Raw genomic sequence first — 114,249 nt, forward strand, 5'->3', positions numbered from 1 at the left:
TACCAAACAGGCCGGCTGCCCTGGGCGGTGCGTTCCGCGCCGCCCAGGTCTGTTACCCGCGGTGACGACGCCCGCAACCTTCCCGCACCGGCAATGGCACTTGCCGTGCACCCCACGCCCTGGAATCTCTTTCCCATGCCCGGCGGGACACCGCCGGACAGGTGCCCAGCGGCCAACACCCGCTGGACAGGCCCGGCGGTCTCGGCCGCTGGACAAACGGGGGGATTTCTCAATCTTGATGCGTTCGACGCTGCGTAAGACCGTACTGACGCTGACCGCCCTCGCCGCCGGTGTCACCGGCGCCGTCGCGGCCACGCCGGCACAGGCCGCGCCAGCCGCCGACGCGGGATGCGTGACCGGCGCGAAGCTGGTCCCGACCTGTGGCGTTCTGTGGGGCGGTGCGGCTGGTGGCTTCACCAGCGCGCCGCGCGACGAGGCGCTGAAGACGTGGGAGAAGACGAGCGGCCGGACCGCCAGCATCTTCCACCAGTACCACAAGGGCAACGAGCCGTTCCCGACCAAGGCCGAGATCGCGATGACCAGCGACGCCGCCCGCCCGCGGGTGCTGCTGGAGAACTGGAAGATCGCGTACGGCACCACCTGGGCCGCGGTCGCCAAGGGTCAGCAGGACAAGCGCATCGACGCCTTCGCGGCGCGCGCCAAGGCGTACGGGAAGAAGTTCTTCCTGGTCCTGAACCACGAGCCGGAGAACGACGTCGTCGCGCGGGCCGGCTCCGGCATGGAGGCCAAGGACTTCGCGGCCATGTACCGGCACACCATCCTGCGGCTGCGCGCCCAGGGCGTGACCAACGTGGTCAACGTGCTCGCCTACATGGGCAACGAGAAGTGGATGGCGCAGTCGTGGTGGAAGGACCTCTACCCCGGCGACGACGTCGTCGACTGGATGGGCCTGGACTCCTACGTCTCCGTGGAGAAGGGCTACTACCACTACGGTGACTTCTCGGCGCTGCTCGACCGCAAGGCCAAGGGTGCCGCGCAGGGCTGGTACGACTGGGCCACCACCAAGCACGCCGGCAAGCCCGTCATGATCGCCGAGTGGGGCGGTTACCACCGCGTGGGCAAGAAGGCCGACAAGTCGTTCGTCTACAACAGCGTCATCGACCAGCTGAAGAAGCGCTCCGCGATCAAGGCGATCGTGCACTTCGACACCAAGCACGACGACGAGGGCGACCGCGACATCAGCATCGACAGCACCTCGGCCTCGCTCGCGTCGTTCAAGAAGCTGGCCGCCAACCCGATCTTCAACGTCAAGATCGGCTGATCTTCTACTCACCCCCTGAGGAAGCGCCGTCCGGGTCCCCCGCCCGGGCGGCGCTTTCGCTTTCCCGTCTTACGGAGCGTTCGCCCCGACACCGAGCGCCGGATCTGGCGTCGAGCACCGGATCCGGCGCGGCTCCCGGATCCGCAGCCCCGGATCCTGTGCGCCCGGGTCAGAAACGAGGCGTCTCGGACCCGGGCACGCCCTCCGGTCTGCCGCCCGGGGTGCGGAGCCGGCCGGCGCCGGCTGGGTGGTGTCGTAGCGGGCTGTGGTGCCGGCTGGGTGGTCGTAGCGAGGGCGCCCGGTGCCGGCTGGGCGGTGTCCTGGCGGGATGCCTACGACGGCCGGGCGGTGTCCTGCCGGGCTCAGGGATGGAGGACGTTGTGCAGGCGCTTCGCCTCCTTCACCAGGCGAGTGGTCGCCGAGCGGGCCGCCAGCTCGGACAGGCCGGGGATCTCGGTGCGCGCGCCCAGCGCCCCGGCCACCTGAGCGGACAACTCGAGCAGGTCGGGAAGTCCACGCTGGCTGGTCGGGAGCAGGGCCGGCAGCGCGGCGGCCAGCACCTCCCACACGGCGACCGTGGCACCGGCCAGGTGTGCCTCGGTCAGCGCCGGGACGAGCCGGGACAGTTTCACCAAACCGTCGGCGCAGACGTCGCCGAGGGCCGCGCCGACCGCCGGAGCGAACGGTTCGCCCCGGGCGGCCAGGGTGAGGAACGCGTCGACCGCCGCGATCCGGCTCTCCTGGTGCCGGGCACCCAGGGCGTAGGCCAGGCCGTAGGTCAGGGCCGGGCCGATCGGGCCGGAGCACTCGGCGAGCAGCGGCAGCACCGCCTCGCCGCCGCGCTGGTCGAGATCGGCCAGCCCGGCCAGTTCCGGCAGCATCCAGGCGGCGATCGCCTCCCGATGATGCGGCAGGACCGCGGTCAGCACGTCGCCGCTTCCGGTGTAGACCGTCGACCAGCCGCGGATCCCCGGGCCGGGTGCGATGGTGAGCAGCTGGCGCTCCAGCCGCAGGCCGCCGTCGCGGGCCGGGCTCAGGGCGGCGACGACCCGGCGGGCGACCGGCGTCGTCCACCCGTCGGGGGCCGGCTGTGGCCGCTGCTCGAACGGCTGGCTCACCGGGTCGGGCAGGCCGCCGTCGGCGAGCCAGGCGGCGAACTGCCGGCCGGCCGGTGAGGTGAGCTCGGCGGCCCGGGCGACGACCGCCGGATCGGACCGCCGGGGCAGCCGCAGCAGCGCCTGCTCGAAGTCGACCTGCCACGGCTGCCAGCCCTCCGCTTCGGCCCGGCGCAACCGGTCGAGCAGCACCGCCGGGTCCAGGCTGCCGGTCGCGTGGGTCGGGGTGGCCACGAGCGCCGGCACCAGGGCGCGGGTGAGCTGCACCGCCACCTCGGCGACCCGCAGCGCCAGCACGCCGTCCGGCGTGGCGGTGAAGGCCGCGTTCGCACCGCCTCGGCGACCGCCCTGCCAGGCGGTGCGCACCGCGTCGAAGGTCCGCTGCGACACCCGCAGCCGACGGCCCTCGATGCCGGCCAGCATCCGCCGCAACACGCCCGGCCGCTCGGTGTCCACGGCGGCCCGGATCGCCTCGCCGAGATAGAACCGCGGGGAGGTGCGGTTCCACGTGTCCTGCGCGAACGTGGCGGCATAGCGGTCGAGCACCGGCTGCAGCGCGCCGGCCAGCGCGGCCGGGCCCGCCGTGGCATAGAGCGAGACCAGCCCGGCCAGCACCCGCTCCCAGCGGATCGCGGTCTCCTCGTGGCAGAGCGCGACCAGCTCCTCGGCCAGCTCACCGGGGCTGGCGATCGCCGGTGGCAGCTCCGCCGGCGGTCCGGCCGGCGGCAGTTCCGGGATCTCGGCTGGTGCCTCGGCGACCGTGCCGAACAGCTCGGCGGCCCGCCGTGGCAGGTCGCCGGCGAGCATGGCGGACGCCTCGGCAAGCCGGGCCACGACGTCCGCGTCGAGCCGGCCGACCTGCTTGCCGATCATGGTGAGCGCCCGCTCCTGCACATCGAGGGCCGGGTGACCGAACGCGGCGGCCACCGTCTCCAGCACCTCGCCGGCCCGCTCGGGCTGCCGGCGGGACACCCGCTCCAGCCAGGAGAGCTGGGCCTTGACGAGGGTTTTCTCCTTGCGGACCAGGGTCGGCCCACTGGCGTCGAGCAGCGTCTCCAGCTCCAGACGGCCCGCGTCGTCGATGGTGCGGAGCGCTTTCTGCGCCAGCGTCGCCACCGCGCCCGGCGCGTCCGGGAGCAGGCGGGCGTAGTCGAGGGCGTAGCCGGCCAGCTCGTCGAGCGTGGGCTTCAGCTCGTCGTGCAGCAGGGTGAACGGGCGCAGGTCGTACGGCTTGCCGCCGCGGGCGAGCCGGTCGACGGTCAGGTCCAGGATGGTCTTGCGCTCCAGGGTGCCCTCGGCGGCCAGCTGGGCCACGACGCCGGGCAGCCGGGGCGTGCTGTCCCAGCCGTCGGTCTCCTCGTTCCACGAGACGCCGGCCACGACGCCGCCGAGCCGGTCGATCTCGAACACGGCGGGCAGCAGCAGTGGGAGATAGTGGTCGTGGCGCAGGCGATCGACCAGCGGCGGCCGGCTCCGGCCCCGCCCGGGGAACTCGAACAGGTCCTCGAGCCAGCCACGGACGAAGCCCTCGGTGACCGGCGGCTCGGTGTCGCTCGCCCGGAGCACCGCGGAGACGAATCGCCAGTCGACGATCCACGGGTCGCGCGCCGGAAGCCGGTCGGCCAGGCGGCGCCCGAGGTCGCCCAGCCAGGTGAGCTGCCGGGACCGGGCGATCTCCAGGAAGTGGCCGGGCGGCTGCTGGGTCCAGAGGCGCATCCCGCGCCGGTTCAGCGCGGCGGCGGCCCGGGCCGCGGACGGCATGCAGCCGATCACGATCAGCGCGTAGCCGGGGTTCGGGCTGCCGCCGCGGCCCCACCAGCGGTCCGGGTCGGCGCCTCGCAGGCCGGCGTCGACCGCCGGGGCCAGGGCGACCCGCTCGGCCTCGGACGCGGCGAGCAACGTCCGGGTGAGCTCGTCCAGGTCACCCTGGCGGGCGAGCTGGTCCAGCCGGTCCCAGGTGAGTTCCTCCGCCGGGGCGGGGTCGATGTCTGCCGGGGCGGGCGTGGTCATACCGAGGCCTCCGCTTTCTCGATCGTCTCGGCGGTCTCGCCGGCACGGGCCATCCGGACCGCGAGGACGTGTTTGCACGGGCCGCGGCCGCCACGGTGTTTCGCCCACCATGGACAGGTGCAGGACTGCGACTCGTGCCGGACGTGATAGGTCTCGTCGCCGCTGACCACCGTCGACACGTCTGTGCCGAGGGTGACCGCGCCGCCGGCGAGCAGCGCGCGGGCGGCGGTCAGCCGCGGGTTCATCCGCTCCACCGCGTCGGCCGTGTAGGGCAGGGTGCGGTGGAAATAGCCGGCCTCGGCCACGTCGTAACCCACCCGGCCGGCGGTGCCGAGCTGGGTCAGGGCGTCGCGCACCCGGGCGGCGTCCAGCCCGGACGCGGTCGCCAGGGCGTCCACGTCGATCGTCGGGTCCCAGGAGAGCAGCGCGCTGATCAGGTCGGCGTCGTCGGCCACCTCGTCGGAGGCGAGCGACTCCAGGACCGCGCCCTCGCCGGAGAAGCCACGGTAGGGCTCCGGCGACAGGGTCAGCGACAGCCGCATCGCCGGCGTGGTCAGCTCCCACGTGCTGGCCACCGGCTGACTGCCCGCGGCGACGGCCGGGCCGTGGACGCGCAGGCTCACCGCGTACCGAAGGAAGGGTTTGAGGGCGGACAGGCGGCCCGCGCCGGGCAGGCAGACCGCGCCGGGGCTGGGCCGGGAGGTGAAGCGCAGCGAACGACCGGCCGGGACCGCCCAGAGCACCGACTTGTCGGTGGCGGGGAGCCGGTTGAGCAGGGCGCGGGCCTCGGCGACGCCGATCTCGGCACGCGGGTCGAAACGGGCGGTGAGCACCTGCGCCTCGGCGAAACCGCGCAGCCAGCGGGTCGGGAGCGGCACCTTTCTCTCCACCAGGGGACCGTCGAAGGTGGTCACCGTGAGGTCGTCGGGGCCGACCGCGACGTGCATCGGGTCGGACCGGCCGACCCGGGTCAGCGCGCGCTGCAGGGGCAGGTTGACGTCGACGTTGGTGGTGCCGTGGGCGAGGATCTCGCCGTCCAGCCCGCCGGGGAGCACGTCGAGCCGGGCATAGACCCCGCAGCAGCCGGAGAACGACTCGAACCGCAGCCGGTCGGAGCCGGCGGTGACCACCGGGTCGAGGCTGGCCGGGGGCAGCGGCCGGAAATATCGGGTGCGGGCCACCTCGGCCACGGCCAGCAGGCCGGTCGCCGCGGCGGCCGGCGAGGTGAGGAAGCCGGTGAAGAAGCGCGGGTGCGCCGCCGGCCCGCCGGAGGTCTGCAGGGTGAGCTCGTCGTCCAGAGTCGACGATCCTAGGTAGGCGTAAGCCGCGGTAACCATGCGCGAGAACTTAGAACGTGGGTACGACAAAAATGAGCGACCGCCGCGGTGGTGATCCGGGATGGTGGAGAGGGCCACCGCACCATCCGGCGGATCACCTGAAACGGAGATATATCCGGTCTTATGCCGGTGGCCGGCAGCAGTGGGACGAAGGGGACGCGCTGGCGGGTGGTCGTCGTCAGGGGACTAACCTCGCCTTTGGGCTTCCCGGACGGCTCGCCGATCATTCCGTGCTCCGTCCGGGAGCCCCGGTTCGCCCGCGTCCGGCAGGGGTACGTGCCACGATGGGCGAAGTGTGCGAGTGTCCCGGTCCGGAGTGGGAGAGATGAGCGAACACGTTTCCGACAGCGCCGAGTGGCAGGCACTTCAGGGCCACGCGGAGAAGTTCTCGGCGGTCCACCTGCGTGACCTGTTCGGCAGCGACCCGCAGCGCGGCGAGCGCTACGCGGCCGAGGTCGCCGACCTGTATGTCGACTACAGCAAGAACCTGATCACCGATGAGGTGTTGTCGGCCCTGTTCGCGCTGGCCGGGCGGGCGAGACTGAGCGAGCGGATCGCCGCGATGTTCGCCGGCGAGCACATCAACATCACCGAGGACCGTGCCGTGCTGCACACCGCGCTGCGCCTGCCGCGGTCGGCGTCGCTGGTCGTCGACGGCCAGGACGTGGTGGCCGACGTGCACTCGGTGCTGGACCGGATGGGCGCGTTCGCCGACAAGATCCGCTCGGGGGAGTGGGTCGGGCACACCGGGCAGCGGATCAAGACCGTGGTCAACATCGGGATCGGCGGGTCCGACCTGGGGCCGGTGATGGCCTACGAGGCGCTGAAGGACTACGCGCAGCGCGACATCGAGTGCCGGTTCGTCTCCAACATCGATCCCACCGATCTGTACGAGAAGACGCGCGATCTCGACCCCGCCTCGACGCTGTTCATCATCGTCTCCAAGACGTTCACCACGCAGGAGACCTTGACGAACGCCCGGGAGGCCCGCTCGTGGCTGCTGCGCAGCCTGTCCGACGACGCCGCGGTGGCCAAGCACTTCGTCGCCGTCAGCACGAACGCCGAGAAGGTCGCCGACTTCGGGATCGACACCGACAACATGTTCGGCTTCTGGGACTGGGTGGGCGGCCGCTACTCGCTGCCCTCCGCTGTCGGCCTGTCCGTCATGATCTCGATCGGCAAGGAGCAGTTCGCCGACATGCTCGCCGGCTACCACGCCGTCGACGAGCACTTCCGGACCACCCCGATCGAGCGGAACGTCCCGGCCCTGCTCGGCCTGCTCAACGTCTGGTACGACACGTTCCTCGGCGCCCAGTCGCACGCGGTCCTGCCCTACGCGCAGTACCTGCACCGCTTCGCCGCCTACCTGCAGCAGCTGACCATGGAGAGCAACGGCAAGTCGGTGCGGCTCTCCGGCGACCCGGTCACCTACCAGACCGGCGAGGTCTTCTGGGGCGAGCCCGGCACCAACGGGCAGCACGCGTTCTACCAGCTGATCCACCAGGGGACGAAGCTCATCCCGGCCGACTTCATCGGGTTCAGCCAGCCGAACCACGACATCGGCGAGATGCACGACCTGTTCATGTCGAACTTCCTCGCCCAGACCGGGGCGCTCGCCTTCGGCCGGACCCTGGAGCAGGTGCAGGCCGAGGGCACCAAGCCGGCCGTCGCCCCGCACCGGGTGATGCAGGGCAACCACCCGACCACCACGATCCTCGCCGACAAGCTCACCCCGGCGGTGTTCGGGCAGCTGGTGGCGCTCTACGAGCACATCACGTTCACCCAGGGCGTGATCTGGGAGATCAACTCGTTCGACCAGTGGGGTGTCGAACTCGGCAAGGTGATGGCCAACCAGCTCGCGCCGAAGCTGACCTCGGCCTCCGCGCCGGCCGACGACGCCGACTCGTCGACGAACGCGTTGATCAAGAGGTACCGGGCCGCCCGCGGCCGCTGATTTCTGTCACACCCTGCTTCTAGGCTCAGTGCCGTGGACACCGACACGGCACTGAGCCTTCGCATGACCAGCCTGCTCCTCGGCGGCGTCGGCCGCGACTCGGTCCTCGGGATCACCGAGTGGTTCGGCGCCATGCAGGCGCAGGATCTCAACAGCGTGCTCTGGTCGCTCGGCGCCCGCCTGCCCGGCCGCACCCGAGCCGAGATCGTCGCCGAGACCGAGCGGCGCGACGTGGTGCGGACCTGGCCGATGCGGGGCACCGTGCACCTGATCCCGTCCGCCGACGCGCACTGGATGCTCGAGCTCACCGGCGTGCGCGCGCTGGCCGGCGCGGCGAAACGCCGCGAGTTCCTGGGCCTGACGGAGAGCGACGCGGACAAGGCCGCGGACATCCTCGGCGCCGCCCTCGCGGGCGGCGGCCGCCTGACGCGATCGGCCTGCGTGGCCGCGATCAACGAGGGCGGCGTCGCGGTGAGCGGTCAGCTGGGCTACCACCTTCTTTGGTACGCCAGTCAGCGCGGCGTGACGGCCATCGCTCCCAACGAGGGCGCCGAGCAGACGTTCGTGCTGCTGGACGAGTGGGCCGGCGCGCGCAACTCGCCGTCGCGTGAGGAGGCCCTGGGCATCCTGGCGCATCGGTACTTCCGCGGGCACGGCCCGGCCACCGCCAAGGACTTCGCCGGCTGGACCATGCTGCCGATGAAGGACGCCCGAGCCGGGATCGCCGCGGCCGGCCTGGTCGCGGTGGATGTCGACGGCACCGAGATGTGGGCCGATCCGGCGGTCCTCGACGCCGGGCCGGTGCGCGGCTGGCGCGCGTTGCCCGGCTTCGACGAGTACATGCTGGGTTACAAGGACCGGTCGATGATGGCCACCGTCGAGCAGCTGAAGAGCATCGTCCCCGGCGGCAACGGGGTGTTCCAGTCGACGCTGGTGCGCGACGGCAGGGTGATGGCCGTCTGGAAGCGGACGCTGGGGAAGAAGGCGGTGTCCGTGCTGGTGTCGCCACTGGCCGACCTCACGGCCGCGGACTGGGTGCGGGTGGAGGAGGCCCTGCAGCCCTTCGGGGCTTTTGTCGGGCTGCCAGTAACTGTAAAGAAACTTGGATAACGGACTGTTAAGAACCCTTGATATTTGTGAACGTGAGCGACATCATCTGGTGTCACAGGTCACCTTCACTGTCGTCATCGTCGAGGAGTTCCCATGCGTGTTCGCCGCCAGGTACTGGCACTGGTCGCCGGGGTGGGGGTGGCACTCGGGTCGGTCGTGGCGTTCGCCGCGACGGGTGAGGCCGCGGTCGCCTGCTCGTCGACGGTCTGGGCGGAAGGGGTGACCTACACCGCCGGCCAGCAGGTGACGTATCAGTCCAAGCTCTACCAGGCGCTGGTCACCCACACCGCGTACGCCGGGGCCGGCTGGAACCCGGCGGCGACACCAACCCTGTGGAAGGACCTCGGCGCGTGCAGTGGTGGCGGCACGCCGAGCCCGTCGGTGTCGGTGACCACCAGTAAGCCGCCGTCGCCTTCTCCCTCGGTCTCCACCTCGCCCACCTCGCCCACGCCCACCTCGCCCACGCCGACCTCGCCCACGCCGACCTCGACCGGCGGGACCGGCTGCGCGACCAAGGGCCGCCCGGCCGGCAAGGTGCTCCAGGGTTACTGGGAGAACTGGGACGGCGCGTCGAACGGCGTGCACCCCGGCCTGGGCTGGATCCCGGTCAACGACAGCCGGATCACCCAGCACGGATACAACGTGCTGATGGCGGCCTTCCCGGTGATCCGCTCGGACGGCACGGTGCTCTGGGAGAACGGCATGGACGCCGGCGTCAAGGTGCCGACCCCCGCGGAGATCTGCGCGGCCAAGGCCCAGGGCGCCACGGTCCTGATGTCGATCGGCGGCGCGGCGGCCGGCATCGACCTGAGTTCCAGCGCGGTCGCCGACAAGTTCGTCGCCAGCATCGTGCCGATTCTGAAGGCCAACAACTTCGACGGCATCGACATCGACATCGAGACCGGGCTCTCCGGCAGCGGGAACATCGGCACGCTCTCCACCTCCCAGTCGAACCTGATCCGGATCATCGACGGGGTGCTCGCCCAGATGCCGGCGAACTTCGGGCTGACCATGGCGCCGGAGACCGCGTACGTGACCGGTGGCAGCGTGACCTATGGATCGATCTGGGGCTCGTACCTGCCGATCATCAAGAAGTACCTGGACAACGGGCGGCTGTGGTGGCTCAACATGCAGTACTACAACGGCTCGATGTACGGGTGCTCGGGTGACTCGTACTCGGCGGGGACCGTGCAGGGCTTCACGGTGCAGACCCAGTGCCTGAACAACGGGCTCACGATCCAGGGCGTGACGGTCAGGATTCCGTACGACAAGCAGGTTCCGGGGCTGCCCGCCCAGTCCGGTGCGGGTGGCGGGTACATGGCGCCGTCGCTGGTCTCCCAGGCGTACAACTCGGTGCCCGGGATCAAGGGCCTGATGACCTGGTCGATCAACTGGGACGGCTCGAAGGGCTGGACCTTCGGCGACAACGTGAAGGCCCTGCAGGGCCGCTGACCTCGCTGACTCCCCGATCGCCGGCCCGGACCGTCCCCGGGCCGGCGATCGTCGTTCAGGCGGCCTGGTAGCGCAGGTAGACCACGCCGTTGGCGAAGCGCTGCTGTTCGGCCAGTTTCAGGTCGAGCCGGACGCCGGTGGGCAGGAAGCGGGTGCCGCCGCCGACCGAGACCGGCGAGACGAACAGCTGCACCTCGTCGACCAGGCCGGCCCGGAAGGCGTGAGCGGCCAGGTGCGGGCCGCCGATGCTCAGGTCCCGGTCGGCGGTGTCCTTCAGGGCCTGCACGGTCTTCGGGTCGAAGGCACGTTCGATCCGGGTGCGCGGGGTGTCGGTGGACTCCAGCGACGTGGAGTAGACGATCTTGTCGGCGGCCTGCCAGATCGCGGCGTAGTCGAGGGCCGCGGGCGACGGGTCCGGCCCCACGTGCGGATCGGCCCAGAATCGCATCACCTCGTAGAGCCGGCGGCCGTACAGATAGGTGCCGATCGGCCGCTCCAGATCGTTGACGAACGAGTGCACCTCCTCGTCCGGCTGGCTCCAGTCGAAGTTGCCCCGCTCGTCGTTGATGTAGCCGTCCAGCGAGGTGATCCCGGTGCAGATCAGCCGTGCCATGCCGTCTCCCTCGAGAGTTGTCCATGGGTCAGAGGTCAACAACCAAAACGATCGATCACCATGGTCGGCCTGGCCGAGTGCGGCCACGCAGCCGCGAGGCCACGCTGGCAGATCTTTTTCGTACGCTCGGGGTCACCGACCCCGGCAACGCCACGGTGGACGGACGTCCGGTCGAGACCTCGACGCCGATCGAGGACTCCGGCCCGCACGAGGGCGCGGTGCCGAACCTCGGGCCGCCACCGCGTTCCGGTCCGCCCATGCCGCCACCCTACGAGATGGTGCTGGTCGCCGGGCTGGAGGCGGGCCGGGCGTTTCTCTGCCGCCGGGCTGGCGGCGAGGCGCGCGGAGTTCGACGACATCGACCGGCTCGCCGTGCTGGACACGCTGACCAGGCCCTACGGGGACGGGGCGCCGGTCATCCCGGAGTGACCGGCTTGCGGTAAACGCTGATGTGGTCGGTGCTCTCCGCGCCGAACGGCTCCCGTTCCCAGGTGGCGAACCGGTCCTCCAGCACCAGGCCGGCAGCTGTCGCCATCGCGTCGATCTGCTCCGGCCACTGGTAACGCATGCCGAACGGCTGCAACCGCACCCCGCCGTCGGTGAACGTGAGCGTCTGCCGGACGAACGTCTGGGCGGCACGGTCGTACTGATGCAGGCGCACCGTCACCGCCTCCTCGGTCACCGACCGCACCTGCACCTGCTGCTCGTCCCGGTCGAAGTCGGCCGGGTCGGGCACGAACGCCTCGATCACGAAGCGGCCGCCGGGCGCGAGGACCCGGGCCACATTGTGGAACAGCTCTTCCTGCCGGCCCGGCGAGGTGAGGTTGAACAGGGTGTTGAAGACCAGGTAGACCAGGGGGTACGGGCCGCGGACCGGGACGTCGGCCATGTCGCCGACGAGCACGGCGATGGCATCACCGCCCGGCTTGCCGCGCATCAGCTCGACCATCTCGGGGGACGCCTCGATGCCTTCCACCGGGACGCCTCGTGCGGCGAGCGGGAGGGCCACCCGGCCGGAGCCGATGGCCAGCTCCAGCACCGGGCCGTCGCCGGCGATCCCGGCGAGGAAAGCCACGGCCGGCTCCGGGTCCGGCAGGGCGGGGCTGTCGTAGTGGGCCGCCCACTGCCGCCCGAACAGTCCCGGATCGTCAAGTTTCGCCATCCCCTAGATCTATCCCGCGAGGCGCGGACCGGCAACCGGTTTGTGCTCGTCGCCGACGCTGGAAGGCACTAGGGATCTTGCTTCGCCGGCCGCGAAGCGCAGAGAAACCGAGACCAGCCGCTCGGCGACTTCATCTCGGTTCCGAGCCGGCGTGAGATCACGCTGCGACGCACGCCTCGGGGCTGCCGCTCCACAATGGGAGAGCCGTCTTATGTGATCTTCGATCCGGTGGCGGGGGCCGGGGTGACGGTGTTTGCGGTGGCACCTCTCCTGTGACGACAATGGCAGTCCGGGAAAGCCGCGTCAGAATTCGGGGGAGTGGACCGATGCTGGGACGAGTACTCTCGACTGACCGGGCCAAGACGTCTATCCAGCATGTTCAAGCGATCATCAATGGTGGTCTCACCGATCAGATCTCCCAGCTCGACGCGCCGGGAAAGACGCTGTCCACCTGGATGTCCGGGACGGTCCACCGGCCCAGCAGTTCCGCGATCGGACGTGGCCGGAGGTCACGGCCGCCCTCGACAAGGCCGAACAGGAATGGCATCAGTCGCGCGAGCAGTCGCAAAAATCATGACCGTCGGCGTTGGATCATAATCGGTCGTCCGGCGCTTTAGATCATTTCTGGAAAGGGTGCGGGGATGGCCGATCAGGAAGCGCTCGGCCGGGAATATCTGCTGCACGAGGAGATCGGACGGGGCGCTCTCGCGGTGGTCCGGCGGGCCACCCGGCGCTCCGGCGGCCCGTCACTCGCGGCCAAGCTGTTGCGCCCCGAGGTGGCCGGCGACCGCCGGGTCCGCGAGCTCTTCCTGCGCGAGGAGGCGGCGCTCCGCGACCTCGACCATCCCGGCATCGTCGGCCTGCGTGACCTGGTCGTCGAGGGCGGCACCCTGGCCCTGGTGATGGACTACGTGGACGGTCCGGATCTGCGCCGCCACCTGATCGGCAGGGGTGGCCGGCTGAGCGTGCCGGAGACCGCCACGATCATGGCCCAGGTGGCCGGCGCGGTCGCGGCCGCGCACGCCCAGGGCGTCGTCCACCTGGACCTCAAACCCGAAAACCTGCTTTTGGTACGCGATACCGACCCGCCCGTGGCCCGGGTGACCGACTTCGGTGTCGCCGTCCTGCTGCTCGACGCCGAGCGCGGGGTGGCCGGGGGCACGCCCGGCTACACGGCACCGGAGATCTGGCACGGCGCACCACCGACGGCGGCGGCCGATGTGTACTCGCTCGGTGTGCTCCTGGTCGAGCTGATCACCGGGGACATCGGGGGGGACCCGGACGTGCTGCCCGAGGAGCTGTCCGGTCCGGCCCGGTCGTGCCTGGCCCCGGAGGCCCGGCGGCGTCCCACCGCCCGCCGGCTCGCCTCCTACCTGCGCACGCTGGTCGATTCCGGCGTCCTCGGCGAGGCACCGGCAGCCGGTCCGCCGACGGCGGCCGGTTCTCCGTTCGTGGCTGGTGCCGCGGCGGCCGCTGGTGCTGCCTCGGCGGCCGGGTTCTCGGCGGTGGCCGGGCCCTCGGTGGCTGGGCCCGCGGCGGCTGGGCCCGCGGCGGCTGGGCCCGCGGCGGCGGATGCCGCCGGGCAGACGCCGGTCTCCCGTCAGACCACATTGCGTGGCGCGGGTGCCGCGGCTGCTCCGGCGGCCGGTGGGACCTGGCAGTGGCCCGGCGCCGGAAGCTGGGCGGCCAGCGGACCGGTCGCCGCGCCGCCCGTCGCCGCGCCCGGCGCGCCTGACCACGTGGGGCTGTGGGCCGGGCAGTTCGGTAATGGGCCGCCGGTCGAGGTGCGCGAGACCCCGCTCCGGCCCGGCGTGACACCTCCGCCGCAACCGCCGGCGGCGCCACCGGACGGCGGCGGCCCGCGGGGCTGGCGGCGTGGTCCCCTGGTCACCCTCGGCGTGGTCCTGGTGATCGCCGCCGCGCTGATCGGCGCCAACGTCTACCGGTCCGCCCACGAGCGGGCCGGCCGTGCGGCGAACGTGGCCGGCGTGACAAGTGCCCCGGCCGTCGTCACCGAGCCGACCGCGGCGGCCGGGCAGGACCCCACGCTGCCCACCGACCCGGTGGCGACCAGCGCCGCCACCACCACCCCGGCCGCCATCCGGGTCACCCTGGCCGGTTATGTCGAGGACGACGCCGGCACCCTGGCGATGTCGATCCGGGACGGTAAGGCGATCGCCTACGTCTGCGACGGTGACAAGGTCGAGGCCTGGCTGCGGGGCACCGCCCAGGACGGGAAACTCCGGCTCGCCGGCAAGGGTGGCACCAAGATCGTCGGGACGTTCAGCGCCCGCGGCGCCCAGGGCGACCTCACCATCCTCGGCAAGACCCACGGCTTCACCCTGACAACGGTCAAGAAACCGTCCGGGCTGTACCGCGCCTCCGCCCGGGTGCGCGGCGCCAAGGTGGCGGGTTCCTGGATCGTGCTGCCCGACGGCCGCCAGGTCGGGGTGCTCACCGAGGGCGACGAGATCGGCCCCGCTCCCCGGCTCGACGTCACCAGCCGCACCACCACCGTGAACGGCACCGAGATCGAGGTCGGCGCGATCGACGCCGACACCGGCACGGGGTTCTGAGGTGACGGCGCCGGTGACCGCGCGACGGCCGCTGGTGTGGCTGCCCGCGGTGACCGGTGTCGGCGTCGCTGTCGGGCTGGGCGTCTATGGTCGCCTGCACCACCCGTCGGCGCTCGCCTTGTTCGACGCCTTCGGCCGCCCGATCGCGATCAAGGCGGGCCTGTCCAGCGGCGCCGCCTTCCTCGCCGTGGTGCAGCTGGTCTCGGCCCTCGCCATCTACGGCCGCCTCCCGTCCAGGCCGTGGACGCCGGTGCTGCATCGCTGGAGCGGCCGCCTCGCCGTGGTGCTCTCCCTGCCCGTCGCGATCCACTGCCTCTACGCCCTCGGGTTCGGCTTCGACAGCCCGCGCGTGCTCGCCCACTCGCTGCTCGGTTGCCTGTTCTACGGCGCCTTCGTCGCCAAGATGCTGATCCTCAGTCAGCCCGACGGCGGCCGGCCGTGGACCCTGCCCCTCGCCGGCGGCCTGGTCTTCGCCGCGCTCGCCGGCGTCTGGTTGACCTCCGCCCTCTGGTTCTTCCTCACCTGACCCGCCGCCCGCGCCGCCTGCCGCATGCCCGCGCCATTCGCCGCATGCCCGAGTTACCCGCCGCCCGCCGCCCGCCGCCCGCCGCCCGCCGCCGGTCCGCGCCGTGCCGCCTGTTGTGCCCGCGCCACTCGCGCGCCGCGCCACCGGTGCTGCCCGCGCGCCGCGCCACCCGTGCCACTCGCGCGCCGCGCCACCGGTGCTGCCCGCGCGCCGCGCCATCGGCGCTGCCCGCGCGCCGCGCCACCCGGGCGCCATGCCGCCCGCGGCCTGTCCGCGCGCCGTGCCACCCGCATCGCGCCGGCGTGACGACAACCGGCGGGCGGTGTGACCCCCGCCGCAGCCCAAGTTCTTTGAATCTGAAATAGTTTCTGCGTCAACAACGTTGTGCGGGGCAGTCCGGGACGACAAGCCCCGGCCGGAGGTTTTCAGGAGCGGGTCATGCAATTCGGCATCTTCAGCGTCAGCGACATCACCACCGACCCGACCACCGGGAAGACCCCGACCGAGGCCGAGCGCATCAAGGACATCGTCACGATCGCGAAGCACGCGGAGGAGGTCGGCCTCGACGTCTTCGCGCTCGGTGAGCACCACAACGAGCCGTTCTTCTCCTCCTCGCCGACCACCACGCTCGCCTACATCGCCGCGCGGACCACGACGCTGCAGCTCAGCACCGCGACCACGCTGATCACCACGAACGACCCGGTGAAGATCGCCGAGGACTTCGCGATGCTCCAGCACCTCGCGGACGGCCGGGTCGACCTGATGCTCGGCCGCGGCAACACCGGGCCGGTGTACCCCTGGTTCGGCAAGGACATCCGGGCCGGTATCCCGCTGGCGATCGAGAACTACGGGCTGCTGCACAAGCTGTGGCGCGAGCATGTGGTCGACTGGGAGGGCAAGTTCCGCACGCCGCTCCAGTCGTTCACCTCGACGCCGCGGCCGCTCGACGACGTCCCGCCGTTCGTCTGGCACGGCTCGATCCGCTCGCCGCAGATCGCCGAGCAGGCCGCCTACTACGGTGACGGCTTCTTCGCGAACCACATCTTCTGGCCGGCGTCCCACACCCAGCGCATGATCAAGCTGTACCGCGAGCGGTTCGAGCACTACGGGCACGGCTCCGCCGACCAGGCCATCGTCGGCCTCGGCGGGCAGGTGTTCATGCGCAAGAACAGCCAGGACGCGGTCAACGAGTTCCGGCCGTACTTCGACAACGCCCCGGTCTACGGCCACGGCCCGTCGCTGGAGGACTTCAGCCGGGAGACTCCGCTGACGGTCGGCAGCCCGCAGCAGGTCATCGACAAGACCCTCAAGTTCCGCGACTACGTCGGCGACTATCAGCGTCAGCTGTTCCTGATGGACCACGCCGGCCTGCCGCTGAAGACCGTGCTGGAGCAGCTCGACCTGCTGGGCGAAGAGGTCGTCCCGGTGCTGCGCAAGGAGTTCGCGGCCCTGAAGCCGGCGCACGTGCCAGACGCGCCGACCCACGCCTCCCTGCTGGCCGCCAAGATCGCCGAGAACGCCGAGGAGAAGAAAGAGGTGCAGGCATGAAGCAGCGCTCGCTCGTGGTGATCAGCTCGGGCCTGAGCCAGCCGTCCTCCACCCGCCTGCTCGCTGACCAGCTGTCCGCGGCGGCGGGGCGGGCCGCTGCCCAGCTCGGTGTCACCGTGGACGTCCAGGTCGTCGAGCTGCGCGACCTGGCCCACGGGATCACCGATCACATGTTGACCGGGTTCCCGCCGGCCGCGCTGAAGCAGGCGCAGGACGCGGTGGCCGCCGCCGACGGCCTGATCGTGGTGACCCCGGTCTTCAGCGCCGGTTACTCCGGGCTGTTCAAGTCGTTCTTCGACGTCCTGGAGAAGGACACGCTCGTCGACAAGCCGATCCTGCTCGCGGCGACGGCCGGCACCGCCCGGCACTCGCTGGTGCTGGAGCATGCGCTGCGACCGCTCTTCGCCTACCTGCGGGCGTTGCCGCTGCCGACAGCGGTCTTCGCGGCCAGCGACGACTGGGGCGCGAACTCGGTGGAGGGTCCGCTGCGCGGGCGGATCGAGCGGGCGGCCGGGGAGTTGGCCCGGGAGCTGGAGCGGCGGGCACCGGCGACGGTGACGGATCCGTTCGCGCTGACCGAGAGCTTCGAGGACATGCTCAAGAGCTTCTGACGATCTGACGAGGCGGCCCGGCGAGATGCCGGGCCGCCTCGTTCGTCAGGCCGGCAACGCGAACGTTTCCCCGGTTGGCATACGGAGTGCGTCGACTAAGACACGTTCCGTTGTTCAAGCTGGTCGGGTGGAGCCGGTCCGACGGCATCTCGTCGCCATCCCTCGCGACCGCCCGGTCAGCCGGGCGGCGGTGCACCGGCACCTGGTCGCCATCCCGCGGGGCCGGTCCCGCGACCCCGAACCCACGCTGGTCCTCACGCCGGTTCTCATCGAGCCGCCGGCTGTCGCCGAGTCGCCGGTTCTTGCCGAGCCGTTGGTCGCCGCAGAGCAGCTGATTCCCGCTGAGGCGCCGGTTCTCGCCGAGCTGTTGACCGCCGCAGAGCAGCCGATTCCCGCTGAGGCGCCGGTTCTTGCCGGGACACCGGCTGTCGCCGAGTCGCCGGTTCTTGTCGAGTCGCTGACCGCCGCCGAGCCGCCGGTTCTTGCCGGGACACCGGCTGTCGCCGAGGCGCCGGCCTCCCGTTCGGTGCTGGCGGTGCTCGCCTCGTTCGCGATGCTCGCCCTGCTCTGCGGCGGCGCGGCGGTCTTCGTCTTCCGGCTGGCCTGATCCGCTGGTTGATCTTGAGGGGTGGGTCGCCGACCGGGCCGCTCCAGGCCGCCCGTATGGTGTGCGACACACCGGCGGCCGCCCGGGTCACGAACCCGAACCGAGGTCGTCCGTTAACCGAAGGTTGTACCGGATCCCCCGGACAGGGGTGGATTCGCCGATGCCACCGTTTGCACAATGCGACCATGGGGCATCGGACAGCGGCAAAGGAGGCGCTATGACCATGACCGGCGCACGGGGACCGGCCTTGGCGGAACGGCCTCGCGCCGACCTGCCGTCGACCCCGTTGACCTGGCAGCGGACCGACATCGTCGGCACCGAGCTGGTCTTTCCGCGAGGGTCACGGCCGAGCGGGTCGGCGATCGTCGCGGGCAAGCGCCCCTACGCGCTGACCTGGCAGGCCGAGCTGTCCGGCGCCGCCGAGGTCGATGCGCTGCACGTCACCACCCGGGGTGACGGCTGGAGCCGGGAGCTGCGGCTGGGCCGTGCCGCCACCGGCTGGACCTGCCGGGCGGAGCACGCCGGCGACGCCGGTGACCTGCCGTTCGCCGGTACCGAGCAGCTCGACGCGCTCGACCCGGCCGCGCTGCTGCGTCTCGCCGACTCGCCGATCTTCGTGTCGTGGGCGGTCCGCCGGCTCGGCCTGACCGCCAAGTCCGGCCCGGTGACGGTTCCGGTAGTCCGGGTGCAGGTGCCGTCGCTGACCGTGGTGCCGGGGCAGGTGACGTATCACCTGGTGAGCCCGCAGCGACTGCGGATCAGTGGCGACTTCCCGGCGGCGACGGTGGAACTCGACGACGCGGGCATGGCCGTTTATCAGGCCGGCCGGATGCGCCTGGCCCGCTGACCTGCCAGCCGTCTCAGCGAATTCCCGGGCCGGCTGACCCGTTGATCGGGCCGGCTCACCGACTTCCCGGGCGGTGCAGCGGTTTCCGGCCGGTCCGCGGCTTCCCGGGCCGGCCCGCTGGCGGAACGACCGTTCGTTTTGCGGGTAGGCTGGTCCGGTGCCTCGCGTCTCGGAAGCCCACCTCGCCGCCCGCCGCCAGCAGATCCTCGACGCGGCGGTGCGCTGCTTCGTGCGCAACGGCTTCCACCAGACCTCGATGCAGGATGTGATCAAGGAAGCCGATCTCTCGGTCGGCGCGTTCTACCGCTACTTCAAGAGCAAGAACGAGCTGATCATGGCGATCGCCAGCACCAAGATCGCCGAAGTCACCGGCACCCTCGATCGCCTGCTCGGCCTGGACCCGATGCCGCCGCTGGAGGTCTTCCTCGACGAGGTGATCACCCAGGTGGAGGCGACGCTGAGCGCTGATCAGGCGGTGCGGATCGCGGTGCAGGTGTGGGGCGAGGCCACCTATGACGATCAGGTCGCCGAGGTGGTCCGGGACGTCTACGGCCGGATCCGGGACCGGATGGTGCGGGCCGCGGAACGCGCCAAGGCCACCGGCCAGTTGCCGGCCGACGCCGACGCGTTCGGCGTGGGGTCCGCGATCTTCGGGTTGATCCAGGGCTACATCCTGCAGCGCGTCCTGATCGGCAACATGGACCGCCGAACCTACGTCGACGGGATCCGCGCCCTGCTCCGCGCCGACCGTTGAAAGATCAAAACCAGTTTCGGGTACGGCCGGAGCGACGTCCCGCCCGTGGTCCGTGGGTCACGCGGCCGGGATCAGGCGGCGGATCGCGGCGGTGAGGCCGGGTGCGTCGAGGTCGCTCTCGGTGACCAGCGCGCGCAGGATGATGCCGTCGAGCAGGGCGCAGACGTCGCGGGCGGCGGCCGCGCCGACGGCGGGCTCCAGGATCTCCGGCAGGCCGTCCATCCAGGTTTCGGCGAGTGGCCGCAGCGCGGCGTCGCGTGCCGCGGCGACGCACAGCTCGTACTCGATCCGGACCTGCCGGCGGTCGGCCAGGTACTCGCTGGTCAGCGTGGTCAACTCGGCCGGCAGGTCGGATGCGGCGGCGAGCCGGCCGGCCCACTCGTCCAGATCGGCACGCATCGCGTCGGCGGCGTGCCGCAACCCGGCGGCGATGAGATCGTCCAGGGTCGGGAAGTAGTAGGTGGTCGCGCCGAGCGGCAGCCCGGCCCGGGCCGCGACCGCCCGGTGCGTGGTCCGGCCGACGCCGGACTCGGCGATGACCTCCATGGTGGCCACGGCCAGCGCGGCACGGCGCGCCTCCGGATCGCGGGTCCGCTGAGTGCGGCGCGCGGTCACTGCGCCTCCGCGCTGGTCGGGTCCGGCGTCGGGATGCTGACGGGTGGGGTGCGCGCTCGACGCGCCTCCGCGCTCGTCGAGCCCGGCGTCGGGGCTGTGCTGGACGGGGTGCTCGGTCAATGTGCCTCCGCGCCGGTCAGGTTCAGCATCACCACGCCGGCGATGATCAGGGCGACGCCGCCCACCTTAGCGAGCGTGACCGGTTCGTCGAGGAACAGTGCCCCGATCACGATGATCGCGGCGGTGCCGACCGCCGACCAGATGGCGTAGGCGACGCCGACCTGGATGCCGCCCTTGATCGCGTGGGACAGGGCGACGAACGAGATGGCGTAACCAGCGAGGACGGCGAGGGTGGGCCAGAGCCGGCTGAAGCCGTCGGTGGCCTTCATCAGGCTGGTGGCGAGAAGTTCACTCCCGATGGCGAGAGCGAGAAGGACGTACGGCACTGCTATGCACCTCATCTTGTACGTTCGTACAAGTACGATCGTACAAGAAAGTCGCTCGGAAGTCTGCGATCATTTTTCGGTGGCTGAGGATGTGCGAGCGCGGCGGATCGCCGCCATGCGGGGATGTGACCGGCTGCTGGCCGGGGTGCGGCCGGCGACCGTGCGGGAGCGGCTGGCCGAGCTGGGTGAGGTGGCCGGGCCCGCGCTGATGCCCGACTACTACGGGGACGGGCTGGTCGCCGAGCTGGAGGAGCGGGTCGCGCGGCTGCTCGGCACCCCGGCGGCGGTGTACTTCCCGACCGGGACGATGGCGCAGCAGGTGGCCCTGCGGTACGGCGCGGAGCTCACCGGGCTGCGGACGGTGGCGCTGCACCCGCTCGGGCATCAGGAGGTGCACGAGCGCCGGGCCTACGCCGACCTGACCGGGCTGCGCGCGGTCCACCCCACCACGGCGCCGCGGCATCCGACGGCGGCGGAGATCGCGGCGCTGGACGAGCCGGTCGGCACCGTGGTGTTCGAGCTGCCGCTGCGGGACGCCGGATTCGTGCTGCCCACCTGGGCGGAGCTGACCGAGGCGGCCGGGGCGGCGCGGGCGGCCGGGGCCCGGGTGCACTTCGACGGGGCGCGGTTGTGGGAGTCGACGCCGTACCTGGGACGGGGGCTCGCGGAGATCGCCGGGCTGGCCGATTCGACGTACGTCTCGTTCTACAAGACGCTCGGCGGCCTGAGCGGGGCGGCGGTGGCCGGGACCGCCGCCTTCGCCGGATATGCGCGGGCCTGGCGGCATCGGCACGGCGGGCAGGTGTTCCAGCAGTGGCCGGCGGTGCTGTCCGCGCTGGCCGGGATCGACCGGGAGCTGCCGAGAGTCCCGGAGTACGTGCGGCACGCCCGGACCGTGGCGGCGGCGCTGGCCCGGGTGCCGGGCGCGATCGTTCATCCGCAGCCGCCGCACACCCACCAGTTCCGGCTGTGGCTGCCGTACCCGGCGGAGCGGCTCAACGAGGCGGCGCTGGTGCTCGCCGAGGAGGAGAAGGTGTGGTTCGCCGGTGGCTGGCGGCACGCCGAACTGCCGGGACATGCGATGGCCGAGATCAGTGTGCTGGCGCCGGCCCTGGAATGGTCCGCCGACGAGGTGACCGAAACCGGCCTGCGCCTGGTGGACCGGATCCGGCCCTGACCCCGGTGGCCGCGGGCCGGGCTCACCACCGAGGGGACCGGATCCGGCGCTGAGCCCGGTGACCGCGGGCCGGGTTCATGACCGGTATGGGCGATCGGGTGACCTCCGGCCGGGTTCAAGATTGATCAACTGGGTACAGGAAGGGTGTCCCGTTATCACCGGATGCAGGAGGCTCTGATGACCGCAGTCGCGAACCCGGCCACCGTTCAGGAATGTCTGCGGGTCGGCGCCGGCTTCTCGCAGGGGGATCGGAACTGGCTCGCCGAGCAGTTCAGCCCGCTCGACGCCCGGCTCGCCGCGTTCCACGCCGACGCCACCGAGCTGGAGATCATGGTGAAGGACCGCGCCGCCCGCGGTCAGAAGGTGACCCTCGAGTGCTGGATCGGCGGTCGCGAGAAGATCGTCACCACCTCGTCGGAGGAGGACCTGCACGCGGCGATCATGGACGTCCGCGACGACCTGCGCCGCCGTCTCAACGACGCGAAGACCAAGCAGGAGCCGCGGCACAACCGCCACCTGCGCGAGGTCCCGCAGGTCGCCGACGTCCCGGAGATCATCGAAGCCCCGGAGTGACCGGCGTGGGGACGAGTCCGGGCGCCGAGGTGCCCGGATCTCACCCGGTCAAGGGTTTGCCCAGGTAGGTGAGCGGGCCCGGGTCGGGGACCGGTAGCTCGGTGAAGCCGAGACGGTCGTAGAACCCGCGGGCCCGCACGTTCGAGGTGAGCATGCCGAGGTGTACGCCCGGCGCCCCGGCGGCAGCCGCCGCGCGTTCGAACGCGGCGATCAGCCGGCGGCCGAAACCCTGTCGCTGGTAGGGCGGGAGCAGGTCGATGTGCAGGTGCGCCGGCCACGCCGCCAGCTCCGGCACGATCATCCGCTCCGGCCAGAAGTGCAGCGCCACCATGTCCTGCTCGGGAGTTCGCGGCGGGGGCGGCGGCACCGGGTACTTGTCGCCGATCAGCGGGATCCACTCGTCCCGGTAGCGTTTCACGAACTCGGCCGTGTCCGCGGTCCCGACCACGTAGCCCACCGCGTCGCCGCCGTCGTCCAGCACGAACGCGAGTTCCGGCGCCAGGTGCACGTAGGGTCCGGCGAACAGGTCACCCATCAGGTCGTCGGTGGAGTACCGCCCGCGGGCGTCCTCGCCGGCGTCGGCGGTGCGGACACAGATGTCGTAGACCGCGGCCAGATCGGCCGGGCGGTAGTGGCGAATCTCAGGCACCCGAGCACGCTAGGCCGTGGAAGCGCTTCCACCGCAAGAGGCCGTGGTGAGGGAGGCCGGGTGGCCGTGGTGGAGAGGCCGGGCGGTTTCGGCCAGAGCGCAGCGCGGAAGACCGGGCGGTCCCGGTGTCAGGCCGTGGCACGGAAGACCGGCGAACTGGGGAACAACGTCACCGGCACCACCTCCCCGAGCGCGCTCCGCACCGCTGCTGCCGCGATCTCCTCCACCGGATGGGTCGCCGTGGACAGCGCCGGAGAGACCGCGCTCGCCAGCGGGACATCGTCGAAACCGGTCACCGCGACATCGTCCGGCACCCGGATGCCGAGCCCGGCGAGGGCCTGCAGCGCACCGAGCGCGGTGGCGTCGCTGACCGTGGCGATCGCGTCGGTGTCCGGCCAGCGACGCAGGACCGCCCGGGCCGCGACCCGCCCCCGGGCACTGGTGAAGTCGCCCCGCACGATCCGGGCCGGCAGCCCCGCCGACCGGGTCAGCTCCCGATAGGCCGCGACCGGCGCCGCCGACGCCGCCAGCCACGCCGGCCCGGCGATCAGCGCGATCCGGCGACGGCCGAGCAGGTACAGGTGGGTGAGCAGGACCCCGACGCCCGCCGCGCTGTCCACGTCGGCGCCGCCCGCGCCGATCACGGCGGTGCGGCCGCGCAGGCGGGGCGGCAGGGCGGCCGGCATCGCCCGGTCGTGCCCGGCCAGCACCAGCGCGGCGAGGCCCCGGTCGCCGGCGAGCTCGTCGAGGTCGGCGGCGCAGTCCAGGCCGACGTGCCGCAGGGCGACGCCCATCGCGTACGGAAGCAGTGCCGCGGCCATCGCGGCCGTGGCCCGCGTGACGAACGGATCCCGCAGGATGTCCGCGCGCTCGTCCCGCACCGCGAAGACCACCCGGCTGCCGGAGCCGCCGGCCAGCTGCCGGGCCACCGGGTGCGGCCGGTAGTCGAGCTGCTCGGCGGCGGCCAGCACGGCGGCCCGGCTGGCGGGCGAGGCCGGACCGGAACCGGACAGCACCCGGGACGCGGTGGCCGGCGACACCCCGGCCCGCCGGGCCACGTCGGCCAGTCCCGCTCGCGTCGTTCGCATGGCCCCCAGTGAACCCGAGCCGGTGCCCCGCCGGCCAGGCACGGTGTCCCGGGTCCGGGCCCCGGGTTCGGGACTTTGGTCCCAGCCGGCGCGGGACCGCCGCCCTGGAGACCGGGACCCGTGATCGACGAGTGTTGAGCGCGAGCCACCCGTCACCGACCTGGGAGTGCCCGACGTGTCACCCGAACCCGCAGCCCCCTTGCTGGCCGCGCGCCGCTTCCTCACCCGGGAGACGGTTGCCGACCACGGCCGCACCCTGCACCAGGTCAGCGACAACGACTGGGACGCGTTCTACCGCGACCGCTGGAAGTACGACAAGGTCGTCCGCTCCACCCACGGCGTGAACTGCACCGGCTCCTGCTCGTGGAACGTGTTCGTCCGCGACGGCCTGATCACCTGGGAGCACCAGGCCACCGACTACCCGGGCACCGGCCCGGACGCCCCGGACTACGAGCCCCGCGGCTGCCCGCGCGGCGCCTCCTTCTCCTGGTACGAATACTCGCCGTCCCGCGTCCGCCACCCCTACCTGCGCGGCACCCTCGCCGAGATGTTCCGTGAGGCCCGCGAGCGGCTCGGCGACCCGGTGCTGGCCTGGGCGGAGATCGTGGAGACCCCGCTCAAGGCCCGGGCCTACAAGTCCCAGCGCGGCCGCGGCGGTTTCGTCAGGGCGAGCTGGGACGAGGCGATCGAGATCGCGGCGGCCGCGCACGTCTACACCACGAAGACCTACGGCCCGGACCGCGTCGTCGGCTTCTCGCCGATCCCGGCCATGTCGATGGCCTCGTTCGCGGCCGGCACCCGCTACCACGCGCTGCTCGGCGGCACCCTGCTCAGCTTCTACGACTGGTACGCGGACCTCCCGATCGCCTCCCCGCAGATCTGGGGTGACCAGACCGACGTGCCCGAGGCGGGCGACTGGTGGAACGCGACCTATCTGATGATGTGGGGTTCGAACATCCCGGTCACCCGGACGCCGGACGCGCACTTCCTGGCCGAGGCTCGCTACAAGGGCACCAAGGTGGTCGCGGTCAGCCCGGACTACGCCGACAACGTGAAGTTCGCCGACGACTGGCTGGCGCCGCACCCCGGTACCGACGGCGCGCTGGCCATGGCGATGGGCCACGTGATCCTCAAGGAGTTCTTCGTCGAGCGTCAGGTGCCCTACTTCCAGGACTACGTCCGGCGGTTCACCGACCTGCCGTTCCTGGTGACCGTCGCCGACGGCAAGGCGGATCGCTTCCTCACCGCCGCCGACCTGGGCGATCCGGACGGATCGCACAAGACGGTGCTGCTCGACTCGGCTACCGGCGAGGTGGTCGTCCCCAACGGTTCGCTCGGTTTCCGGTACGCCGAACCGGGCCGCTGGAACCTCGACCTCGGCGACGTCGTCCCGGCCCTCGGCATCCCCGGTGACGAGACGGTGGAGATCGAGCTGGCCCGCTTCGACGTCGGCGAGACCGAGGGCGGCGCCACCGTCACCCGCCGCGTGCCGGTCCGCCGCGTCGGCGAGCACCTGGTCACCACGGTGTACGACCTGGTGCTGGCCCAGTACAACGTCGGCGGCGAGGACGATCTGCACACTCCGGCCTGGCAGGAGCGGATCACCGGCGTACCGGCCGCCCTGGCCACCCGGATCGGCCGCGAGTTCGCCCGCAACGCCGAGCGCAGCCGTGGCCGCTCGATGATCGTGCTGGGCGCCGGCGCGAACCAGTGGTTCCACTCCGACATGACCTACCGCGCGTTCATCTCGCTGGTCACCCTCACCGGCTGCCAGGGGGTGAACGGCGGCGGCTGGGCGCACTACGTCGGCCAGGAGAAGGCTCGCCCGGTCACCGGCCAGCAGCACATGTCGTTCGCCTTCGACTGGCAGCGCCCGATGCGGCACCAGGCCGCCACCCCGTTCTGGTACCTGCACACCGACCAGTGGCGCTACGAGCGGGTCCCGGCCGACGAGCTGGCGTCGCCGCTGGGCACCGGCCGGTTCAAGGGGATGGCGTTCGCCGACACGGTGGCCGCCGCGCAGCGGATGGGCTGGAGCCCGGGGCACCCGTTCTTCAACCGCAACCCGCTCGAGCTGGCGGATCTCGCCGCGGCCGCCGGCAAGCCGGTCCAGGACTACATCGTCGAGGAGCTGCGGGCCGGCCGGCTGACCCCGGTGGCCGAGGACCCGGACGATCCGGCCAACTTCCCGCGCTGCCTCACGCTGTGGCGGGCCAACCTGCTCGGCTCCTCCGGCAAGGGCAACGAGTACTTCATGCGGCACCTGCTCGGCGTCGAGGGCTCGGCCACCGCCACCGAGTGCGGTCCCGGCGAGCGCCCCCGCGACGTCGCCTGGCGCGACGAGGCACCGATCGGCAAGCTCGACCTGCTCACCGCGATCGACTTCCGGATGACCAACACCGGCCTGCACGCCGACCTGGTCCTGCCCGCCGCCACCTGGTACGAGAAGCACGACATCTCCACCACCGACATGCACCCGTTCGTGCACTCGTTCAGCCCGGCGGTGGAGCCGGCCGGCGAGGCGCACACCGACTACGACACGTTCCTCGCCCTGGCCGACAAGGTCAGCGAGCTGGCGGTGACGCATCTCGGCACCCGGACCGACGTGCTCGCGGCGCCGCTGCAGCACGACACCCCGGACGAGCTGGCCATGCCGAGCGGGCGGGTCCGGGACTGGAAGGCCGGCGAGTGCGACCCGGTGCCGGGCCGGACCATGCCCAAGCTGGTGACGATCGAGCGGGACTACACGCAGCTCGGCCGGAAGATGCGTACGGTCGGCCCGCTCCTGGACGAACTGGGCACCACCACCAAGGCCATCACCGTCGACGTGCGGCCCGAGATCGCCTACCTGAAGCATCAGAACGGGGTGCTCGACGGCCGTCCCTCGATCGCCACGGCCGACCGGATGTGCGAGGCGATCCTGGCCCTCTCCGGCACCACCAACGGGCGTCTCGCCCACGCCGGCTTCGAGGAGCTGGAGAAACGTACCGGGCAGAAGTTCACCGACTACGTCGAGGGCCACCAGGACGACCGGATCACCTACGCCGACACCCAGCGGGCGCCGCAGCCGGTCTTCACCAGCCCGGAGTGGTCCGGCTCGGAGAAGAACGGCCGCCGCTACTCCCCGTTCACCATCAACGTCGAGCGGCTCAAGCCCTGGCACACCGTCACCGGGCGGCAGCACTTCTTCGTCGAGCACGACTGGGTGGCCGAGCTGGGTGAGCAGCTGCCCGGGTTCCGGCCGCCGCTGAACATGGCCCGGCACTTCGGCAAGCCCGGCGAGGCGGTCGACGGCGGTGTCACAGTGCGGTTCCTGACCCCGCACGCCAAGTGGTCGATCCACTCGATGTACCACGACAACGAGCTGATGCTCGCGCTGTCCCGCGGCGGCCCGGTGATCTGGATGAGCGTCCGGGACGCCGAGAAGATCGGGATCCGGGACAACGACTGGATCGAGGCGCACAACCGCAACGGCGTCGTGGTGGCCCGGGCGGTCGTCTCGCACCGGATGCCCGAGGGCACCGTCTTCCAGTACCACTCGCCGGAGCGCACGGTGAACGTCCCCAAGGCGGAGAAGTCCGGCCGGCGCGGGGGCTACCACAACTCGATGACCCGGCTGCTGATCAAGCCGACCCACCTGGCGGGCGGGCACGCCCAGCTCACCTACGCCTTCAACTACTACGGCCCGATCGGCAGCCAGCGCGACGAGATCACCGTGATCCGCCGCCGTACCCAGGAGGTTGAGTACTGATGCGGATCCGCGCCCAGATGGCGATGGTGATGAACCTCGACAAGTGCATCGGCTGCCACACCTGCTCGGTCACCTGCAAGCAGACCTGGACCAACCGGGAGGGCACCGAGTACGTCTGGTTCAACAACGTCGAGACCAAGCCCGGCATCGGCTATCCGAAGCACTACGAGGACCAGGAACGCTGGAAGGGCGGCTGGAAACTCGACGGCTCCGGGCGGCTGGTGCTCCGGTCCGGCGGCCGGTTGAAGCGGCTGTCGCGGATCTTCGCCAACCCCGACCTGCCGAGCATCGACGACTACTACGAGCCGGCCAGCTTCGACAAGGACATCCTGGTCGACGCGCCCGGCGGCCTGGCCGACACGCCCGTCAAGAAGCCCTACTCCAAGCTCACCGGCGAGCCGATGGCGATCACCTGGGGCGCGAACTGGGAGGACTCGCTCGGCGGGTCGACAGCGCAGGACGACCCGAACCTGGCGCGGATGGCCCAGCAGGTCAAGTTCGAGTTCGAGAAGACGTTCCTGTTCCACCTGCCCCGGATCTGCGAGCACTGCCTCAACCCGGCCTGCGTCTCGGCCTGCCCGTCCGGCGCGATGTACAAGCGCGAGGAGGACGGCATCGTCCTGGTCGACCAGGACCGCTGCCGCGGCTGGCGGATGTGCGTCTCGGCCTGCCCGTACAAGAAGGTCTACGTCAACCACGCCACTGGCAAGGCGGAGAAGTGCACGTTCTGCTTCCCGCGCCTGGAGGCGGGGCAGCCGACGATCTGCTCGGAGACGTGCGTCGGCCGGCTGCGCTACCTCGGCCTGCTCTGGTATGACGAGGACGCCGTGCTCGCCGCGGCCAGCGTCGCGGACGACGCGGACCTGCTCGACGCGCAGCGGTCGGTCTTCCTCGACCCGACCGACCCGGCGGTGCAGCAGGCCGCCCGGGACGCCGGGATGCCGGAGGACTGGATCGCGGCGGCCGCCGCCTCGCCGGTCTGGAAGCTGATCGGCGAGTACCGGATCGCGCTGCCGCTGCATCCGGAGTACCGGACGCTGCCGATGGTCTGGTACGTGCCGCCGCTGTCGCCGGTGCTGGACGCGGCAGGTGCCGCCGGGCGCGACGACACCGACGCCGACGACATCTTCCACACCATCCGTGACCTGCGGATCCCGGTGGAGTACCTGGCCGAGCTGTTCAGCGCCGGGGACGCCGAGGTGGTCGGCGGGGTGCTGATGAAGCTGGCCGCGATGCGGTCGTACATGCGGGCCCGGACCCTGGACGGGACGGTGGCCGCGGAACTGCTCGACGGGATCGGGATGACCGGGGACCAGGTCGAGGCGATGTACCGGCTGCTGGCCATCGCCAAGTACGACGATCGGTACGTCGTCCCGGTCGCGCACACGAAGCAGGCGGCCGAGCTGGAGGCCCAGGCCACCGCGCGGGACGGCTGCTCGCTGGACGGCGAGGGCGGGCCGGGCATGGGCGGTGCCACCCCGGACGGCCGCCGGCAGCTCACCGTCAACCCGGTGCGGGGGCGGTCGTGAGCGCCCCGGACCGCGCGCGGATCTTCCAGCTCGCCGCGCTGCTGCTCACCTACCCCGACGACGAGCTGCTCTCGGCCGGGCCGGCGCTGCGGGAGGCGGCCGCTCTGGTCGAGGATCACGTCGCGCGAGCCGCGCTGACCGGGTTCCTCGACGAGTTCCTCGGCTGGCCGCCGATCGAGGCGCAGCGGCACTACGTGCGGACCTTCGACCTGCGGCGCAAGTCCGGGCTGTACCTGACCTACTACCTGCACGGCGACACCCGCAAGCGGGGGATGGCGCTGCTCATGCTCAAGCAGCGGTACCGCGCACACGGGCTGCGGCTGGCCGGCGGGGAACTGCCCGACCTGCTGCCCGTGGTGCTCGAGTTCGCCGCGACCGTGGGGCCGGGGGACGGGGAGGCGCCGCTGCGGCAGCATCGGCAGGGGCTGGAGCTGCTGCGCGCGGCGCTGGGGGAGACCGGAACGCCGTACGCCAAGGTCCTGGACGCCGTGTGTGCCGTCCTGCCGCAACTCTCCGATGCCGACCGTGCCGCCCTGGCGGCCCTCGCCTTCGACGGTCCGCCGGTCGAGACCGTGGGTCTCGCTTCGGTCGGTCGCGGGCCGGACCTCGCCCCCTATGCCACCTGCGGAACCGCGGAGGTCGTCCGATGAACACCCTGATCTGGGTGGTGCTGCCCTATGCCTGCCTGACCGTCTTCGTGGCCGGGCACGTCTGGCGGTGGCGGCACGACCAGTTCGGCTGGACCACGCACACCAGCCAGCTCCTGGAGAGCCGGCTGCTGCGGCTCGGGTCGCCGATGTTCCACCTCGGCGCGTTCGGGGTGATCGGCGGGCACGCGATGGGCCTGCTCATCCCGGCGTCGCTCACCGGGGCGCTGGGCATCCCGGAGCACCTCTACCACGAGGTGGCGGTCTGGGGCGGCACGATCACCGGGATCGTCATGGTGGCCGGGCTGGTCCTGCTGATCGCGCGGCGGTTCGTCAGCGGCCGGATCCGCCGGGTCACCACCGGGATGGACAAGGTCCTCTACGCCTTTCTGGCGGCCATGGTGGTGCTCGGCATGACCGCGACGGTGGGCAAGAACCTGCTCGGTTCGGGCTACGACTACCGGGAGACGATCGCCGTCTGGTTCCGGGGCGTCTTCTGGTTCCATCCGCGGACCGAGCTGATGACCGGTGCGCCGCTGGTCTACCAGCTGCACGCGATCGGCGGGTTCCTCTTCCTGGCGCTGTGGCCGTTCACCCGGCTGGTCCACGTCTGGTCGGCGCCGCTCGCCTACCTCTGGCGGCCCTACGTCGTCTATCGCGCCCGGCGTGGCCCGGTGCCGGCCGGTCCGCCCGCGCCCGCTGTGGTCCGGGACGCCGAGCGGCCCACCGCCCGCTCCGCGCACTGAGCTCTCCGGTACGCCCGGAGCCGGTCCGGGCGTACCGGAAAATGTCGGTGGGTCGTCCTAGGGTGGGAGCGACTTCTTCCCTGGAGGGTTCGCCATGACGACTCTGTCCGACCGGCCCGGCACCGCCCTGCTGGTCATCGACATGCAAAACGGCGTGCTGGAGGGCGCGTTCCAGCGGGACGCCGTGATCGCCAACATCGCCGCCCTGGTGACGAAGGCCCGCTCCGAGGGGGTGCCGGTGGTGTGGGTGCAGCACTCCGACGACCACAACCTGCCGCTGCACAGCCCCCAGTGGGAGTATGTGGCGGAGCTGCCCCGGGCCGACGGCGAGCCGCTGGTGCACAAGCGATATGGGGACGCCTTCGAGGCCACCGAGCTCGAGGAGCTTCTCGCCGAGCGGCGGGCCGGCCGGCTCGTGGTGACCGGCGCGTCGTCCGACGCCTGCATCCGGTCGACCATCCATGGCGCGTTCACCCGCGGCTATGACGTGACGCTGGTCGGCGACGCGCACACCACCGGGGACCTGAGCCAGTGGGGCGCGCCCGGTCCCGAGCTGGTGGTCGCGCACACCAACCTGTACTGGGACTACACGAGCGCGCCCGGGCGCACCGCCGGGACGGTGCCGACCGCTGAGGTCAGCTTCGCGGCCGCCTGATCGGCCGTACCGTGAGCATGGACCCTTCCCCACCGCGGGTCGTCGCGATGGGCCGGACAGAGAAAGTCGCAGAGGCGCAGTGACGGTACAGAACGGGTGGCTGCGGAAGCGCGCCGAGAACCCGGGGCATTCCCAGTGGTACATCAAGCGGTTCCGGGACATGGCCGCCCAGGGGCACGACCTGGCCGGTGAGGCGCGCCTGGTGGACGCGATGGTGCCGCGCCGGGCGCGGATCCTGGACGCGGGGTGCGGTCCCGGCCGGGTCGGCGGCCACCTGGCGACGCTCGGTCACGAGGTGACCGGCGTCGACCTGGATCCGGAGCTGATCGCCGCGGCCGTCGCCGACCATCCCGGCCCGCGGTGGCTGGTCGGTGACCTCGCCGAGCTGTCGCTGCCCGGGCCGCCGTTCGACGCGATCGTCTGCGCCGGCAACGTGATGACCTTCGCGGCGCCGGACACCCGGGTCGAGATCCTGCGCCGCTTCGCCGGGCACCTCGCTCCCACCGGCCGGGCGGCGATCGGCTTCGGCGCCGGCCGGGACTACCCCTTCGACGAGTTCCTGGCGGACGCCGCCACGGCCGGGCTGGTCCCGGACCTGCTGCTGAGCACGTGGGACCTCCGGCCCCTCACCCCGGAGTCCGACTTCCTGGTGGCGCTGCTCCGCCATCCCTGACCCGTGCCGTCCCGGGCCCGCGAGGTCCCGGTGAAACGGGTCCAAGGTCCCTGTCCGCACCGGTCGGCAGCCGTGAGGCTGATCCGGTAAGGCCCGGCCGGTGGCCGGGGCGAAAGACGGACAGTGGAGTGGACCATGAGCAGAACCGAGGCCCCGGCCGCGCGGCCCAGTGAGTCGGCACCGGACACCGCGCGGCGGGGGCTGATGCTGGCCCTGGCGACGATCGGGTTCGCCGTGAACTTCTGGGCGTGGGCGCTGCTCAGCCCGCTGGCGGTGAAATTCCAGGCGGCGCTCGGGCTGAGCTCGTTCCAGCAGGCGCTGCTGGTGGCGGTCCCGGTCGTGGTCGGCTCGCTGGGCCGGATCCCGGTCGGTGCGCTCACCGACCGGTTCGGCGGGCGGATCATGTTCCCGCTGGTGTCGCTGGCCACCGTGGTCCCGGTGCTCTTCCTCGGCCTGTTCGGGCACGACTCGCTCGCCGCGCTGCTGGTCGGCGGGTTCTTCCTGGGCATCGGCGGGACGGCGTTCGCGGTCGGCGTCCCGTTCGTGAACGCGTGGTTCCCGCCGGAGCGCCGCGGCCTCGCCGTCGGGATCTTCGGCGCCGGCATGGGCGGCACCGCGATCAGCGCGCTCACCACCGTCCGGCTGGTGAACCTGGGTACCACCGCCACCCCGTTCGTCCTGACCGCTGTCGTGCTGGTCGGGTACGCCACCGTGGCCTGGCTGCTGCTGCGTGACGCCCCGGACCGGGTGGTCCCGTCGGCGCCGCTGGCCCAGCGGCTGGGCGCCGCCCTGCGGCTGCGGGTCACCTGGCAGGCCGCGGCGCTGTACGCCGTCGCGTTCGGTGGTTACGTCGCCTTCTCGGTCTACCTGCCCGCCTACCTGAAGACCGCCTACGGGCTCACCCCGGCCGACGCGGCCAACCGGATGGCCGGCTTCGTCCTGCTCGCCGTCGTGATGCGGCCGGTCGGCGGCTGGCTGGCCGACCGGTTCGCCGCCAGCCGGGTGCTCGCCGTGGCGCTCGGCGTGGTGATCGCCGGTGCGGTCGCCCAGGCCTTCACCCCGGGGCTCGCCCCGGCCGGCACTGTGGCCTTCCTGGCCATGGCCGCCGCGCTCGGCGCCGGCAGCGGCGCGACGTTCGCCCTGGTGGCCCAGCTCGCCCCGGCCAGCCAGGTCGGCTCGGTCACCGGCGTGGTCGGCGCGGCCGGCGGTCTCGGCGGTTTCGTCCCGCCGCTGGTGATGGGCGTGATCTACGGCCACTTCCAGTCCTACGCCCTCGGGCTGGCCCTGCTCGGGGTGGTCGCGCTGGCGGCGCTCCTGCTGGACGTCCTCTCGGTGGGCCGCCACCCGGCCGCCGCCCGCTCCTGATCCCGGATGTCCGGCGTGCCACCGGACATCCGATCACGGAGGAACTGACCCGCGGCCTGCCGGCCTCATCCCCGGCAGGCCGCGCTGTTTCGCCGGTGCCGGCCCCTGGGCGTGACCGGGCATTCCCGGCTTGGGCGGCGAGGCGGGGCGGTGACGGCCGTGGGCGGTAGCGGTTCGGCATGCTGTGCCGGTGAGCGGACGGGTGGGAGGCGCGCGTGCGGTGACCCACCGGTGCGGCTACCGGCCGCGGTGGCTCGTGGTCAGTGCAGGTACCAGGCGCGCTGGCGGGCTCGGTCGACGGCGATCTGGAAGGAGAGCTCGAAACGGTGGGCCGGGTTGGCGTGGTACCAGCGCAGTGTCCGCAGGACCAGGGCCGGGTCCGCGGCCAGCCACGGGACCTGGATCGTCACGCGGTCCGGGGCGCGGAACCAGGACCGCCGGGTGCGGATCTCCGGGGCGGTGGCCTCCGCGTGATCGCCCACCGGGAAGGCGTCCGCCGGGGAGGGGACCGGGGGCTCCGCGGCAGTGACCGCTGGGAGCGCGATCACCGGGATTCGGGCCTGCTCGCCCGGGAGGATCTCCCGGATCGCCTGCCACGGCAGGAACTGCTGGGTCCAGACGCCGTGGTGGTAGACACCGTCCGGGGTGAGCGCCAGCCGTCCCGGGGCGTGCCGGAGCAGGACGTACAGCCCGGCCCCGGTGAGCAGGGCGCCGGCGAGCAGCAGCGGGGTGCGGAACGCCAGGGCGGCCTGCGCCAGGGTGAGCAGGGTCAGGAAGCTCGCATACCAGTAGTAGAGCCGCCCGGAGTACCCGAAGGTCAGCCCCGGCGTCCCGTCGTCGATCCGGGTGATCCGCATCCGGTCGCCGGTGTTGTGCGGGCGCACCCAGAGGTGCAGCAGGAGGCCGAACAGGTGTCCGAGGATCAGCACGGCCACCCCGCAGGCCAGCGCGGCCCCGGCATCGCCCAGCACGATCGACCACACCGTGGCGGCGAGCAGCAGTACCGCCAGGAATCCGCTGCCGACGGCGGCCTGCGCCAGCCGCGGCGACGGCCGGCAGTCCCGCCACGGCGACGGGTCGGCGGTGACCGGTGTGGTGCGCGGAAGGTCGAAGTAGAGGGTCATCGCGGCCGCCTGATCCGGCGGGCCAGCGGAGTGGCGGGGCGTACGGCAGCGGGGTGACCGCCGCCCACCGAGGGGGCCGGTCGTTCCGGCCCGCTGACGCGGCGGGCCGTCTCGTTGGCCCGCCGGAGGCAGTCGGTGATCGTGCGCAGGATGTCCAGGTCGATGCGGGTGCGATCGCTCATCACGTGGTCCTCTTCCGGTCCCCCGGGGGTGCGACGACCAGGGGTACGCAGATCGAGGGCGATCAGTTCAACGGCGCCTCCGGACAGGACGGACCGGGCGGCGTGGAAGCGCTCCCGGCGTACGGAATCTAAACGGGCTCAGATGGGCGGTCAAGAGCAACTCACCGAGGAATGGGCCAGCCAGGCGGCGGCCAGCACCGCGTGCCCGAGCGCCGTCGGATGCACCCCGTCGCTCGCCAGCGCGGCCGCCCCGTGCTCCTCGGCGGCCGCGGAAAACACGTGCTGAGCAGGCACGAAGGCGGCGCCGAACTCGGCCGCCAACTCGCGGATCACCAGACGTTTGGCGCCCAGGTCGTCCGCCTCCCACCGGTGCTGCTCGGCGGTCACCGGCAGAACGAACGGCTCGATCAGCACCAGCCGCACCGACGGCGCCAGCGTTCCCAGCATCCGGCGCAGGTTCGCCTCGAACTCGGCGGTGCCGGTGACCCGCCCGGCCCCGTCGTACCGCCGCCACACGTCGTTGATGCCGATCAGGACGGACACCACCGCCGGTTCGTGCGCCAGCACGTCGCCGGCCCAGCGGGCGGCCAGGTCGGACGACAGGTCACCACCGACCCCGGTGTTGATCACACGGGTCCTGGCCAGCGCCGGAGCCTCGGCGAGCAGCCGCACGTAGCCGTTGCCGAGGCCGGCCGGATCGTCGCGCCGTCCACAGTCGGTGATGCTGTCGCCGGTGCACAGAACGGGGTGATCGCCCATCGGGAACCTCCAGGTTCGCGGCCGTGCCGGGAAATGACGCACCGGGCGACGACCCGACATCTCCTCTTGACATTGCAAACTTAAGCCACTTAATAATGGCCCCGTCAAAGGTGAACCTCGCGCGTGGGCTGGGCAGGCGCGGGCGACCCAGGGCCGTTACCTCGTCGCCGGAGACGGTGGCGATCACAATCGAGGTATCCGCATATGTTCAAGTTGAAGGCCGCGGTGGCTGCGGCTGCCGCATTGACGCTGGCCGTGGCCGGTTGTTCGGGCGACAAGAGCGACGGCGGCACCACCAAGGGCAACGCCGGGAACAGTTCGATCACCATCTTCAACGGGTCGACCGGCACCATCGTGGAGAACTGGAACCCGTTCAGCCCGACCCTGCTGCAGCCCACCCAGGGCCTGATCTACGAGACGCTGTACTGGTTCAACTTCGCCAAGGAGTCCGAGCCGACCCCGATGCTGGGCACCGCCTACTCGTGGGACAAGACCGGCAAGGTGCTGACCATCACCACCCGGGACGGGGTGACGTGGTCGGACGGGCAGCCGTTCACCGCCAAGGACGTGGCGTTCACCTTCGACCTGGTCAAGCGCACCCCGGCGATCAACGCGAGCGGCCTGAAGCTGGTCTCGTCGGTGGCCAAGGACGACAAGACGGCGGTGCTGACCTTCGAGGTCCCGTCGTTCACCGCCGAGGCGGCCGTCATCGCCAACACCCCGATCGTCGCCGAGCACGTCTGGAGCAAGATCGACGACCCGGCGAAGACGATCAACCCGACCCCGGTCGGCACCGGGCCGTACAAGCTGAAGACGTTCTCCGCGCAGAGCTACGTGATGGAGAAGAACCCGAACTACTGGCAGTCCGGCAAGCCGCAGATCCAGAACGTCCGCTACGTCGCGCTGGCCACCGCCGACGCCGCGACCGCCGCGCTGACCGCCGGCCAGGTGGACTGGATGAGCGCCTTCCTGCCCGGCCTGGAGCAGCTGCTCAAGAACCAGAAGAACCTGACCTACGTGAACACCCCGGCGATGACCACGTCGGTCTTCACCTGCGCCGGCGCCGAGCTGGGCTGCAAGGGCCCGCAGACCGACCCGGCCGTGCGTCAGGCGATCTACTACGCGCTCAACCGCGACCAGCTGAACAAGCTGGCCGGTGGTGGCTTCGCGGAGACCGCGTCGCCGACCCTGCTGCTGCCCGAGCGGGACAAGAAGTGGATCGCCGACCCGGCGAACGCCACCACCCCGGGCGCCCCGGACGTCGCCAAGGCGAACCAGATCCTGGACGCGGCCGGCTGGGTCAAGGGCGGTGACGGCATCCGGGCCAAGGGCGGCGAGAAGCTGTCGATGACCATCCAGACGGTGACCGGCTGGAGCGACTACATCTCGCTGAACGACGCGATGAAGCAGGAGCTCAAGGAGGTCGGCATCGAGATCAAGCCGACCCAGCTGTCCTGGAACGAGTGGAACAACAACCAGGTGCAGGGCAAGTTCCAGCTGTCGCTGGACTCGATCGGCCTGGGCGCGTCGACGAACCCGTACTTCACCTACCTGAAGTACACCACCGTGACCACGGCGAAGGTCGGCGAGTCGGCGCAGAACAGCGGCAACTACTCGCGGTACAAGAACCCGAAGGTGGACGCCGCGATCGCCGCGGCGACCAACACCAACGACGAGGCCGCGCAGAAGGCGCAGTACGCGATCGTCCAGCAGGAGATCGTCAAGGACCTGCCGTACATCCCGATCTACGTGAACTCGATGCTCACCGAGTTCAGCACCGCGAACGCGGTCGGCTGGCCGAGCAACGAGAACAAGTACGCCCTGCCCGCCTCCTGGAAGAGCTGGGACAACGGCGTCGTGCTGAGCAACCTGCAGCCCGCGAAGTAAGGACTGCCGACCGTGCGCTACCTGCTCCGTAAGTTGGGGTTCTACCTGGTCGCCCTCTGGGCGGCGCTGACGGTGAACTTCTTCGTCCCGCGCCTGATGCCCGGCGACCCGGTGGACATCCTGCTCTCGAAGCTGGGTCAGCGCGGGCCGGTCACCCCGGAGATGCGGGCCTCGACCGAGGCCCTGCTGGGCACCAGCAGCGGCAAGCCGCTCTGGAGCCAGTACCTGGAGTATCTCGGGAACCTGGCACACGGGGATCTGGGCGTCTCGGTGACGTTCTTCCCCGCGTCGGTCGGCTCGATCATCGAGCAGACCCTGCCCTGGACGATCGGCCTCATCGGTCTGGCCACGGTGATCTCGTTTCTGGTCGGCGTCGGTCTGGGCACCGCCGCCGGCTGGAAACGCGGCTCCTGGCTGGACAACCTCATCCCGGTCACCACGATGTTCCAGTCCGTGCCGTACTTCTGGCTGGCGTTGATCCTGCTCTTCCTGTTCGGCAGCACCTGGCCGTTGTTCCCGCTCAACGGCGGGTACGACGTCTACTCCGTGGAGCCCGGCTGGAGCCTGGACTTCATCGGCTCGGTGATCTATTACGGCGCGCTGCCGGCCCTCACCATCATCCTGTCCAGTGTCGGCGGCTGGATGCTCGGCATGCGCAACATGATGGTCTCCACGCTCTCCGAGGACTACATGGTCACCGCCGAGGCGAAGGGCCTGCGGCCGGGCCGGATCATGCGCCGTTACGCGGCCCGCAACGCGATCCTGCCGTCGGTCTCCGGCTTCGCCATCTCGCTCGGCTTCGTGGTGGCCGGTTCGATCGTCACCGAGGCGGTCTTCTCCTACCCCGGCATCGGCTCCGCGCTGCTGCAGGCGGTCGGCGGCAACGACTACGCCCTCATGCAGGGCATCTTCCTGGTCATCACGCTGTCCGTGCTCGGCGCGAACCTGCTGGTCGACCTCCTGTACTCGGTCATCGACCCGCGCACCCGCGCCCGGGCCTAGGAGGGGCCAGCCATGACCATGACCACCGAGCTGGCCGACGCCAGCGTGGATGCGACGTCAAGAGCGACTGGCGTACGCAAGATCCGCCTCACCAACCACAAGCTGCTGGCCGGACTGATCATCGGCGGCGCCATCCTGCTCTTCGGCCTGCTGGGCCCGCTGTTCTGCCAGGACCCGTCGCTGGTGCACGACGAGGGACTGACCCCGCCGAGCGCGGCACACTGGCTCGGCACCACGCAGACCGGCCAGGACGTCCTGGCCCAGCTCGCCTACGGCACCCGCGGCTCGCTCGCCGTCGGCGCCGTCGTCGGCATCCTCACCCTGCTGCTCTCCACGTTCTTCGGCGTCGTCGGCACCTACGCCGGCGGCTGGGTCGACGAGGCGTTCTCGCTGTTCACCAACGTCGCGCTGGTGATCCCCGGCCTGCCACTGGTGATCGTGATCTCCAGTTACGTCCCGGACAAGAGCATCTGGCTGGTCTCCATCGTGCTGGCGATCACCAGCTGGGCCGGCTCCGCCCGGGTGCTGCGCGGCTACACGCTGAGCCTGCGCAACCGCGACTACGTGCTCGCCTCCCAGGTGGCCGGCGAGAAACGCTGGCGGATCCTGGCCGTGGAGATCCTGCCCAACCTGATCCCGCTGCTCGCCTCGCAGGTGGTGTTCGCTGTCATCTTCGCCATCCTGGGCGAGGCCGGCCTCTCCTACCTCGGCCTCGGCGCGAGCGGCTCGTTCACCTGGGGCACCATGCTCTACTACGCGCAGAACGGCCTGGCCCTGCGGCTGGGCGCCTGGTGGTGGTTCGTGCCGCCGGGCCTGATGCTGGCCCTGTTCGGCGCCGCGCTCTCGCTGATCAACTTCTCGATCGACGAGATCATCAACCCGAAGTTGCGCAACCAGACCCGGGCCGCCCGCAAGGGCTGGCGGATGTCGCGCGAGCAGCTGCACAAGGCGAAGGAGGCCACGCTGTGACGAGCACTCCGGTCCTGTCCATCGAGGACTTCAGCGTGGACTACCTGGTCGAGCCGGTCGTGCACGCGGTCCGGAACGTCTCCCTGGAACTCCAGCGCGGCGAGGTGCTGGGCCTGGCGGGGGAGAGCGGCTGCGGCAAGAGCACGCTGGCGTACGGGATCATCCGGCTCCTGAAACCGCCGGCGATGATCACTTCCGGCCGGGCGGTCTTCCACTCCCGCGAGGGCCACGAGATCGACTGGAACGAGTTGCACGCCGAGGAACTGCGGGCCAACCGCTGGGAGAAGATCTCGATGGTCTTCCAGGGCGCGATGAACTCGCTCAACCCGGTGATCAGCATCCGGGACCAGTTCGAGGACGTCTTCACCACGCACCGGCCCCGGATGGGCCGCAAGGAGCGTCGCGAACGCTGCGCCGAGCTGCTCGAACGCGTCGGCGTGGACCGCGGGCGGCTCACCTCCTATCCGCACGAGCTCTCCGGCGGCATGCGGCAGCGGGTGATCATCGCGATGGCGATGGCCCTGGAGCCGGAGGTCATGATCATGGACGAGCCGACCACGGCGCTCGACGTGGTGGTGCAGCGGGAGATCCTGCGGGAGATCACCCGGCTGCGCGACGAACTCGGCTTCGCGGTCATCTTCATCACCCACGACCTGCCGCTGCTGCTGGAGATCAGCGACCGGATCGCGGTGATGCGCAGCGGGGAGATCGTCGAGCTGGACGACGCCGCCGAGCTCTACACCAACCCGAAGCACGACTACACCAAGCAACTGCTGGCGTCCTTCCCCAGCCTCACCGGCGACCGTGGCTCGTTCGTCCGCGGCGCGATGGACGACCGGCTGCTGGCGCTGGACGCGGTGAAGGTGGGGGACGACAAGTGACCAAGCTGGAAGTGCGCGGGCTGGGCAAGGAGTACCGGCTGCGGCACGGGTGGCGGGCCGGCACGCTGCGTGCCGTCGACGACGTGAGCTTCGCCCTCGACCACGGGAAGACGATCGCGCTGGTCGGCCAGAGCGGCAGCGGCAAGTCGACGGTCGCCAAGCTGCTGCTCCAGCTGGAACGGCCGACGACGGGCGAGATCCTGCTCGACGGGCAACCGGTGGCGCGGCGTGGGTCCGGGCTGGCCGCCTACCGGCGTACCGTGCAGATGGTCTTTCAGGATCCGTTCGCCAGCCTGAATCCCTATCACACGATCGGGCATCATCTGGCCCGGCCGATCCGGCTGCATCATCCGGGGATGAGCGACGCGGACGTCCGGACGCGGGTGCTCGAACTGCTCGAACGGGTGCGCCTGACGCCGGCCGGCACGGTGGCGAAACGACGCCCGCACGAGCTCTCCGGCGGCCAGCGGCAACGCGTCGCGATCGCCCGCGCCCTCGCACCGGAACCGGGGGTGCTGATCGCCGACGAGCCGGTGTCGATGCTCGACGTCTCCATCCGGCTCGGCGTGCTCAACCTGCTCGCCACCCTGCAACGCGAGGAGGACCTGGGCGTTCTCTACATCACCCACGACCTGGCCACCGCCCGGCACTTCTCCGACGAGATCCTGGTGATGTACCAGGGCCGGATCGTCGAGCGGGGACCGGCCGACGACGTGATCCTGAACCCGCGGCACGAGTACACCAGGACGCTCGCCGACGCGGCACCCAACCCGGAACGGCGGATCGGGCAGCTCCGGCAGGCCGGCTGACGCTCCGTCACACCGGGTACTTGTGCCGCGACGCTACCGTGGTAAGCAACGTTCCGGCAGGTGGGAGACTTGCGGTGGGCTTCTTCAAGCGGATGGTGCTGTCCGTGGTGGCGTCGAAACTGGAGCGCCGGGCACAGCACAGCAACAACCCGATGGTGCACAGCATGCTGCGTGAGGTGAACCACAAGCTCGGCCGGCACGGGGGTCACCCGCACGCCGGCTATCCGCACTACGGTCCGCAGTACCACCCCGGACCGGCCTATCACGGGCACTACCGGCACCACGGACATTACCGTCGCCGGTTCTGGTGACCGGTGACTACGGTGGGCGCGTGATCGCTCATCCGGGACTCCGTTTCATCGACCACACCGTCACCGTGCCTCTCGATCACCGGCGGCCGGACGGCGCGACCATCGAGGTGTTCGCCAGGGAGGTGGTCGCCGCCGACCGGGCCGGCGACGACCTGCCCTGGCTGCTCTACCTGCAGGGCGGGCCGGGCGGCAAGGGCCCCCGGCCGCTGCGCGCGGAGGGCTGGATCGGGCACGCGGTGCGCACGCATCGGGTGCTGCTGCTCGACCAGCGGGGCACCGGCCGGAGCACGCCGGTGACCGCTCGTACCGTCGCCGGCCGGTCCGACCGGGAGCTGGCTGCCTACCTGCGCCACTTCCGGGTCGACAGCATCGTCGCCGACGCGGAGATCCTGCGGGCGAAACTGACCGGCGGCGCCCCGTGGGACACCCTCGGCCAGAGCTACGGCGGGTTCATCACCCTGAACTACCTGGCGAGTGCCCCGCACGCGCTGCGGACCTGCTACCTGACCGGCGGCCTGCCGGGCCTGGACGTGCACGCCGACGACGTCTACGCGATCACCTATCCGCTGGTCGCGGCCCGCAACGCGGAGTTCTACCGGGCCTTCCCCGAGGACGCGGCACAGGTCCGGCGGATCGCCGACCACCTGACCGAGCGGGAGGTGCTGCTGCCCGACGGCGACCGGCTGACCGCCCAGCGGCTGCGGCTGCTCGGCAACCTGTTCGGCGGCAGCACCGGGTACGCCCAGCTGCACTGGATCCTCGACGAGGCGTGGCACGGGACCGAGCTCTCCGACACGTTCCGGCACGAGGTGCTGCGCGCGACCGCCTTCGTCGACGTGCCGATCTTCGCGCTGCAGGAGTTCACCTTCGGCCAGGGCTCGAGGCCGACCGCCTGGGCCGCCGACCGGGCGCTCGAGCGGCACCCGGAGTTCGCCGCGGACGCCGATCCGCTGCTGTTCACCGGCGAGATGATGTACCCCTGGATGTTCCGGGAGATCGCGGCGCTGCGCCCGTTCGCCGGGGCCGCCGACATCCTGGCCGCCGCCGACGACTGGCCGTGGCTCTACGACACGGCCCGGCTGGCGGCGAACGAGGTGCCGGTCTTCGCCGCTGTCTACGCCGACGACATGTATGTGCCGGCCGAGCTGTCGCTGCGCACCGCCGGCATGATCGGCAACCTGAGTACCTGGGTCACCGACGAGTACCAGCACGACGCGCTGCGGGTGGCCGGCGACGTAGTGCTCGGCCGGTTGATGGCGATGGCAGCCTCGGGTGCGCCGCGATGACGCCGATGCGCGACCCGATCCCGCCGCCCGCCGCCCCGATGGCGTCCGTCGGCTCCATAACGCGCGCTGGCTTCATGCCGCCCGCCGGGTTCATGCCGCCTGCTGGCTCCATGCCGCCCCAGGGCGGCCCGATCGCGCCGCCTGCCGGTCCGCGAGCGGCGCCGGTCGCTCGCCCGGCCGGGTCGCGACGGCAGCCGGGTCTGTGGGCGCTGCTCACCGTCGTCGCCGTGGCCGCGGCGGCCGGGGGCGCCTTCGCCGCGCTGGACAGCCGGCCGGCCCACCCGGGCCCGCAGCCACGGCACGGCCCGGCCGAGTTCATGGTCCCGCGAAACGGGCCGTCGGCCGGCTATCCGATGCCCACGGCCCGCACCCGCCATCTGACCGCCGTGCCGGTCGCCGACCGTTCCCGCGGCTAGTCCGTGTTTCGGAGTCCGGACGCAGCCCCGGCCGGACTCCGAAACACGGACTAGCGGTCCGCCGCGGTCCGCTGTCCGCCACTTTCCGGTACGCCGGTGCGGCGCCCGCCGGCGAGCGGGGGAGCGCGGTGGGCGTACCGGAAAATGGCGGACGCGAGCCCGGCGGACCGTGCGGTCAGCAGGTGATCTTGGGGTTGAGGGTGGTCAGTTCGCCCTCGGGGTTCGGCAGGTAGAGCCAGACGTGCATGTCGTAGTGGACCGGCATGGGGTGGCCCTCCATCGGACCGTCGAACGGGTGGCCGAACAGGTCCGGCCGGTCGCCATCGGTGCGCAGGTCGCCGTCGGCGTCGGCATGGAAGTACTCCAGACCGGTGAGCTGGAGTTTGCCGTGCTTGCCGGGGAGGTAGAGCAGGATCGGCGGCTTGGCCGGGTCGACGTGGGCGGCGGCGACGCGGGCCGGGTTGGCATAGTGCAGGCCCATGCCCGGCACGCAGTCCTCGGTGGGCACGTAACCGGCCTTGACCGCCTGGCGGACGTCGCGGAACCGGTGGGTCGCGTCGAGCAGCATCTTGCGCTGGGCGTCGGTGAGGTGCTGCGGGCGCGGCCGGTGATGGGCCGGGGTTCCGGTGGGCGGTTCGTGCCGCTGGCCCGCCGCGGGGGTGCCGGTGGGCGGTTCGTGTCGCTGGCCCGCCGTCGCCGGGGTGGCGCCGGCGGCGAGCAGACCCACGAGTGAGGTCGCGGCCGCGACTCCCCGGACTACCTGCGAAATCGTCATGTCCCCAGGGTCCCGCCATGATCACCTCGGGGGCGGCCGGCCGGCCGGCGCTCACCGGGTCGGGTGACCGACACCCGGCCCGGCAAGTCAGCCGCGGCGGCGGCGCGCCGGATGCCGGGGCCTGGAGCCGGCGCGGTGCCGTCCGCCATCGGACAGCGACGACAGTGAATGTTCACTTTTCCGGCCGACAAGGTGCGAGTAGGAAGGAGGGCGTGGATGTCATCGGTGTTGGACTCGGCCGGACCGGAACCCTCAGCCTCAAGGCCGCCCTGGAACGGCTCGGCTACGGGCCCTGCGCGCACATGCTCCCGCTGATGGCGGATCCGGACCGCTGCCGGCTGTTCAGCGCGGCGGCGGCCGGCGATCCGGGCAGCCTGGACAAGGCGCTGGACGGCTTCCGGTCCACGGTGGACTGGCCGGGCGTCTACTTCTGGCGGCGCCTGGTCGAGCAGTACCCGGAGGCCAAGGTGCTGCTGTCCGTCCGCGACCCGCAGGCCTGGTACGCCAGCGCGGAGCGCACCATCTGGGCGGCCGCGAACCGGCCCACCCCGCCGGGGATGGAGGCGTTCCGGGAGATGGCCGACGCCACCAACTTCGCCGGGATGTTCGACGGGCGGTTCGGAGACCGGGACTTCGCGATCGAGGTGTACCGGCGGCACAACGACGAGGTGCGACGGGTGGTGCCGGCCGAGCGGCTCCTGGAGTTCCGGGTGGAGCAGGGCTGGGGACCGCTCTGCGAGTTCCTCGGCCGGCCGGTGCCGGACGAGGAGTTCCCGCGGCTCAACGACACCGCCACGTTCCACGCCCGGCTGCACTGGTGAGGGCGCTCAGCGCAGCGGGATCCCGGTGCGGTCGCCGGCCGGCCGGGGGCCGTGGATCCGGCGGTCGGCCTCGCTGATCGGGACGTCGTCGATGCTGGCCTCGCGGCGGCGCATCAGGCCGCGCTCGTCGAACTCCCACAGCTCGTTGCCGTAGCTGCGCCACCACTGGCCGGTGGCGTCGCGGCACTCGTACTGGAAGCGGACGGCGATGCGGTCGGCGGTGAACGCCCACAGTGACTTGCGCAGCGCGTAGTCCCGCTCGCGCTCCCACTTTGCGGTCAGGAACTCGACGATCGCGGCCCGGCCGGTGACGAAGGCGTCGCGGTTCCGCCAGACCGAGTCCTCGGTGTAGGCCAGGGCGACGCGCTGCGGATCACGGGTGTTCCAGGCGTCCTCGGCGGCCTGGACCTTCGCGGCGGCCGACTCGGCGGTGAACGGGGGCAGAAGTGCTGACATGACGACCTCCGGGAGAACGACGGTTCTCCGGTAGGCTAGAGAACCATGGTTCTCGAAGTCAACGAGGCGCGCGACCGGGTGCTGGACGCCGCCGAGCAGCTGATCTACGCCCGTGGCATCCGGGCGGTCGGGATGGACGACGTCCGGACCGGTTCCGGGGTCGCCCTGAAACGGCTCTACGCGCTCTACCCGAGCAAGGACGCCCTGGTCGAGGCGGTCCTCGAGCGGCGGGACGGCTGGTGGCGGGGGCGGCTGGCGGCGTTCGTCGAGCGGGTCGACGATCCGGCGGAGCGGCTGCTGGCGGTCTTCGACTGGCTGGGCGAGTGGTTTGCCGAGCCGGGGTTCCGAGGGTGCGCGTGGATCAACGCGTTCGGCGAGGCGGGCGCCACCTCACCGGCCGTGGCCGCGCAGGTGGAGCGGCACAAGCGGGCCTTCGCCGGGCAACTGGCCGGGTGGGTGGCGGCGGCCGGCCGCTCGCCGGAACTCGCCGAGCAACTCTTCCTGCTGGCCGAGGGTGCGATGGTCACCGCCGGCATCCGGGGCAGTGCGGAACCGGCGCGCGTCGCGCGAGGAGCCGCCGCGGCGCTGCTCGCTGTTTGAGGGTTACTCCTGAACTTGCTGCAGTAATCCGGCAGAAGTCTCCACCGTTGGTTCAACGATACGGTTGAGGTCATGATGGATGCTGCCAAGCTGCTGGAAATGCTGCCGGCCAAGCCCAGGGTGCTCGCCCTGGGTGAGCCCACGCACGGCGAGGACGTGTTGCTCGACGTACGCAACGAGCTGTTCCGGCCCCTCGTCGAGCAGGCCGGGTACCGGACGATCGCGATCGAGAGCGACTGCCTGCGCGGTCTGATCGTCGACGACTACGTGACGTCCGGCGCCGGCACCCTCGACGACGTCATGGCCCACGGCTTCAGCCACGAGTTCGGCCGCTCGCCGGCGAACCGGGAACTGGTCCGCTGGATGCGGGCCTACAACGAGGGACGGCCCGAGCCGGAGCGGGTGCGGTTCGCCGGCTTCGACGGGCCGCTGGAGACGGTCGCCGCGGACAGCCCGCGGCAGGCGCTCACCGCGCTGCACCGGCACCTGGCCGGCGTGGTGGGCGCCGATCTGCTGCCGTGCACCGCGGAGACGCTCGACGCCCTGCTCGGCGACGACGACCGGTGGACCGAGCCGGCCGCGATGATGGACCCGGCGCGGTCGGTGGGCAGGTCACCGGAGGCGGTCCGGCTGCGGTCGCTCGCCGACGACCTGGCCGCGCTGCTCGCCGCGACGCCGGCGGCCGGCACCGAGCTCGCCCGTCTCCACGCGCGGACCGCCACCGGCCTGCTGCGTTACCACTCCTGGTTCGCCGACGCCTCGCCCGCCCGGCTGCCCTGGCTGCTAGCCGTGCGCGCCTCGATGATGGCCGACAACCTGCTCGCCCTCGCCGAGCGGGGGCCGATGCTCGTCTTCGCCCACAACGGACACCTGCAACGGCCCCGGAGCAGCATGAACCTGGGCGGCCGGCCGGTCGGCTGGTGGAGTGCCGGGGCGATCGCCGGCGCCCGGCTCGGTGCGGACTACGCGGTGGTGGCGACGGCGGTCGGCACCATCCGGCACCGCGGCGTGGACACCCCGCCCCCGGACACCGTCGAGGGCTTCCTGTACGGCCTTCCGGCGGACCGTTGCCTCGTCGACCCGCGCGATCTGCCGGTCCCGTCCGCACCCCGGGAGTCCCCGTGGTTCGGCTACGCCCCGCTCGACCCCGGCCACCTCACCGCCTGCGACGGCATCGTGTTCGTCAAGGACCTGCCCGAGGCGTGACCGTCCTCGACCGGGGTCCCGGGGGCCGGTGTGAGTTCCGGTCCGGTGGGTAGTAGAACGGGCGTTCGACGAGCCGGATCGAGAGGGTGACGGCATGGCTGACAACCGGGTGAAGGATCCGCAGGACTGGACGACCGGGGACGAGCCGGCGACCGGGGCGCAGGAGTCGTACCTGCACACCCTGGCCACCGAGGCGCACGAGGACGTCCCGGACAACCTGACCAAGGCGGAGGCCTCGGAGCGCATCGACGAGCTGCAGGAGAGGACCGGACGGGGCAAGTGACCACGGGAGGGTGTCGCCCGGCCGGGTGACGCCCTCCCCGTGACCCGGCGCGGTGTCCCAGACTGTGACCGCTGCTGGAAGCCGCCTACCGGGGAGGGCGACGCGGTCATGACCCAGACGTTCGAATACCTCGCCGCCACCGATCTCGACGAGGTGATCGCGGCGCTCGCCGACGGCGGCACCTCGGTGCTGGCCGGGGGACAGAGCCTGGTGCTCGAACTCGCCGCCGCGGAGGCGCCGCCCCGCCGGGTGGTCGACATCAACCGGGTGGCCGGGCTCGACACGCTGGCCGAGGCGGACGGCTTCCTGCGCGTCGGCCCGCTGGTCCGGCACCGGACGTTCGAGTCGGACACGGTCGGCGGCCCGCTCGGCGACCTGCTGCGCGTGGTGGTGCGGCACATCGGCCATCCGCCGATCCGGGCTCGCGGCACGATGCTGGGAAGTCTGGCGTACGCCCACCCGGCCGCCGAGTGGCCGGTGGTGGCCGTGGCGCTCGACGCCGAGCTGGTGCTCACCGGGCCGGCCGGGTGCCGGACCGTGCCGGCCGCGAGTTTCTTCACCGGTCCGTTCAGCACCGCGCGCCGCCCGGAGGAATTCCTCGCCGAGTGCCGCCTGCCGGTGCTGCCGGCCGGGACCGGGATCGGCTACGCCGAGGACCGGCGCACCACGATCTTCCCGGAGGCCGCCGCGTTCGCCGCGGTGACGGTAGCCGGCGGCCGGGTCGTCGCCGCCTCGATCGGCCTGGTCAACGCCGGGCCGTGCCCGGTGCGCGCCCGGGCCGCCGAGCGAGCGCTCGTCGGCTCGGACTTCTCGGACGCGGCCATCGCCGCCGCGGCGGCGACCGCCGCCGAGACCGATGCCACCGGCACCGCGCGGCGGCCGGCCCTGCGGACGCTGACCCGCAGGGCACTCTCTCAGGCCCGGGAACGGACGGTGATCAGGTGCGAGTGACGCTCGTGGTGAACGGCATCCGCCGCGAACTCGACGTCGAACCGCATCGCAGCCTCGCGGCGGCGCTGCGGGAGCGAGGCGGTCCGGCCGGGCCCGGCTGCGCGGACGGTACCTGCGGCCGGTGCGAGGCGGTGGTCGACGGCGAGGCGATCCGTACCTGCCTGATCCTGGCGGTGCAGTGCCACGGCGCGCGCGTGGGCACCGCCACGGCCGGAGAGGCGGCGGCCTGACGCCGCGAGCCGGCGGCGTGCGGCCCGGAGCCGGTCAGGCGCGCAGGTGGGACTGGAGGACCAGGGCCGCCGCGCCGGTCGCGGACGCGGTGGCGGCGGCCAGCGAGACGGTGACCGTCACGCCGCGGTGCCAGGTGCGGTCGTCGGCGGTGGCGAGCCGCCGCATGATCGCCGGGCCGTAGATCGCCGACGCCGCCGCGAACCCCGGCCCGGTCAGCACCACCAGGTCGATGTCGAGCAGGTTGACCATCGACTCGGCGGCCGCCGCCACGTAGCGCGCGGACGACTCCAGCAGCGACCGGCAGTGCGGGGCACCGGCCCGGGCGGCCCGGGCGACCGCCCCGAAGTCGGTGGTCACGCTGCGGATCGGCTGGTCCGGGTCGAGACCGGCCTCGGCCGCGGCGACCCGGTCGGCGCGGGCCGCCGTCACCACCGTGCGCGGGCCGGCCAGCACCTCCAGGCAGCCGCGACTGCCGCACCAGCACTCCGGGCCGAACACCTCCAGGCACAGGTGCCCGAACTCGCCGGCGCTGGCGTGGCTGCCGCGCATCGCCCGGCCCTCCACCACGATCCCGGCGCCGATCCCGCCGCCCATGTAGAGCGCCGCGAACGCCCGGTCCGGCCCGACCCGGGCCACCCAGTACTCGCCGACGGCGGCGGCTGTCGCGTCGTTCTCCACCAGCACCGGCCAGCCGGTCGCGGTGGCGAGCCGCCGGCCCAGGTCGTCGCCGCGCAGGCCGCGCAGGTGCGGCAGCACGTCGTCGGAGGGCAGGCCGCCGCTGTGCGGGCCGGGCCAGACGATGCCGACGCCGAGGCAGCGGGCCGGGTCGACGCCGGAGCCGGCGAGCAGCACGTCGATGTCGGCGGCGAGGGCGCTCAGCACCGACTCCCGGTCGTCGCCGAGCGGGGCCGGCCGGGCCAGCCGGGAGATGACACCGCCGGTCTGGCCGGTCAGCACGTACGTCGTGGCGTCCTCGTCCAGGTGCACCCCGACCGCCAGCCGCGCGGCCGGGTCGAGGCGCAGCAGGGTGCGCGGCTTGCCGCCGGTCGGGGTGCGCCCGGTCTCCACGACCAGGCCCTCCTCCAGCAGGCGGCGGACCGTCATGGAGACGGCGGCCTCGGTGAGCCCGGTCATCCGGGCCAGCTCGACGCGGCTCAGCGGCTCGGAGGCGCGGATGGCGTCGAGGATGCTCTCCCGGGCGCCGGGACGACGGCCCCGGCCCGGGCGCCCGGCCGGCGCGGGTGCGCCGACTGCTTCTCTCACGCTTCCTCCACCGCCGTGACGCGTACGAGAAGGACGCGATCGGGAAAGAGCACCGGGAGCCGGAGCCCGACGGTGCCGAGCGTGCGGCCGTTCAGGCGGATCCCCCGGGGCGTGCACCAGGGTAACTCAGCGCCCCAGGCGGCGGCGTTACCGTCAGCCACGTCACCCGGCGGCTGCGGGCGTACGTGGTAGGTGCGCGCCGGGTCGAGGCCGGGCAGCCCGACCGTGCCGGGCGGGTAGGACGCGCTGGTCGCCGTGGCGATCAGGGCGTAGAGGGCGTCGGATCCGTCCCGGGACACCACGCCGGTCACCTGGAAGGCCGGGTCGGCCGGGTCGGCGTGCACCAGCGTGCCGGTGTGCAGCAGCTCACGCACCTGCTTGTACAGGGCCACCCAGGCCGCCAGCTCGGCGAGCTCGGCGGGCGAGGCCCGGGTCAGGTCCCACTCGATCCCCAGGTGCCCCCAGATCGCGGTGCCGGCGCGCGTCGACAGCGGCAGGTTCCGGTGCGTCGTGTGGGAGACCGGCGCGCCGATGTGCGAGCCGATCAGCTCCAGGGGGATCAGCAGGCTGGTCCACCGCTGGATCATCACCCGCTCGTGCGCGTCGATGCAGTCCGACGCCCAGACCCGGTCGGTGCGCTCCAGGATCTCCAGGTCGACCCGCCCGCCGCCGGACGAGCAGGACTCGATCTCCACGCCGGGGTGCCGGGCCCGCAGCTCGTCGAGCAGCCGGTAGACCGCCCGGGTCTGGTCGTGCACGCCGGCCCGCCCGCTGCCCGGATGCCCGGCCTCGACCAGGTCCCGGTTGTGGTCCCACTTCAGGTAGGCGATGTCGTATGCGGTCAGCAGCGCGTCGAGCCGGCCCAGGATGTGGTCGAAGGCGTCCGGGTTGGCCAGGTCGAGGACCTGCTGCTGCCGGGCCGTCCGGGGCAGCCGCGCCCCGGTCGCCATGATCCAGTCGGGGTGCGCCCGGGCCAGCTCCGAGTCCGGGTTGATCATCTCGGGCTCGACCCAGAGGCCGAACTCCAGGCCCAGCCCGCGCACCACGTCGACCAGCGGGCCGAGGCCGTCCGGCCAGACCTCCGGGGAGACGAACCAGTCGCCCAGGCCGGAGGTGTCGTCGCGGCGCGAGCCGAACCAGCCGTCGTCCAGCACGAACCGTTCCGCGCCGATCGCCGCGGCGGCCTTCGCCAGCTCGGTGAGGCGGCCCAGGTCGTGGTCGAAGTAGACCGCCTCCCAGGTGTTCACCACCACCGGGCGGGGCGTGGCCGGGTGCCGCGGGCGGGCGCGCAGGTGCTGGTGGAAGCGGTCGGAGACGCCGTCCAGGCCGGTCGCGCTGTACACCGCGTACAGCCAGGGGGTCCGGTAGGTCTCGCCGGCGGCCAGACTCACCTCGCCGGGCAGCAGCAGCTCACCGCCGCCGAGCGCGGACCAGCCGTGATAGGTGCGCTCGGCGATCGATCGGGCGCCGCCGGAGAACGCGGTGTGCAGCGCCCAGACCTCGCCGCCGCGGTCGGTGAACCCGGACGTGCCGGCGCAGAGCAGGTAGGCCGAGTCGTAGCCGGTGCGGCCGGTGCGGTTCTCCCGGACCCGCAGGCCGTGCGTGAAGGCGGTCCGTTGCGGCTGGCGCTCGCGCAGGTGGTGACCGGTGAAGTCGAGCAACTCGGCGGTGCGCTCCGGCACCGGGAGGAAGATCGTGAGGTGCTCCAGCCAGTAGGTGCCGGGCGCCGTGCTGGTCAGCGCGGCCCGCGCGCGCAGCACCCCGGACGGGTGCAACTCCAGGTCGATGGCCAGGTCCAGGGCCGCCTCCGGATCGGTCGCGAGGATGCGTACGCCCGCCGCGTCCCGCTCGATCCGGGACACCCGGAACGCCGTCGCCCACGCCCGCCCGTCCCGGTGCCCGGCCAGCCCCGGCGTGCCGAGCCAGCCGGACGACTGCTCGGGAACCGGGGACACCCGCACCGCGCCGTCCACCGAGAAACCGATCGGCTGCGGGGCGGCCGCCAGCATCAGGCCGGCGGTGATCTCCTCGTCGTCGAGCGCGGCCCCCCAGTGCACCACCGACGGCAGCCCCGGGCCCCGGCAGTCGAGCACGAGGCTCACCCCGGCGGCGCTCAGGTGTAACAGCTCCGGCCCCATCGGTGACTCCCTACCAGCGTTGACGGACTTCGTTCAGTTGCTTAAGAATGTTAGCCGCCCCGCCTGCGGCGGCACTACGACAGGAGCCACTGGAATGATCAGAACCGACCTGCACGCGGGCTGGACCGTGCGCGCCGCCGGCGGACCGGTCCCCGCGGAGATCGCCGCCGAGCCGGTCCCGGCCACCGTGCCCGGCACGGTGCACACCGACCTGCTCGACGCCGAGCTGATCCCGGACCCCTACCTGGGCGAGAACGAGGCGGCCCTGGTCTGGTTCCACCGGGCGGCGTGGCTCTACGAGACGACGCTGCGGGCCGCGCCGGCCGCCGCCGACGAGCGGGTCGATCTGGTCTTCGAGGGCCTGGACACGGTCGCGACCATCACCCTGGACGGCGGCGAGCTGGGGCGGACCGCGAACATGCACCGGAGCTACCGGTTCGACGTGCGGGACCGGCTGCGCGACGGCGGGGTTCCGCTGGCGGTCCGGTTCGACTCGGCGCTCGACTACGCCGAGGAGCTGCAGAAGGTGATCGGCGAACGCCCCCGGCCGTATCAGCACCCGTTCAACGCCGTACGCAAGATGGCCTGCTCCTTCGGCTGGGACTGGGGGCCGGACCTGCAGACGGCCGGGATCTGGAAGCCGGTGCGGGTGGAGCGGTGGCGGGTCGCGCGGCTGGCCTCGGTGCGGCCGCTGGCCACGCTGGACGCCGACGGGACCGGCCGGCTGGTGCTGCATGTCGATGTGGAGCGATCCGGGCTGTCCGCGGCGGCCGACCTGGACGTGGACGTCACCCTCGGCGAGCAGAAGGCCACGTTCACCATCGCCGCCGGCGAGAGCTCGGGCCGGACCGAGATCGCGGTGCCGGACGCGCCGGCCTGGTGGCCGATCGGCTACGGCGATCAACCGCTGGTCGACCTGCGGGTCCGGCTGCTGGACGACACCGGCGAGCGGGACGCCCGGCAGGTCCGGGTCGGCTTCCGGACGGTGACGGTGGACGAGACGCCCGACGAGATCGGCAGCGCGTTCACCCTGCACGTCAACGGCACGCCGATCTTCGTGCGCGGCCTCAACTGGATCCCCGAGGACCATCTGCTCACCCGCCTGACCAGGGAGACCTACGCCGCGGCGATCGACCGGGCGATCGAGGCCAACACCAACCTGCTGCGCGTCTGGGGTGGTGGCATCTACGAGAGCGAGGACTTCTACGACCTCTGCGACGAGCGCGGCATCCTGGTCTGGCAGGACTTCCCGCTGGCCTGCGCCGCCTACGCCGAGGAGGAGCCGCTCCGCTCGGAGATCCTCGCCGAGGCCCGGGAGAACGTCGCCCGGCTCACCCCGCACCCGTCGCTCGCGGTGTGGAACGGCGGCAACGAGAACATCTGGGGACACCAGGACTGGGACTGGAAGTCCCAGCTGGGCGACCTGACCTGGGGTGCGAGGTACTACTACGAGGACTTCCCGGCGCTGCTGGCCGAGCTGGACCCGACCCGGCCGTACCACCCGGGCAGCCCGTCCAGCCCGGGCCACGACCCCGAGGTGGTCCACCCCAACGACGACAGGTATGGCACCCGGCACGAGTGGGAGGCGTGGAACCGGGAGGACTACACCCACCACGACAACTTCCTGCCCCGGTTCTGCTCCGAGTTCGGCTGGCAGGCGCCGCCGACCTGGTCGACGCTGCGCGAGTCGCTCGCGCCGGAGGACTTCGACCAGGACTCGCCGGCGTTCCTGCTGCACCAGAAGGCCGAGGACGGCAACGGCAAGCTGAACCGCGGGGTGGCCCGCCACATGCGGGTGCCGGCCGGCTTCGAGGAGTGGCACTGGGCGACGCAGCTGAATCAGGCGCGGGCCACGGCGTACGCGATCGCGCACCTGCGCGGCCACGCGCCGCGCACCATGGGCAGCATCCTCTGGCAGCTCAACGACTGCTGGCCGGTCACCTCGTGGGCGGTCGTCGACGGCGCCGGGCGGCGCAAGCCGGCCTGGTACGCGCTGCGCCGCTGCTACGCGCCGCGGCTGCTCGCCTTCCGCGACGGCGAGCTGGTGGTGGTCAACGACAGCCCCGACCCGTGGCGGGCGACGGTCCGGTTGCGCCGGTCCGGGTTCCAGGGCCCGGTCCTCGCCTCCGCCGAGCTCGACATCGACGTGGCACCCCGGTCGGTGGCCGCCGTCCCCCTGGACCCGGCGCTGACCACGCCCGGTGACGTGACCCGGGAGGTCCTCGTCGCGGACGCCGACGGGCTGCGGGCCACCCACCTGTTCGCCGAGGACTTCGATCTCGCGTACGACCCGGCGGCGCTGACGGCGGACATCAGCCCGGTCGAGGGCGGATACTCCATCACCGTGACCGCTACCTCGTTCGCCCGTGACATCGCCGTGCTGGCCGACAAGATCGACCCTGCCGCGCAGGTCGACGACATGCTCGTCGACCTGCTGCCGGGCGAGAGCCACACCTTTTCGGTACGCACCACGTCGGCCGACCCGCGAGCCTTCCGCACCCCCGCGGTGCTGCGCTCGGCCAACGCGCTCGCCGCACCGGCCGAGGCCTGACCGCGGTGGCCGGCGGGCTGATCGGGCTGGTGCTGACCGGCAGCGCCGACCGGATCGGGGTGGAGCCGTTCTTCATGGAGCTGATCGCCGGCATGGAGGAGGCGCTCGCCCCGGCCGGCGCCACCGTGCTGCTGCTGGTGGTGCCGGACCTGGACGCCGAGCTGGCCACCTACCGGCGCTGGGCGCGGGACCGCACCGTGGCGGCGGTGGTCGTGGTCAACCTGGTGCACGACGACGTCCGCCCGGACCAGGTGGCCGGGCTCGGCCTGCCCGCGGTGCTGGCCGGCAAGCACCCCGGGCCGTACGCGAAGGTGGTCACCGACGACGCCGGGGCGATGACCGCCGCCGTCGAGACGCTCAGCGGCCTCGGGCACCGGGTGGTCGGCCGGGTGAGCGGGCCGGCCGAGCTGGTGCACACCGCGGAGCGGACCATCGCGATCCGCGCCGCGGCCGAGGCGCACGGCGTCACGGTGGCCATCGTCGAGGGCGACTACAGCGCCGAGGCCGGCGTGCGCGGCCTGCGCGAGCTGCTGGCCGGGTCGCCGGCGCCGACCGCGATCGTGTTCGACAACGACGTGATGGCGGTGGCGGCGGAGCAGGAGCTGATCCGGTCCGGGGTGCCGGTGCCCGGCCAGGTCAGCCTGCTGGCCTGCGACGACTCACCGCTGTGCGAGCTGGCGGTGCCGCCGCTCTCCGCGCTCAGCACGGATGTGCACGAGCACGGGCTGACGCTGGGGCGGGCGGTGCTGGACCTGGTCCGGGGTGGCCCAGGGCGGGAGCACCCCGGACCGGCGATCAGCATCCGGCAGCGGGACAGCACCGGGCCGGCTCCGGCCCGGTAGTCCCGCCAGCGGTCGTGGCCCGGGACGGCGTGCGCCTCCGGGCCGGTTCCGGTCAGCGGTCGTGGCCCGGGACGGCGTGCGCCTCCGGGCCGGTTCGGGCTCCGGTCAGCGGTCGTGGCCCGGGACGGCGTGCGCCTCCGGGCCGGTTCGGGCTCCGGTCAGCGGTCGTGGCCCGGGACGACGTGCGCCTCCGGGCCGGGGAAGAACAGGCCGGTGCGGCCGTCGGCCCACTCCACCTCATAGGGCGGCGTGCCGTCCTGATGACGCAGGCGGACGATGGTGCCCACCTTGGTGCCGTCACCGACGTGCCGGCCGTTGATGACGAGCTGGTCCCCTTCACGCGCGATCATGTGGCTGCCTCCGTTCGGGTGTGGCGTCTCTGGCAGCATCGCACCGTCCAGCCCGGACGCGTCCGGATGCTCGCCATCTGCTGATACACCCATAGCGCCGCAGCCCGGTGATGGTGATGAAGGCCCAGGTCACCGGCTGCTGTCGGAAGAATGCCGGACGCGGCACCCAGGTTGCTCGGCGAGGATGTCCGGAACGGGGATTCAGGTACGGGGGTGCCGATGATGATGATCGTGGTCGTCGCGCTGATCGGGTTGGTGATCGCGCTCGGTCTCGCCTTCTCGCCGTGGCCGCGCCGGCGGCCCGCGGCCCGGCACGTCGACCGCCTGGTGGCGCCCCCGCCGCCGCTGCCGGACAGCCTGGAGGGCGTGCTCACCGGGCAGCTGCTGGCCGGCGAGATCTCGTCGCGGCAGTATGTGCGCGCCCTGGAGCGCATCGCCGCCCGCGACGAGCGACGGCATCCGATGTCGGTGCCCCGCGACTACCGCCCCTGAGGAGATGATCAGTGGGCTCGCTCCCAGATTCCAGGTGTGCGCACCGTGGCCTCGGGGTATCGAGGGGCGACCATGACTGTCCGGGGGATGATCGAGATGCTGTTGTCCGTGCTCAGCGCCGGTGTGATCGCCGCGTTGACGCTGGCCTTCTGGCCGTACCGGCGAGGCGGCCCGGCCGGTCCGGCCATCGGTCCCGGCCCGCTCTCGACCGTCCTGCTGCCGGACGCTGTGGTCGCCGGCCCGCCGCCGGTGCCGCGGGCGGAGAGCACCGAGGGGCTGCTGGTCGTCCAACTGCTGCGCGACGAGCTGAGCCCGGAGCAGTACCGCACCGCGATGGCCTCGCTGGCCGCCCGCGAGGAGGCCCGCGATCCGATGCGGCTGCCCGGCGAGATCGGCCCGGCGACCGACTAGACCGCTGTCGGATTCTTTCGGTACGCCCACGGCACCCCGCCGTGGGCACGCGTCCGCCCGGGTCCCCGGGCCCGTCCGCTAGCTGTCGCGCGTTGGTGTGACGGCTCCCCGCTCACCCCGGGAACTATCGCGGGTCGGTGTGGCGGTTCCCCGGCTCACCCCGAGAATTGGCGCGGGTCGGTGTGACGTTCCCGCTCACCCCGGAAGCTGGCGCGGGTCGGTGTGACGGCTCCCCGGCTCACCCCCGGAGCTGGCGCGGGCCGGTATGACGATTCCCCGGCTCACCCGGGGCCGCGTGTGCGGGCGCCGCCGCGTACCGGAAAGCCTTGACCGCGGGCCGGAGCGGGCCGCGGGTGGTGAGCGGCACAGGCGTCGCGCGGGCGGGACCCGGAGCCGGGTGGAAAGGTGGAGCCCGGCGACGAAGGGGTGGCGGATGACGGAGATCGTGCTGGTGCGGCACGGGCAGACCGAGTGGAGTGCGAACGGGCGGCACACCTCGTACACGGACCTGGAGCTGACCGCGGAGGGTGAGGCGCAGGCGCGCCGGGCCGGGGAGCGGCTGGGCGGGCGGCGGTTCGCCGCCGTGCTGGTCAGTCCCCGGAAACGGGCGTTGCGGACGGCCGAGCTGGCCGGGCTGACGGTCACCGAGGTGACCGAGGACCTGGCCGAGTGGAACTACGGGGAGTACGAGGGGATCACCACCACGCGGATCCGTGCCGGGCGGCCCGACTGGTCGCTGTGGGAGCACGGGTGCCCGGGCGGCGAGTCGGCCGAGCAGGTCGGCGCGCGGCTCGACCGGGTGCTGGCGCGGGCCCGGGAGTGGGACGGGGACGTGGCGCTGGTCGGGCACGGGCACAGCCTGCGGGTGGCCGGGGCGCGCTGGATCGGGCTGCCGCCGAGCGCCGGCGGCCTGCTCCGGCTGGACACCGCGACGGTGTCCACGCTCGGTTTCGAGCACGGCGCCGACCCGGTGCTGAGCACCTGGAACGCGCCCTGCTGACCGGCCGTCGTCGGGCGGCCGGCCCGTCATCGCAGGACGGTTGCGATGACGGGCCGGCCGGCCCGGTCACAGGGTGGCTCGAATGTCGCCCAGGCCGCGAGCGATCAGCAATTGTGCACCGGAGGCACGCTCCCAGTCTCCGGTCGTGGTGTTCCACACACGCCACGTCCGCGCGTCGGTGGTGATCGTGACCCGGGCCGACTCGCCGGCCCCGGCCGTGACGGCGGTCCAGCCGGCCAGCCGGACCGGCTGCACCGGGTCGTCCAGGCGCGGGTAGGCCTGGACGACCTCGCGGTAACCGAGGAACGGGCCTGCGGCGTACGCCAGCCGGGCCCTCCATCGGCGTCACCGACCAGGCCGGCGACTTCTCATCGGCGGCCGGGACTGTGGTGACCAGCCGCCCGGCCGGTTCGATGTCACCGGGCAGCGCCGCCGCGACCGCATGCCCGCCTCCTGACCGGGCGGCCCGGCCCAGAGCACCGCGTCGATCCGGGACAGCCAGGCATCAGCACCGGAGAGCCGGGTCTCGGGCAACCCGATCCGGCCGCGGGGTGCCAGCGTGAACGTCGTCGCGCCGGTGAGCAGAGCGACCTTGGTAGCCAGGTCGAGTGTCATGCGTCTCATACTGACACGTGTAAGTAGTAAAGTCACCCCATGCCCGACACCCGCCGGATCACCAGCGCCGACGTCGCCCGCCACGCGGGCGTGTCCCGGGCGACGGTCAGCTACGTCCTGAACGCCACCCCCGGCCAGAGCATCTCCCCGGCCACCCGCGACCGCGTGCTGCGGGCCGCCGCCGGTCTCGGCTACGCGCCGTCGGCCGCCGCGCGCACCCTCCGGACCGGACGCTCCGACGTGGTGCTCTGCCTGCTGCCCGACTGGCCGATCGGCAACGAGGTGGGCGACCTGCTCGGCAACCTGTCCACCGCGCTGGCCCGGGAGGGGCTCACCTTCGTGGTCCATCCCGGCAGCCGGGCCGACCGGCCGATCGCCGAGATCTGGAAGGCGATCACGCCGGCCGCGGTGCTGTCCTTCACCGACTTCTCCGACGCGGAGACCGAGGCGATGCGGGCGGCCGGGGTGGCGCTGGTGGTGGCGCTGCTCGGGCGGGCCGGGCGGCACGGGCGCGAGCTGGAGGTGCCGCAGCAGCTGGTCGGCAGGCGACAGGCGGAACACCTTCTGGCTACCGGCCACACCCGCCTGGGCTACGCCTACCCGGACGACCCGCGCCTGCAGATCTTCGCGGAGCCGCGGCTGGCCGGGGTGCGCGCGGTGGTCGACCGGCAGCCGGCCACCCCGGTCGGGGAGGGTGGTGCTCCGGAGCCGGCCGTGGTCGTCCGGGACGGCGGCGCCCCCGGGCCGGAGCCGCTGGTCGAGGTGGTGCCGCTCGACGTCGCACCGGCCGCGGCGGCGGTGGAACGGTGGCGGGCGGCCGGGGTGACCGGGGTGTGTGCCTACAACGACGAGGTCGCCCTGGCCGTGCTCGCCGGGGCGCGGGCGCTGGCGATGACCGGGCTCGCGGTGATCGGGGTGGACGACATCCCGGCGGCGCGGCTGGCCGTCCCCCCGCTGACCACGGTGACCACCGACCAGCGCACGCTCGCCGCCCACCTGGCCACCACCGTGGTGGCCGCGGTCAGCGGCCGCCCCGCCCCGATCCTGCACACCGCCGACCTGATCCGTGTCGTCGTGCGCGACTCGGCCTGAGTCCGCCGCGGGCCGCTCCGCCCCGATCCCGCATACCGCCGATCTGATCCGTGTCGTCGTGCGCGACTCGGCCTGAGCCCGCCGCGGGCCGGCTCGGCGGCCGGCCGCGCGCTGACAACGAACGCACAGGTACGGCACATGGTCGTTTCAGGCCCGGGGCGAATCGTGAAGGGCATCACGAGGGGAACCCAGTCGAGGGGAAGCACCATGATCACCGAGTGGAACCGCGGAGCCGACGGCGTCACCACCCGCGCACCGGCCCCGGCCGCCGATCCGGTCGTCGCCGTCCTCGGTCAGCAGAGCCGGGTCGCCGCCCTGCCGCCCCACCTGCCGTCCGGCTGGCAGATGCGGCAGCTCGGCTCGATCGACGACGCGCGCCCCGGCGAGCTGGTGCTGCTCAGCGGCGCGCGCGCCGAGGACGTGCGGCTGGCCCGGGCGGTCCTGCCCCGCGCCAGCCGGGTCGTCGCGCTGATCGACGAGTGGGCGCCCGCCGAGCTGGTGGCCGGCGTCCTGACCGCCGGCGCGGACGTCTGCGTGCGCGGCGGCCACCCGGCGATCCTGGCCGGCCACCTGGTCGCCTGCCGCCGCCAGCTCGCCGAGCGCTGGGCCAATATGGACCTGCCCCACCCTGCCTGACCCGGCCAGCCCGACCCGCCTGACCCTGCCTGACCCGGCCAGCCCGACCCGCCTGACCCGCCCGAGCCGGCCAGCCCGACCCGCCCGAGCCGGCCAGCCCGACCCGCCCGAGCCGGCCAGCCCGACCCGGCCAGCCCGACCCGCCCGAGCCGGCCGGCCCGACCCGATCAGCCCGGCCAGCCCGGCCTGGTCCGCCTGACTCGGCCCGCCTGACGTGGCCCGCTCGACCCACCCGGTGAGGCTGACCCCGCCGGGCCTGCGGGGCGGTGTGGCCCCGGCGGGTCAGCGGGCGGCGAGCAGGTGTGCCATCTCGGTGCGGGAGCGCACCCCCAGCCGGGCGAAGACGTTCCGCAGATGATGGTCGACGGTCCGGGGGCTGAGGTGCAGCTCCTGGGCGACCTCCCGATTGGTGGCGCCCTCCGCCACCAGTGTCGCGATCCGCTCCTGCTGGGCGGTCAGCTCGACGCCCTCCCACGCCTTCGGCCCGGACCGCTCGGCCGCGGCACGCCGTTCGCTTCCGGCGCGTTCCCCGGCGGCCCGCAATTCCCGTACGCTCTGCGCCGCCCACGGTTCGGCCCCGAGCAGCCGGAACGTGTCCGCCGCCCGGCGCAGGTGCTCGCGGGCCGCCACGTGCCGGCGACGGCGGCGCAGCAACCGGCCGTAGAGCAACTCGGTGTGCGCCCGCGGGAAGCCGGCCTCGCCGACCCGCCGCAGCGCCGCGTGGAAGTGCGCCTCGGCGGCCTCGCCGTCCCGCGTCCGCAGCGCCCGGCACCTGTCGCGCAGCGCCAGCCAGCCGGCCTGCCCGGTCCGCCCGGCCCAGCCGTCGAACGCGGCGGCCACCGCGTTCAGCGCCGGTTCCGGGCCGGCCGCCTCCAGCAGGTGCGGAACCACCGCCACCCGCAGCAGCACCGAACCGTGGCCGGGTGGGCCGGCCACCACGAGGTGCAGCCGTTCCGCGGCGGCCCGGCGCTGCCCGTCGACCAGGTCCAGCAGGGCCAGGGCCCACTCGCACAGCGGGCGCGCCTGATCGGTTCCGGTCGCTGCCCGGATCCGTGTCTGTCCGCTGTCCCGGTCCCCGACCAGGGCGGCCAGCACCGCGAGGATCCCGAGGTGGGTGCCGGCCAGCGCGCTCTGGCCGGTGCCCCGGGCCGTCGCCACGCCGTCGAGCGCCGCCGTCGTCGCCGCGTCGTAGTCCCCGGACGCCATCCCGGCCAGCGCGGCCAGCTCCAGCGCGCGCGGCACCAGGCTGTGCGCGCCGGCCTCGCGGGCCAGCACCACCGCCCGTGCCGCCGCGGTGGTGGCTCGCCGGGCGTCGCCGACCAGGATGGCCGCGGTCGCCGCCCGGATCAGCGGGACCGGCTCGGCGACCTCGACGGCCAGGTCCAGCTCCCGCCGGAGCCGGGCGAACGCGGCCGCCTCGTCCCGGCAGGCGATGTCGGCGAGCCCGGCCACGTGGTGATAGGCCATCGCCAGCGCCGCCGGTTCGTCGCCCCGCCGCCCGGCCGCGACCCGGCGCGCCAGTGCCGCGTATCGCCCCTGCTCCTGGTCCAGGCCGGCGGCCTCGCCGGCCAGCGACAACGCGTCCAGGGCGGCCACCGGATCACTGTCGGCGAGGTCGGCCGCCACGTCCAGCAGGATGTCCCGCGACGCCGGCTCGTCCGGCCGGATCTCCGCGGCGAGGGCCCGCGCCCGCACCCGGGTCCGCGCCGCGGTCACCTGGCGGAGCAGCGGGCCGGCCTGGTGCGGGTGGCCGGCCAGCCAGGCCGAGCGGGCGGCGTCGAGCAGGGCGGCGTCGCGGGCGGCGGGGTCGGGGGTGAGCTGCGCGGCGTACCGGAAAGCCGCTGTCGCGTCGGACGGCGCGGCCGGCGCGGCAGCCTCGGTGAGCTCGGCGGCGAGCGCGGGGTCGGCGGTGGCCGAGGCCGCCGCGCGGTGCAGGAGCGCGTCCAGTCTCCGGCCGCGAGCGGCAGCGACCCCGGCCAGCGCGAGGTGCGCTGTCCGCCGGTCGGCCGACGACATCTCCCGGTACGCCACCCCGCGCGCGACGGCCGACCCGAAGTGGACAGCGGTGCCGTCGACGGTGATCAGTCCGGCGCGTTCGGCGGGACCGAGGTCGGCCGGTCCGGCGCCGGTCGCGACGGCCAGCAGGTCGGGGAGCGGGGCCGGCGGATCGGCGGCGGCCAGCCGGAGCAGCCGGCGGGTGGTCGCCGGGAGAGCGGCCAGTTCGGTGCGGAGACGCCGGCGCAGCGGGCTGTGCGCGGGCAGCTCGGCGGGCAGCGGGCGGTAGCCGCGGCGCTGCTCCGGGGAGAGATCGGTGGCGAGGTCGATCAGCGCGGCCGGGTTGCCGCCGGACAGGCCGGCCAGGGCCAGGGCGACGTCGTCGGCGAGGTCGGGGGCGTGCTCGGCGAGCAGGGCGCGGCAGGCGGGCGGGTCGAGCGGCGGGACGTGGCGGGCCGGCAGGTCGAGGCCGGTGAGGCCGGGCGGGCCGGCGGCCAGGACCGCGATCCGGTCGGTCGCGAGCCGGCGGGCGGCGTACGCGATGACCTCACGGGACGGGGTGTCGAGCAGGTGCGCGTCGTCCAGCAGGCAGAGCAGCGGGCGGTCGGCCGCCGCCGTCCGCAGGTGCCGCAGGAGGGCATCGCCGGCGGTGACCACCGCGGCGGCGTCGCGGGCCGCGGGCCAGGCGATCCGGTCGGTGAGGCGGCGCAGGGCGGCGCACGGGAAGGAACGCTCGGCGGCGTGCCCGGGGACGGACCACACGGTCCAGTGCGCGGCGTGCGGGAGGGCCGAGCGCAGCAGGCTGCTGCGGCCGGAGCCGGGACCGCCGCGGAGGACGAGCCCGCCGCCCCGGCCGTCGGCGGCCGCGTGCAGGAGGCGCTCGACTTCTTGCACTAGTGGTGCATGAAACATGTCGAGAGTGTTACGCGACCGGGCCCGGTTCGAAAGAAGAGCGTCGATGTCGTGCAAGGGGTGAAATTTCCGGGATGTTGCAGGGTGATGAACGCGAGGCCGGTGATTTCGCCGATGCGTGCCCGCGCGGGGGCTGCGCAGACTGGCGCTCGTCGAACCGTCCCCCCAGGTGAAGGAGTATTCGACGTGCACCGGACTTGGAAACGCGTGCTGGTGAGCGTGGCCGCCGCGATCGCGCTCACCGCACCGCTCGGCGCCACCGCCGCGCACGCGGCCGACAACCCCTACCAGCGTGGCCCGGACCCGACGCTGGCCGCGCTGCAGGCGAGCCGCGGACCCTACGCGGTCTCGACCACCTCGGTCTCCCGGCTCAGCGCCGTCGGCTTCGGCGGCGGCACCATCTACTACCCGACCAGCACCGCCGACGGCACGTTCGGGGCGATCGCCATCTCGCCCGGGTTCACCGCGTACTGGTCCAGCATCTCGTGGCTGGGACCGCGGCTCGCGTCGCACGGCTTCGTGGTGATCGGCATCGAGACGCTGACCACCGCCGACCAGCCGGACTCGCGCGGCGACCAGCTGCTCGCCGCGCTGGACTACCTGACCACCCGCAGCTCGGTGCGCGGCCGGATCGACGCCGGCCGGCTCGCTGTCGCCGGGCACTCGATGGGTGGCGGCGGCAGCCTGGAAGCGGCGAGCGACCGGCCGACGCTGCAGGCCGCGGTGCCGCTCGCGCCCTGGGACCTGGACAAGTCGTGGACCGAGCTGCGCGTCCCGACGCTGATCGTGGGTGGCGAGGCGGACACCGTCGCGCCGGTGGCCAGCCACTCGATCCCGTTCTACAACAGCATCCCGGCGTCGGCCGAGAAGTCCTACCTGGAGCTGAACGGGGCCAGCCACTTCTTCCCGCAGACGGTGAACACGCCCACGGCGGTGCAGGCGGTGTCCTGGCTGAAGCGGTTCGTGGACAACGACACCCGCTACGACAAGTTCATCTGCCCGGGGCCGAGCAGCACGTCGATCTCCGACTACCGCAGCAGCTGCCCGCTGTCCTGAACCTTTCCGGGAGATGACCGTGCCGGCCTCGTCACGACGGGGGGACGAACGAGGCCGGCACGGGGTCCTTCGCCTACGAGGCGGCCGAGGGCCGCAGCACCTCGCAGGTCTGGACGGCCTTCTTGGTGGTGGCGTCCGACTCGTCGAGCTTGCCGGTGTCGGCGACGCCGTTGTCCTTCAGGCAGTCGAGGTACGCCGCGTTCGCGCCGTTCCCGCCGCCGGTGTCGCGCCCGCCGAAGCTGGGCCGCACCGAGGCGCACGCCTGCTGGGCCTTGGTCCAGGTCGCCTCGTCCACGCCGTCCGGCTTCTGCGGGCCGCCACCGCCGGGGAAGCCGCCACGGCCGCCGGCGAAGCTGCCGGAGGGCCGCGGCATCCCGGAGGGCCGGGCGCCGTCCGGCGCGCCGGACGGGCGCGTGCCGCCGTCACCCGGGCCGCCGGACGGCATCGTGACGGTCACGCCGTTCTCCGACAGACATGCGGTGTACGCCGCGAACGCCGAGTTGCCGCCGCCGTTCTGGCCGGCCGTGCCGGTCGCCGCGCCGCCGCTGTCGTCCTTGTCGCCGCACGCCGCGGTGAAGGCCATCGACACGAACGCCACCGCCGCGCACGCCGCGACCCGGCGGGCCACCTTCGACTTGACTACCGGCACAAGCGCCTCCTTGGTCATGAGCGGGTACGACGGCACAGCGAACCCGGCCTTCCTATGCGGAAGATCGGACGGGGCTAGGAATTGCCTTTGAGTGGCGTCCGGCGGCTCCCAGCGAACTCCGAGGCAGGACCGAGCCGGTGGCGAGGACGGCTGGCCAGACTCCTCGGCCATGGGTATCGCACTGGCCGGTCGCCGGCGTTCGATCTGGCTCGGCGTGCTGGTCGTCGTGCTCGCCTCGCTCGCCTTCGGCGTGCTGCGCGTACTGACGGCGGACGGCGCGCGGGAGCCGGCGGCGGCCGAGACCGCCACCGTCGACAGGGGCGCGGTGACCACCGAGGTGGCCACCACCGGGACGGTGCAGGCGGCGCAGACGCGCAGCCTGTCGTTCGCTGTGGACGGGACGGTGGAGAGCGTCGAGGTCCGGGCGGGTACCACGGTGACGGCGGGCCAGGTGCTCGCGAAGGTGGACGACGACGACGCGCGGGACGCGGTGGACGAGGCACGGGACGCGCTGGACGCGGCACGGGACGCGCTCGCCGACGCCAAGGAGGCGGCTGCCGCGACCACGAGTGGCACCACCGGGTGTGCCGCCGCGGCGGCCTATCGGGTGCCGGCCTCCGCGTCGGCGTCGCCGTCGGCCTCGTCCCGCCCGAGCGTGTCGGCATCGGCTCGACCGGCCGCCACCACCGCCGCTCCGGCCGCCACCGGGACCGAGCGGAGCGGCGGGGCGACGGGTGGCGGCACGGCCACGTGCGCCGCCGGGACCACCGGCGGCGGTGACACCGCTCAGCAGGGCCGGCAGAGCGACGGCGACGCCATCCTCACCGCGCAACAGCGGGTCAACGCCGCCGAGACCACCCTGGAGGAGAAGGAGGACGCGCTGGTGGGCGCCACCATCACCGCACCCATCGCCGGCCGCGTCCTCACCGTCGGCGGCAAGGTCGGCAGCCAGGTCGACTCCGGCTCCACCTTCATCACCCTGGCCGACGTCTACGACATGCAGATCAGCGCCGACTTCCCGGAGGCCGACGCCGACCACCTGGCGGTCCAGCAGAAGGCGGTGATCACCCTGGCCGACAAGCCGGGCGAGACGTTCGACGCCACCCTGGTGGTGGTCGACCCGGTCGGCACCAGCGACGGCACGCTCACCACGTTCGGCGTACTGCTCTCCTTCGTCGACGCGCCGAAGGATCTGCTGGTCGGGCAGACCGCCCAGGTCAGGGTGACCACCGGCAGCAAGCGGGACGTGCTCCGGGTGCCGAGCACCGCGGTGCACGACGTGGCCGGCGCGAGCGGGACGGTGCGCCGGGACGGCGCCCGGGTCGAGGTACGGATCGGCCTGCGGGGTGACCAGTACACCGAGATCACCTCGGGGCTGACCGAGGGTGATGTGGTGTCCCGATCCTGGTGACAGCCGGCTCATAGCCGGCTCAAAGAAAACGTTGATACATCTGTGCGGTGCTTTCCGAGACCCGCTACCCCAGGACCGTCGGCGACACGCCGGCGCGGCCCACCCGCGTCCTCGTCGTGGACGACGAGCCGAACATCTCCGCGCTGCTCAGCGCCACCCTGCGGCTCGTCGCCTTCGACGTGCGGGTGGCCGGGACGGGCACCGCCGCGCTGCTGGCGGTGGGCGCGTTCGAGCCGGACCTGATCGTGCTCGACGTGATGCTGCCGGACGTGGACGGGTTCGAGGTGGCCCGCCGGCTGCGCGCCGCCGGGCACCGGACCCCGGTGCTGTTCCTCACCGCCCGGGACACGGTCGAGGACCGGATCCTCGGGCTCTCGGCCGGCGCCGACGACTACGTCACCAAGCCGTTCAGCCTCGAGGAGGTGGTGCTACGGATCCGCGCCATCCTGCGGCGCAGCCGGCCGGCGGAGCCGGGACCGGACACCGGGATGCTCCGGTACGCCGACCTGGAGCTGGACGAGGACGCCCACGAGGTACGCCGGGCGGGTCGCCTGATCGAGCTGTCGCCGACCGAGTTCAACCTGCTCCGGTACCTGATGATCAACGCCGGTCGGGTGGTCAGCAAGGCACAGATCCTGGACCGGGTGTGGAAGTACGACTTCGGTGGCGACGGCCGGATCGTCGAGTCGTACGTCTACTACCTGCGCCGCAAGATCGACAAGACCGAGCCGGCGCTGATCCATACCGTGCGCGGCGTGGGCTACGCACTCAGGCTGCCGCGCGAAGAGTGAAGGGTCCGATGCCGATCCCGGGTGACGCGCGGGGCGGTTGGCGGGGACCGACCCGCTGGCGGCACTGGACGCTGCGGTCCCGCCTCGTCCTGGTCGTCGGCATCCTCGCCGCGATCGCCCTGATCGCCGCGAACGTCGCCGGCGTCGTGCTGATCCGCGGCTACCTGGTGGAGCGGATCGACAAGCAGCTCACCGGGATGGCCCGGCCGATGGAGTTCGCCACCCAGCAGCAGGACGACAGCTTCGGCCCGCGCAACCGCTTCTTCCGGGTCGGCCCGGACCAGGTCGCCTACCTCTACCGGGCGGACGGCACACTGGACACCGGGCGCAGCTACCCGGCCGGCGACACCCGGCCGGCGGTCCCGTCGTTCGACGCGCTGGCGAAGCGGGCGGCCACCGCGGATCCGTACACCGTCACCGCCCCGGACGGCACCGGCTGGCGGGTGATCGCGCTGCCGGTCGGCACCACCGGCGGCTACGCGCTGTTCGGCTCCTCGCTGGCCGAGGTGCGGCAGACCAGCGACCGGCTGCTGGTCATCGACGCCGGCGTGCTGCTGCTGATCCTGGCCCTGCTCGGCCTCGGCGCCGCCTACGTGGTCCGGCTCGGCCTGCGCCCGCTGACCGAGATGGAGCACGCGGCCGCGGACATCTCCGGCGGCGACCTCACCCGGCGGGTGCCCGGCGCCGACCCGCACACCGAACCCGGCCGGCTCGGCCTGGCGCTCAACCTGATGCTCAGCCGGATCGAGGCCGAGGTTGCCGAGCGCACCGCTGCCGAGCAGCGGCTGCGCCAGTTCGTCGCGGACGCCTCGCACGAGCTGCGGACCCCGCTCACCTCGATCCGCGGCTTCGCCGAGCTGTACCGGCGCGGCGGCGCCCCGCCCGGCCCGCTGCTGGACGAGACGATGAGCCGGATCGAGGGCGAGGCCGGCCGGATGGGCGTACTCGTCGAGGACCTGCTGATGCTGGCCCGCCTGGACCGGCAGCGGACCCTGGACCTGCGCCGGGTGGACCTGCTGGAGATCGCCGCGGACACCATCCGGGACGCGCACGCCCGGGTACCCGGCCGCCAGGTGCTGCTGGCCGGGCTCAGCGACGACGCGGACACCTTCGAGCCGGCCACCGTGCTCGGCGACGACCACGGGCTGCGCCAGGTGGTGACGAATCTGGTGGCCAACGCGCTGCACCACACCCCGGACGGCACGCGGGTCACGGTCCGGGTCGGGCACACCGGCGGGTCAGCGGAGCCGATGGCGGTGCTGGAGGTGGAGGACGACGGCCCCGGCGTGCCCGCCGAGCACGCCCCGCGGATCTTCGAGCGGTTGTACCGGGCCGACCCGAGCCGCAACCGGGCCAGCGGCGGCGGATCCGGCCTGGGGCTGGCCATCGCGGCGACCATCGTGCGGGGGCACGGCGGCACCGTCGCGCTGCACGAGACGCCGGGCGGCGGCGCCACGTTCCGTGTCCTGCTCCCGTCCGCCGGTGACGCGGCGTGAGATTCCGAGCTGGCTCCGAGGTTTCCCACAAAGTCCTCCAAGGCCGCTCCCCGAGAGTGTGGCCATGAGGGTAAGTCTGAGCCGCCACCCGTCCCTGGTGGTCAACGCCGTGATCGGCGTGATGCTCGTAGCCGGGGCCAGCACGGTGTACGAGACGTTCTCCGGATCCGACGACGGGGGAACGGCCGCGGTGGCCGCCGAGCGCACGGTCACCGTCCAGCGGGGCACGGTCACCAAGACCGTTACCGCGGACGGCACCGTGGCGAGCTCGACCACCGCGAGCGCCAGCTTCGAGACCGGCGGAACGGTCACCGCGATCAGCGTGCGGGTCGGTGACAAGGTCAAGAAGGGCCAGGTGCTGGCGAAGGTCGACCCGGCGGCTGCCCAGCGCACCCTGGCCGCCGCCGAGGCCGACCTGGACGCCGCGAACGACGCGCTGGACCGCGCGCAGGACGCCGGCTCGGACACCTCGGACGCCGAGAACCAGGTGGCGCAGGCCCAGCTCGCTGTCGACGACGCCGAGGCCGGGGTGGCCGGCACGGTGCTCAAGGCGCCGATGGCCGGCACCGTCACCTCGGTGAGCGGCACGATCGGCAGTTCCGCCGCCGGCACCGGCTCGGCCAGCTCGTCCTCCGGTGGCGCGCAGGGCGGCGGCTCGTCGCAGGGCGGCAGCTCCTCGTCGAGCGCGAGCTCCACGGGCTTCATCGAGATCGCCGACCTGACCAGGATGTCCGTCTCGGCCGGCTTCGCCGAGGCGGATGCCACCCAGCTCAAGGAGAACCAGGTCGCCACGGTCACCTGGAACGCGCTGAGCGGCACCAGCCAGAGCGCCAAGGTCACCGCGATCGACCCGGCCGCCACCACCTCGAACAGCGTGGTCACCTACGGCGTCACGCTGAGCCTGGACAAGGTGCCGGCCGGCGCGAAGGTCGGGCAGACCGTCTCGGTGGTGGTGACCACCGGCGCCAAGACGAACGTCCTGATGGTCAACTCGGCGGCGATCACCACCGCCGGCAAGCGGCACACGGTCACCGTCGTCGCCGGCGGCGTCCAGGAGACCCGGTCGGTGGAGGTCGGCCTGGCGGGCGACACGGCCACCGAGATCACCTCCGGGCTCACCGCCGGCGAGCAGGTCGTCGTCAAGACCACCTCGACCAGCGGCGGCAGCGGTACCACCGGCGGCTTCCCGGGCGGCGGCACCTTCGGCGGCGGCGGGAACTTCGGCGGCGGCGGGAACTTCGGCGGCGGCGGTGCACCGGGCGGTGGCCGATGAGCCGCCCCGTCCTCGAGGTGCGGGACCTCAAGAAGATCTACGGTACGGGTGAGGCCACCGTCCACGCCCTGCGTGGCGTGTCGATGACGGTGCACCGCGGCGACTACGTGGCGATCATGGGTTCGTCCGGCTCCGGCAAGTCCACCCTGATGAACATCCTCGGTGCCCTCGACGTACCCAGCCACGGCAGGTACCTGCTGGACGGGGTGGACGTCGGCAGCCTCTCCGACGGTCAGCTCGCGCTGGCCCGGAACCGGCTGATCGGCTTCATCTTCCAGGCGTTCAACCTCATCCCGCGGACCACCGCCCTGGCCAACGTGGAGCTGCCCCTGGCGTACGCCGGGGTGCGTCCCGGACAGCGGCGCCGCCGCGCGATGGCGGCCCTGGACATCGTCGGTCTCGCGGACCGCGCCGACCACGAGCCCAACCAGCTCTCCGGCGGCCAGCAGCAGCGCGTCGCGGTGGCCCGGGCCCTGGTCACCGAGCCGGCCCTGCTGCTCGCCGACGAGCCCACCGGCAACCTGGACAGCAAGTCCACCGACGACGTGCTGCGGGTCTTCGACGACCTGAGCGCGGCCGGCCGGACCATCGTGATCATCACGCACGAGGACGAGGTGGGCGCCCGGGCCAAGCGGCTGATCCGCCTGGTCGACGGCGCGATCGTCACCGACGTGCGGCAGTCCCCGATCGACCGGGCGCCGGTCGGCGCCGCCGCCGCGCACGCCAGGGTGCGGGCGGTCGCGGCCGGGCATCTCGCGGCCGGCCACGGGGTGGCTGCCCGCGCCTCGGTCCACCAGTCCGGTGGGCGGCACGGCGCGTGAACTTCTTCGAGGTAGTCAGGTTCTCGCTGCGCGGGCTCTCGGCGAACAAGCTGCGCTCCGCGCTCACCATGCTCGGCATCCTGATCGGTGTCGCCGCGGTGATCCTGCTGGTAGCCGTCGGCAACGGCTCGGCCAAGGCGATCAGCGACCGGATCGAGGCGCTGGGCACCAACACCGTCACCGTGCTGAGCACCGGCCGGGGCGGCTCCAGCAGCACCGCGCTGACCAGGAAGATGGCCGACGCCCTGGTCGACCCGGAACTGGCCCCGGACATCAAGTCGGTCTCGCCGGTGGTCAGCGCGTCGTCGGCGACCATGACGTACGAGGGCACCGACCACGCGGTGAGCACCTTCGTCGGCACCACGCCGGACTGGTTCGGCGCGTCCAGCACCCCGGTCGAGAGGGGCGCGTCATTCACCGCCGACGACGTGGCCCAGGGCCGCCGGGTGGTGGTGATCGGGCAGACCGTCGCCGAGGAGCTCTTCCCCGGCATCGACCCGGTCGGCAAGCAGGTCACCGTGAACGGCGCGCTGTTCACCGTGGTCGGCGTGCTCAAGGAGAAGAGCTCCACCGGTTTCCAGGACTCCAACGACACCGCCGTCGCCCCGCTCAGCGCGGTCCAGCAGGTCCTCGCCGGGTACGGCTCGCTCACCTCGATCATCGTGGCGGCCAAGGACCCGGACCGGGTCGACGCCGTGCAGAGCGAGGTCGCCACCATCCTCGACCAGCAGCTGAAGGTGAAGTCGGCGACCTCCTCGTCCGGTACCGGCACCAGCAGCACGCCGTACCGGATCCAGAACGCGTCGTCGCTGCTGGAGACGCAGACCGAGACCGCCGACACGTTCACCACCCTGCTCGGCGCGGTGGCCGCGATCAGCCTGCTGGTCGGCGGCATCGGCATCACCAACATCATGCTGGTCACGGTCACCGAACGGACCCGGGAGATCGGCATCCGCAAGGCGCTCGGCGCGCCCCGCCGGGTGATCCTGACCCAGTTCCTGATCGAGGCGACCCTGCTGAGCGTGCTCGGCGGCGCCCTCGGTGTGGCGGCCGCGCTGATCGGCAGTCACTTCACGATCGTCGGGGTGAAACCGGTGATCGTGCCCAGTTCGATCGGGCTCGCCGTCGGTGTGTCCGTCGCGATCGGGCTGTTCTTCGGCGGCCTGCCCGCCGCCCGCGCCGCCCGCCTGCGTCCCATCGACGCGCTGCGCTACGAGTGAGGACTCCGCTGTGAACCGGATGAACGACGAGACCGCCATCCTGCCGGCCGTGTCGGCCCCCGCCGGCTCTTCCGGGCCGATCCCCGCCGGCTCGTCCGTGCCGGCCCCCGCCGGCCCGCCCGGACCCGGCGACGCCGGCCACGAGGGCCTGGCCGAGGAACTCGCCGCGGCCGCGCCGAAGAGGTGGTGGGACAGGGGCACCATCGGGCTCGGCGTCGGCCTGCTGCTGATGGGTGGCTTCCTCGGCGGGGTCTACGCGCAGAAGCAGTGGGGCACCGCCACGTCCGCCACCGCCGGGTTCCCGGGCGCCGGCAACCGGTCCGGCGGCTTCCCGTCCGGCCTGAGCGCGAGCGGCTTCCCCGGCGGCGGCGCCTTCGGTGGCGGCGGCACCACCGGCGGCACCACCGGCACTGGCACCCAGGGCAGCACCGGGACCACCGCGGCCGGCACCACCGGCAAGGTCAAGCTCGTCAACGGCAAGACCATCTACGTGGAGACCGCTGACGGCACCGTGGTCACCGTCCGCACCGACGGCGGGACCACCGTGGCGACCGCCAAGAAGGGCAAGCTCAGCGACGTCAAGGCCGGCGACTCGGTGACGATCGAGGGGGAGACCGGCACCGACGGCTCGGTCACCGCGACCTCGGTGACCTCGCGACGCAAGTGACGAACTAGCCATTGATGACCAGGCCTCTCGCTCCCTAGGCTGAGCCCAGATCTAGGGGGTGAGCCGCGTGCAGCGCGACCTGCCCACACTGCACGGCCGGGAGGCGCTGCTCGCGGAGATCGACGCGAGGCTCGCCGCCGGCGGCGGGGTGGCCCTGTACGGGCCGTCCGGCATCGGAAAGACCGCTCTCCTGGACGCCGTCGCCGAGCAGGCGACCGTCCGGGGCGAGCTGGTCCTGCGCCTGCGGCCGGCGCGCGGCGAGCGCATGCTGGCCTGGGCGGGAGTCGCCGACCTGATCCGCCAGATGCCGCCGGGCGCGGTCGCGGCCCTCCCACCCGCCGCCCGCAACGCGCTCGCGGCCCTCCGGCAGGGCCGGCCGCCGCGCACCGGCGGGCCGGCCCTGGCCCGGCGCCTGCTCCTGCCGGCCCTGCTCGCGCACTGCTCGCGCAGCGGCCCGGTACTGCTGGTCCTCGACGACGTACAGTGGCTCGACGAGGAGTCGGCAGCGCTGCTCGCCTTCGCGATGCGCCGCCGCCCCGGCCCGCGGATCCGGGCGCTCACCGCCGAGCGCCGGCCGGACCGCGCCGACCGTCGCCGTGCCGCCCGGCTCTGCCCGTCCCCGGTCACCGAGCTGGCCGTGCCGCCGCTGGCCCCCGACGACCTGAGCGCCATGCTGGAGGCCCGGGGCCTGCCCTGCCGGACGGCCAGCGGACTGCACCGGGCCAGCGCCGGCAACCCGTTCCTCGCCCTCGCGCTGGGCAGCACCGGTGGCGACGGCGCCGCCTGGCGGCCGGCCCCGCTGCCCGAGATCGCCCGTGACCTGGCCCGGGAACGCCTCGGTTGCCTGTCCGCCGAGGTGAACCAGACGCTGCTGGTGGCGGCGCTGGCCACCGACCCGACGGTGACCCTGCTGCTGCGCGCCGGGCGGGACGACGCCGACCGGGAGCTGCGACTGGCCGCCGCGGCCGGGGTCGTCGAGATCACCGGCGAGGCGATCCGGTTCACGCCGCCACTGATCGCGCAGGTGCTGATCGAGGAGACGCCGGCTTCCCGGCGTACCGAAACTCATGCCGCACTCGCCGCTGCCGCGCTCGACCCCCTGGACGCCCTGCGGCATCGCGCCCTGCGCAGCGCCCGCCCGGACGCGGCCACCGCCCGGCGGCTGGCGGCCGCCGCCGACCAATGCGTGGCGCGCGGCGCGGACCGGACCGCCGCCGAGTTCTACCTGCTCGCCGCCGAGCGCAGCCCGCACCAGCTGGCCGCCGCGCGGCTCGACTGGCTGGTCGCCGCGGCCCGCACCGCGCTCACCGGCGGCGCGCCCGGCCTGGCCGGCCGGGCCGCCGAGGCGGTGATCGCCGCCGACGCGCCGGCCGGGCACCGGGTCCGCGCCCGGGTGGTGCTGATCGACCTGGCCGGGCAGGCGCTGGGCGAGATGGGGGAGATGTTCGCGGCGGCGCTCGCCGAGGCCGGCGACGACCCGGCGCTGCTCGCCCCGGTCCGGCTGCGCCTCACCTGGCAGGCGATGATCACCGGCGATCCGGACCGGGCCGCTTCCGAGGCCCGCGCCACCGCCGGGATCGCCCGCCGGGCCGGCGACGCCACCAGCGAGGCGATGGCGCTCAGCGGCCTGGCCCAGATCCAGCGGATGCGCGGCGAGCCGCAGTGGCGCGACTCGCTGGCCCGGGCCCTCGCGCTGCCCGCCTCGCCGGCGCCGGACTGGCTGCATTACGGCCCGCACTACATGGCCGCCCGGTTCGCCCTGATCGACGACCGGCTCGACGAGGCTCGCGCCGAACTGCTGCGCCTGCTCGCGGTCGCCGAACACGACCGGATCGGCGAGGCCCGGGTCGAGGTGCTGCGCAGCCTGTCCGAGGTGGCGGCGCGGGCCGGCCGCTGCCGGGAGGCCTTACGGTACGCCCACCGCGCGGTGCAAGCCGCGCAGGAGGCCGGCCTGAGCCCCGGTCCCACCTGGTACACCGCCGCCGTGGCGGAGCTGGCCGGTGGCAGCCTGGCCGCCGCCGCGGGTTTCGCCCGGCGCGGCATCCGCGCCTCCGAGCAGGAGGGCGACAACCTCTACCTGCGCCGTAACCTGCACGCCCTGGGCCAGGCGCAGCTGCGCTCCGGCGACACCCGGGCCGGGGTGGCCGCCCTGCGCCGGCTGCGCGAGCTGGAGGCCGAGGCCGGCAGCTCCGACCCGATGATCGTCCGCTGGCACGCCGACCTGGCCACCGGCCTGGCCGCCCTCGGCGAGCACGTCGAGGCGGCGGACACCCTGGCCGGCGCGCGCAAGGCCGCCGAGCGACTGGGCAGCACCCCGGCGCTGGCCGGATACCTGGACCGGGCCACCGCCATCGTGCACTCGGAGAGCGGCCAGGCGGACTCGGCGGTCGAGTTGTCCACCGCCGCCGCGACCCTCTTCGAACAGCTGCGGCAGCCGGTGGAGCAGGGCCACGCGTTGCTGGTGGCCGGGGGAGCGGAACGCCGCCGCCGCCGGTACGCGGCGGCCCGCCTGCTGATCGGCGCCGCTCTGTCGATCTTCCTGGCCGCCGATGCCCGGCCGTGGGCCGAGGAGACCGAGCGGGCCCTGGCGCGCACCGAGGGCAGCATCGCCCCGGAGCAGGGGCTGACCTCCACCGAGTTGCGGATCGCCGGGCTGGTCCGGGACGGCGCCAGCAACCGCGAGATCGCCTCCCGCCTGTACCTGAGCGTGAAGACGGTCGAGGCGACGCTGACCCGCGTCTACCGCAAGCTCGGCGTCCGCTCCCGCACTCAGCTCTCCTCCCGGTTGCAGGCGGTCGACGCCGGCCCGCTCCCGGAGCCCACCTCACCGGCGTGATCCCGGCCTCCTCGTGCCCGAGGTCACCCCACCGTCCTGACCAGGAACTCCGCGACGCAGAGTGACCTGGATAACCGTGATCCGGTGGCGGCGGTCACTTTCGTCTTCCAGGTTTTACCAGGTCGATTTGGGGATGAAGCACGGGATCGGCATTGTTGTGGGCGGAAGCGACGAGGCTTTCTCCGTCACTATCCGTTAGGAGCGCCTGATGCCGTCAATCCGTAGGATCCGAACCTCCATCGTCAACCGTCTCGCCGAGCGCCGTGCCCACCGCCGGCTGAGCGAGGAACTCGCGGCGTTCCGCACCGCCGCCGAGCGCACCGAACTCGACCTGATGCTGGGCCGGCACACCGCCGAGCAGACCCGGGAGATCGAGGCCATCCTGGCCCAGCAGGACGCCGGGCGCCGCAACCACGCCACGGTGCAGTCCGGCGTTGGCGGTTTCCGCGCCTGACCCCACACTGAACATCGGGTCGCTGGCCGACCCGGGTGGGTTACGCCGCGCGTCCGGACCGTCCCCGGACTGCGCGGGCGGGCCCGCGACCGCCCCCGGCACCCCGTGCGCCGGGGGCGGTTCCACGTCCGGGGCCGTTTCTCGTGCCGGATCCATTTCTCGCGCCCGGGCCGTCTCACGTGCGGGGCGGTTTCACCTGCCCGGGGCTCTCATGCGGTGGCGGTTTCACCTGCCCAAGCTCACCTGCGGAGCGATTCCTGCCCGGGCTCACCTGCGGGGCGGTTCCCTGCCCGGGCTCCCGTGCGGGGCGGTTTCACCTGTCCGGGCGGCTTTGCGTTGGCGGCCGTGGAGCGGGTGGAGGGCGGCGCCGCGGTGGATCTCGGCGAGTGCGGCGCCGCCGGTGGACGTCGCGTTGGGGTGCGCGCGGTGGGCGTACCGGAAAGGGTTGATCAGTCCTCGGATCGGCGGTCGGGGTGGGCGTGGAGGCTGCCGGCGTGGGCCGTCAGGGACGGGTCGCGCCGCGACTTGATCAGACTGGCGACGGTGGTGATGACCAGGATGCCGATGATCACGATCAGCGAGACCGGCGTGCTGACCTCGGGGAACGCGTCGTTCAGCGACTTGTGCGCCCAGTGCAGCACCAGTTTCACGCCGATGAAGGCGAGGATCACGGCGAGCCCGGTGGACAGGTAGACCAGACGGTCGAGCAGGCCCTTGACCAGGAAGAAAAGGGCGCGCAGGCCGAGCAGGGCGAAGGCGTTGGCGACGAAGACGATGTACGCCTCCTCGGTCACGCCGAACACCGCGGGGATCGAGTCGAGCGCGAACAGGATGTCCGTGCTGCCGATCGCCAGCAGTACCAGGAACAGCGGGGTGACCATCCGTCGCCCGCCGACCCGGGTGATCATCTTGCCCTCGACGTAGTCGTCGGTGACCGGCAGGAAGCGGCGACCGGCGCGGACCAGGGCGTTGTCCTCGATGCTCGGATCCTCGTCGCGGTGCCGGAAGAGCTGCACGGCCGTGTAGATCAGGATCAGGCCGAAGATCAGGAACATGAACGAGAACAGGTTGAGCAGCGTCGCGCCGAGCGCGATGAAGACCACCCGCAGGACCAGCGCGATGATGATCCCGAAGGTAAGCACCTCCTGCTGGTAACGCTCCGGCACCGCGAAGGTGCTCATGATGATGACGAAGACGAACAGGTTGTCGACGGACAGGCTCTTCTCGACGATGTAGCCGGCGAAGTACTCCGTGCCATACGTCCAGCCGGCGACCTGTGCGAACACCAGCCCGAACGCGACAGCGACGGCGATGTAGAAGATCGACCAGCCGGCGGCCTCGCGGAAGCCGACGACGTGTGGACGCAACACCCCCAACGTCAGGTCGAGGGCGAGCAGGGCGACGATGACGCCGATCGTCAGGGTCCAGCCGAGCGCGGTGACCTCAAGCATGCTCAAAGCATCCCTAAAGTTTCTGCAAAAAGTGCCGGGACTTCGCTGCAAGATCCCTGTAAACCGGTGTCAGCCGGCGTCCACGTAGACGAAACCGCCGGAGTACGGGTGGGTGCCGAGCCGGATCCGGTACACGCCCGGCCGGTCGAAGCAGAGCGTGCCGCGCGCCCGCGCGGGCACCGTTCCGGCCGGTGTGGCATAGGAGCGGGCGGACCGGTTGTCGACCAGCACGCAGCCACCCGTCCGGATGCGCAACCACTCCGGCCGGAACCGGTCGACCCGGACGACGGTGACCGGCGGGCCGCCGCGGGACAGGGCGGCCGCCGCGCGCTCCGGCGCGCTCACCTGCCACGGCCGGTGCCAGAGCACGACGGCGGCGACCGCGAGGACCAGGATGACCGCGACGCTGTGCCGGCCCATCCGGCGCAGGGCGGCGTCGGTGGCGTCCAGGTTCTGCGCCAGCCGGCCGACCGGCCAGCCGTAACACACGTGGGCGCCGTAGGCGATCACGATCGGCACGGGGTGGCCGCTCAGGCCGTAGCGCGTGGCGAACGGGCCGAGGATCGCCACCGTCTCCAGCAGCAGTCCCCACCCGACGCCCCAGGGCCACGGCCGGCGAGCCGCGAGCACCGCGTAGGCGATGCCGAACGTCACGCCGTTCGACAGGTGGTAGAGCCAGCCCAGGGTGGTGGTGAGGGCGGAGGAGGCGGAGGCGTCGGCGACGAGGATGCCGTACGTCTCGACGGGCGCGAAGACCCGCAGGCCGGCCAGCGCGAACGGGATCCGGGCCAGGTCGTAGCCGAGGGTGCCCAGGGCACCGGCGACCGCGCCGACCCGGATCCTGGCCCGCAGGTCCGCGCCGACGCCGGGCAGGGCCGGCAGGAGCGCCAGTACGGCCATCGCCGGGACGGAGACCAGCCAGAACACGGCGTGCATCGGCGCGACACCGTAGAGGTCGGCGAGCAGCGCCGCGATGGAACCGCCGCAGAGCAGGGCGACCGCCAGACGTGCGGGCCAGGGGTGCGGCGGGCGTTCCGGGGTGATGCGGCGCCGGGCGGCGGTGGTCATGGCTGTTGCGGGGGCACCGGTGGCCGGATGCGGTAGCGCGGGCCGGGGTCGGCGCGGCCACGTGCGGGCCGGTCGTCCGGCTGTGGGGTGCTGTCGGTACTGCGCTGTTCGTCGTGGTCCCGGTGCCGGCCGGGTCGTTCGCCGGCCTGCCGTCGCTGTGCCTCCTCGTCGGCCGGTGGCCGGTGAGCGTCGCCCGGCCCGGCTGGTTCCGGGCGTTCGGGTGCGTCCGGCATGAAGTCCTCCAGGTCGTCCCAGTCGACGCCGGGTGACCGGCCGGTCGCCGGGGGACCGGATGCCGGGGGATGCGGGATCGGGTGGACGCCTGCCGCGGCCGATCGGTAGACGTGTCCGAGACCGGGGTCGGCGGATTCGTAGGTGGCGGACCGGTAGATCGTGCCGCCCTCGCCCGACCCGGGCTGGGGGTGGGGAGGTGTACCCGCCAGGTGCCCGCCCGGTGGCACCTCCCACGGCGGTGCTCCGGAGCCGTCGGGGCGGGGCCGCGGGTGGTGGCCGCCTGGCGGCGCCTCCCACGGCGGTGCCCCGGAGCCGTCGGGGCGAGGCCACGGCCCGGAACGGGGTCGCGACGGCGCCTCGCGATCGAGGCGGGCCGATGATGCGGGTGCGGCCGGCGGTGGATCCGGCGTCTCCGGCAGTGGGGGCTGGCGGGGAGGCAGCGGTGCGTGGTGGTGCGGCGGGCGGTCGGGGTGTGCTCCGCCGGGTGGCGGGCGGTCGGGGTGTGCCTGGGCGGGCGGTGGCCGGTCGGGATGTGCCTGGGCGGGCGACGGGCGGTCGGGATGTGGCTCGGCGGTCGGTGGGCGGTCGGGGTGTGCCTCGGCGGGCGACAGGCGATCGGGGTGTGCCTCGGCGGGCGGTGGCCGGTCGCGGTGTGCTTCCGGGGGTGGTCCGGGATGCGGCCGTGGCCGTGGGATCCGCGGCCGGGGGTCGTTGCCGGCCCGGTCACTGCCGGTGCGGGCGTGCGCGACGGCCGCCGCGGCGCCCAGGCCCAGGCCCAGCAGCACGCCGAGCGCGGCGGACACCCCGCCGATCGAGGCCATCGTCAGCACGTGTGCGGCGCCGTCCGACCGCATCCAGGCGAGCACGCCCGCCAGCCCGAGATCCGAGCACGGGCGGCCGTCGGCGGTGACGCACTCGAGCCAGCCGCCGTCGTCGGCGTAGGCGCCGCGGACCCGCAGGGCCTGCACGGCCACCGTCGCGCCGGCCATCGCCAGGATCATCGCGGCGCGGGGACGCATCCCGCCGCGGACCAGCGAGACGGAGCCGGCCGCGGCGACCAGCCCGAGACCCAGTTTGATCGGCCAGTTGTCGATCACACCGTCCAGCAGCAGGCCGGTGGCCTCGCCGAGCATGACCATGAAGGGGCTGATCATCGCGGCCACCCGCGGCCCGGCCTTGGGCGCCACGATCCCGCACAGGCCGCGCCACACCCGGATCAGCGCGAAGTTCAGCACCACACCGATCGGTGAGGCGGCCAGTGCCACCAGGGCCAGCGCGAGCACCGCGGCGACCGCCGAGGAGATCGCCGTGGCGATCACCAGGGCGACGGCCAGGCCCCACAGCAGCATGGCGGCAGCGCCTGCCGGGTGGTCCGACATGGCGGCGGAGACACGCCGGGGAAACTCCGCGACGTCGGCCTTGAAGGCGGTCCAGCCACGCGTCCAGGCGTACGTGATGACCGCGCTGACCATCGTGAACAGGATCAGCCAGAACAGCCCGTTGCCGGTGTGCCCGTCGGCCGTGGCGGTCGTCGCGTCGCCCGGCGTGACCTCGCTGCCCTCGAGTCCGACCGCCATGGCGTACGTGTTCCAGGCCCAGCCGGTGAAGAACGCCAGCACGCTGAGGGCCACGGTGAGGCGCCAGTTGGCACGCGTCCAGTGCCGCCACTGGCGCATGACGTCACGGGTCCACCCCAATGCGTCCCGCAGTGTCATCGTCTCAGCCATGCCGACCACCCACCTGGGATCGGCGTCGGCGCCGTACGGCCGTGGCCGACCATCAACGACGGTAGGCACCCGTGGCCGTGCGGGGAAGGCGGCAGTCGCCTTTCCGTCCGCCGCGATCGCGGCGGTGATCAGCGGATTCCGCCGGACCGGGGTGGGACGGAAGGGGCCGGGCGCCGCCTGCCGACTCGCCCGGGCGTCGTCGGGCACGCCCGGTCCGGGCGGCGGGGCCGGCCGCGAGGGGAGTCGCGGGCGGCCCCGCCGGGCAGGGGGCCGGATGGTGGCGTGGGCCGGCTCGCCGGGGCCCGGACGTGGGGTGGCTCGCCGGGCGGTCCGGTGGTGCGGGGCGGGCCGGCGGGTGGTCCGGTGGTGCGGGGCGGGCCGGCGGGTTGGTCCGGTGGTGCGGGGCGGGCCGGCGGGTGGTCCGGTGGTGCCGGGCGGCCCGGCCGGTGGTCAGGCGGTGACGAAGGACCGTTTCGCCAGGCCCATCCAGAAGCCGTCGATGGGCTGGTCGGGTGCCTGGTCCGGGGTGCCGGAGGCGCCCAGGGTGAGGAACATCGGCGCGAAGTGCTCGATGGTCGGGTGGGCGTACGGCATGCCGGGCGCGACCGCGCGGAAGTCGGCGAGCTCGTCGACAGCGCCGCGGGCCAGGGTCTCGGCGGTCCACGCGTCGAACTCGCGGGACCAGCCGGGCGCCACCGCGTCGGTGCGCCAGTCGCGCAGGAACGGCAGGCCGTGCGTGGTGAAGCCGGAGCCGACGATCAGCACGCCCTCGTCGCGCAGCGGGGCCAGCCGGGCGCCGAGGTCGAGCAGGCGGTCCGGCTCGCACGTGGGCAGCGACATCTGCAGCACCGGGATGTCGGCCTCCGGGTACATCACGGTGAGCGGCACGTAGGCCCCGTGGTCGAGGCCGCGGTCGGTGCGGGCCACCGGCTCGCCGTCCGGCATCAGCGCGGCGACCTGGTCGGCCAGCACCGGTGCGCCGGGCGCGCGGTACTCGACCTGGTAGTAGTGCTGGGGGAAGCCGCCGAAGTCGTAGACCAGCGGGACGGTCTCGGTGGCGCCGAGCATCAGCGGAGCCGACTCCCAGTGCGCCGAGGCCATCAGGATCGCCTTCGGCCGGGGCAGGGTGGCGGCCAGCTCGCGCAGCTGCGCGACCCAGGTCGGGTCGTCGACCAGGGGCGGTGCGCCGTGGCTCAGGAACAGGGTGGGCATCCGCACGGGAACCTCCGTTGAAACTTCAACTATCTGACACCACCGTACGGGGAGATGGTTGATTCTTCAACTATCAGCACCGGCGCTCACGTACCGTAATTTTTGATCTTGATTGGTGACGCTCCGTCCAAGATGACGAATGTCAATGGGTCTGCTGCCGGGGATGCTGTTGTTGATCGTCGGCGTTTATTGATCGACGCTCGAAATCCCAGGCAGAAGCTGTGATCAACCTCGCCCACTGTGGAGCACCGTTTGATCCGCTGTGGACGTTGCCAAGTCCGATCGGGTTTGGCAGGCTACACGCGTCGCGCTGCGGGGAGCGCCGTGCAAGTGTTCGTGATACGTCACCTTGACTACTTTCGGTGAACTGCGCGGGCATTCCCAGGCGACGAGAGGAGAATCAGCCGTGGCGTTACCGCCGCAGCTACCGCCCGCGGACGATCTGTACCTGACCGCGCACGACACGATCCGCGGCAAGTCGCTGCTGTCCCCGGCGACCCTCGGGCTGGGTCTCGGCGCGGCGCTGCTCGGCGAGCTGATGCTGTGGCGCCGCGTCGACCTGATCGAGACCGAGCTGCTCGTCATCGACGAGCGCCCCACCGGCGACGCCGCCACCACCGCGCTGCTGGAGCAGATCCGCCGCGAGGCCGGTCAGCACGGCGTGCGCGACTGGATCGCCTACCTCTCCACCGGCATCGCCACCGAGCTGGTCGAACGCCGTCTCGCCCGGGGCGGCCTGATCCGGCGGCAGGAGAAACGCGGCCTGCTCGGCACCAAGATCTCGATGGTGCCGGCCGACTCGATGACCGCCGGCTGGCCGGCCACCCGGATCCGCACCAAGGTCTCCCGCGACGAGCAGCTCGACGTGGCCGACCTGCTGCTCGCCGGGCTGATCCTGGCCACCGGCCTGGACCAGCACGTGCTGGCCACCCTCAACGCCCGTGACCGGGCCCGGCTGTTCGACCAGTTCCGCCGGCTCTTCCCGGCGATGCTCCAGCATCTCGTCGCGCACGCCGAGGCCGCCGTCGGCGACGCCGTGATGGCCCGCCGCGCCTGACCATCCCTTCTCCCCCCCCTCAGAAAACTGGAGATCCGCGTGTCTTCGACCGCAACCCAACCCGCGGAGAGTCAGCTCTCCAACGCCCTGGCCCGGGACCGTCTCGGCGTCGCCGCCGTGGTCTTCTTCGTGATGTCCGCGGCCGCCCCGCTGACCGTCGTCGCCGGCGTGGTGCCGACCGGCCTCGCCGTCACCGGCCTGACCGGCATCTCGATCGCCTTCGTCGCCGTCGCGCTGGTGCTGGCGATCTTCTCGGTCGGCTACGTCGCGATGGCGCGGCACATCTCCAACGCCGGCGCGTTCTACGCCTACGTGGCCCGTGGCCTGGGTCGCCCGACCGGCGTCGGCGCCTCCTGGGTGGCGCTGCTGGCCTACAACATGTTCCAGGTCGCGTCCTACGGCGGCTTCGGCGCGATCGCGGCGCCGCTCTTCCTGGACTGGTTCGGACTGGACGCGCCCTGGTGGGCGTTCGCGCTGGTGGCCTGGGCGCTGGTCGGCGTCCTCGGGGTCCGCGACGTGGCGGTCAACGGCAAGGTGCTCGCCACCCTGCTGGTCGCCGAGATCGCGCTCACCGTGGTCTTCAGCGTCGCCGAGGTGCTGTCCAGCGGCTTCCACGCCTCGGCCGCCCCGGTCGACGTCTCCAGCCTGACCGGCGCCGGCTCCGGAGCGCTGCTGGTCATGGCGATCACCGGCTTCGTCGGCTTCGAGCAGTCGGTGGTGTTCAGCGAGGAGTCGCGCGACCCGCGCCGCACGGTGCCGCGCGCCACCTACATCGCCATCGCGCTGATCGCGGTGCTCTACGCGTTCGCCTCCTGGGCGATGATCTCGGCGGCCGGTCCGGACCAGGTGGTCGGCAACGCCGCCGAACAGGGGCCCGAGCTCTTCTTCAACCTGGCCTCCGGCCCGCTGGGCGACATCGCGCTGCACCTGGGCCACATCCTGTTCCTGACCTCGCTGGTCGCCGCGATGATCTCCTTCCACAACATCATCTCGCGGTACATGTTCTCGCTCGGCCGCGAGGGCGTGCTGCCCCGCCTGTTCGGCCGTACCGTGCCGGGCACCGGCGCGCCGAAGAACGGCTCACTCGCCCAGTCCACCGTCGGCCTGCTCGTCGTCGTGCTCTACGCGGTGATGGGGTGGGACCCGCTCGTGCAGCTCTTCTTCTGGGGCGGCACCGCCGGCGGCCTCGGCGTGCTGCTGCTGATCACGCTCACCGCGTTCGCCGTCATCGGCTACTTCGCCCGCCACCCGGATGGCGAGGACGTGCTGCACCGGATCGTCGCCCCGGTGATCGGCGCGATGCTCCTGGTGGTGGTCTCCTACCTGGCCCTGGACAACATCGCCACGCTGCTGGGCGTCGCGCCGGGCAGCAAGCCGGCCGTCGTGGTGCCGGCGTCGTTCGGGGTGCTGCTGCTCGGCGGCGTGCTGTGGGCGTTCTTCCTGCGCGGCGCCCGCCCGCAGGTGTACGCCGGGATCGGCCTGGGCGCGAGCAGCGCGACCACCAGCGGTGGCTTCGCCGCCGCCCTGAACGACACCACCGACCCGGGGGCCCTGCGATGAGCGACCTGATCCGGCCGGCCCGCGCCGGCGAGCTCGCCGCGGTCGGCGCGCTGATCTCCCACTCCTTCGATCACCTGGCCGCCGACGCGTACCTGGTGCCGGTTCCCGGGGACCGGGAGCGGGTGATGGCCGACTTCTTCACCCTGGAGACCGAGTACGCGTCCGGTCACGGCAAGGTCGAGGTCGTCGACCACCCGGACGGCGGGCTCGCGGCCGCCGCCGTCTGGTACGACCGGACGGCCCCGCTGCCCGAGTTCCCGGACTACCTGGAGCGGCTCACCGCGCTGGCCGGCGAGCATCTGGAGCGGTTCGGGGCGCTGGGCGAGCTGTTCGAGAAGAACCACCCCACCGAGCCGCACTGGCACCTGCAGTTCCTCGCGGTCCGGCCGGACGAGCAGGGACACGGGCTGGGTGGCGCGCTGATGAGCAACGTGCACGACCTGCTCGACGCGCAGGGCCTGCCGGCCTACCTGGAGGCCACCAACGAGAACAACGTGCGGCTGTACCGCCGGCACGGCTACACCGCGATGGACCCGTTCGAGATCCACCTCCCGGACGGCACCCCGTTCTACCGGATGTGGCGTCCCGCGTCCTGATCGGATCGCCCGCGCGCGGGGGTACGAGCCGGGGCTCGTGCCCCCGTTCCGTTGCGGTGCGGGTATTGACGTGGGCGCAGCGCCGTAATTACATCGGACACAGGTCCACTCAGCGTCGCTGGACGATCACCGACGGCGGTCGGCGCCCCGGACCCAAAAGGGGGCTGGGCATGGCGGAGACCCGGGTCAACCCGCTGGTCCGGCGGGGCAGCACCGCCGAGCGGCCCTTCGAGGTGGTGATCAACCCGGAGAACGCCGGTTGGTTGCACAGCGGCCTGCGGGTGGTGAATCTGCCGGTCGGCGGCCGGGTCAAGTTCGCCACCGGCGACGACGAGATGCTGGTCCTGCCGCTGTCCGGGGGCTGCGACGTGGCCTGCGACGACGAGCGCCTCACGCTGACCGGCCGCCGGTCGGTCTTCTCCCGGGTCACCGACTTCGCCTATCTCCCGCGGGACACCGTGATCACCCTGCGGGCGCCGAACGGCGGGCGGTTCGCGCTGCCCGCCGCCCGGGCCCGCAGCCAGCTGCCGTTCCGGTACGGCCCGGCCGAGGACGTACCGGTCGAGCTGCGCGGCGCCGGGCAGGCCAGCCGGCAGGTGAACAACTTCTGCACCCCGGAGTCGTTCGAGACCGACGCGCTGATCGCTGTCGAGGTGCTGACGCCGGGCGGGAACTGGTCGTCGTACCCGCCGCACAAGCACGACGAGGAGAGCGCCGAGGAGAGCCGGCTCGAGGAGATCTACTACTTCGAGGTGGCGCCGTCCCCGTCCGGCCGGGCGGGCTGCGGATACCAGCGGGTCTACGGCGACCCGGGCCGGCCGATCGACGTGTGCGCCGAGATCCGCAGCGGGGACGTGGTGCTGATCCCGTACGGCTGGCACGGCCCGTCGATGGCGTCGCCCGGCTACGACCTCTACTACCTGAACGTGATGGCCGGCCCCGGCGAGCGCCGCTGGCTGATCCGCGACGACCCGGCGCACGGCTGGGTCCGCGGCACCTGGACGACCCAGCAGATCGATCCTCGGTTGCCGCTGACCACGGCCCGGGAGCGGAGGCGGATGTGAAGCACCGGCTCACCGTGGCGCAGGCGGTGGTGCGATTCCTGGCGAACCAGTTCACCGAGCGCGACGGCATCCGGCAGCGGGCCGTCGCCGGGTTCCTGGGCATTTTCGGGCACGGCAACGTGGCCGGCATCGGGCAGGCGCTGCTGCAGGCGCAGCGCACCGGATCCCCGGAGATGCCCTACGTGCTGGCCCGCAACGAGCAGGCCATGGTGCACACCGCGGTGGGTTACGCCCGGATGCGCAACCGGCTGTCCACGATGGCCTGTACCGCCTCGATCGGCCCGGGCTCGACGAACATGCTGACCGGCGCCGCCCTGGCCACCGTCAACCGGCTCCCGGTGCTGCTGCTGCCCTCCGACGTCTTCGCCACCCGGATCGCCGCCCCGGTCCTGCAGGAGCTGGAGGACCCGCGGTCCGGCGACGTGTCGGTGAACGACGCGTTCCGCCCGCTGTCGCGGTTCTTCGACCGGGTCTGGCGTCCCGAGCAGCTGCCGGCCGCGCTGCTCGGCGCGATGCGGGTGCTGACCGACCCGGTGGAGACCGGCGCGGTGACCGTCTGCCTGCCGCAGGATCTGCAGACCGAGGCGTACGAGTTCCCGGACGAGCTCTTCGCCGAGCGCACCTGGCACGTCACCCGGCCGGCCCCGGACCCGCTCGCCGTGGAGCGGGCGGCCGCGGTGATCCGCGGCGCCCGGCGCCCGCTGATCGTCGCCGGCGGCGGAGTCATCTACGCGGAGGCGACCACGCAGCTCGACCGGTTCGCCCGGGAGACCGGCATCCCGGTCGCCGACACCCAGGCCGGCAAGGGCGCGCTCAGCTGGGACCACCCGAACGCCGTCGGTGGCCTCGGCGCGACCGGCAGCCCGGTGGCGAACCGGCTGGCCGGGCACGCCGACGTGGTGCTCGGCATCGGCACCCGGTACTCGGATTTCACCACCGCCTCCCGGACCGCCTTCCGGCATCCGCAGGTCAGGTTCGTCAACCTCAACGTGGCCTCCTTCGACGCCGGCAAGCTCGGCGCGCTGCCGCTGGTGGCGGACGCCCGGTCCGGGCTGGCGGCGTTGCGACCGGCGCTGCACGGCCGGCGGTTCACCGGCGACTTCCACGACGACGTCGCCGCCTGGAACGCGACGGTGGACCGGGCGTACCGGGGAAATAAGAGCAACCACCTGCCCACCCAGGCCGAAGTGATCGGCGTGGTGAACGACGCGTGCGGAGCACGCGACGTCGTGGTGCAGGCGGCCGGCAGCCTGCCCGGCGACCTGCAACGCCTGTGGCGGGCCCGCGACCCCAAGCAGTACCACGTCGAGTACGGCTACTCCTGCATGGGTTTCGAGATCGCCGGCGCCCTCGGGATCAAGCTGGCCGACCCGGGCCGCGAGGTGTACGCGCTGGTCGGCGACGGCTCCTACCTGATGATGGCGCAGGAGCTGGTCACCGCGATCGCCGAGGGCGTGAAGCTGATCGTGGTGCTGGTGCAGAACCACGGGTTCGCCTCGATCGGCGCGCTCTCCGAGCAGGTCGGCTCGCAGCGGTTCGGCACCAGCTACCGGTTCAAGACCGCGCAGACCGGCGACTACGACGGCGCGCCGCTCCCGGTCGACCTGGCGATGAACGCGGAGAGCCTGGGCGCCGCGGTGATCCGCTGCCGGACCGCCGCCGACCTGGCCGAGGGACTGAAGCGGGCGCGGGAGGCGGACCGGCTGACGGTGGTGCACATCGAGACCGACCCGCTCGCCGACGGCCCCAGCTCGGAGTCCTGGTGGGACGTCCCGGTGGCCGAGGTGGCCACCCTGCACAGCACCCGGCACGCCCGCACCGGATACCTGGAGGGCAAGCGCGACCAGCGGCATCACCTGCGACCCGGAGGCTGATCAATGAGGGAGCTCGCGACCGAATCAGGCACCGTCATCCGCTCACGGCGACGCCGGCGCGCGGCGGAGGCGGCGGCATGACCACCATCGAGCACTGGATCGACGGCCGGTTCACCGCCGGCGTGTCCACCCGCCGGGCGCCGGTGTACCAGCCGGCGACCGGCCGGCAACAGCACGAGGTGCTGCTCGGCGAACCGGACGATGTGGACGCCGCGGTCACCGCCGCCACCGCCGCCTTCGAGGGCTGGCGCGAGGAGTCGCTGAGCCGCCGCACCAGGGTGCTGTTCGCGTTCCGGGAGCTGGTCAACGCGCGGGCCGGGCGGCTCGCCGAGATCGTCTCGGACGAGCACGGCAAGGTGCTCTCCGACGCGGCCGGCGAGGTCCAGCGCGGCCTGGAGGTGATCGAGTTCGCCTGCGGCATCCCGTCGCTGGTCCAGGGCGCCTATTCGGATCAGGCGTCGGCGGGCGTCGACGTGTTCGGTTTCCGCGAGCCGCTCGGGGTCTGCGCCGGCATCACCCCGTTCAACTTCCCGGCCATGGTGCCGATGTGGATGCATCCGATCGCCATCGCCTGCGGCAACACGTTCGTGCTCAAGCCCAGCGAGCGGGACCCGTCCGCGTCCGGCTTCGTCGCCGAGCTGTGGCGCGAGGCCGGGCTGCCGGACGGCGTCTTCAACGTAGTGCACGGCGACCGGGTCGCCGTCGACGCGATCCTGGCCCACCCGGGCATCGCCGCCGTCTCGTTCGTCGGGTCCACCCCGGTCGCCCGGTACCTCCACCAGCAGGCGAGCCTGGCCGGCAAGCGGGTGCAGGCGCTCGGCGGCGCCAAGAACCACGCGGTGGTGCTGCCCGACGCCGACCTGGACTTCGCCGCCGACCATCTGGCGGCCTCGGCGTTCGGCTCGGCCGGGCAGCGCTGCATGGCGATCTCCGCGGCGGTCGCCGTCGGCTCCGCGGCCGACGAGCTGGTCGACCGGGTCAGCCGCAAGGCCGGCGAGGTGGTGGTCGGGCCGGGCCGGGATCCGGCCAGCGAGATGGGCCCGGTGATCACCGCGGCCGCCAAGGAGCGGATCGAGAACCTGGTCGCGGCGGGGGAGCGGCAGGGCGCGACGGTCACCGTCGACGGGCGCGGGGTCAAGGTTCCCGGGTACGAGAACGGGTTCTTCGTCGGCCCGACAGTCCTGGACCGGGTGGGCGCCACGATGGACGTCTACCGCGAGGAGGTCTTCGGGCCGGTCCTGTCGGTGCTGCGGGCCTCCGATGTGGACGAGGCGATCACGATGATCAACAACAATCCGTACGGCAACGGCACGGCCCTGTTCACCGCCAGTGGCGCCGCCGCGCGCCGGTTCCAGCGTGGCGTACGGGTCGGGATGATCGGGATCAACGTGCCGATCCCGGTGCCGATGGCGTACCACTCGTTCGGCGGGTGGAAGGACTCGCTGTTCGGGCAGAGCCACATCTACGGGCCGGAGGGGGTGGCCTTCTACACCCGGGCCAAGGTGGTCACCCAGCGATGGCCGGGCGAGGACGCGTTGTCCGGGGCGTCGCTGCACTTCCCGACGGCGCGGTGAGCGGGATGCGCCGCCTGCGGCTGGGCAGCTGCCCCGACTCGTGGGGCGTCTGGTACGCCGACGATCCCGCGCAGACCCCGTGGGCGCGGTTCCTCGACGAGCTGGCGTCGGCCGGTTACCGCTGGCTGGAGCTGGGCCCGTACGGCTACCTGCCGACCGATCCGGCCCGGCTGGCCGACGAACTGGCCGCGCGCGGGCTGCGGTGCGCCGCCGGCACGGTCGGCGGGGTGGGCGGACCGCATCGCGACCTGCCCGCCGTGCTGGCGGAGACCCGGCGGGTGGCCGCGCTGACCGCCGCGGCCGGTGGCCGGAACCTGGTGTTCGTGCCGGTGCCGGGTTATCGGGACGACGCGACAGGCGGCTATCTCGAAGCCGCCACCCTCGGTCCGGACCAGTGGCGCGCGCTGCTGGACAACACCGGCACGCTGGGCCGGATGGTCTTCGAGGAGTACGGGCTGAACCTCCGATTCCATCCGCACGCCGACTACCAGGTGGAGAATCAGGATCAGATCGAGCGGTTCCTGGACGGGACGGATCCGCGCTTCGTGTCGCTGTGCCTGGACACCGGGCATCTGGCGTACCGCCGGGCGGACGTCCTCGGGCTGATCCGGAAGTATCCGGACCGGGTGGGCTATGTGCACCTCAAGCAGATGGATCCGGAGCTGGCCCTGCGCGCGGAGGCCGAGGATCTCGCCTTCGCCCAGGCGGTCCGGCTCGGCGTGAGCGTCGCGCCGCCGGCCGGGGCGCCCCCCATGCCCGAGGTGCTGGCCGCGCTGGCCGCCCTCGGCGCCGACCTGTTCTGCGTGGTCGAGCAGGACATGTACCCGGTGGACCCGGACGTTCCGCTGCCGATCGCCGTCCGCACCCGTAGGTACCTCGAGGAGACAGGAGATTTCGACACATGAGGCCTTTTCTCGCCGTGGCCGCCGTGGCTGTCCTCGCCCTCGCCGCGTGCAGCGGCGGCGGCCGGGACGCCACCAAGACCGACAGCGGCGGTGGCGGGAACGCCGCCGGCAGCTCCGGTTTCACGGTCGCCTTCGTGACCCACGAGACGCCCGGCGACACCTTCTGGGACAAGGTGCGGGCCGGGGCCGAGCAGGCGGCCAAGGACACCGGGGTGACCCTGAAGTACTCCAACGACCCGGACGCCGCCAAGCAGGCCCAGCTGATCCAGAGCGCTGTCGACGCCAAGGTGAACGGGATCGCCACCACACTGGTCACCCCGGACGCCCTGGCCGGCGCGGTCAAGTCGGCCTCCACGGCGGGCATCCCGGTGGTCGGGCTGAACGCCGGCATCGACCAGTACCAGAAACTCGGCGCGCTGATGTACTTCGGCTCGGACGAGTCGCTGGCCGGCACCAGCCTCGGCAGACGGATCGCCGGCGAGGGCGTCAAGCACCCGCTCTGCGTGATCCACCAGACCGGCTCGGTGTCCCTCGAGGCGCGCTGCGCCGGCGTCAAGAGCGCCGTGCCGGGCACCGAGAACATCCAGGTCAACGGCGCCGACGACAGCGCCGTCACCACCACGTTGCAGGCCAAGCTGGCGCAGGACAAGTCGATCGACTACGTGGTCGCGCTGAACGCCCAGGTCGCCCTGGACGTGCTGAACGCCGAGCAGCAGGCCTCGTCGCGGGCCAAGCTGGCCACCTTCGACCTGAACCCGGACATCGCCAAGAAGATCAAGGACGGTCAGGTCGAGTTCGCCGTCGACCAGCAGCCGTACGTGCAGGGGTACCTCGCGGTCACCTCGCTCTACCTGTACCTGAAGAACGGCAACGACATCGGCGGCGGCAAGCCGGTGCTGACCGGCCCGTCCTTTGTGGACCAGGGCAACATCGACAAGATCCTGCCGTTCACCGAGAAGAACACCCGGTGAGGCGGTTCCTCCGGCTCCTGGCGCGCCCCGAGCTGGGCGCGCTGGTGGCGGCCGTGGTGATCTTCGGGTTCTTCCTGGCGGTGGCGCCGTCGTTCCGGTCGTTCGCCGCGTTCTCCACGGTGCTCTACCAGTCGTCGACGATAGGCATCGTCGCGGTCGGGGTCGGCCTGCTGATGATCGGCGGCGAGTTCGACCTGTCGGCCGGCGTGATCACGATCAGCGCCGGCCTGGTGAACTCGATGTTCTGCTGGTACCTCGGCGTCAACCTGTGGGCCGGTGCCGCGTTGTCGCTGGCGTTCTGCCTGCTCGTCGGCTTCCTCAACGGGTGGCTGGTGATGCGTACCGGGATACCCAGCTTCCTGGTCACCCTCGGCACGTTCTTCGTCCTGCAGGGTGCCAACCTCGGGGTGACCAAGCTGGTCACCGGCTCGGTGTCCAGCCGCGACATCAGCGCCATCGACGGGTTCACCTCGTTGCGGGCGGTGTTCGCGTGGAGCTTCGCGCTCGGCGCGGCGACGGTGTGGATCACCGTGCTGTGGTGGGCGCTCTTCGTCGCCCTGGCCGCCTGGACGCTGCAGCGGGCCCGGGCCGGCAACTGGATCTACGCGGTCGGCGGCGCCGCGGACAGCGCCCGCGCCGTCGGCGTGCCGGTGGTCCGCACCAAGATCGCGCTGTTCATGACGGTGTCGTTCCTCGGCTGGTTCGTCGGCATGCACCTGCTGTACCGGTTCAACACCCTGCAGGCCGGCAACGGCGTCGGCAACGAGTTCCTCTACATCATCGCGGCGGTGGTCGGCGGCACGCTGCTGACCGGCGGGTTCGGCAACGCCTTCGGCGTCGCGATCGGGGCCTTCATCTTCGGTACGACGAGCCTCGGCATCGTCTACGCCGGGTGGGATCCGAACTGGTTCAAGGCGTTCCTGGGCGTCATGCTCCTGCTGGCGGTGCTGGTCAACACGTACGTCAAACGGCTGTCCTCGTCGGCGCCGGCGGCGGCCGCCCCGGCGGCCGGGCCGCCCACCCCGGTTCCGGCGGCGTCCGGGAAGGAGGGCGGCCGTGACTGACACCCTGGCCGGCCACGCCGACCGCGGGTTGCGCCGCGGCGAACCGCTGGTCGAGCTGATCGGCGTGGGCAAGAGCTACGGCCCGATCAGCGCGCTGCGCGACGTCGACCTGCGGGTCGCGGCCGGCGAGGTGACCTGCGTGCTCGGCGACAACGGGGCCGGCAAGTCGACCCTCATCAAAATCATCTCCGGGCTGCACCCGCACACCTCCGGATCGCTGAAGGTGGACGGTGTGGACCGGTCGTTCTCCTCGCCGCGGGAGGCGCTCGATCTCGGCATCGCGACGGTGTACCAGGACCTGGCCGTGGTGCCGCTGATGGAGGTGTGGCGCAACTTCTTCCTCGGCTCCGAACTGGTCGGCGGGCGGCATCCGCTGGCCGGCATGCGGATCCGGGAGATGCGCCGGATCGCGGACCGGGAGCTGCGCAAGATGGGCATCGCGGTGTCCGACATCAATCAGCCGATCGGCACCCTCTCCGGTGGCCAGCGGCAGTGCGTGGCGATCGCCCGGGCGGTCTACTTCGGCGCCCGCGTGCTGATCCTGGACGAGCCGACCGCCGCGCTCGGCGTGAAGCAGTCCGGCGTGGTGCTCAAGTACATCGCGGCGGCCCGGGACGCCGGCCTCGGGGTCGTCTTCATCACCCACAACCCGCAGCACGCCTACCTGGTCGGCGACCACTTCGTGATCCTCAAGCTGGGCGCGGCGGTCCTCGACGCCCAGCGCGGCGCCGTCACGCTGGCGGAACTGACCACGCAGATGGCCGGCGGCGACGAGCTCGCCGAGCTCTCCCGTGAGCTGGACCGCCCGTGACGGGCCTGCGGGTCGGCGTGATCGGCACCGGCATGATCGGCCGGGAGCACATCCGGCGGCTCAGCACGGTCCAGGCCGGCGTGTCGGTGGTCGCGGTCACCGACGTGGACGCGGCGCTGGCTGCCCGGGTGGCCGCCGGCCTCGGCGCGGTCACCCACCCGGACGGGCTGGACCTGATCGCCTCGCCCCGGGTGGACGCCGTCGTGGTCTGCTCGTGGGGTGGCACGCACGAGGAGTACGTGCTCGCCGCGATCGCCGCCGGCAAGCCGGTGTTCTGCGAGAAACCGCTGGCCACCAGCCCGCAGGCGGCCCTGCGGATCGTGGCGGCGGAGGCCCGGCACGGCGGCCGGCTGGTGCAGGTGGGCTACATGCGGCGCTACGACGCGGCGTACCGGGCATTGAAGAAGGTGCTGGACAGCGGGGTGATCGGCGCGCCGCTGATGATGCACTGCGCGCACCGCAACGCCGGAGTGCCCGGCTTCTACGAGCCGGAGTACACCATCACCGAGACGGCGGTCCACGAGATCGACATGGTGCGCTGGATGTTCGGCAGCGAGATCGTCGCGGTCCGGGTGCTGCGGCCACGGGTCAGCCGGCACGCCGGCGAGCTGCCCGACCCGCTGCTGCTCGTGCTGGAGCTGGCGAACGACGTGCTGGTCGACGTGGAAATCTCGGTGAATGTCCGATATGGATATGACATCCGCGGGGAGATCCTGGGCGAGGACGGCACCGTCGCGCTGGGCGAGCCGGGGCTGGTCGCGGTGCGGCGCGACGGGCGGGTGGCCAGCCCGGTGCCGGGGGACTGGCGGGACCGGTTCGGCGCGGCCTACGACGTCGAGCTGCGGGAGTGGGCGGTGTCGGCGGCCGGCGGGGTGCCGGACGGGCCGGGTGCCTGGGACGGATACGCGGCGGCGGCCGTCTCGGACGCGGCGGTGCGGGCGCTGCGGACCGGCGAGCGGGTCACCGTCACGCTGGCCGAGCGGCCTCGCCCGGGCGACGAGCGGGCGCGGGCCTGACGCGTACCCAAGAAGTGAGATGAGCGCGGGAGTGTCATCGCCGACGCCGTTGGCGGCGATGACACCCGGTCGGCGGCGGAACCGTCCCGCGAGGGTTTCATGCCCACCTGGGGCAAGGTTAACTCATTGTTCTTGTTGCTCGTCTTGATCATCTGTTGTGTCGATTGTCCGAAGTCCGTCGAAAGCCAGCCGGACCACCGTCGCCGCTATCGTCTCCGGGTGGCCGCGCTCCGGCCGGTACCACTCGATCAGCGAGTTGACCATGCCGAACAGCAGTCGCGCCGCGGTCGCCGGTTCGACGTCGGCCCGGATGCCGCCCTCCGCCTGGGCCTGTTTGACCAGGTCGGTGGCGAGGGCGTCGAACTCCCGGCGGCGAGCCAGGGCGTGTTGCTCCACCTCGCTGTTGCCGTGCACGCGCAGCAGCAGGGTGACGAACTCCAGGCGTTCGGCGAGGACCAGGACGCTGCGCCGGACCAGCTCCTGCAGGCGTACCGTAGCGGTGTTCTGCTGGTCGCGCACCTGCGCGGCGGCCTCGAAGAGACCGTCCACCGCCCGGTCCACCGCCATGGCCAGCAGCTGCTCCTTGCCGCTGACGTGGTGGTACAGCGTCGACTTGGTGATGCCCAGCGCCTCGGCCACGTCGAACATGCTTGTCGCGTCGTAACCGCGCGCGTTGAACAGCCGGACCGCGGCGGCCAGCACCGCGTCCAGATCGTGCCCGGGGCGGCCGCGGCGACGGGGGGCGGGTCGAGCGGAGTCCATGACCAGAAACCTTAGGGCTTGAATAACCGACCGATGGGTTGGTAAAACGGAGAGGTGACCTCACCCGCAGACCTGTACGCCACCCACCGTGAGCTACTCGAGCGCGCCATCGCAGCAGCCGCAGCCCGCGACTACTGGTCCGCGTTCCCGGAGTCGCCCAGCAAAGCCGTCTACGGCGAGGATGCCGCGCCGGCCGGTGAGCGGGCCTTCACCGCCCTGCTCGGCAAGCAGTTCCCGATCGACGTGCCGGGTGCCACCGGCAGCGTGTCGACCGAGCAGTCGCCGTACGGTATCGAGCTCGCCGTCAGCTACCCCAAGGCCGACCCGCTCGCCCTGGTCGCCGCCGCCCGCGCCACCATCCCGGCCTGGCGCGCGGTCGGTCCCGAGGGCCGCGCCGGGATCGCCGCCGAGATCCTGAAGCGGATCAACGCGCGCATCTTCGAGATGGCGCACGCCGTGCAGCACACCTCCGGCCAGGCCTTCGTGATGGCCTTCCAGGCCGGCGGGGCGCACGCGCAGGACCGGGCGCTGGAGGCGATCGCCTACGCGCTGGCCGCCACCACCCGGATGCCGGCCCGGGCGTCTTGGTCCAAGCCGCAGCGCGGCGGCGACCCGCTGGCGCTCACCAAGACCGGCACTGTCGTCGGCCGGGGTGTCGCCCTGGTCATCGGCTGCACCACGTTCCCCACCTGGAACAGCTATCCCGGCCTGTTCGCCAGCCTGGTCACCGGCAACCCGGTGATCGTCAAGCCGCACCCCGGCGCGGTCCTGCCGCTCGCCATCACCGTGCAGATCTGCCGCGAGGTGCTCACCGAGGCCGGGATCAACCCCGACGTGGTCACCCTGGCCGCCGAGGAGCCCGGCGACGGCATCGCGGCGACCCTGGCCACCCACCCGGACGTGCGGATCGTCGACTTCACCGGGTCCAGCTCGTTCGGGGACTGGCTGGAGGCGAACGCGCGGCAGGCGGTTGTCTACACCGAGAAGGCCGGTCTCAACACCGTCGTCCTGGATTCCACCGACGACTACCGGGGCCTGCTGCGCAACCTGGCGTTCTCGCTGTCGCTCTACAGCGGACAGATGTGCACGACACCGCAGAACCTGCTGATGCCGCGGGACGGCATCGAGACCGACGCGGGCCACCGCACGCCCGAGGAGTTCGGCGCGGACCTGGCCGGCGCGCTCGACAAGCTGCTCGGCGACCCGAAACGGGCGGCCGGCACGCTGGGGGCGATCGTCAACGACGGCGTGCTGGCCCGGCTGACCGAGGCGGCCGGGTCGCCCGGGGTGGTGCACCCGTCGGCCGCGGTGACCGACGAGCAGTTCCCCGGCGCCACCATCCGGACGCCCGTGGTGCTGCGGCTCGACGCCGCCGACGAGAAGGCGTACACGCGGGAGTGGTTCGGGCCGGTGTCGTTCCTGATCACCACCGAGTCGACGGAGCACAGCCTGCGGATCTTCACGGAGACGGTGCGGGCGCACGGGGCGCTGACCGCGCTGGTGCACTCGACGTCGCCGCAGGTGCTGGCGGCGGCCCGGGAGGCGGCGCTGGACGCCGGGGTGCACCTGTCGGAGAACCTGACCGGTGGGGTGTTCGTCAACCAGACGGCGGCGTTCAGCGACCTGCACGGGACCGGCGCCAATCCGGCGGCCACCGCGTCGCTGACCGACGACTACTTCGTGTCCGGGCGTTTCTTCACCCTGCAGTCGCGGCACCATGTCTGAGTCGACATTCGCCGAGACGATCGCGAAGGACCAGCGGGTCGAGCCGCGCGACTGGATGCCGGACGGCTACCGGCAGACGCTGATCCGGCAGATCGCGCAGCACGCCCACTCCGAGATCATCGGCATGCAGCCGGAGGGTGACTGGATCACCCGCGCCCCCACCCTGCGGCGCAAGGCGATCCTGCTGGCCAAGGTGCAGGACGAGGCCGGGCACGGGCTCTACCTCTACTCCGCCGCCGAGACCCTGGGCGCCGATCGCGGCGACCTCACCCGGCGGCTGATCGAGGGCCGGCAGAAGTACTCGTCGATCTTCAACTATCCGACGCTGAGCTTCGCCGACGTCGGCGTGATCGGCTGGCTGGTCGACGGCGCCGCGATCTGCAACCAGGTCCCGCTCTGCCGCAGCTCCTACGGGCCGTACGCGCGCGCCATGATCCGCATCTGCAAGGAGGAGTCCTTCCACCAGCGGCAGGGCTACGAGCTGCTGATGACCATGATGGGCGGCACCCCGGCCCAGCGCGACATGGTGCAGGACGCGGTGAACCGCTGGTGGTGGCCGTCGCTGATGATGTTCGGCCCGCCGGACGGCGACTCACCGAACTCGGCCCGCTCGATGGCCTGGAAGATCAAGCGGCACAGCAACGACGAGCTGCGGCAACGGTTCGTCGACATGACGGTGCCGCAGGCCGCGGCGTTGGGCGTGACGCTGCCCGACCCGGAGCTGCGGTGGAACGAGTCCCGGGGGAGTCACGACTTCGGCCAGCCGGACTGGGCCGAGCTGAAACAGGTCATCTCCGGGGACGGCCCGATGAACCGGCAGCGGATCGCTCGCCGGAAGCAGGCGGACAGCGACGGGGCGTGGGTGCGCGAGGCGGCGGCCGCGCACGCGGCGAAGCACAGGAGTGGATCATGAGCGAGGAAGTCCGGCACGAGTGGCCGCTGTTCGAGGTGTTCGTGCGGGCCAAGCGCGGGCTCAACCACGTGCACGTCGGCTCGCTGCGGGCGGCCGACCACGCGATGGCGGTGCACCACGCGCGCGACCTCTACACCCGGCGCAACGAAGGGGTGAGCATCTGGGTGGTCCGCTCCGACGACGTGGTGGCCAGCGACCCCGACGACAAGGCGGCGTACTTCGAGCCGAGCGCCGACAAGGTGTACCGGCATCCCACGTACTACGCCATCCCCGACTCGGTTCCGCACATCTGATGGCCTTCGACGAAGCTTACGGTGCGTTAACCGACCACGACGACGACGCCCGCTGGGCGTACGGGACCGGCTTCACCGATCCGCTCCAGGGCGTGCCCGCCGCGATCCCGGACGGGGTGGACCGGGCCGCACTCGCCGACTACTGCCTGATGCTCGGCGACGATGCGCTGATCATGTCGCACCGGCTGCAGCAGTGGGTGACCCGGGCGCCCGAGCTGGAGGACGAGCTGGCGCTCGCCAACATCGGGCTGGACCTGCTCGGGCAGGCCCGGTTGCTGCTCACCCGGGCCGGCGAGGCCGAGGGGGCGGGGCGGGACGAGGACGACCTGGCGTACCGGCGGGAGCCGCACGAGTTCCGCAACGCCCGGCTCGCCGAACTGGCCGACCCGGATTTCGCGCACCTGGTGGCCCGGCTGCTGGTGTTCGCCACCTGGCGGCTGGCGCTCTTCGACCGGCTGACCTCGGCGGAGGATCCGGTGCTGGCCGCGATCGCGGCGAAAGGCGTCAAGGAGATGACCTACCACCGGGACTACGCGGCGCAGTGGGTGGTCCGGCTCGGGGACGGCACCGCGCTGTCGCACGAGCGGATGGCCGCCGCCGTCGCCGCGGTGCTCCCGCTGGCCGGCGAGCTGTTCGAGGGTGACGACGAGCTGCGTGCCGAGTGCGAGGCGGTCTTCGCCGAGGTGCTCGCCGCCGCCACCGTCGAGGTTCCGGCGATCCCGGCGGGACGGCGGGGCGGGCACACCGAGGCGCTGACCGAGATCCTCGCCGAGATGCAGGAGCTGGCCCGGGCGGTACCCGGAGGCTCCTGGTGAACCCGCGGGCCGTGGTGGACACGGTCACCGATCCGGAGCTGCCCATGGTGACCCTGGCCGAGCTGGGGATCGTCCGGGAGGTGCGGCAGGACGGCGACGGGGTGGTCGTGACGATCACCCCGACGTACTCCGGCTGCCCGGCGATGGAGAGCATCCGCGCGGACATCGGCACGGCGTTGCGGCGGGCCGGGTTCGGGACGGTCGAGGTGCGTACCGTGCTGTCGCCCGCCTGGACCACCGACTGGATCAGCGAAACCGGCCGCCGCAAGCTGGCCGAGGCCGGCATCGCCCCGCCCGGCGCCGCGCCGCGCCGCGGCGCCGGACCGATTCCGCTCACCCTGACGCCCCGGTCGTCAGCGGTCCGGTGCCCGCGCTGCGGGTCCGCCGAGACCGAGGCGATCGCCGCGTTCGGCGCCACCGCCTGCCGGGAACTGCGCCGCTGCCCGGACTGCCGGGAGCCGTTCGAGCACATGAAGGAGATCTGAGGTGGCGATCGGCGAGTTCCACGCGCTGCGGGTCGCCGCGGTCGACCGGCTCTGCCCGGACGCGGTCGCGGTCACCCTGGCCGTGCCGCCTGAGCTGGCCGAGCGGTTCGCCTTCCGCCCGGGACAGTCGCTCACCGTCCGCCGCTTCGAGGAGCGCCGGACGTACTCGATCTGCGCGCCGCTCGGATCGGCACCGCGCATCGGGGTGCGTGCGGTGCCCGGCGGCGCGGTGTCCAGCTGGATCGTGCGTGACCTGCGGCCCGGTGACGAGATCGAGGTGATGCCGCCGTCCGGCACCTTCACCCCGGACCTGGCGACCGGCGGGCGGCACGTGCTGATCGCGGCCGGCTCCGGGATCACCCCGGTGCTGTCCATCGTGGCGTCACTGCTGCGCCGCCCGGACACCGAGGTGACCCTGCTCTACGGCAACCGCCGGGCCGAGACGGTGATGTTCGCCGAGGAGCTCGCCGACCTGAAGGACCGCTACCCGTCCCGGCTGGAACTGGTGCACGTGCTGTCCCGGGAGCCGCGGGAGGCCGACCTGTTCTCCGGGCGGCTCGACGCGGCCCGGTTGCGTACCCTGCTGCCGCTGCTCATCGACGTGCCGGCGGTGGACCACTGGTGGCTGTGCGGGCCGTTCGGCATGGTGACCGACGCGACCGAGGTGCTCGGCGAGGCCGGGGTCGCGCCCGAGCGGGTGCACCGGGAGCTGTTCTGGGTGGACGAGGCGCCGCCCGAACCGGTCCGGCCCGATACCGAGTCGCACGGCCCGAGCAGCGAGGTCACCGTGCACCTGGACGGGCGGTCCACCACCGTCACCGTCGAGGAGGGCGTCACCCTGCTCGACGGGCTGCAGCGGTCCCGGCCCGACCTGCCGTTCGCCTGCAAGGGCGGGGTGTGCGGCACCTGCCGCGCCCGGGTGGTCGAGGGTGACGTGACGATGCGGCGCAACTTCGCGCTGGAACCGGCCGAGCTGGCCGCCGGCTTCGTGCTGACCTGTCAGAGCACCGCCGGGTCAGCCAAGGTGGTGGTCGACTTCGACGAGTGAGAGATACTCGTCGAGCACCCGCCGGAACGCGTCCGGCCGCTCGACCCACGGGTAGTGGCCGCAGGCCGGCAGGACCTCGGCGCGGCCGGCCGGGAAGAGGCCGGCGAGGGCCACCACCGGGGCGAGACCGGTCAGGCAGTCCTCGGCGCCGGCGATCACCAGGACGGGGGCGCCGACCCGGGCCAGGCGGGCGGCGAAATCGGCCGGCGGGTCGACGCTGAAGTAGGCCTGGACGGCGGGCAGCGCCCACCTGCCGACCCGGGCGTGCGCCTGCTCGGCGGGGCCCCAGGTGGCGTACCCCAGGGGTGCGCAGGCTCGGGCCCAGGCGTTGAAGGCGGCCTCGTCGGACAGGTCCGGGCCGGCCTTGGCGGCCGCCTCGGCGGCGTCGAAGGCCGCCTCGCCGCGCCGCCGGGCGATCAGCTGCTCGGCGTCCGGCGGGGTGTCGACCAGATGGGTGGCCGGCGGTGTGACCAGGGCCAGGCCGGCGACGCGATCCGGGAACCGGGCCGCGAAGGCCGTGGCGAGCCGGGTCCCGGCCGAATGCGCGACGACCACCACCCGGTCCCGGCCGAGCAGCTCCCGCAGCTTGTCCACATCGGCTGCCTGCTGCCAGTAGGAGCCGGCCGGCTCGCTGCCGAGACCGGAGCGGCCCACACCCCGCAGGTGCGGGACGACGAGCCGGTGCCGCTCGGCGAGCCCCGCGAGATCGCCCAGATAGTCGGGGTGCCGGGCGGCCCCACCGGCCAGCACGACGACCGGCGGCCGGTCGCCTGGTGCGCTGTCGTCGTAGTGGAGCGGCGTTCCGTCGAACCCGGTGTAGCTCGGCACGACCACGACCCTAGAGCACCGGCCCGGAGCCCCGGTGCGAAGCCCCGGACCGATGGCTCACTCGGGAAGCCGGGCCAGCGCGAAGATCTGGCTCTCCTGCGGGCCGTCGGTGGGCGTGAAGAAGACCGTCTCGATGGTCTCGACCGGGAGCCCGTGCGCCTCCAGCACCGCTTTCAGGTCCGGCTCCAGATAGCCGGAGACGGTCACCGGGACACCCATGAACTCGATCGGAATGCTGTCCGCGTCGAAGTTGACCATGCCGATCGCGAAGTAGCCGCCCGGCCGGAGCCAGCCGGCGATCTTGTCCAGCGTGCGCTCGATGTCCGCCTTGCTCAGCATCAGCAGCGAGAAGAACGCGGTGACGGCGTCGAACTTCCCGAAGTCGTCGGGCAGCGCGGCGAAGTCGGCGTGCACGAACTCGGCGGCGGGCACCTGCTCGCGGGCCAGCCGCAGCATCCTCTCGGCGATGTCGACACCGACCACCCGATGATCGGACGCGGTCAGAACCTTCGCGGTGGGAACACCGGTGCCGCAGCCCAGGTCGAGCACCGAGGCGCCGGCCGGCAGCAGCGAGCTGATCTTCTCGAGCAGCGCGGCCTGGTAGGGGTTATGGCTGTGCTCGCCTTGATATTTCTCAGCGATGTGATCGAAAACCTCCATGCGCGAACGCTACCGCCCGGGTTACCCCCGTTCCACAGTAGAAGAAGATCAAAATACCCGGGTCACGCCTTCGGCGGCGATCCGGTCGTCGAGGCGTGAGCGGTCCAGGTTGGCGCAGAGCACTATCGACGCGCCGGCGCTCAGCGGCGCCAGCAGCCAGATCAGCGGTTCCTCGGAGCCGGCCGCGTCGACCAGCACCCGGTCACCCCGCCGGATGCCGCGCGACCGCGCGACCTCGGCGGCGACCGCGTCGTACTCCCCGAAGGTGGTCCCGTCCGGGGTGGCCGGGTCGGTGACGGAGGCGCGATGCGGCGGCGGGGCCGCGCCCCGATGCGCGCGCACGGCGGGCAGGAAATCCCGGCAATCTTCCGGTACGTCGGCGGCACCCGCCCCGGCCGGCGCCAAGTCCAGCACGAACCGATGCCGTGCCGCCGGGAGGTGCTCCAGCCAGCTGCCCACCCGCCGCCGCTCCACGAACGTCACGTCCAGCTCCGGGCCGGCGTCGCCCAGTCCCGCGGCGCCCCACCCGCGGAACGACACCTCCAGGCCGGCCGCCCACGACCCGAGCAGCACCGCCGCCGTCTGCCAGTGCGGTGGCAGCAGCACCCCGGCCCGGTGACCGGGGCGCAGACCGCACTCCGCGACCAGCAGCGCCGCGGTGGCCGCGCTCCACGAGCCCAGCTCGGCGGCGGTCAGCCCGGTCCGCTCGCCGGCGGCGTCGTCGTAGTAGGTGATCAGTTCGGCGGTGTGGTGGTCGACGCTCATCGGTACCGAAGTTACCGGGCGGGCCGGGGCGCCACGCCCCGCCGCCCAAGCGGTGTGCCGGACCGGCCGGCGGACCCCGGCTGGCGCCCATGGTGGTCTCGCGACCCCGGATACCACCGTCACGCCCAGCCATGGCCTCGGGGCTGGTGCTGGTGGTGGTCTGGCGGGCTTGGATGCCACCGTCATGCCCAGCCGGGGTCTCGGGGCTGATGCTGGTGGTGGTGTCGGCGGCTCGGAGGTCACCACGAGGGCCAGCCGGGGCTGATCTTGGTGGTACGGGCGTACCGGAGAAGGCGGTCTGTGGGCGGTCGGACCGGGACGTCCAGCAGCGAGTCGGTGGCCTGGCGGCCGGGGTGCGACCCGGGAGGGTCGGCCGTCAGGCGGCGTCGCGGAAGGCGGTCAGGGCGCGGGCCTCGGCCGCGTAGCGGGCGAGCAGGTGGACCGTCTCCGGGCCGGCCTCGCCGTCGGCCTCCAGGCCGAGCCGGGACTGGACGGCGCGGACCGCCTCCGCCAGGTCGGCGGGGGCCGGGCCGACCTGGACGCCGAAGTCGGCGAAGAGCGAGCGCAGGCTTTCCGGATCCGCCGTGGGCCGGGTGTCGGACCAGCCGATCAGGCCGCCGACGGCGGTGCCGACCACGGTGAGCATTCCTCGTGCGGTCATCGTTACCTCCCGGATTCGCTTCGTGATTCCAGGATCGGGATTTCCGCTGTCACCGACATCTGCCGAGGGTCTCGATCACCTGTGCCCTTCTCCTACTTTCGGCCGACCGGGCCGGCGGTCCGCGAGGACCACCCGGTGGCCGCGAGGTCCGGGTGGGCCGGAGTTCCCGCAGGCCAGGCCGCTCGGGGTACGGCCCGGCCGGCTCGGGGTCGAGCCGGAGCCGGTGGCCGGCGAGGGAACCGCGGGCGGACGGGAAGGCCGGGGACTAACTCGGGCAGAGGTCGGTGCGCGCGACCTCTCGCAGCCGGCGGGCCTGTGCGGCGGAGACACCGAAGGAGGTGAGGGTGGTCGTGCTCGACGTGCAGGCCTGCGTGCCGAGGTCGGCGATCTCCTCGTCCCGGCGGTCCAGCGCCAGTTCCGGCATCTCCCGGCGGACAGCCGCCACGAAACGGTCCGGATCACCCGGTGTGGCGGAGGCGGAAGCGGACGGGCCGGCGGCCGCGGGGCCGTCCGGACCGCTCGGGCCGGCCGAGGCGGAGGCGGAGGGATAGGCGCGCCCTTCCAGCCAGACGGGTGCGGGATCTGAGCAGCCCGCCACCGAGCCGAGCAGGACCATACCAACGCCTACGTAACTGACAATACGACCATAAATCACCCGAAAGACCGTAGAGCATCGGGCCGTGCGGGACGGCCCGGCACGCCGCTGCCACACAGCGAAGTCACAGACCGCTCACCGGCTCGGGACACATTCCGGAGCCACCTTGGTGGACATGAGCGATCCGCTGAACCGCCCCGCCGGACACCCCTACCTCACGCACATCCCGCCGGTGATGGTGAGCCCGCCGCGCGGCCCCCGGTGGAAGCGCCGGCTCGCCGGCGGCGCCGCGGTCCTGGTCCTGGTCGGTGGCGGCGGCACCACCGGCGCGCTGCTCACCGAGAAGTATCTGGACCGCGCCCCGGCCGCCGCGACCAGCGGCACCACCGGCAGCACCGTCGCGGCGACCACCGTCGCCGAGGACGACGAGCTGGCCCCGATCGTCGCGAAGGTGCGGCCCAGCATCGTGACGGTGCTGGTCGACGGGGCACGCGAGTCGTCGCTCGGCTCCGGCGTGGTGCTCCGCGCCGACGGCCTGATCCTCACCAACAACCACGTGATCTCGTCGAACGGCACGGTGAGCGTGCGCCTGTCCACCGGCCGGACCGTCCCGGCCCGGGTGGTCGCCGCGGACAGCACGCACGACCTGGCGCTGGTGCAGGCGACCGGGCTGTCCGGGCTGACCCCGGTCACCTTCGCCGGCGACGACAGCGTCGCGGTCGGCGACACCGTGCTGGCGTTCGGCGCGCCGCTCGGCCTGGAGGGCACCGTGACCTCGGGCATCCTCTCCGCCACCGGCCGCAGCCTGGACACCGGTGACGAGCAGCTCACCGGCCTGCTGCAGACCGACGCCGCGATCAACCAGGGCAACTCCGGCGGCGCGCTGGTGGACACCTCCGGCCGGGTGGTCGGGATCGACGTCGCCATCGCCACCGCCGGCGACAGCACCGGCAGCGTCGGCCTCGGCTTCGCGATCCCGGCCGGCACCGTGACCAGCGTCGTCAAGCAGCTTGAGGCTCAGCTCGACAGCTGAGGGGCGCCGAACCACCGGCGGAGCGCGACGACCAGTCCGTCCGGGGACGGCGCCGGTCCGGACGACGACCAGGCCACGTAGTTGTCCGGCCGGACCAGCATCGCGGACTCCGCGGGCAGCGGCACTGTCACCAGGTCCACCCGGTCCCGCCAGGGTGCGACCGCCCCGGCCAGCGTTCCGGTGTTGTCCACGAGCAGGGGACGGGCACGGTGCGTCACGGGACCCAGGTCCGGCGCGAATCCGCCCATCCCGTCGTACCGGAAATCTGTCCCCGCGATGAGCGCGGCCAGACGGCGGACCACCGCCTCCTCCTCCATCAACTCGGCGAAGAGCGCGCGCAGCGCGGTCACCGCCGGCCCCGGCCCGGCCAGCAGGCCCTGCGCCTGGGTGTGCATCACGACCCGCTCGGCCACCGGCCGCCGCTCCGACTCGTAGGTGTCGAGCAGCCCGGCCGGCGCCCACCCGCGGACCAGTGCCGCGAGCTTCCAGCCGAGGTTGACGGCGTCCTGCAGGCCCAGGTTGAGGCCCGGACCGCCGATCGCGGAGTGCACGTGCGCGGCGTCGCCGAGCAGGATCACCCGATCCCTGCGGTAGCTGTCGGCGATCCGGGTGTTGCCGCCGGCGAGCCGGCGCAGGGTGTGCGGCCCGGGACCGGTCGGCGGCAGCAGCGGCACCTCGGCGCCGAGCACGTAGTGCAGCGTCTCCAGGACCTCGGCGAGCGTCACCGGTTCGTCGCCGGCCGGCCGCGCGGTGGTGGCCGCGGTGATCAGATTCCGCCCGTCCGGGAACGGCGCGAAGGCGACCATGCCGCGTTCGGTGCGGTGGTGCTGGAAGGGCGGCACCACGCCGTAGCCGGGAATCCGCAGGCCGCCGCTCTCCGGGTCGATCAGCTCGGTGGGCACGTCGACAGCGGCGGTGCGCGACACGGCATCGTCGTCGGTGACGCCGGGGAAGGCGAAACCGGTCAGCTTCCGGGTCATGCTGCGCCCGCCGTCCGCGCCGACGACGTAGCGCGCCTCGATCCGGCAGGGGCCGCCGGGACCGGACACGTCCACCACCACCCGGTCGTCCTTCTGATCGAGACCGGTCAGCTCGTGCCCGCCCCGGACCTCCACACCGAGTTCGGCGGCGCGCTCGCCGAGCATCGCCTCGATCTTCTGCTGCGGCGCGAGCAGTGTGTACATCGGATTGTCCGCCAGGCCGGCCAGCCGCAACGGGAAGGCGCCGAAGACGTGGCCGGGGGTCGGTTCCGGCCCACCCGGGCGGCCGGTGAGTCGTTCGTAGAGTCCGCGCCGGTGCAGCATCGGCACGATCTGGCCGACCAGGCCGTTCGCGCGCTGCTCGGTGGACGGGCCGGTGCGGCGTTCGAGGACCAGCGGGCGGACGCCGTTGAGGGCGAGTTCGCAGGCGAGCATCAGGCCGTTCGGTCCGGCTCCGACGATCACGACATCAGAGGACATGATGAAACCCCTCTTCGGGTACGGAGGTGGGCGCGCGCCAACCGCAGGTGACGGCGTCGCCTGGATGGTGGGGATCGTTCGGTTGTGCACAGCCGGGGGTTGTCCACAGGTCGTTCGCGGGGGCCGCGGCTTCGCGGGATAATGGCTGCAGGGGTGCCCCCCGGGAGGGTGGGGGCCTGCGTAGGGGGCCTGCGTAAGCGCTCGCGTCAGAGCCGGGCGAGTCCCGCGCCGATCAGGCGCAGCACCCCGGCCACCAATCCCTTCCCGGAGCCCTTCAGGGCTGAGGCAGCCCCGCCCGGATCAACCCCAACGCCTCGGTCAGCAGCTCCGGCACCGTGTCCCAGCGATCCCCGCCCTGCGCCTGGAACTGCCGGACCACCACGTTGTTGGCCGCCAGCACCGCCGCCGCCACCAGCTTCGGATAGAGGTCGCGCTCCACGTCCAGCCCGGTACGCTCGGCGACGGCCGCCCCGATGGCCCGCACCGCGTCGTCGCCGCCGCGCAGGATCTCCGCCTGGATGGCGGGCACCGCCACCATCTCGCGCACCCCGGAGCGCCAGAGCTCCATGTCCGGCTCCGGGTGGGCGGTGACCTCGGGGCCGGGGGCGAACGAGTCCAGCACGGCCTGGGTGATCGCGTCCCAGAGCGGCTCGCCGGCCGGCCGCCCGCGCAGCGCGTCCGCCACGGCGAAGCAGCGGTCGCGGTGCCGGGCCGCGACCGCCTCGGCCTTGCTGGCGAAGTAGTTGTTGAAGGTGCGGGGTGACACCCCGGCGGCCGCCGCGATGTCCTCCACCAGCACCCGGTCGTAGCCGCGCTCGACGATGAGCCGGATCGCGGCCCAGCTCAGCGCGGTCCGGGTGGCCTGCTTCTTGGTCTCCCGGAGTCCCATGCCCACGACCATAGCAAAAACTGCGTGCCCCGCAAAAGTGCGGGGCACGCAGTTTTCTCAGCCCTGTCTCAGGCCCGACCGGCGCCGGGGCCGGCCTCAGCCGGCCAGGTGGCCCCAGCGGGACTCCAGCTCCGGCCAGGTGCCCTGGTCCTCCGCCTTGCCGCCGATCAGCACGACCACCCGGTCCGCCTGCGCCAGCGCCGCCCGCTTCGAGGTCGATCCCACCACCGTCACCCCGTGCGAGCGCAACGCCCGCCACAACGCCAACTCGGTGGTCACGTCCAGCGCTGACGACACGTCGTCGGCGATCAGCAACTCGGTACGCGGGGCGAGCGCCCGTGCCAGCGCCAGCCGCTGCAGCTGGCCACCGGACAACCGGGTGCCCTTGTGCCCGATCAGCAGCCCGAGGCCGCCGCCGGACGCGGTCAGGTCGTGCTCCAGCTGGGCCACCGAGACCGCGTCGGCCGCGTCCACCTGGTGGCCGAGCTGGATGTTGTCGGCCACCGTCCCGGACAGCACCCGGGGCAGCTGGGCGACGTAACCCACCTGGTTGGGCCGCAGGAACAGCTCCGGCTCGCGGACCGGCTCGCCGTTCCAGCACAGCTCGCCGGTGTGGTGCACGATCCCGGCCAGCGCGCGCAGCAGCGACGACTTGCCGGACCCGACCGGGCCGACCACCAGTACCAGCTGGCCGCGCTGCACGGTCAGGTCGACGTCCCGGACACCCTGGGCGCCGTTCTCGTGCACCGCGCTGAAGCCGCGCAACTCCAGCGTGCGCAGCGGGTTGCGCGGCGCGGCCGGCGGCGCGGGCGCGGTGCCGGCCGAGATGTCCACCCCGGTGATGTCCGACGAGTACTCCGCGGAGCCGGTCATCGCGACCGTCCGGGCCGTCCACACCTTCGCCGACGGGTAGTGCGACACCAGCGACGCGGTCGTCCACGCGAACCACCGGGCCGAGCCGAGCGTCGCCACCGCGATCAGCGTCGCCGCCGAGCTGAGCCGGTCGGACAGGTACAGCGACCAGACCGCGATCGGCAGCAGACCGCTGACGATCGACGGCGTGGACCGCGCCCACACCTGGATCGCGATCTCCCGCCACTGCAGCTCGCTGCGTTTCGCGTCCAGCCGGGCCAGGTGGCTCAGCACCGGCTCGGTGGCGCCGGCCAGCTTCACCGTGCGCGCCGCCGACAGCGACGACACCAGCGCTGTCGCGAACGCCGCGCGGGCCGCGACGGTACGCCGGGCCGCCTGCTCCAGCCGCGGCCCGAACAGGGTCGCCGCCAGTCCGGACACCAGCATGGTGCCGAGGAAGAACAGGGCCGGGACCGGCGATTGGGAGGTCACCGTCATGGCCACCGCGACGATCAGCGCGACGCCGCTGTCGATCAGGTTGTCGGCCAGCATCACCACCCGCTCGGTGTCGCCGCCCTGGGCGACCACCTCGGCCGGGGTGTGCTTGCTGACCCGGCGCGGGCCGATCTGCCCGTGCACCAGGCGCAGGCTGATCCGCAGCATCTGGCGGACCCACCACTCCGGGAACCAGGCGCCGGTGTAGTACAGCGTCGGGATCAGGGCGAGCAGGGCCACCGTGATGCCGATCGCGGGCGGCACCGGGCTGCCCACGCCGTCCACCACGTCGGACCACAGCAGCGGCAGCACCACCCCGTCCAGTCCGAACAGGACCAGCAGCACGAACAGGCCGACGGCGCCCAGGCCGTACCGGGCGTCGTTGGTGGCCAGCCGGGCGATCTCGCGCATCGTCCGGGTCGGCGGCGGGATGGGCAGCGGTGGCGCGTCCACGGTGGGCAACGGGTTGCTCAGCGCGTCGGCGCCGAGTTCCAGCCGCACGGCGGTGTCCCAGTCGCCCGGCTCCTCCGCGCCGGCCGGACCGGTGCCGGCCGGCACCCCGCCACCGTTCGCGGACGTGGTCCGCGCCGGGACGGCCAGGTTGCTGCTCGCCATCAGCTCGGCGAACCGGCGGGACTCGCGCAGCGGCCCGGCCTCCAGGACCCGGCCGTCGGCGAGCACCACGACCTCGTCGCAGCGCTGCACCGAGGAGAGCCGGTGTGCCACGATCACGCCGATCCGGCCGTCCAGCAGCCGGTCGGTGGCCCGCTGCACCCAGGACTCGGTGACCGGATCCATCCGGGCGGTCGCCTCGTCCAGGATCACCACCTGCGGGTCGCGGACCAGGATCCGGGCGAAGGCCACCAGCTGCTCCTGGCCGGCCGAGAGCTTGTAGCCGCCCTCGCCGAGCTTGGTGTCGATGCCGTCCGGCAGGCCCTCGACCCAGGAGGCCAGGCCGAGCTCGTCGAGCGCGGCACCGGCCCGGGGCAGCAGCTCCTGGTCGAAGAGCGCGATGTTCTCGGCGAGGGTGCCGGCCAGGATCTCGGTGCGCTGCGGGACGATGGCCGTCCATCGGCGCAGGCCGTCGACGGCGATGCCGTTGATGTCGACATCGCCGAGGAAGACCGTGCCGGCGGGCACGTCGACGGCCCGGGTGAGCACCTTGGCCAGGGTGGACTTGCCGGAGCCGGTACGCCCGATCAGCGCATAGGAACGGCCCCGGGCGAAGGTGAGGCTGACCCCGCGCAGGGCCGGTGGGCGACCACTGTCCGCTTCGCCGTATCGGAAGGTCAGGTCGCGGACCACCAGGTCGCCGTCGACCGGGGGCACGCCCTGCGCCGGCTCCTGCGGCACCGCGGCGAGCATCTGCACCCGGCCCCAGGCGCCGAGCGCGTTCTGCAGCTCGGGCACCATGCGGGTGACCTGCTCCAGGGTGCCGCCGAAGCCGAGCGCGAGCAGCCAGACCCCGGTCAGCCGGGCGCCGTCGATGTGCCCGGTGACCAGCGCCCAGGCGCCGACCAGGACCAGTGAGGCGATCAGCGAACGGGTGATCGTCCCGGCCCACATGGTGATCCGCGACGAGGAGCGCCAGACCCGGCGGCCCCGGGTCAGCACCTCGCGGGCCCGGTCGGCGAAGAGGCGGTGCACGTACGGCGCGGCGAGGCTGGTACGCACGTCGTCCTGCCCGTGGATCGCCTCCTCCATCACGGCGGCCAGGTCGGACCAGGCCTCCTCCTCGGCGATGCGCACCGGGCCGATCCGGCGGATCGGCTTGTTCATGGTCGCGAAGATCAGCACGGCGACGGCGATCATGGCGAGGCCGGCCGGCCACCAGACGAGGAACGCGGTGACGATGGAGAGTGTGGCCACCGCCATCGACTGGGCGATCCGGACGCCGCTGCCGCGCAGCTCCGAGGCGACCTGGTAGACGTCGGAGTCGATCCGGTCGAGCAGCTCGCCGACCGGCGTGTTCTCCAGGGTCGGGATGTCCTGGCCGAACGCCACCCGGTTGAGGCCGCGCCGGACCCGGGCCGCCCAGTCGGCGGTGAGCCGGGCCGCGACCAGCCCCACGACGACGTCACTGATCACCACCGCGGCGAGCGCCATGGCCAGCACCGCGAACAGCGTCCCGGACCGGTCGACGAGCACCGAGCCGGCCAGCGCGAGGGCCGTGGCCGATCCGCTTGCGCCGAGCACGATCAGGAAAGCGGCCAGCGCCGTGCGACTTCGGGAGGTAACCCACAGGTCGCTGAGCAGACGCATACGAAGTCCTCTGGACGATGGGTGAAAGGCGGTACCCCATCCTGCGCAGCCCCGGTGACCCCGCTCAACCGGTTTATTTCCGGCAAGTCGTCACCTCGGGGCGCCATTCGCACCCCGAGGTGATCATGGTCTCAGCGCGCTGTCACCGCTCCGCGTGCAGCGTCAGCAGGGTGATCTCGCTGGGGGCGAAGATGCGGAACGGCGGCCCCCAGAAGCCGGTGCCGCGGCTGGTGTAGAGCTGCGTGCGTGCCGAGTGCCGGGACAGGCCCTGCAGGGCGGGCTGGTCGATGCGGACCAGGTAGTGGAACGGCCACATCTGACCGCCGTGGGTGTGCCCGGACAGCTGCAGATCGATGCCGTGCGCGACGGCGCCGGAGATCTGCTGTGGCTGGTGGGCGAGCAGCAGCACCGGCAGCCGCGGGTCGGCGCCGGCCAGGGCGGCCTCGTGGTCCATGTGGTGGCCGGGGACGCCGGAGCCGGCCGCGGTGCGGTCGTCGACACCGGCCACGATCAGTGAGTCGCCGCCGCGCGAGACGACCAGGTGCCGGTTGTGCAGGGACTCCCAGCCGATCGAGGACATGAACTCCACCCAGCCCTGGGCGCCGCTCATGTATTCGTGGTTGCCGGTCACGTAGACCCGGGCCATCGACGCCCGCACGTCGGCGAGCGGCGACGCCTGCGAGAGGCGCTGGTCGACCTCGCCGTCGGCGATGTCACCGGTGTGCGCGACGATGTCGGCGTCCAGCGAGTTGATCACCTCGGTGACGCCGCGGGACCAGCGGGACCGGTCGATCGGGCCGTAGTGGGTGTCGGTGATCAGCACCACCCGCAGCCCGTCCAGCCCGCTGCCGAGCCGCGGGATGGTGACGTCCACGTGCCGGACCCGGGAGACGCGCATCGCCTCCACGTAGCCGTAGACGAGCAGCGCGACCGAGACGGTCAGGACCGCGGCGGTGACCACCCGGGAGCGGACCGGATCGGCGACCCCGGCGAGTGCCAGGGCCAGCCCGAGGAGCTGGCCGAGGATCGACCAGACGAAGAGCACCCAGACCACGCCGAGGGTGGTGTCGGCGATCCGGGACGCGCGGTCGTCACGCCGGCCGTGCCCGCGGAACATCAGCACCGGGAAGCCCGCCGCGACCAGCACGAACAGCAGCGTGGCCGCGACGAACGCCGGGGCCGGCCAGGCGTTGCCCGACCAGACCAGGGTGGCCCACGGCACCCCGAAGAGCAGGGCGAGGACCGCCACCAGGAGCACACCGAACCGGGCACCCGCCCGCCGCCGCCGTCGCGGCTTCGCCTCGACCGCCGCCTCATCCACCGCCATGCGAGCAAGCATGCCACCGCGTCACGACAAACACCCGTGTGCCGGATCAGCGCCCAGCGAACACAGCAGCGCGGACGGCACCACCAGGTCGGCGCGGTCTCGGGTGCCGGCGATCAGCGTGGCGTTGCGCTCGTCGGTCCCGGTCGCCCAGGCCCGGGCGGCGGCCGGGGGTTTACCGAACCGCTCGTGCCGGGCGACCAGCCGCCGCAGCCGCTCGGCCGGGTCGAGGTCGGTGTACCAGACCTCGCTGAACACCTCCCGCAGCCCGGCCCACCGGCCGTCGCCGAGCAGCAGGTAGTTGCCCTCGGTGAGGATCAGCCGGGCCTGCCGCGGCACCCCGATCGCCCCGGCGATCGGCTGCTCCAGGACCCGCTCGAAACCCGGCGCGTAGATCATCTCGTCCCGGTCGTCGAGCAGCCGGCGCAGCAGCGCGGCATAACCCCAGCCGTCGAAGGTGTCCGGCGCGCCCTTGAGCTCGCGCAGCCCCAGCCGGTCCAGCTCGGCGTCGGCCAGGTGGAAGCCGTCCATCGGCACGTGCGCCACCCAGCTGCCGGCGGCCAGCCCGGCCGGCGGCCGCGGGGCGAGCGCGGCCAGCAGCGACTCGGCCAGGGTGGTCTTGCCGGCGCCGGGCGGGCCGGCGATGCCGAGCACCGCACGCCGCCCGCCGGCCACCAGGGACCGGGCCCGGTTCACCAGATCGGGGAACGTGCCTGTCATACGCCGACCGTACCGGTGGCCCGATCGGCGACCGGCGGACCTCGCGCCGGCCCGCGGTCCCGCCGGGCCGGTCAGCCGAGACCGAGCCGCAGGCCGGTGACGCCGGCCGGGGAGAGCGGGCGGGCGGTGGCCCGGGCCAGGTCGGTGCGGACGGTGTCGGGCAGTTCCTCGCCGAGCGCGCAGAGCGCCGGATAGAGGTCGAGGACCTGGCGGTGGCTGAGCGCCCCCGCGCCGATCAGCAGGCCGTTGAGCGCGGTCGGGGTCTGGCCGAGCTCGTCGCAGAGTTCGGCGCGCCAGGCCGGGTCGTGGACGTGGTCGGCGAACTCGCGGGCGATCCGGTTGCCGGCCGGCGAGCGCAGGCCGCCCAGGGTGCTCTGCCGATGCCGGCTGATCGGCGGGGCGAGCCGGCAGGCGATGCCGAGGCGGCGGGCCAGCTGCGGGACGGTGAGCACGTCCAGCCCGGCCGCGCACCCCTCACAGAGCCGCTGGAACGTCGTGGCGTGGATGACCGCGGCGGGTCGCTGGCACGCGCCGTCGAGGCCGCAGGAGGGGTCGAGGATCACCTCGGTGAGGGTGCCCTCGTGGTCGAACCGGCCGACCGCGAAGTAGGTCGCCGGGGCGGTGCGGTAACGGGCCAGCGCGGCCCGGGCGCTGACATAGCCGTCCGGGTCGACGCCGATGCGTGGCACACCGGCCTCGGTGTGCAACTGGATGAGCCGGAACATGGTGCACGCTCCCGGGGGGTGAAGCGAATTCGGTGTCGTCCTCCGGTACGTCAGCCGTGGCACAATGGTTCAGCGATCACACTGGGTCACTGATCGGTGACTGCATTTGCGCTGGCAGGCGGGCCGGAAGCAATCGGAGATTACTCCGTGTAGCGGAAATTGGCTAGGGCGAAAGGATGAGGTCGCAAGATCAGGATTTGGGTACGGTGGGTTGCCGAATGGCCTTGCCGAAGGGGGTTTTGTGGGCTGGAGCACGCTGCCGGCGCTGATGTATCACTCGGTCTCCGCCGTGGACGGCCCGCTGCGTGATCTCGCGGTCCCGCCGGACCGGCTCGCCGAGCAGCTCGAGGCGCTCACCGCCGCCGGCTACCGCCTGACCGGCCTCACCCAGGCGCTGGACGAGCTACACGCCGGCAGCACCGAGAAACTGCTCGCCGTCACCTTCGACGACGGGTACCGGGACTTCCTCACCGCCGGCGTCCCCGCGCTGCGAGCGGCCGGCGCCGGCGCCACCCTGTACGCGTCGGTCGGCCACCTGGGTGGGCACGCCGGCTGGCTCGGCCGGTGGTCGGCCGACTTCGGCCCGATGCTGACCTGGGAGGAGCTGGCCGAGGTCGCCGCGAGCGGCATCGAGATCGGCAACCACAGCCTGATCCACCACCCGCTCGACGTGCTGCCCCCGGCGGTGCTGCGCGAGGAGATCCACAGCAGTCGCGAGGAGCTGGAGCAGCGGCTGCGGCTGCCGGTGCGCTCGTTCGCCTACCCGCACGGCTACCACAGCCGCCGGGTTCGCGACGTGGTCGCGGCGGCCGGGCACGACAACGCCACCGAGGTCGGGTACCGGGCGCACACCCCGCGCGAGCGGCGGTTCGCGGTGCCGCGCTTCCAGCCCACCCCGGATCACACCGGCGCCGACCTGGTCGCCCTGGTCGAGGGGCACGGGTCGACCGTGGTGCCGACGCTGAAGAGGTACGCCCAGCCCGGCTGGCGCATGGTCCGCACACTCGCCCGCGCGGCGGGAAGGAATCTGACATGACCCGCCGCGCCTTCCTGGGCCTGGTCGCCGCGCTGCCCCTGGCCGGCTGCGCGACATCGCATCGGGCGGCCCCGCGGGCCGGTGCCACCACCGCGCCGTCCCCGGCGCTCTCGGTCGCCCCGTCGGTGGCGCCGTCGCCGCCGTCCGTCACCGCCGGTGCCGCGGCGCCGGTGTGGGGCGGGCCGGTGCCGTTCACCGCTGGGAAGGCGCTGCTCGGGTCGTACCTGGCCCTGGACGGGATGTCGTACCCGCAGGCGCTGGCGCTGCGGCACAAGCAGCTCGGCCGGGACGCGCGGATCGCGCACGTCTTCTACGAGTGGGCGGACACGCTGCCCAGCTCGATCCCGGACGCGCCGGACCACGCGATCCCGATGGTGTCCT

The 114,249-nt window shown here is 72.7% G+C and carries 108 protein-coding genes (1 of these 108 running past the window's edge); 71 read left to right on the plus strand and 37 right to left on the minus strand.

Annotated features, from left to right (window positions below; all coding sequences use genetic code 11):
- The first annotated feature begins 238 nt into the window (after nt 1–238).
- A complete protein-coding gene (locus tag Actob_RS13545) occupies nt 239–1,282 on the plus strand; it encodes a glycoside hydrolase family 26 protein (protein ID WP_284920513.1) in 1,044 nt (347 codons plus the stop codon).
- Nucleotides 1,283–1,644: 362 nt separating this feature from the next.
- On the opposite strand, the gene Actob_RS13550 is transcribed toward Actob_RS13545, so the two are convergent.
- Nucleotides 1,645–4,407, minus strand: coding sequence for a DUF7824 domain-containing protein (locus tag Actob_RS13550; protein WP_284920514.1), 2,763 nt, complete (start codon nt 4,405–4,407; stop codon nt 1,645–1,647).
- A complete protein-coding gene (locus Actob_RS13555; RefSeq protein WP_284920515.1) occupies nt 4,404–5,744 on the minus strand; it encodes a DprA-like winged helix domain-containing protein in 1,341 nt (446 codons plus the stop codon). The genes Actob_RS13550 and Actob_RS13555 overlap by 4 nt, the downstream gene beginning before the upstream one ends.
- Before the next feature lie 325 nt (nt 5,745–6,069).
- Here Actob_RS13555 and pgi point away from each other — a divergent pair, with 325 nt between their 5' ends.
- The 3 genes from pgi to Actob_RS13570 all read left to right on the plus strand — a co-directional run bounded on the left by pgi (nt 6,070) and on the right by Actob_RS13570 (nt 10,260).
- Nucleotides 6,070–7,698, plus strand: coding sequence for a glucose-6-phosphate isomerase (pgi, locus tag Actob_RS13560; RefSeq protein WP_284920516.1), 1,629 nt, complete (start codon nt 6,070–6,072; stop codon nt 7,696–7,698).
- 63 nt (nt 7,699–7,761) lie between these two features.
- Entirely contained in the window at nt 7,762–8,808 is a 1,047-nt protein-coding gene (locus Actob_RS13565; RefSeq protein WP_284922312.1) for a winged helix DNA-binding domain-containing protein, read from the plus strand.
- Nucleotides 8,809–8,901: 93 nt separating this feature from the next.
- Entirely contained in the window at nt 8,902–10,260 is a 1,359-nt protein-coding gene (locus Actob_RS13570; protein WP_284920517.1) for a carbohydrate-binding protein, read from the plus strand.
- Nucleotides 10,261–10,315: 55 nt separating this feature from the next.
- Here the strand turns inward: Actob_RS13570 and Actob_RS13575 are convergent, their stop codons facing one another.
- From Actob_RS13575 to Actob_RS13585, 3 genes are all read right to left on the minus strand, one after another.
- Nucleotides 10,316–10,873, minus strand: coding sequence for a dihydrofolate reductase family protein (locus tag Actob_RS13575; RefSeq protein WP_284920518.1), 558 nt, complete (start codon nt 10,871–10,873; stop codon nt 10,316–10,318).
- Between the two features lie 415 nt (nt 10,874–11,288).
- The gene (locus Actob_RS13580) at nt 11,289–12,035 is read right to left on the minus strand and encodes a class I SAM-dependent methyltransferase (RefSeq protein ID WP_284920519.1); all 747 of its coding nucleotides are present in this window, start codon (nt 12,033–12,035) and stop codon (nt 11,289–11,291) included.
- A gap of 409 nt (nt 12,036–12,444) precedes the next feature.
- A complete protein-coding gene (locus Actob_RS13585) occupies nt 12,445–12,582 on the minus strand; it encodes a hypothetical protein (RefSeq protein ID WP_284920520.1) in 138 nt (45 codons plus the stop codon).
- Between the two features lie 94 nt (nt 12,583–12,676).
- Between Actob_RS13585 and Actob_RS13590 the strand changes: the two genes are divergently transcribed.
- The 7 genes from Actob_RS13590 (at nt 12,677) to Actob_RS13620 (ending at nt 19,504) form a co-directional block, all read left to right on the plus strand.
- Nucleotides 12,677–14,611, plus strand: coding sequence for a serine/threonine-protein kinase (locus Actob_RS13590; protein ID WP_284920521.1), 1,935 nt, complete (start codon nt 12,677–12,679; stop codon nt 14,609–14,611).
- Nucleotides 14,612–14,624: 13 nt separating this feature from the next.
- Nucleotides 14,625–15,137: a DUF6529 family protein gene (locus Actob_RS13595; protein WP_284920522.1), complete on the plus strand. Its 513-nt coding sequence runs from the start codon at nt 14,625–14,627 to the stop codon at nt 15,135–15,137.
- A gap of 438 nt (nt 15,138–15,575) precedes the next feature.
- Nucleotides 15,576–16,685 (plus strand): LLM class flavin-dependent oxidoreductase, encoded by a 1,110-nt coding sequence (locus Actob_RS13600; protein WP_284920523.1) that lies wholly within the window; start codon nt 15,576–15,578, stop codon nt 16,683–16,685.
- Nucleotides 16,682–17,296 carry an FMN reductase gene (locus tag Actob_RS13605; RefSeq protein ID WP_284920524.1) on the plus strand — a complete coding sequence of 205 codons (615 nt, stop codon included), beginning with the start codon at nt 16,682–16,684 and terminating at the stop codon, nt 17,294–17,296. The genes Actob_RS13600 and Actob_RS13605 overlap by 4 nt, the downstream gene beginning before the upstream one ends.
- Before the next feature lie 127 nt (nt 17,297–17,423).
- Nucleotides 17,424–17,903, plus strand: coding sequence for a hypothetical protein (locus Actob_RS13610; protein ID WP_284920525.1), 480 nt, complete (start codon nt 17,424–17,426; stop codon nt 17,901–17,903).
- A 217-nt stretch (nt 17,904–18,120) separates the two neighbouring features.
- Nucleotides 18,121–18,750, plus strand: a complete 630-nt coding sequence (locus Actob_RS13615; protein WP_284920526.1) for a putative glycolipid-binding domain-containing protein — start codon at nt 18,121–18,123, stop codon at nt 18,748–18,750.
- Between the two features lie 157 nt (nt 18,751–18,907).
- The gene (locus tag Actob_RS13620) at nt 18,908–19,504 is read left to right on the plus strand and encodes a TetR/AcrR family transcriptional regulator (protein WP_284920527.1); all 597 of its coding nucleotides are present in this window, start codon (nt 18,908–18,910) and stop codon (nt 19,502–19,504) included.
- A gap of 57 nt (nt 19,505–19,561) precedes the next feature.
- On the opposite strand, the gene Actob_RS13625 is transcribed toward Actob_RS13620, so the two are convergent.
- Together Actob_RS13625 and Actob_RS13630 are read right to left on the minus strand one after the other, a co-directional pair.
- Nucleotides 19,562–20,119 (minus strand): TetR/AcrR family transcriptional regulator, encoded by a 558-nt coding sequence (locus Actob_RS13625; RefSeq protein WP_284920528.1) that lies wholly within the window; start codon nt 20,117–20,119, stop codon nt 19,562–19,564.
- Nucleotides 20,120–20,235: 116 nt separating this feature from the next.
- Nucleotides 20,236–20,565, minus strand: a complete 330-nt coding sequence (locus Actob_RS13630; protein WP_284920529.1) for a DMT family transporter — start codon at nt 20,563–20,565, stop codon at nt 20,236–20,238.
- Nucleotides 20,566–20,644: 79 nt separating this feature from the next.
- Here Actob_RS13630 and Actob_RS13635 point away from each other — a divergent pair, with 79 nt between their 5' ends.
- Nucleotides 20,645–21,742 (plus strand): threonine aldolase family protein, encoded by a 1,098-nt coding sequence (locus Actob_RS13635; RefSeq protein ID WP_284920530.1) that lies wholly within the window; start codon nt 20,645–20,647, stop codon nt 21,740–21,742.
- Between the two features lie 177 nt (nt 21,743–21,919).
- Nucleotides 21,920–22,315, plus strand: coding sequence for an HPF/RaiA family ribosome-associated protein (locus Actob_RS13640; protein WP_284920531.1), 396 nt, complete (start codon nt 21,920–21,922; stop codon nt 22,313–22,315).
- Between the two features lie 40 nt (nt 22,316–22,355).
- On the opposite strand, the gene Actob_RS13645 is transcribed toward Actob_RS13640, so the two are convergent.
- Both Actob_RS13645 and Actob_RS13650 read right to left on the minus strand, forming a co-directional pair.
- Nucleotides 22,356–22,964, minus strand: a complete 609-nt coding sequence (locus tag Actob_RS13645) for a GNAT family N-acetyltransferase (protein ID WP_284920532.1) — start codon at nt 22,962–22,964, stop codon at nt 22,356–22,358.
- 128 nt (nt 22,965–23,092) lie between these two features.
- Nucleotides 23,093–24,052, minus strand: coding sequence for a LacI family DNA-binding transcriptional regulator (locus Actob_RS13650; RefSeq protein ID WP_284920533.1), 960 nt, complete (start codon nt 24,050–24,052; stop codon nt 23,093–23,095).
- Between the two features lie 166 nt (nt 24,053–24,218).
- Between Actob_RS13650 and Actob_RS13655 the strand changes: the two genes are divergently transcribed.
- From Actob_RS13655 to Actob_RS13685, 7 genes are all read left to right on the plus strand, one after another.
- Nucleotides 24,219–27,803: a nitrate reductase subunit alpha gene (locus tag Actob_RS13655; protein ID WP_407653632.1), complete on the plus strand. Its 3,585-nt coding sequence runs from the start codon at nt 24,219–24,221 to the stop codon at nt 27,801–27,803.
- A complete protein-coding gene (gene narH / locus Actob_RS13660) occupies nt 27,803–29,332 on the plus strand; it encodes a nitrate reductase subunit beta (protein WP_284920534.1) in 1,530 nt (509 codons plus the stop codon). Before Actob_RS13655 ends, narH begins: the two co-directional genes overlap by 1 nt.
- On the plus strand, nt 29,329–29,982 hold the full coding sequence (gene narJ / locus Actob_RS13665; RefSeq protein WP_284920535.1) for a nitrate reductase molybdenum cofactor assembly chaperone: 654 nt from the start codon (nt 29,329–29,331) through the stop codon (nt 29,980–29,982). Before narH ends, narJ begins: the two co-directional genes overlap by 4 nt.
- A complete protein-coding gene (gene narI / locus Actob_RS13670) occupies nt 29,979–30,725 on the plus strand; it encodes a respiratory nitrate reductase subunit gamma (RefSeq protein ID WP_284920536.1) in 747 nt (248 codons plus the stop codon). The genes narJ and narI overlap by 4 nt, the downstream gene beginning before the upstream one ends.
- Nucleotides 30,726–30,819: 94 nt before the next feature.
- Nucleotides 30,820–31,380, plus strand: coding sequence for a cysteine hydrolase family protein (locus tag Actob_RS13675; protein ID WP_284920537.1), 561 nt, complete (start codon nt 30,820–30,822; stop codon nt 31,378–31,380).
- A 160-nt stretch (nt 31,381–31,540) separates the two neighbouring features.
- Nucleotides 31,541–32,053 carry a class I SAM-dependent methyltransferase gene (locus Actob_RS13680; RefSeq protein WP_284922314.1) on the plus strand — a complete coding sequence of 171 codons (513 nt, stop codon included), beginning with the start codon at nt 31,541–31,543 and terminating at the stop codon, nt 32,051–32,053.
- A 135-nt stretch (nt 32,054–32,188) separates the two neighbouring features.
- Entirely contained in the window at nt 32,189–33,418 is a 1,230-nt protein-coding gene (locus Actob_RS13685; protein ID WP_407653634.1) for an MFS transporter, read from the plus strand.
- 260 nt (nt 33,419–33,678) lie between these two features.
- Here the strand turns inward: Actob_RS13685 and Actob_RS13690 are convergent, their stop codons facing one another.
- The 3 genes from Actob_RS13690 to Actob_RS13700 all read right to left on the minus strand — a co-directional run bounded on the left by Actob_RS13690 (nt 33,679) and on the right by Actob_RS13700 (nt 35,483).
- On the minus strand, nt 33,679–34,542 hold the full coding sequence (locus Actob_RS13690; RefSeq protein ID WP_284920538.1) for a hypothetical protein: 864 nt from the start codon (nt 34,540–34,542) through the stop codon (nt 33,679–33,681).
- A complete protein-coding gene (locus Actob_RS13695; RefSeq protein ID WP_284920539.1) occupies nt 34,539–34,724 on the minus strand; it encodes a hypothetical protein in 186 nt (61 codons plus the stop codon). The genes Actob_RS13690 and Actob_RS13695 overlap by 4 nt, the downstream gene beginning before the upstream one ends.
- A gap of 150 nt (nt 34,725–34,874) precedes the next feature.
- Nucleotides 34,875–35,483 carry an SGNH/GDSL hydrolase family protein gene (locus Actob_RS13700; protein ID WP_284920540.1) on the minus strand — a complete coding sequence of 203 codons (609 nt, stop codon included), beginning with the start codon at nt 35,481–35,483 and terminating at the stop codon, nt 34,875–34,877.
- Between the two features lie 204 nt (nt 35,484–35,687).
- Between Actob_RS13700 and Actob_RS13705 the strand changes: the two genes are divergently transcribed.
- The 8 genes from Actob_RS13705 to Actob_RS13740 all read left to right on the plus strand — a co-directional run bounded on the left by Actob_RS13705 (nt 35,688) and on the right by Actob_RS13740 (nt 43,044).
- Complete coding sequence (locus tag Actob_RS13705) at nt 35,688–37,370, plus strand: ABC transporter substrate-binding protein (protein ID WP_284920541.1); 1,683 nt, start codon at nt 35,688–35,690, stop codon at nt 37,368–37,370.
- 12 nt (nt 37,371–37,382) lie between these two features.
- The gene (locus Actob_RS13710) at nt 37,383–38,372 is read left to right on the plus strand and encodes an ABC transporter permease (protein ID WP_284920542.1); all 990 of its coding nucleotides are present in this window, start codon (nt 37,383–37,385) and stop codon (nt 38,370–38,372) included.
- Nucleotides 38,373–38,384: 12 nt separating this feature from the next.
- Nucleotides 38,385–39,341, plus strand: a complete 957-nt coding sequence (locus tag Actob_RS13715) for an ABC transporter permease (RefSeq protein ID WP_284920543.1) — start codon at nt 38,385–38,387, stop codon at nt 39,339–39,341.
- Nucleotides 39,338–40,222 (plus strand): ABC transporter ATP-binding protein, encoded by an 885-nt coding sequence (locus Actob_RS13720; RefSeq protein WP_284920544.1) that lies wholly within the window; start codon nt 39,338–39,340, stop codon nt 40,220–40,222. The genes Actob_RS13715 and Actob_RS13720 overlap by 4 nt, the downstream gene beginning before the upstream one ends.
- Nucleotides 40,219–41,031 (plus strand): ABC transporter ATP-binding protein, encoded by an 813-nt coding sequence (locus tag Actob_RS13725; protein WP_284920545.1) that lies wholly within the window; start codon nt 40,219–40,221, stop codon nt 41,029–41,031. The genes Actob_RS13720 and Actob_RS13725 overlap by 4 nt, the downstream gene beginning before the upstream one ends.
- Before the next feature lie 74 nt (nt 41,032–41,105).
- Nucleotides 41,106–41,342, plus strand: a complete 237-nt coding sequence (locus Actob_RS13730) for a hypothetical protein (RefSeq protein ID WP_284920546.1) — start codon at nt 41,106–41,108, stop codon at nt 41,340–41,342.
- A gap of 20 nt (nt 41,343–41,362) precedes the next feature.
- Nucleotides 41,363–42,628 carry an alpha/beta fold hydrolase gene (locus Actob_RS13735; protein WP_284920547.1) on the plus strand — a complete coding sequence of 422 codons (1,266 nt, stop codon included), beginning with the start codon at nt 41,363–41,365 and terminating at the stop codon, nt 42,626–42,628.
- Nucleotides 42,625–43,044, plus strand: coding sequence for a hypothetical protein (locus tag Actob_RS13740; protein WP_284920548.1), 420 nt, complete (start codon nt 42,625–42,627; stop codon nt 43,042–43,044). The genes Actob_RS13735 and Actob_RS13740 overlap by 4 nt, the downstream gene beginning before the upstream one ends.
- 175 nt (nt 43,045–43,219) lie before the next feature.
- Here the strand turns inward: Actob_RS13740 and Actob_RS13745 are convergent, their stop codons facing one another.
- The gene (locus Actob_RS13745; RefSeq protein ID WP_284920549.1) at nt 43,220–43,819 is read right to left on the minus strand and encodes a hypothetical protein; all 600 of its coding nucleotides are present in this window, start codon (nt 43,817–43,819) and stop codon (nt 43,220–43,222) included.
- 212 nt (nt 43,820–44,031) lie between these two features.
- Here Actob_RS13745 and Actob_RS13750 point away from each other — a divergent pair, with 212 nt between their 5' ends.
- Nucleotides 44,032–44,640, plus strand: coding sequence for a sulfotransferase family protein (locus Actob_RS13750; protein WP_284920550.1), 609 nt, complete (start codon nt 44,032–44,034; stop codon nt 44,638–44,640).
- Between the two features lie 6 nt (nt 44,641–44,646).
- Here the strand turns inward: Actob_RS13750 and Actob_RS13755 are convergent, their stop codons facing one another.
- Complete coding sequence (locus tag Actob_RS13755; RefSeq protein ID WP_284920551.1) at nt 44,647–45,096, minus strand: nuclear transport factor 2 family protein; 450 nt, start codon at nt 45,094–45,096, stop codon at nt 44,647–44,649.
- Between the two features lie 45 nt (nt 45,097–45,141).
- Here Actob_RS13755 and Actob_RS13760 point away from each other — a divergent pair, with 45 nt between their 5' ends.
- The 5 genes from Actob_RS13760 (at nt 45,142) to Actob_RS13780 (ending at nt 48,366) form a co-directional block, all read left to right on the plus strand.
- Nucleotides 45,142–45,696 carry a TetR/AcrR family transcriptional regulator gene (locus Actob_RS13760; RefSeq protein ID WP_284920552.1) on the plus strand — a complete coding sequence of 185 codons (555 nt, stop codon included), beginning with the start codon at nt 45,142–45,144 and terminating at the stop codon, nt 45,694–45,696.
- 72 nt (nt 45,697–45,768) lie between these two features.
- Entirely contained in the window at nt 45,769–46,902 is a 1,134-nt protein-coding gene (locus Actob_RS13765) for an erythromycin esterase family protein (protein ID WP_284920553.1), read from the plus strand.
- 94 nt (nt 46,903–46,996) lie between these two features.
- Nucleotides 46,997–47,185, plus strand: coding sequence for a DUF3072 domain-containing protein (locus Actob_RS13770; RefSeq protein WP_284920554.1), 189 nt, complete (start codon nt 46,997–46,999; stop codon nt 47,183–47,185).
- Between the two features lie 108 nt (nt 47,186–47,293).
- A complete protein-coding gene (locus Actob_RS13775; protein ID WP_284920555.1) occupies nt 47,294–48,136 on the plus strand; it encodes an FAD binding domain-containing protein in 843 nt (280 codons plus the stop codon).
- Nucleotides 48,127–48,366, plus strand: coding sequence for a 2Fe-2S iron-sulfur cluster-binding protein (locus Actob_RS13780; protein WP_284920556.1), 240 nt, complete (start codon nt 48,127–48,129; stop codon nt 48,364–48,366). The genes Actob_RS13775 and Actob_RS13780 overlap by 10 nt, the downstream gene beginning before the upstream one ends.
- A gap of 34 nt (nt 48,367–48,400) precedes the next feature.
- On the opposite strand, the gene Actob_RS13785 is transcribed toward Actob_RS13780, so the two are convergent.
- On the minus strand, nt 48,401–49,630 hold the full coding sequence (locus Actob_RS13785) for an ROK family transcriptional regulator (protein ID WP_284920557.1): 1,230 nt from the start codon (nt 49,628–49,630) through the stop codon (nt 48,401–48,403).
- Nucleotides 49,627–51,768, minus strand: coding sequence for an alpha-galactosidase (locus Actob_RS13790; RefSeq protein WP_284920558.1), 2,142 nt, complete (start codon nt 51,766–51,768; stop codon nt 49,627–49,629). Before Actob_RS13790 ends, Actob_RS13785 begins: the two co-directional genes overlap by 4 nt.
- 94 nt (nt 51,769–51,862) lie before the next feature.
- Between Actob_RS13790 and Actob_RS13795 the strand changes: the two genes are divergently transcribed.
- The gene (locus Actob_RS13795; protein ID WP_284920559.1) at nt 51,863–54,319 is read left to right on the plus strand and encodes a glycoside hydrolase family 2 protein; all 2,457 of its coding nucleotides are present in this window, start codon (nt 51,863–51,865) and stop codon (nt 54,317–54,319) included.
- Between the two features lie 5 nt (nt 54,320–54,324).
- Nucleotides 54,325–55,161 (plus strand): LacI family DNA-binding transcriptional regulator, encoded by an 837-nt coding sequence (locus Actob_RS13800; protein WP_284920560.1) that lies wholly within the window; start codon nt 54,325–54,327, stop codon nt 55,159–55,161.
- Nucleotides 55,162–55,319: 158 nt separating this feature from the next.
- Here Actob_RS13800 and Actob_RS13805 read toward each other — a convergent pair whose 3' ends face one another.
- Nucleotides 55,320–55,511: a DUF1918 domain-containing protein gene (locus tag Actob_RS13805; RefSeq protein WP_284920561.1), complete on the minus strand. Its 192-nt coding sequence runs from the start codon at nt 55,509–55,511 to the stop codon at nt 55,320–55,322.
- Nucleotides 55,512–55,730: 219 nt separating this feature from the next.
- On the opposite strand from Actob_RS13805, the gene Actob_RS13810 reads away from it, so the two are divergent.
- The 3 genes from Actob_RS13810 (at nt 55,731) to Actob_RS13820 (ending at nt 57,414) form a co-directional block, all read left to right on the plus strand.
- Nucleotides 55,731–56,003, plus strand: coding sequence for a hypothetical protein (locus Actob_RS13810; RefSeq protein WP_284920562.1), 273 nt, complete (start codon nt 55,731–55,733; stop codon nt 56,001–56,003).
- Between the two features lie 72 nt (nt 56,004–56,075).
- Nucleotides 56,076–56,414 (plus strand): hypothetical protein, encoded by a 339-nt coding sequence (locus Actob_RS13815; protein WP_284920563.1) that lies wholly within the window; start codon nt 56,076–56,078, stop codon nt 56,412–56,414.
- A gap of 433 nt (nt 56,415–56,847) precedes the next feature.
- The gene (locus Actob_RS13820) at nt 56,848–57,414 is read left to right on the plus strand and encodes a histidine phosphatase family protein (protein WP_284920564.1); all 567 of its coding nucleotides are present in this window, start codon (nt 56,848–56,850) and stop codon (nt 57,412–57,414) included.
- 66 nt (nt 57,415–57,480) lie between these two features.
- On the opposite strand, the gene Actob_RS13825 is transcribed toward Actob_RS13820, so the two are convergent.
- Together Actob_RS13825 and Actob_RS13830 are read right to left on the minus strand one after the other, a co-directional pair.
- Nucleotides 57,481–57,669, minus strand: coding sequence for a fibronectin type III-like domain-contianing protein (locus tag Actob_RS13825; protein WP_284920565.1), 189 nt, complete (start codon nt 57,667–57,669; stop codon nt 57,481–57,483).
- Between the two features lie 90 nt (nt 57,670–57,759).
- Nucleotides 57,760–58,029, minus strand: coding sequence for a hypothetical protein (locus tag Actob_RS13830; protein ID WP_284920566.1), 270 nt, complete (start codon nt 58,027–58,029; stop codon nt 57,760–57,762).
- 39 nt (nt 58,030–58,068) lie between these two features.
- On the opposite strand from Actob_RS13830, the gene Actob_RS13835 reads away from it, so the two are divergent.
- Together Actob_RS13835 and Actob_RS13840 are read left to right on the plus strand one after the other, a co-directional pair.
- Nucleotides 58,069–59,121 (plus strand): LacI family DNA-binding transcriptional regulator, encoded by a 1,053-nt coding sequence (locus tag Actob_RS13835; RefSeq protein ID WP_284920567.1) that lies wholly within the window; start codon nt 58,069–58,071, stop codon nt 59,119–59,121.
- A gap of 207 nt (nt 59,122–59,328) precedes the next feature.
- Nucleotides 59,329–59,757, plus strand: a complete 429-nt coding sequence (locus Actob_RS13840) for a hypothetical protein (RefSeq protein WP_284920568.1) — start codon at nt 59,329–59,331, stop codon at nt 59,755–59,757.
- A 282-nt stretch (nt 59,758–60,039) separates the two neighbouring features.
- Here Actob_RS13840 and Actob_RS13845 read toward each other — a convergent pair whose 3' ends face one another.
- The gene (locus Actob_RS13845; protein WP_284920569.1) at nt 60,040–62,646 is read right to left on the minus strand and encodes a helix-turn-helix transcriptional regulator; all 2,607 of its coding nucleotides are present in this window, start codon (nt 62,644–62,646) and stop codon (nt 60,040–60,042) included.
- A gap of 204 nt (nt 62,647–62,850) precedes the next feature.
- Between Actob_RS13845 and Actob_RS13850 the strand changes: the two genes are divergently transcribed.
- Nucleotides 62,851–63,720 carry an alpha/beta hydrolase family protein gene (locus tag Actob_RS13850; protein WP_407653637.1) on the plus strand — a complete coding sequence of 290 codons (870 nt, stop codon included), beginning with the start codon at nt 62,851–62,853 and terminating at the stop codon, nt 63,718–63,720.
- Between the two features lie 73 nt (nt 63,721–63,793).
- On the opposite strand, the gene Actob_RS13855 is transcribed toward Actob_RS13850, so the two are convergent.
- The gene (locus Actob_RS13855) at nt 63,794–64,369 is read right to left on the minus strand and encodes a hypothetical protein (RefSeq protein ID WP_284920570.1); all 576 of its coding nucleotides are present in this window, start codon (nt 64,367–64,369) and stop codon (nt 63,794–63,796) included.
- A gap of 169 nt (nt 64,370–64,538) precedes the next feature.
- On the opposite strand from Actob_RS13855, the gene Actob_RS13860 reads away from it, so the two are divergent.
- From Actob_RS13860 to Actob_RS13900, 9 genes are all read left to right on the plus strand, one after another.
- Entirely contained in the window at nt 64,539–65,780 is a 1,242-nt protein-coding gene (locus Actob_RS13860) for an efflux RND transporter periplasmic adaptor subunit (protein ID WP_284920571.1), read from the plus strand.
- 47 nt (nt 65,781–65,827) lie between these two features.
- The gene (locus tag Actob_RS13865) at nt 65,828–66,571 is read left to right on the plus strand and encodes a response regulator transcription factor (RefSeq protein WP_284920572.1); all 744 of its coding nucleotides are present in this window, start codon (nt 65,828–65,830) and stop codon (nt 66,569–66,571) included.
- 8 nt (nt 66,572–66,579) lie between these two features.
- Nucleotides 66,580–68,067: a sensor histidine kinase gene (locus Actob_RS13870; protein ID WP_284920573.1), complete on the plus strand. Its 1,488-nt coding sequence runs from the start codon at nt 66,580–66,582 to the stop codon at nt 68,065–68,067.
- Nucleotides 68,068–68,131: 64 nt separating this feature from the next.
- A complete protein-coding gene (locus Actob_RS13875) occupies nt 68,132–69,340 on the plus strand; it encodes an efflux RND transporter periplasmic adaptor subunit (RefSeq protein ID WP_284920574.1) in 1,209 nt (402 codons plus the stop codon).
- Nucleotides 69,337–70,161, plus strand: coding sequence for an ABC transporter ATP-binding protein (locus tag Actob_RS13880; RefSeq protein WP_407653638.1), 825 nt, complete (start codon nt 69,337–69,339; stop codon nt 70,159–70,161). Before Actob_RS13875 ends, Actob_RS13880 begins: the two co-directional genes overlap by 4 nt.
- Nucleotides 70,158–71,381 (plus strand): ABC transporter permease, encoded by a 1,224-nt coding sequence (locus tag Actob_RS13885; protein WP_284920575.1) that lies wholly within the window; start codon nt 70,158–70,160, stop codon nt 71,379–71,381. The genes Actob_RS13880 and Actob_RS13885 overlap by 4 nt, the downstream gene beginning before the upstream one ends.
- 19 nt (nt 71,382–71,400) lie before the next feature.
- On the plus strand, nt 71,401–72,048 hold the full coding sequence (locus tag Actob_RS13890) for a hypothetical protein (RefSeq protein ID WP_284920576.1): 648 nt from the start codon (nt 71,401–71,403) through the stop codon (nt 72,046–72,048).
- 58 nt (nt 72,049–72,106) lie between these two features.
- Nucleotides 72,107–74,884, plus strand: coding sequence for an AAA family ATPase (locus tag Actob_RS13895; RefSeq protein WP_284920577.1), 2,778 nt, complete (start codon nt 72,107–72,109; stop codon nt 74,882–74,884).
- 208 nt (nt 74,885–75,092) lie between these two features.
- Complete coding sequence (locus Actob_RS13900) at nt 75,093–75,338, plus strand: hypothetical protein (protein WP_284920578.1); 246 nt, start codon at nt 75,093–75,095, stop codon at nt 75,336–75,338.
- A gap of 449 nt (nt 75,339–75,787) precedes the next feature.
- On the opposite strand, the gene Actob_RS13905 is transcribed toward Actob_RS13900, so the two are convergent.
- From Actob_RS13905 to Actob_RS13920, 4 genes are all read right to left on the minus strand, one after another.
- Nucleotides 75,788–76,789, minus strand: a complete 1,002-nt coding sequence (locus Actob_RS13905) for a TerC family protein (RefSeq protein WP_284920579.1) — start codon at nt 76,787–76,789, stop codon at nt 75,788–75,790.
- A gap of 69 nt (nt 76,790–76,858) precedes the next feature.
- Nucleotides 76,859–77,857, minus strand: coding sequence for a hypothetical protein (locus Actob_RS13910; protein ID WP_284920580.1), 999 nt, complete (start codon nt 77,855–77,857; stop codon nt 76,859–76,861).
- Nucleotides 77,854–79,818: a hypothetical protein gene (locus Actob_RS13915; RefSeq protein WP_284920581.1), complete on the minus strand. Its 1,965-nt coding sequence runs from the start codon at nt 79,816–79,818 to the stop codon at nt 77,854–77,856. The genes Actob_RS13910 and Actob_RS13915 overlap by 4 nt, the downstream gene beginning before the upstream one ends.
- A gap of 450 nt (nt 79,819–80,268) precedes the next feature.
- A complete protein-coding gene (locus tag Actob_RS13920; RefSeq protein ID WP_284922317.1) occupies nt 80,269–81,030 on the minus strand; it encodes a dioxygenase family protein in 762 nt (253 codons plus the stop codon).
- Between the two features lie 406 nt (nt 81,031–81,436).
- Between Actob_RS13920 and Actob_RS13925 the strand changes: the two genes are divergently transcribed.
- The 11 genes from Actob_RS13925 (at nt 81,437) to Actob_RS13975 (ending at nt 93,522) form a co-directional block, all read left to right on the plus strand.
- Complete coding sequence (locus Actob_RS13925) at nt 81,437–82,087, plus strand: GOLPH3/VPS74 family protein (RefSeq protein WP_284920582.1); 651 nt, start codon at nt 81,437–81,439, stop codon at nt 82,085–82,087.
- A gap of 39 nt (nt 82,088–82,126) precedes the next feature.
- Nucleotides 82,127–83,647 carry an APC family permease gene (locus Actob_RS13930; protein ID WP_284920583.1) on the plus strand — a complete coding sequence of 507 codons (1,521 nt, stop codon included), beginning with the start codon at nt 82,127–82,129 and terminating at the stop codon, nt 83,645–83,647.
- Nucleotides 83,644–84,243, plus strand: coding sequence for a GNAT family N-acetyltransferase (locus tag Actob_RS13935; protein ID WP_284920584.1), 600 nt, complete (start codon nt 83,644–83,646; stop codon nt 84,241–84,243). Before Actob_RS13930 ends, Actob_RS13935 begins: the two co-directional genes overlap by 4 nt.
- A 170-nt stretch (nt 84,244–84,413) precedes the next feature.
- Nucleotides 84,414–85,307: a 5-deoxy-glucuronate isomerase gene (gene iolB, locus Actob_RS13940; protein ID WP_284920585.1), complete on the plus strand. Its 894-nt coding sequence runs from the start codon at nt 84,414–84,416 to the stop codon at nt 85,305–85,307.
- Entirely contained in the window at nt 85,304–87,181 is a 1,878-nt protein-coding gene (gene iolD, locus Actob_RS13945) for a 3D-(3,5/4)-trihydroxycyclohexane-1,2-dione acylhydrolase (decyclizing) (RefSeq protein ID WP_284920586.1), read from the plus strand. Before iolB ends, iolD begins: the two co-directional genes overlap by 4 nt.
- 77 nt (nt 87,182–87,258) lie before the next feature.
- Nucleotides 87,259–88,755: a CoA-acylating methylmalonate-semialdehyde dehydrogenase gene (locus tag Actob_RS13950; protein WP_284920587.1), complete on the plus strand. Its 1,497-nt coding sequence runs from the start codon at nt 87,259–87,261 to the stop codon at nt 88,753–88,755.
- A 5-nt stretch (nt 88,756–88,760) separates the two neighbouring features.
- Nucleotides 88,761–89,660: a TIM barrel protein gene (locus Actob_RS13955; protein ID WP_284920588.1), complete on the plus strand. Its 900-nt coding sequence runs from the start codon at nt 88,761–88,763 to the stop codon at nt 89,658–89,660.
- Nucleotides 89,657–90,631, plus strand: coding sequence for a sugar ABC transporter substrate-binding protein (locus Actob_RS13960; RefSeq protein WP_284920589.1), 975 nt, complete (start codon nt 89,657–89,659; stop codon nt 90,629–90,631). The genes Actob_RS13955 and Actob_RS13960 overlap by 4 nt, the downstream gene beginning before the upstream one ends.
- Nucleotides 90,628–91,695 carry an ABC transporter permease gene (locus Actob_RS13965; RefSeq protein ID WP_284920590.1) on the plus strand — a complete coding sequence of 356 codons (1,068 nt, stop codon included), beginning with the start codon at nt 90,628–90,630 and terminating at the stop codon, nt 91,693–91,695. The genes Actob_RS13960 and Actob_RS13965 overlap by 4 nt, the downstream gene beginning before the upstream one ends.
- Nucleotides 91,688–92,506 (plus strand): ATP-binding cassette domain-containing protein, encoded by an 819-nt coding sequence (locus tag Actob_RS13970; RefSeq protein WP_284920591.1) that lies wholly within the window; start codon nt 91,688–91,690, stop codon nt 92,504–92,506. The genes Actob_RS13965 and Actob_RS13970 overlap by 8 nt, the downstream gene beginning before the upstream one ends.
- Nucleotides 92,503–93,522 (plus strand): Gfo/Idh/MocA family protein, encoded by a 1,020-nt coding sequence (locus Actob_RS13975; RefSeq protein ID WP_284920592.1) that lies wholly within the window; start codon nt 92,503–92,505, stop codon nt 93,520–93,522. Before Actob_RS13970 ends, Actob_RS13975 begins: the two co-directional genes overlap by 4 nt.
- 123 nt (nt 93,523–93,645) lie before the next feature.
- Here Actob_RS13975 and Actob_RS13980 read toward each other — a convergent pair whose 3' ends face one another.
- Nucleotides 93,646–94,284, minus strand: coding sequence for a TetR/AcrR family transcriptional regulator (locus Actob_RS13980; RefSeq protein ID WP_284920593.1), 639 nt, complete (start codon nt 94,282–94,284; stop codon nt 93,646–93,648).
- Between the two features lie 54 nt (nt 94,285–94,338).
- Between Actob_RS13980 and paaN the strand changes: the two genes are divergently transcribed.
- Genes paaN through paaE form a run of 6 tightly spaced genes read left to right on the plus strand, consistent with a single transcriptional unit; the run spans nt 94,339 to nt 99,563 of the window.
- Nucleotides 94,339–96,009 carry a phenylacetic acid degradation protein PaaN gene (paaN, locus tag Actob_RS13985; RefSeq protein WP_284920594.1) on the plus strand — a complete coding sequence of 557 codons (1,671 nt, stop codon included), beginning with the start codon at nt 94,339–94,341 and terminating at the stop codon, nt 96,007–96,009.
- Nucleotides 96,002–96,922 (plus strand): 1,2-phenylacetyl-CoA epoxidase subunit PaaA, encoded by a 921-nt coding sequence (paaA, locus tag Actob_RS13990; protein WP_284920595.1) that lies wholly within the window; start codon nt 96,002–96,004, stop codon nt 96,920–96,922. The genes paaN and paaA overlap by 8 nt, the downstream gene beginning before the upstream one ends.
- Nucleotides 96,919–97,215, plus strand: coding sequence for a 1,2-phenylacetyl-CoA epoxidase subunit PaaB (gene paaB, locus Actob_RS13995; protein ID WP_284920596.1), 297 nt, complete (start codon nt 96,919–96,921; stop codon nt 97,213–97,215). The genes paaA and paaB overlap by 4 nt, the downstream gene beginning before the upstream one ends.
- A complete protein-coding gene (gene paaC / locus Actob_RS14000; protein WP_407653640.1) occupies nt 97,215–98,030 on the plus strand; it encodes a 1,2-phenylacetyl-CoA epoxidase subunit PaaC in 816 nt (271 codons plus the stop codon). The genes paaB and paaC overlap by 1 nt, the downstream gene beginning before the upstream one ends.
- Complete coding sequence (gene paaD, locus Actob_RS14005; protein WP_407653704.1) at nt 98,024–98,515, plus strand: 1,2-phenylacetyl-CoA epoxidase subunit PaaD; 492 nt, start codon at nt 98,024–98,026, stop codon at nt 98,513–98,515. Before paaC ends, paaD begins: the two co-directional genes overlap by 7 nt.
- Before the next feature lies 1 nt (nt 98,516).
- The gene (gene paaE, locus Actob_RS14010; protein ID WP_284920597.1) at nt 98,517–99,563 is read left to right on the plus strand and encodes a 1,2-phenylacetyl-CoA epoxidase subunit PaaE; all 1,047 of its coding nucleotides are present in this window, start codon (nt 98,517–98,519) and stop codon (nt 99,561–99,563) included.
- Here paaE and Actob_RS14015 read toward each other — a convergent pair.
- The 5 genes from Actob_RS14015 to Actob_RS14035 form a co-directional block, all read right to left on the minus strand.
- Nucleotides 99,531–100,391, minus strand: a complete 861-nt coding sequence (locus Actob_RS14015; protein ID WP_284920598.1) for an alpha/beta fold hydrolase — start codon at nt 100,389–100,391, stop codon at nt 99,531–99,533. The genes paaE and Actob_RS14015 overlap by 33 nt on opposite strands.
- Nucleotides 100,392–100,448: 57 nt before the next feature.
- Nucleotides 100,449–101,051 carry a class I SAM-dependent methyltransferase gene (locus Actob_RS14020; RefSeq protein WP_284920599.1) on the minus strand — a complete coding sequence of 201 codons (603 nt, stop codon included), beginning with the start codon at nt 101,049–101,051 and terminating at the stop codon, nt 100,449–100,451.
- A gap of 48 nt (nt 101,052–101,099) precedes the next feature.
- Nucleotides 101,100–101,816: a TIGR03089 family protein gene (locus tag Actob_RS14025; RefSeq protein ID WP_284920600.1), complete on the minus strand. Its 717-nt coding sequence runs from the start codon at nt 101,814–101,816 to the stop codon at nt 101,100–101,102.
- Between the two features lie 376 nt (nt 101,817–102,192).
- Complete coding sequence (locus Actob_RS14030) at nt 102,193–102,477, minus strand: peptidoglycan-binding protein (protein WP_284920601.1); 285 nt, start codon at nt 102,475–102,477, stop codon at nt 102,193–102,195.
- Between the two features lie 265 nt (nt 102,478–102,742).
- Nucleotides 102,743–102,922: a hypothetical protein gene (locus Actob_RS14035; RefSeq protein ID WP_284920602.1), complete on the minus strand. Its 180-nt coding sequence runs from the start codon at nt 102,920–102,922 to the stop codon at nt 102,743–102,745.
- Between the two features lie 325 nt (nt 102,923–103,247).
- Here Actob_RS14035 and Actob_RS14040 point away from each other — a divergent pair, with 325 nt between their 5' ends.
- Nucleotides 103,248–104,105 (plus strand): S1C family serine protease, encoded by an 858-nt coding sequence (locus Actob_RS14040; protein ID WP_284920603.1) that lies wholly within the window; start codon nt 103,248–103,250, stop codon nt 104,103–104,105.
- Here Actob_RS14040 and Actob_RS14045 read toward each other — a convergent pair.
- The 6 genes from Actob_RS14045 to Actob_RS14070 all read right to left on the minus strand — a co-directional run bounded on the left by Actob_RS14045 (nt 104,090) and on the right by Actob_RS14070 (nt 112,832).
- On the minus strand, nt 104,090–105,565 hold the full coding sequence (locus Actob_RS14045; RefSeq protein ID WP_284920604.1) for an FAD-dependent monooxygenase: 1,476 nt from the start codon (nt 105,563–105,565) through the stop codon (nt 104,090–104,092). The genes Actob_RS14040 and Actob_RS14045 overlap by 16 nt on opposite strands.
- 274 nt (nt 105,566–105,839) lie before the next feature.
- A complete protein-coding gene (locus Actob_RS14050; RefSeq protein ID WP_284920605.1) occupies nt 105,840–106,454 on the minus strand; it encodes a TetR/AcrR family transcriptional regulator in 615 nt (204 codons plus the stop codon).
- Between the two features lie 96 nt (nt 106,455–106,550).
- A complete protein-coding gene (locus Actob_RS14055; protein WP_284920606.1) occupies nt 106,551–110,063 on the minus strand; it encodes an ATP-binding cassette domain-containing protein in 3,513 nt (1,170 codons plus the stop codon).
- 142 nt (nt 110,064–110,205) lie between these two features.
- A complete protein-coding gene (locus tag Actob_RS14060; protein ID WP_284920607.1) occupies nt 110,206–111,390 on the minus strand; it encodes a metallophosphoesterase in 1,185 nt (394 codons plus the stop codon).
- Nucleotides 111,391–111,411: 21 nt separating this feature from the next.
- On the minus strand, nt 111,412–112,107 hold the full coding sequence (locus Actob_RS14065) for a nucleoside/nucleotide kinase family protein (protein WP_284920608.1): 696 nt from the start codon (nt 112,105–112,107) through the stop codon (nt 111,412–111,414).
- A gap of 71 nt (nt 112,108–112,178) precedes the next feature.
- Nucleotides 112,179–112,832 (minus strand): hypothetical protein, encoded by a 654-nt coding sequence (locus Actob_RS14070; protein WP_284920609.1) that lies wholly within the window; start codon nt 112,830–112,832, stop codon nt 112,179–112,181.
- A gap of 241 nt (nt 112,833–113,073) precedes the next feature.
- Here Actob_RS14070 and Actob_RS14075 point away from each other — a divergent pair, with 241 nt between their 5' ends.
- A complete protein-coding gene (locus Actob_RS14075; RefSeq protein ID WP_284920610.1) occupies nt 113,074–113,868 on the plus strand; it encodes a polysaccharide deacetylase family protein in 795 nt (264 codons plus the stop codon).
- A protein-coding gene (locus Actob_RS14080) for a glycoside hydrolase family 26 protein (RefSeq protein ID WP_284920611.1) crosses the window boundary here: on the plus strand, nt 113,865–114,249 show its 5' end (the start). The gene runs 638 nt beyond the window's last position; only the first 385 of its 1,023 coding nucleotides appear in the window; the start codon lies at nt 113,865–113,867; its stop codon lies beyond the right edge, outside the window. The genes Actob_RS14075 and Actob_RS14080 overlap by 4 nt, the downstream gene beginning before the upstream one ends.

It is taken from the genome of Actinoplanes oblitus, from assembly GCF_030252345.1.
Classification (GTDB): domain Bacteria; phylum Actinomycetota; class Actinomycetes; order Mycobacteriales; family Micromonosporaceae; genus Actinoplanes; species Actinoplanes oblitus.

Coding starts and splice junctions, on each gene's coding strand:
- Actob_RS13935 (WP_284920584.1), top strand. CDS start 83,644: ATGAGCGACCTGATCCGGCCGGCCCGCGCCGGCGAGCTCGCCGCGGTC.
- Actob_RS13770 (WP_284920554.1), top strand. CDS start 46,997: ATGGCTGACAACCGGGTGAAGGATCCGCAGGACTGGACGACCGGGGAC.
- Actob_RS14070 (WP_284920609.1), bottom strand. CDS start 112,832: ATGTTCCGGCTCATCCAGTTGCACACCGAGGCCGGTGTGCCACGCATC.
- pgi (WP_284920516.1), top strand. CDS start 6,070: ATGAGCGAACACGTTTCCGACAGCGCCGAGTGGCAGGCACTTCAGGGC.
- Actob_RS13775 (WP_284920555.1), top strand. CDS start 47,294: ATGACCCAGACGTTCGAATACCTCGCCGCCACCGATCTCGACGAGGTG.
- Actob_RS13890 (WP_284920576.1), top strand. CDS start 71,401: ATGAACGACGAGACCGCCATCCTGCCGGCCGTGTCGGCCCCCGCCGGC.
- narH (WP_284920534.1), top strand. CDS start 27,803: ATGCGGATCCGCGCCCAGATGGCGATGGTGATGAACCTCGACAAGTGC.
- Actob_RS13700 (WP_284920540.1), bottom strand. CDS start 35,483: ATGGGCGATCACCCCGTTCTGTGCACCGGCGACAGCATCACCGACTGT.
- Actob_RS13760 (WP_284920552.1), top strand. CDS start 45,142: ATGGTTCTCGAAGTCAACGAGGCGCGCGACCGGGTGCTGGACGCCGCC.
- Actob_RS13685 (WP_407653634.1), top strand. CDS start 32,189: ATGAGCAGAACCGAGGCCCCGGCCGCGCGGCCCAGTGAGTCGGCACCG.
- Actob_RS13580 (WP_284920519.1), bottom strand. CDS start 12,035: ATGGCGAAACTTGACGATCCGGGACTGTTCGGGCGGCAGTGGGCGGCC.
- Actob_RS13715 (WP_284920543.1), top strand. CDS start 38,385: ATGACCATGACCACCGAGCTGGCCGACGCCAGCGTGGATGCGACGTCA.
- Actob_RS13910 (WP_284920580.1), bottom strand. CDS start 77,857: ATGACCACCGCCGCCCGGCGCCGCATCACCCCGGAACGCCCGCCGCAC.
- Actob_RS13650 (WP_284920533.1), bottom strand. CDS start 24,052: ATGCGAACGACGCGAGCGGGACTGGCCGACGTGGCCCGGCGGGCCGGG.
- iolB (WP_284920585.1), top strand. CDS start 84,414: ATGGCGGAGACCCGGGTCAACCCGCTGGTCCGGCGGGGCAGCACCGCC.
- paaC (WP_407653640.1), top strand. CDS start 97,215: ATGGCCTTCGACGAAGCTTACGGTGCGTTAACCGACCACGACGACGAC.
- Actob_RS13555 (WP_284920515.1), bottom strand. CDS start 5,744: ATGGTTACCGCGGCTTACGCCTACCTAGGATCGTCGACTCTGGACGAC.
- Actob_RS13900 (WP_284920578.1), top strand. CDS start 75,093: ATGCCGTCAATCCGTAGGATCCGAACCTCCATCGTCAACCGTCTCGCC.
- Actob_RS14055 (WP_284920606.1), bottom strand. CDS start 110,063: ATGCGTCTGCTCAGCGACCTGTGGGTTACCTCCCGAAGTCGCACGGCG.
- Actob_RS13980 (WP_284920593.1), bottom strand. CDS start 94,284: ATGGACTCCGCTCGACCCGCCCCCCGTCGCCGCGGCCGCCCCGGGCAC.
- Actob_RS13545 (WP_284920513.1), top strand. CDS start 239: ATGCGTTCGACGCTGCGTAAGACCGTACTGACGCTGACCGCCCTCGCC.
- paaA (WP_284920595.1), top strand. CDS start 96,002: ATGTCTGAGTCGACATTCGCCGAGACGATCGCGAAGGACCAGCGGGTC.
- Actob_RS13860 (WP_284920571.1), top strand. CDS start 64,539: ATGGGTATCGCACTGGCCGGTCGCCGGCGTTCGATCTGGCTCGGCGTG.
- Actob_RS13605 (WP_284920524.1), top strand. CDS start 16,682: ATGAAGCAGCGCTCGCTCGTGGTGATCAGCTCGGGCCTGAGCCAGCCG.
- Actob_RS13810 (WP_284920562.1), top strand. CDS start 55,731: ATGATGATGATCGTGGTCGTCGCGCTGATCGGGTTGGTGATCGCGCTC.
- Actob_RS13835 (WP_284920567.1), top strand. CDS start 58,069: ATGCCCGACACCCGCCGGATCACCAGCGCCGACGTCGCCCGCCACGCG.
- Actob_RS14040 (WP_284920603.1), top strand. CDS start 103,248: ATGAGCGATCCGCTGAACCGCCCCGCCGGACACCCCTACCTCACGCAC.
- Actob_RS13675 (WP_284920537.1), top strand. CDS start 30,820: ATGACGACTCTGTCCGACCGGCCCGGCACCGCCCTGCTGGTCATCGAC.
- Actob_RS13585 (WP_284920520.1), bottom strand. CDS start 12,582: ATGCCATTCCTGTTCGGCCTTGTCGAGGGCGGCCGTGACCTCCGGCCA.
- Actob_RS13550 (WP_284920514.1), bottom strand. CDS start 4,407: ATGACCACGCCCGCCCCGGCAGACATCGACCCCGCCCCGGCGGAGGAA.
- Actob_RS13600 (WP_284920523.1), top strand. CDS start 15,576: ATGCAATTCGGCATCTTCAGCGTCAGCGACATCACCACCGACCCGACC.
- Actob_RS13690 (WP_284920538.1), bottom strand. CDS start 34,542: ATGACCCTCTACTTCGACCTTCCGCGCACCACACCGGTCACCGCCGAC.
- Actob_RS13765 (WP_284920553.1), top strand. CDS start 45,769: ATGATGGATGCTGCCAAGCTGCTGGAAATGCTGCCGGCCAAGCCCAGG.
- Actob_RS14050 (WP_284920605.1), bottom strand. CDS start 106,454: ATGGGACTCCGGGAGACCAAGAAGCAGGCCACCCGGACCGCGCTGAGC.
- Actob_RS13575 (WP_284920518.1), bottom strand. CDS start 10,873: ATGGCACGGCTGATCTGCACCGGGATCACCTCGCTGGACGGCTACATC.
- Actob_RS13745 (WP_284920549.1), bottom strand. CDS start 43,819: ATGACGATTTCGCAGGTAGTCCGGGGAGTCGCGGCCGCGACCTCACTC.
- Actob_RS13875 (WP_284920574.1), top strand. CDS start 68,132: ATGAGGGTAAGTCTGAGCCGCCACCCGTCCCTGGTGGTCAACGCCGTG.
- paaB (WP_284920596.1), top strand. CDS start 96,919: ATGAGCGAGGAAGTCCGGCACGAGTGGCCGCTGTTCGAGGTGTTCGTG.
- Actob_RS14025 (WP_284920600.1), bottom strand. CDS start 101,816: ATGAGCGTCGACCACCACACCGCCGAACTGATCACCTACTACGACGAC.
- Actob_RS14065 (WP_284920608.1), bottom strand. CDS start 112,107: ATGACAGGCACGTTCCCCGATCTGGTGAACCGGGCCCGGTCCCTGGTG.
- Actob_RS13840 (WP_284920568.1), top strand. CDS start 59,329: ATGATCACCGAGTGGAACCGCGGAGCCGACGGCGTCACCACCCGCGCA.
- Actob_RS13955 (WP_284920588.1), top strand. CDS start 88,761: ATGCGCCGCCTGCGGCTGGGCAGCTGCCCCGACTCGTGGGGCGTCTGG.
- narI (WP_284920536.1), top strand. CDS start 29,979: ATGAACACCCTGATCTGGGTGGTGCTGCCCTATGCCTGCCTGACCGTC.
- Actob_RS14030 (WP_284920601.1), bottom strand. CDS start 102,477: ATGACCGCACGAGGAATGCTCACCGTGGTCGGCACCGCCGTCGGCGGC.
- Actob_RS13565 (WP_284922312.1), top strand. CDS start 7,762: ATGACCAGCCTGCTCCTCGGCGGCGTCGGCCGCGACTCGGTCCTCGGG.
- Actob_RS13615 (WP_284920526.1), top strand. CDS start 18,121: ATGACCATGACCGGCGCACGGGGACCGGCCTTGGCGGAACGGCCTCGC.
- Actob_RS13570 (WP_284920517.1), top strand. CDS start 8,902: ATGCGTGTTCGCCGCCAGGTACTGGCACTGGTCGCCGGGGTGGGGGTG.
- Actob_RS13905 (WP_284920579.1), bottom strand. CDS start 76,789: ATGCTTGAGGTCACCGCGCTCGGCTGGACCCTGACGATCGGCGTCATC.
- Actob_RS13680 (WP_284922314.1), top strand. CDS start 31,541: ATGGCCGCCCAGGGGCACGACCTGGCCGGTGAGGCGCGCCTGGTGGAC.
- Actob_RS13795 (WP_284920559.1), top strand. CDS start 51,863: ATGATCAGAACCGACCTGCACGCGGGCTGGACCGTGCGCGCCGCCGGC.
- Actob_RS13950 (WP_284920587.1), top strand. CDS start 87,259: ATGACCACCATCGAGCACTGGATCGACGGCCGGTTCACCGCCGGCGTG.
- Actob_RS13705 (WP_284920541.1), top strand. CDS start 35,688: ATGTTCAAGTTGAAGGCCGCGGTGGCTGCGGCTGCCGCATTGACGCTG.
- Actob_RS13755 (WP_284920551.1), bottom strand. CDS start 45,096: ATGTCAGCACTTCTGCCCCCGTTCACCGCCGAGTCGGCCGCCGCGAAG.
- Actob_RS13815 (WP_284920563.1), top strand. CDS start 56,076: ATGACTGTCCGGGGGATGATCGAGATGCTGTTGTCCGTGCTCAGCGCC.
- Actob_RS13640 (WP_284920531.1), top strand. CDS start 21,920: ATGACCGCAGTCGCGAACCCGGCCACCGTTCAGGAATGTCTGCGGGTC.
- Actob_RS13870 (WP_284920573.1), top strand. CDS start 66,580: ATGCCGATCCCGGGTGACGCGCGGGGCGGTTGGCGGGGACCGACCCGC.
- Actob_RS13920 (WP_284922317.1), bottom strand. CDS start 81,030: ATGCCCACCCTGTTCCTGAGCCACGGCGCACCGCCCCTGGTCGACGAC.
- Actob_RS13590 (WP_284920521.1), top strand. CDS start 12,677: ATGGCCGATCAGGAAGCGCTCGGCCGGGAATATCTGCTGCACGAGGAG.
- Actob_RS13805 (WP_284920561.1), bottom strand. CDS start 55,511: ATGATCGCGCGTGAAGGGGACCAGCTCGTCATCAACGGCCGGCACGTC.
- Actob_RS13880 (WP_407653638.1), top strand. CDS start 69,337: ATGAGCCGCCCCGTCCTCGAGGTGCGGGACCTCAAGAAGATCTACGGT.
- Actob_RS13960 (WP_284920589.1), top strand. CDS start 89,657: ATGAGGCCTTTTCTCGCCGTGGCCGCCGTGGCTGTCCTCGCCCTCGCC.
- Actob_RS13695 (WP_284920539.1), bottom strand. CDS start 34,724: ATGAGCGATCGCACCCGCATCGACCTGGACATCCTGCGCACGATCACC.
- Actob_RS13740 (WP_284920548.1), top strand. CDS start 42,625: ATGACGCCGATGCGCGACCCGATCCCGCCGCCCGCCGCCCCGATGGCG.
- Actob_RS14020 (WP_284920599.1), bottom strand. CDS start 101,051: ATGGAGGTTTTCGATCACATCGCTGAGAAATATCAAGGCGAGCACAGC.
- Actob_RS14045 (WP_284920604.1), bottom strand. CDS start 105,565: ATGTCCTCTGATGTCGTGATCGTCGGAGCCGGACCGAACGGCCTGATG.
- Actob_RS13830 (WP_284920566.1), bottom strand. CDS start 58,029: ATGACACTCGACCTGGCTACCAAGGTCGCTCTGCTCACCGGCGCGACG.
- Actob_RS14060 (WP_284920607.1), bottom strand. CDS start 111,390: ATGGCGGTGGATGAGGCGGCGGTCGAGGCGAAGCCGCGACGGCGGCGG.
- Actob_RS13915 (WP_284920581.1), bottom strand. CDS start 79,818: ATGGCTGAGACGATGACACTGCGGGACGCATTGGGGTGGACCCGTGAC.
- Actob_RS13790 (WP_284920558.1), bottom strand. CDS start 51,768: ATGGGGCCGGAGCTGTTACACCTGAGCGCCGCCGGGGTGAGCCTCGTG.
- Actob_RS13820 (WP_284920564.1), top strand. CDS start 56,848: ATGACGGAGATCGTGCTGGTGCGGCACGGGCAGACCGAGTGGAGTGCG.